Source organism: Rhodococcus sp. B50, assembly GCF_013602415.1.
Lineage (GTDB): Bacteria > Actinomycetota > Actinomycetes > Mycobacteriales > Mycobacteriaceae > Rhodococcus.
The window spans coordinates 5109040-5223734 of the sequence record NZ_WPAG02000002.1; the positions used below are offsets into that span (position 1 = coordinate 5109040).

Here is a 114695-nt window from a genome sequence, read left to right on the forward strand (position 1 = left end):
GACCTCGATGCGGACCGCCCTGGTCCTGTTGTTCTTGCTCGCGCTCGCCGCGATCCCCGGTGCGCTCCTGCCGCAGCGCAGCCTCAACACCCAGAAGGTCGACGAGTACATAGCGGCCCGCCCGACGCTCGGACCGCTCATGGACCGGTTCGAGCTGTTCGACGTCTTCGGCAGTTTCTGGTTCACCGCCGTCTACGTGCTGCTGTTCATCTCACTGGTCGGCTGCATCCTGCCGCGCTGCGTCGAGCACTTCCGCGCCCTGCGTACCCCGCCGGTCGCTGCTCCGCGCAACCTGCAGCGACTGCCGCATCACGCGCAGACGACGGTGGCCGAGACCCCCGACGACGTACTCGACCGGATCCAGGCGCAGCTGCGCGGATGGAAGGTCGTGCGCCGCGAGGGCGGGGCCCGCGGACGCGACGGCGAGGTGACCCTGTCCGCCGAGAAGGGCTATCTGCGCGAGGCCGGCAACCTGGTCTTCCACATCTCCCTCGTCGGTCTGCTCGTCGCCGTCGCCGCCGGCAAGCTCTTCGGATACGAGGGACAGCGCATCCTCGTCGCGAACGGCGAGGAATTCTGCACCACCTCACCTGCGTCCTTCGATTCGTTCCGGGCCGGCAGCACGCTCGACGGAACCGGGCTGAACCCCATGTGCGTGCGGGTGAACACCTTTGCCGCCGACTATCTCGACAACGGTCAGGCCGAGATGTTCACCTCCGACATCGAGTACCAGTACGGCGACGACCTTGCCGGCAACATCTGGCGCGACGCGCAGTTGAAGGTCAACCATCCGTTGCGCGTCGGCAGCGACCGCGTCTACCTGCAGGGCCACGGCTACGCTCCGACGTTCACGGTGGCCTGGCCGAACGGTGAGACCCGCACCGAGACGCTGCAGTGGGCACCCGACGATGCGACCACCTTCCTCAGCAGCGGTGCGATGCGCTTCGACCCGCCCGGTGGCATGTTCCCCGACGCCGACGAGCGCCGGAAGAACCAGATCGCGATCGAGGGACTGTTCGCGCCGACGGCCTCGTTCCACGGCACGCTGCTCACATCGATCTTCCCCGCCCTGACGGACCCGGCTGTCGCCATCGACATCTACAAGGGCGACTCCGGTCTCGACACCGGCAACCCGCAGTCGCTGTTCTCGCTCAACAAGGAACTGATCAATCAGGGACGCCTCGTGAAGCAGGATCGTGTCAACCTGCGTCCGGGGGAGAGCGTGACGCTCGCCGACGGCACCGAGGTGCGATTCGACAAGGCCACCGACTTCGTCAACCTGCAGGTCTCCCACGACCCGGCTCAGCAGTGGGTGCTGGTCGCGGCGATCTTCATGATGGGCGGACTGCTCGTGTCGCTGCTGGTCAAACGACGCAGAGTGTGGGCACGCGCGTACCCGGACGGTACAGTGAACGACGGCGAACGACGGACCGTAGTAGAGCTCGGCGGTCTCGCACGAACCGATCAGGCCGGATGGGGAGACGAGTTCGACCGACTGGTCGAGCGCCTTCTCGGCGACGATGCACCCTCCGCCCCGGCGGCACAGGAGAAGAAGAACTGATGACAGAGAACGACACCCTCGCGCAGTACAGCGACTGGGCCTTCGAGTCGGCCTTCGCGGTGCTCGTGCTGGCTCTGCTGCTGCTCATCGCCGAGTACGCGACCCACCGGGCCGACGTCGTGGCGGAGCGAGAACGCGAACTCGTGGCCGCCGGAAGGCAGCAGGCCCCCGCCGAGCGCGCGACCGGGCCGGGACGGATCGACCAGACGCCGAAGCGCACCGTGTCGCAGCGTCTCGGCAACATGGGACGCGCGCTCGTCGTCGTGGTCGCGGGCCTGCAGCTCGCCTCGATCGTCCTGCGTGGGCTGGCCACCGAGCGGTTCCCGCTCGGCAACATGTACGAGTTCGTCTCGATGGCGTGCACCGCCGCGGTGATCTTCGGGCTGATCGTCCTCCGCAAGCCGGCCTACCGGATCATGTGGGTGTACCTGGTGGTCCCCGTATTGATCCTCATGTTCCTCGCGGCGACGGTGTTGTATGCCGACGCCGCTCCCGTGGTGCCGGCCCTCCGGTCGTTCTGGCTGCCGATCCACGTGACGATCATCAGCGTCGGCAGCGGCATCTTCCTCGTCTCGGGTGTCGCGAGCGTGCTGTTCCTGCTGCGTATCCGCTTCCCGAAGGGCGAGGAGCGCAGCGGTGTGTTCGCGGCGATCGCCGAGCGGCTGCCCGACGCGCAGACCCTCGACCGGCTCGCCTACCGCACCACGATCATCGGCTTCCCGCTGTTCGGCGCCGGCATCATCCTCGGGGCAATCTGGGCCGAGGCGGCGTGGGGACGCTTCTGGGGCTGGGACCCGAAGGAGACGGTCTCGTTCATCTCGTGGGTCGTCTACGCCGCCTATCTGCACGCGCGTGCGACCTCCGGCTGGCGGAACACCCGCGCAGCGTGGATCAACATCGTCGGCTTCGTCACGGTGCTGTTCAACCTGTTCATCATCAACATGGTCGTCTCGGGCCTGCACTCGTACGCCGGACTCAACTGAGGCTGCTATCGTCGCGCCGTCGTCCATGACAGTCGACGGGGGGAGAACGCGGTGGATGGGGCCGGCATCGGTCCGTCGGGGCTCGACGGCAATGCGTTGGATGCAACAGCGCTGGATTCGTCGCTACTGGTACGCCCGGTCGCAGCCCCGCCTCGGAAGGGTTGGCGCCGGGTGGTCTACCGGGCGACCGGTGGTCGCGTCCATGTCGGGGAGAGTTCGCGGCAGCAACGCAGGGACGAGCTGGCCGAGCGGGTGCGTGCACCGCTGCACGGCTGCCATCGGATCGCCCTGCTGAGTCTCAAGGGCGGAGTGGGGAAGACGACCACCACGGTCACGCTCGGCTCGACCTTCGCAGAGCTGCGCGGTGATCGGATCGTCGCGGTCGACGCGAATCCGGACCGCGGCACGCTGAGCCAGAAGGTGGCCGAACAGACACCGGCCACCGTGCGCACCCTGCTGCGCGACCAGGCGCTGCTCGAGACGTACGCGGACGTCCGCGCCTACACGTCGCAGAACACGCATCGTCTCGAGGTGCTCGCCTCGGACACCGACCCGGCGGTCTCCGAGGCGTTCAGCGCCGACGATTACGAGCGGACGCTGGACCTGCTCGATCGGTTCTACAGCATCGTGCTCACGGATTGCGGGACCGGACTCATGCACTCGGCCATGAGTGCCATCCTCGAGAACGCAGACACACTGGTCGTGATCAGCTCGGGTTCGGTGGACGGCGCCCGCAGCGCCTCGGCCACGCTCGACTGGCTCGATGCGCACGGCTACCGCGAACTCGTCGAGCGATCGGTGGCCGTGGTCAACGCGGTGCGGCCGCGCTCGGGCAAGGTCGATCTCGACCTCGTGGTGCGGCATTTCGAACAGCGTTGCCGCGCGGTGCACGTCCTACCCTTCGATCCCCACCTCGAAGAGGGTGCGGAGATCGAGCTGGAGCGGTTGCACTCGGAAACGCGGCGTGCACTGCTCGGACTCGCCGCGGATATCGCCGACGGTTTCGGCACGCAGTGGAACGAAGGCCGGTGGCCCGACGCGCAGGGGCACGACGGTTCGGCCGGTGGCTCGGTGAGCAGTGCGAGCGGTCAGTCGCCCCGTTCCTGATCCGACTCGGTCGGGCCGTCGCCGCTGCGGCGGCGATGCACCTCGCGATCGACCTTCCACAGGAAGTCGGGATCGTCGTCCGGACCGACCACGCGGGTCGGCGGTCGAGATGCGGGACCGTACGCCTTCCACAGCAGGACGGCGAGGGTCACCGCACCGATGAGTGCCAACAGATAGAGCACGTTGCACCTCCTGACCGTGGCAGTGCCGGACGAGGACGTGCCCTCGCCGTACACCTCCGGGCCGCGGCGCCCGCAGACCGGTTCGTCCACAGTCTATGTGTGCGGAACCGGGTCCGGCACGTGGGTTCCGCGAGTGGGCGGACGAGGCCCGGCAGATGCACGCCGGAAGTGCGTCAGGTGCCGACTCGGTGGGTCGTTCGTGCGCCGACGCGGTGAGTCGTTCGTGCTGGGATCAGCGCGTCGCTTCGGTCGTGAGCGAGCGGAGGAGTGCCAGGACCTCGGACTCACGGAAGCGGCGATGCCCGCCCGGGGTCCGCAGCGAGCCCAATCGGCCGGCGTGGGCCCACCGGGTGACGGTCTTGGGATCCACATGGAACAGTGCCGCCACCTGACCCGGGGTCAGCAGGGATTCCTTCGCGCCGTTGAAAGTGGGTGCGCTCATTGCGAATGTCCTCCCGGTTGTCGTGATCGAGTTGTTCGACGCGATCGAGTTGTTCGATCGGGATGTCCAAGCCCATGGTGGCACCGATACCCCTGGTTGCTCGAACGGTCTACGGTTGGTAAAGCGGAAGTAATAGACAAAACGGACGGATGTCCGACTTCGGAAATCGCCTCCGAGCTCGTGGTCCGGGCGGCCGGTTAACCTGGACTGGTGAACGACGAACGCCGGAACGAACCCTCGGATACCCCCTCGCAGCGCACGCCACACCCTCGTGGTGAGGGCGCCACGGCCGCCGGCCGTCAGACAGGAACCGGGTCCCTGATCCGGGACGTCGCGTTGTACTCGGTGGCCCGACTCGCCCTCGTAGTCGCGCTCACTCTGCTCATTCTCTACGTTCCGCGTGCGTTCGGGGTGGAAATCCCCTTCCTCGTCGCTGCCCTGTTCGCCGTGCTCATCGCGCTGCCCGTCTCGCTCGTGCTGTTCTCCTCGCTGCGACGTCGTGTCAACGAGGGCATCGCCGCGGTCGACGAGCGTCGGCGTACCGATCGAGCCGATCTCGAGAAGCGCATGCGCGGCGAGAACGGGCGGTGACCGCGACCGGCGTGGTCGTCGACCGCAGCGCATCCCGGGACTGGGTGGACGACGCGGTCCGGCTCATCGAGGCCGACGCCCAGCGCAGCGCCGACACCCACCTGCTCCGCTACCCGCTCCCGGCCGACCGGGGCGTCGATCTGTATCTCAAGGACGAGTCGACGCACATCACGGGCAGTCTCAAGCACCGTCTGGCGCGTTCGCTGTTCCTCTACGCCCTGTGCAACGGCTGGATCCGTGAGGGAACTCCGATCATCGAGGCGTCGTCCGGTTCCACGGCGGTGAGCGAGGCGTACTTCGCGCGACTTCTCGGCCTCGACTTCGTGGCGGTCGTGCCGCGTCGCACGTCGCCGGCGAAGGTCGCGCTCATCGAGGCCCAGGGCGGCCGCTGCCACTACATCGATCGGCCGCCGGAGATCTACACCGAGGCGCAGCGACTCGCCGACGAACTCGGCGGATGCTTCATGGACCAGTTCACGAACGCCGAGCGGGTCACCGACTGGCGCGGCAACAACAACATCGCCGAGAGCATCTACTCGCAGATGCGTCTCGAGCGCCATCCCGTGCCGGAGTGGATCGTCGTCGGCGCCGGGACCGGCGGCACGAGCGCGACCCTCGGTCGATACATCCGCTACCGCCGGCATCGGACGCGACTGGCCGTCGTCGACCCGGAGAACTCGGCGTTCTTCGGCGGATACGAAACGGGATCGGCCGACTACACCACCGGTCTGCCCTCGCGCATCGAAGGGATCGGGCGGCCGCGCGTCGAGCCGTCCTTCGTGCCCGAGGTCGTCGATCGGATGGTGCGGGTGCCCGATGCGGCGTCGATCGCCGCCATGCGGCACGCGAGTGCCGCGCTGGGGCGTCGCGTGGGCGGCTCGACCGGCACGAACCTGTGGGGAGCTTTCGGCCTGATCGCCGAGATGCTTGTCCAGGGTCGCGAGGGCAGCGTCGTGACGTTGCTGTGCGACGGCGGTGAGCGCTACGCCGACACCTACTTCTCCGACGAGTGGGTCGCCGCCGAGGGGATGGATCTCGCCGAGCCGCTCGCGGTGTTGGAGAAGTTCGCGGCCACCGGTCGTTGGGCCCCGTAGAGCTCCTCGACCTGCGCACATTCCGGTTTGTCAATTTTCGTTGACGCGGCCATGTTGTCAACCTATATTGACAACATGAGTGAAGCCACCACCCTCGCCGCTGCCGCCGCGAGCTCCGATCCGACAGTGGGCCTGCGCGCCGTGCGTGCCCTGCGTCGGCTGCTGGAACGGCTCGAGGAGGTCCAGGTGGCGAATGCCCGCGAGCGGGGCTGGTCCTGGCAGGCCATCGCCGACGAACTCGGGGTCAGCCGACAGGCGGTACACCAGAAACACAACCGGAAGCGCAGGTGATCGACATGTTCGAACGATTCGCCGACGGTGCCAGATCCGGCGTCGTGGCAGCGCAGCAAGAGGCCATCCGCGTGCACGCCCCTCGTATCGAGGCGTCACATCTTCTGATCGGGGTCGCCGTCGCCGCGGACGAACCACTCCGGGTCCTGCTCGCGGAGGCGGGCCTGACGGTCGACGGCCTGCGTTCCGCACGCGCGGCCCGTACCGCCGACTCGCCGCTGGGGGACGAGGACGCCGCGGCGCTCGAAGCGATCGGGATCGATCTCGACGAGGTCCGCACCCGTCTCGAGGCCGCCTTCGGTGAGGGAGTGCTCGATCGGCGAAGCGCCGACCGCCGGGGCTTCGCGAACCGCCTCGGCCACATCCCCTTCGACCGGGCCGCGAGGAAGTCGCTCGAACTCGCGCTGCGGGAGGCGATCGCACGCCACGAACGTGTCATCCGCCCCGAGCATCTCCTGCTCGGTCTGCTGCGCAGCGACGATCCGTCGACGACCGCTCTCGTCGAATCGCGGATCCCCCGCGACGAGCTACGGCAGCTCCTGACGACACACCTCGACGCCGCCGCCTGACACCGCCGTCCGGACGGTGCTACCGGCCGGCCTGCGCCGGAACGACGGCGAGCGGGCGCGCGGTGACGAGCGGGACGACCGTCGCCGCGACGAGCATGAGCGTGCCGATCGCGATCACCGCGAACGGCCACCACTGACGATCGGCGGTGGGGACCACCGCATCTGCCTGCGTATCCGTGGCACCGCCCGGTGCGGTGCGCGGTAGTGCTTCCGTCGCCGACCGGACGTTGTCCGCGATGCCGCCGACGACATCGGCCACCGGGCCGACACCGTCGACGAGCTGTCCCGTGCCGTCCGTGAGCGCCCGCCCACCGTCGTCGAGGAGGACGAGACCGTCGCGGAGCTGCCGCGACCCCTCGGCCGCCTGCGCCATACCCGCGACGAACTGGGCGTTCGGATCGGTGAGTTCGTAGGCGAGCTGCTGGGCGCCGTCGCGCAACTGCCCGAGCTGGTCGAGGGTGTCCGGTCCGAGGCCCTGCGTGTCCAGGGTCTCGACGAGTCCGCGCAGCTGTGCGGCCGCGTTCTGCGAGACCGGATCCGGTGAGGCGCCGAGCGTGGTGGCGACGGCGGTGAGCCGAGCGGTCACGTCGCCCTGCATCTCACCGAAACCGGAGAGGCGGCCGACGACCTCGTCGACGCCACCGCTGACCTGACGAGCACCGTCGCCGAGCATGTCGACACCGCCGTCGAGCTGCCCGAGGCCGTCGGCGAGCTGCTCTCCGCCGTCGCGTGCCTGCCGGAGGCCGTCCGAGAGCTGCCGGGCACCGTCGTCGAGCTGGGTGCTGCCCTCCGTCAGCTGCCCGACCCCACCGTCGAGCACCGACAACGGCAGTCCGGCCCGCTGCAGATTGCTCCGGGCCTCGTCGATGCCGCCCTCCGGCGGAGCCGGTTGTTCCGCAGCGGTTGCGACCGCCGGCTCGGGGCGGTCGATCCAGGCGAACACCGAACCCGTGCCCACGAGGAGCAGTCCGGCCAGGGCGAAGAACAGGGGGAGAAGACGTGAACGCACGCTCGACGACGCTACCGAGCGTCGCTGAGAGACCCCTGAGGGGGAGGGGTGGCCCCATGCGCGCCCGATTCGCCCGTTCCGGGACCGCCCACCGTATGCCACAGTGGCACCATGATTTCTCTGATACTGCGGTTGATCATCAACGCGGTCGGACTGTGGCTCGCGGTCGAGCTCGTCGACGGAATCGATTACACCGATCCCGCGGGCACATCCGACACGACGCGCAAGATCGTCACCCTCGTCGTCCTCGCACTCATCTTCACGATCGTCAACGCACTCGTGAAACCGCTGGTGAAGTTGCTGTCGCTGCCGCTGGTGATCCTCACCCTCGGATTGTTCCTGCTGGTCGTCAACGCGCTGATGCTACTGCTCACCGCATGGCTGAGCGGATTCACCGAGTACGGGCTCACGATCGACGGTTTCTGGGCGGCACTGTGGGGCGGCGTGATCATCGCGATCGTCAACTTCGTCCTCGGGCTGGTCGTGCCCGACCGCGACTGATCCCCGACCGCCGCGCTCGCGTCATGGTCAGCCGAAGGCCAGCGCGGGCGCGGTGGCCACCGCCCACACGAGCATCGCGACGCCCGAATCGCTCAACGCCGGGATCAGCGCGAGTCCGAGGGCACCGGCCCGGACCGGCTTGTGCGCGCGGATCGCGAAGGGTGCCGCGAGGAAGCCGGCGAGGGCCCAGGGTGTCGCTGCGACCAGCACGATCGACATCACGAACGGCACGACGACGAGTACGAGGTGCAGCGTGCGGGTCCTCGGGTCGCCGAGCTTGACCGCGAGGGTCCGCTTGCCGGTCTCCGCGTCGGTCGCGATGTCACGGAGATTGTTCGTCACCAGCACGGCCGTCGAGATCGAACCGATGGCGATCGCGCATGCCAGACCCACCCCGTCGATGCGACCGGCCTGGACGAACTGCGTGCCCAACACCGCGACGAGCCCGAAGAAGACGAAGACGCCGATCTCCCCGAAGCCGCTGTAGCCGTAAGGGTTCTTCCCGCCGGTGTAGTACCAGGCACCGGCGATGCAGACCGCGCCGACGAGCACGAGCCACCACGCCGTGGTGAGAGCGAGGGCGAGTCCCGCGACCGCGGCGATACCGAAGCACACGAACGCCGCGCGCTTGACGGCGCCGGGGCTCGCTGCGCCCGAGCCGACCAGCCGCATCGGGCCGACCCGTTCGTCGTCGGTGCCGCGGATGCCGTCGGAGTAGTCGTTGGCGAAGTTCACGCCGATGATCAGTCCGAGCGCGACGATCAGTGCCAGCAGCGCCTTCCACCACACGGCCTCGCCGAGCCACGCCGCAGCGCCCGTGCCTGCCAGGACGGGTGCTATCGCGTTGGGGAGGGTGCGCGGACGAGCGCCTTCGAGCCATTGACCAGCGGTTGCCATGGGTCGATCTTCGCACCCGGGCCGGTTCGGCGAGTCGCGCGCACCGGTCAGGAGAAGCGGGACACCAGGGCGCGGCGATCCACCTTGCCCGGTCCGCGCAGGGGCAGCGCGTCGACGACCTGCAGCTCACGTGGCGCGGCGGTCGCGTCCAGCGTCGCCGTGACATGGTCGCGAAGTTCCGCGAGCGTCGGTGTGGCGCCGGCGACGGGCACGACGACGGCCGCGACGCGCTGACCGAGCCGGGTGTCCGGCAGACCCACCACCGCGACCTCCCGTACGGCGGGATGCTCGACGAGCACGGCCTCGACCACCTGCGGGACCACCGTGAGCCCCCCGGTCGAGATGGCCTCGTCGAGGCGTCCGAGGATGCGCAGGACCCCGTTCTCGAATGTGCCCGCGTCGTCGGTGCGGAACCAGCCGGGTTCCGCGAAGGCCGGATGATCGGGCAGATTCCGGTAGCCCGAGGCGAGGGTCGTGCCGCCGAGCCACACGCGTGAGTCGGCGTCGACCCGCACCTGTACCCCGTCGAGGGGCGCGCCGTCGTAGACGCAGCCGCCGCAGGTCTCGCTCATGCCGTAGGTGCGGACGACGGTGATCCCGGCTGCGCGGGCGCGTTCGAGGACCGGCACGGGAGTCGCGGCACCGCCCAGCAGGATCGCGTCGAGCCGGGCGAGTGCCGCAGTCGCGTCGGGATGGTCGAGAGTCTTGATCAGTTGGGTGGGGACCATCGAGCTGTATCGGCGAGGGCCCGGCATGGCGTCCACCGCCGCCGGCAGATCCCCGGGATCGAAACCGGCGGACACGTCGACGACGACGGGGTCGGTTCCTGCGAGGAGACTGCGCAGCAAGACCTGCATGCCCGCGATGTGATGGGCGGGCAGCGCCAGCAGCCACGAGCCCGTTCCGCCCAGCCGGGCGTGGGTGGCGTCACCGCTCGCACGCAGCGCGTCCGCGGACAGCAGGGCGCCTTTCGGGGTCCCGGTCGTACCGGAGGTCGCGACCACCAGGCCCACGCCGTCCGCGACGGGTTCACCCGGGTGCAGCGCATCGATGAGCCGGACCGTCTCCCGTTCGTCCCCGGCGGGGACGGGAAGCAGTGCCGGCCCGTCACCGTCGAGCATCCGCCGCAGATCGGGCAGCACGGAGCGGACGGCGGACCCGGCAGGGACGGGAAGGAGATCGAGGGTGGTCACAGATCGTATTGTGTCGTGTCCCATCCGCCCGCTTCGAGCTGGCGGCGGACGCGGTCCACGTCGTCGGATGACGGCATGTTGTTGGTGATCTTGCTGATCAGGACCGCGATGTCGATGCGGTTGATCGAGAGGTCACCGTCCTCGATCAGCGTGTCCGCGACCTGGGCGACCTCCTCGTCGGACAGGCGCCGCGCGAGCAGTGCGAACAGGGGTACGTAGTCCTGTTCCGGTACCCCCTCGGGATAACCGGCGCGGAGCCACTCGACGATGGAAGCGAGAAACGGCGGGAGGGCCACCCGTCACCCCGATCAGAAGATGTCGATGCCGAACGTTCCGGCGAGGAAGTCGGAGGCGAGCAGGAGGATTCCTGCCAGGACTGCACAGGCCACGACGGCGAAGCACAGCACGGCCGCGGTCTTGGCCGCTGGATTCGGGGTGCCGTCGCTGTCGCGACCGGTGTCGAGCGCGCGGACGCCCAGCGCGAAGAGGGAGGGCAGGCCCGCGCCGAGGAGCAGGCCCACGAGAACGACCTGCCACAACGAGTCGAGTGTGTGCGTCAGCAGGTTCACGAGCGTCCTTCCCCGGCGACCGTTTCGGAAGCATCCGGCGTCGGGGCGAGCGAGTCGTCCCAATCTGCGGTGACGTTGGAGGCGTCGATGGGCTGCCGGCGCGAGCGGAGCCACATGAACAGGGCCAGACCACACAGGATGGCGAAGACCACAAGAACACCGGACATCCCGCCGATCACGTGGGCGATCGCCCAGCAGATCGCTCCGACGACCGCGGCGCACGGCAGGGTGATCAGCCACGCGACGACCATCCGCCGCGCCACCGACCAGCGCACCTCGGCACCCTTGGTGCCCAGGCCCGTACCCAGGATCGACCCCGTGGCGACGTGCGTGGTCGACAGCGGCAGACCGAAATGGCTCGAGGTGAGGATGATGGCGGCCGACGACGACTCGGCGGCCAGACCTTGCGGCGGGGCGATCTCCACGAGGCCCTTGCCCAGGGTGCGGATGATGCGCCAGCCGCCGAGGTAGGTGCCCAGCGCGATCGCGACGGCGCACGCGACCTTCACCCAGAACGGCATCTCGGTGTCGGCGGTGATGCTCCCGTGGGCCACGAGGGCCAGGAAGATCACGCCCATGGTCTTCTGCGCGTCGTTGGTGCCGTGGGCGAGCGACATCAGGGATGCGGTGCCGATCTGTCCCATCCGGAAGCCGCGGTCGCGATGCTCGGTGGCGACGGGGCGGGTCAGGCGGTGCATCGACCAGATGCCCACCGTGGACACCAGCGCCGCGATGACGGGCGCGAGCACCGCGGGAAGCAGGACCTTGCCCAGCACTCCGTCCCACACCACGCCCTGGACGCCGATCGACGCGAGCGCCGCGCCGACGAGACCACCGAACAGGGCGTGCGACGAACTGGACGGCAGGCCGAACAGCCAGGTCGCGATGTTCCAGAGGATCGCTCCGACCAGGCCGGCGAAGACGATGAGCAACAAGTCGGTACCGCCGACGGTGTCGAGGTTGACGACACCCTTCGCGACGGTCGCGGCGACTTCCACGGACAGGAAGGCGCCGACGAGGTTGAGGGTCGCGGACAAAGTGACCGCGGTTTTCGGTTTGAGGGCGCCGGTGGCGATGGATGTCGCCATGGCATTGCCGGTGTCGTGGAAGCCGTTGGTGAAATCGAATGCGAGGGCAGTGACGACCACCACCAGGAGCACGACGAACTCTGCGGTCACGTCTGTCGATTGTGGGGTAGCCGGCAGGTGAATGTACAGCGACGGCAGTGTGAATTCTGTGTCTCGCTCCGAGGCCTCCAGGGTTCTTCGGACTCCGACCATGCGCGGAGTCGAGAGCAGACCCCACGGCTTGTGTGCAAGATCACCGGCGGTGCCGGACTGTCCTCGGACGCTGCCGGGTGCCTCTCTTCTTCACCGGAGGTCGCGGCGCAGCGGATGGTCGTCGGGAATGTGAACCAGGACGATCGGAATTCCGTCGGGATCCGCGAGCCACAGCTCGTGCAGACCCCACGGCTCCTGCTTCGCGCCTCGGACGATGCGCACACCTTTGCGCGCGAGTTCGGCCTCCGCGTCGTAGACGTCGCGCACCTGAAGCCACAGGGCACCGTGGAAGACCTCGTCGGTGTCGTCGGGCCGGCCGTGCGCGGCGATCTCGATGAGCGACTGCCCTGCGAAGAAGACCGTTCCGCCGGGGTACTCCCGTGCGACGGCCAGTCCGAGCGTCGAACCGTAGAACTCGAGGGCGGCCTCGTAATCGCGCGGGCGGAGGATCGTACGGCTGCCGAGAATCTCCACGTCACTGCTCCTCGGCCGGGCAGGCCTCGTGATGACGGCGGCCGTGCGTGCGCCGCGACTCCTTCATCTCGGCCTCGAACAAGTGACGCCGGCCCTGCACGAGTTCGTCGCGCACCTGCTTCTCGAAGTTCCGGAAATCCGACCAGTAGCCGTCGTCGAACTCCTCCACGAGCTGGAAGGTCCAGCGCCCCTCGGCGATGTTGCGTCCGATGATCTCGGTGCCGAGCCGCTCGGCGATGTCGTCGTGCCCGGCCTCACGCAACAGTTCCTCGGCGTCTCCGGTGAGCAGATCGGCGCGACCCATGAGCTGATGGAAGGCATAGAGATGGCCTCGCGCCTGCTCGACGGTCTCGAGGGCCTCGGACAACTTGCCGGTCGCTTTCACGGTGGCATCGGAGACGCCTTCCGGGCGGATGTGGGCGGTTCGCGGACTCTGGCGGTCGGTCATGACCCACAGTGTGCCCGAGAGCACACAGTTCGAACGTAACTGGACATATGTGTTTGACGAAGCTTCCGGTGGGACATTACTGACGGCAACGGTGCCCATGACAGCGCCGGCCTGCCACAGCGGGTCCGTCGCAGCCGCAACCCGTGGCTGCGCGGCACCGCCGACATCGAGTGAGGAGAACTGCCATGGCGACCGACTACGACGCTCCCCGCACCACCGACATTCTGGGCGGCGGTGGCACTGCCCTGGACGAGCTGGACCTGAAGCCCACCGTGGCCGCCGACACCGACGAAGGCGAGATCCTCGAGACCCTCGATCTGCCCGGCGCCGACCTGTCGGCGCTGTCGGCGGAAGAGCTCTCGGTGCAGGTCCTGCCGAAGCAGTCGGACGAGTTCACCTGCATGAGCTGCTTCCTCGTCCAGCACCACAGCCGTCGCGCCACGGGCGACGGCGAGCAGGCCTTCTGCCGCGATTGCGTCTGACGAGCACCCTCCTCGCGCGGTGAACCGGGCTGTGCCCCTGCTACAGCAGGGGCGAGGCCCGGTTCACCGCGTCCGGATCAGTAATAGTGGGGATACGGCGACCAATCGGGATCGCGCTTCTCGAGGAAGGCATCGCGACCCTCGATCGCCTCGTCCGTCATGTACGCCAGACGTGTGGCTTCGCCCGCGAACAACTGCTGGCCGACGAGACCGTCGTCCTGAAGGTTGAAGGCGTACTTGAGCATGCGCTGGGCCTGCGGCGACTTGCCGTTGATCTTCTGCGCCCATTCCAGCGCAACGTTCTCGAGTTCGTCGTGGTCGACGACCTTGTTGACCGCACCCATGTGGTGCATCTCCTCGGCCGTGTAGGTATCGCCGAGGAAGAAGATCTCGCGCGCGAACTTCTGGCCGACCATCTTGGCGAGGTACGCGCTGCCGTAGCCGCCGTCGAAGCTGCCCACGTCGGCGTCGGTCTGCTTGAAGCGGGCGTGCTCGCGGGAGGCGAGAGTCAGATCGCACGTGACGTGCAGGCTGTGTCCGCCACCGGCGGCCCAGCCGTTGACCAGGGCGATGACGACCTTCGGCATGAAGCGGATCAGTCGCTGGACCTCGAGGATGTGCAGGCGGCCGGCGCGGGCCTTGTCGACGGTGTCGGCCGTCTCGCCGCTCGCGTACTGATAGCCGCTGCGGCCGCGGATCCGCTGGTCGCCGCCGGAGCAGAACGCCCATCCGCCGTCCTTCGGGCTCGGACCGTTGCCCGTGAGCAGCACGACGCCGACGTCGGAGGTGGTCCGCGCGTGGTCGAGTGTGCGATAGAGCTCGTCCACCGTGTGCGGACGGAAGGCGTTGCGCACCTCGGGACGATCGAACGCGACGCGGACGGTGCCCTGCGTGACGTGTCGGTGATAAGTGATGTCGGTGAGGTTCTCGAACCCGGGTACCGGGCGCCACAATTCTGGATCGAAGGTCACCTCGTCACCATAAAGGGCCGGGCACCGCCTCGCCGCGAGCCGTGGCCCGATAACGTGCACAGACATGAGCGAGCCGACCGACCCCCGCGACGACTACGAGCACCACGGCGGTTTCCCGGTCTACGAACCGGTGAAGGCCGGGCCGAACTACGGTCGCTTCGTCGAAGCGCTGCGGCGGTTGCAGGATCTCGCGGTGTCCACCCACGCACCCGACGAAGTGATCGACCGCGCGATCGAACAGGCCGAGGCACTCGGTGATCTGCTCGACCCCTATCGCGTTCCGGAAGGCAAGTCACCGGCCGGCTTCAATCCCGACCTGCCCGGCCGCGGCAGCCTGCTGATGCCGCCCTGGCGGATCGAGAAGTTCGACGAGGAGGCGGTCCGCGAGCGTGGTGTCTTCCGGCTCTATCACCGCGGCGGCAACGGAGCGGCGCACGGCGGAACCCTGCCCCTGTTGTTCGACGACCTGTTCGGCATGGTCGTCCACGCCTCGGGGCATCCCATCGCGCGCACCGGCTATCTCCGCATCAACTACCGCAAGATCACGCCGCTCGAGACCGAACTCGTCGTCGAGGGCAGGGTCGAGCGCGTCGAGGGCCGCAAGATCTTCTGTGCGGCCGAACTGCGCGAAACGGACGGCACACTTCTCGCCGACTGCGAAGCCCTGATGATCCAGCTGCTCCCGGGCCAGCCGTGACCTCTCGGCGCCTCCCGTCCGCCGACGAACTGCTCGACGGAGCGGTCGTCGTCTCGATGCCCATGCGCGTCCGGTTCCGCGGCATCACCCGACGCGAGGTGCTGCTGCTGCGCGGACCCGCCGGCTGGGGGGAGTTCGGGCCGTTTCCGGAATACGGCGACGACGAGGCGGCGCATTGGCTGCAGTCGGCGATCGAATCCGCCTGGCAGGGCCACCCGGCCCCGCGACGTTCCCGGATCGCCGTGAACGCGACCGTGCCCGCCGTCGGCCCGGAACGTGTACCCGAAGTGCTCGCCCGGTTCCCCGGCGCATGCACCGCGAAGGTGAAGGTCGCCGAGCCGGGCCAGGATCTCGCGCAGGACCTCGCCCGCGTCCGGGCGGTGCGCGACCAGGTGCCGAATGTGCGGGTCGACGCCAACGGTGGCTGGAGCGTGGACGAGGCCGTCCGCGCTCTCACGGCGCTCACCGCCGATGCACCGCTCGAATACGCCGAGCAGCCGTGCGCGAGCGTGCCCGAACTCGTCGAGGTGCGCCGGCGACTGCCGGGGGTCCGCATCGCGGCGGACGAGAGCATCCGCCGCGCCGAGGATCCCTTGCGCGTCGTGCGGGCCGGGGGAGCGGACGTCGCCGTCGTGAAGGTCGCACCGCTCGGCGGGGTCCGGCGACTGGTCGCACTCGCCGACGAACTCGCCGGTCACGGCGTCGAGGTGGTCGTCTCGAGCGCCCTCGACTCCGCGGTGGGCATCGCCACCGGTCTCGCCGCGGCAGCGGCCCTGCCCGAGCTCCCGTACGCCTGCGGACTCGGCACGGGAGGCTTCTTCGAAGCCGATGTCGCCCCCGCTCTGCACATGTCCGAGGGCGCGCTCGACGTCGTCGCCGTCGCGCCCGAACCGGACATGCTCGATGCGCTGCGAGCCGATCCCGACCGCGTGGAGTGGTGGTGCGAACGGCTGCGGCGGTGCCGTACGGTGCTCGCCGGACGCGGACTGTGATGAGGCGGAATCGTCGTATATCGTTCCCCGCGTCCCAACGGTCACAAGTGTCACATCTACGGAGGCAGTGAAAGTGGTTGCAGCTCTGGGCGATGCCCTCCTCGGCGCCGACAAGTTCCCGGCGGTCAAGGCAGACGTCGAAGCCCTGATCGATGCTGAGGTGTCGGACAAGAAGGGTGCGTCCGGTCTCGCCCTCAAGGGTGGCTACGCAGCAGTGAAGAAGGTCGGCCCGGGCATCGTGCCGGGTGCCGTCGAAGGTCTGCTGCCCGAATTCGTCGAGAAGCTCCAGCCGTTCTGGGTGGAGTACGCAGGCAACGGTTCGTTCTCGGACTTCCTGGTCGCCCGCGGCGAGGTCGTCGCCGACGCGCTCCTCGGGGTCACCGACGAGCGCATCGCCGGAACGTCGAAGGCCGGCGTCAAGAAGGTCTACGACTCGCTGCGCCCCTCGGCCAAGAAGCACGTCGTCGAGGCGCTGCCGCGTCTGGGTGATCTCATCCAGAAGCACGCCGGCTGACCCGCCGACACCAGCGACACCAGGACGTCGCGGTCCCGAACCGGTTCGCCGGTCGGTACCGCGACGTTCGTCGTTTCACCCCGGTGACGGGTCGTCAGTAGACCGGCTCGCCGTACTTCCAGTACCCGATGAAGGTCACCGCCGACCGGTCCCAGCCGCATTCGCGCACGAGGTGGCGCCGCACGCCCGTTGCGAGGGACGACTCGCCCGCGACGAACGCATATGCGGAATCCGGCGACGGGGTCGACTCCCGTACCGCCTCGACGACGAGGTTTCCCGGCACCGCCTGCGCGTCCGTCCGGATCACCGGGCGCACCCGCACGTTCTCGCCCCTCGGCAGGTCCTGAGCGGTGAGATCGTCGGGGTGCGGAACCTCGACGAAGACCTCCACGGCCGCGAGGGGATCGACGGTAAGGATCGACCCGAGGATGCCTGCGACGGCGGGCACGGCGCTCTCGTCACCCACGAGCAGCCACGAACGTGCCTCGTCGACGGGCAGATTGCTGATGCCCTCGTCGAGGATGCCGATCTCGTCGCCGGGCTTCGCCCGTTCCGCCCACGCCGATGCCGGGCCCAGGTCTCCGTGCGACGCGAAGTCGATCTCGATCTCGGAGGTCGCGCCGAACAGTCCCGCACCCGCAGGCCGCACGCGGCGGATCGTGTAGTTCCGCAGCACCGGGCGACGATCCTCGGGCAGTTCCTGATATTCCGGCCACCAGCGGTCGTCGGTCGCACCGGGAAGGATCAGTTCCTGTTGGTCCGGGGTGGGGAAGAACATGCGGAACCAATGGTCGAAACCCATGGGTGCGATGGAGTCGACGTCGGCGCCGCCCACGGTGATGCGGACGAAGGTCGGGCTGATCCGTTCGGCGGCGAGTACCTGCGCGCGCACCATCCGCCGCGTGGCCGGCTTGATGTACGGATTGCGCCGCGCGGTTCCCGTGGTCTTCGCCATACGGCCCTCCGAGGTTGCTCGGATGCTGCCCCACCCGGACGGCCGCACAGCATCTCACGATCGATTTGAGCGCAGCCTAACCTGAGTTCGCCCGATGAGGGAGGTCACCCGGGGGTCCCGGGCCGATCCAGTTCCCGCACGTCCGGGGTCAGTCCCCATTCCGTCCGCCCCAGCCGGCTCACCGCGCCGAGTGCAGCGAAGTCGGGAGCACCGTCGGCCGCCAGCACCTCCGGATCGACCGTCACGGCCAGCACGTCGCCCATCACGACGAACGAGTCGCCGATCTCGATCACGCGGTGCAGACGGCACTCGATCGACGCGGGCGCCTCGGCGACCCGCGGCGGCCGCACCCGCTCGCTCGGCTCGGCGTGCAGACCCACTTCCGTGAACTCGTCGATATCGTGCGGGAACGCCGCCGACGAGGCGTTGACCTTCTCCATCAACGGCACGGTCGCGATGTTGATCACGAACTCGCCCGTCTGCTCGATGTTCCGCAGACTGTCCTTGCGCCCCACGGACGTGAACTGCACGACCGGCGGGGCGGTACTGGCCACCGTGAAGAAGCTGTACGGCGCGAGATTGAACACACCGTCCTCCGCCTCGGTGGACACCCACGCGATCGGTCTCGGCACGATTGTCGCGGTGAGAAGGCGATAGAAGCGGCCCGGGCTCGACTCGGCGGGATCGAAGACTGTGCGCACGCGCTCCATTCTGACCGCACCTGCACCCGGCCACACTTCCGGCGCAATTACCCTGGACTTCGTGAATCCGTCCACCGCCCAGGCCACCGCTGTCGTCGACGAACTCGCCCGGGGTGGTGTCCGGGACGTCGTGCTGTGCCCGGGCTCGCGCAACGCGCCGCTCGCCTTCGCGCTCCAGGCCGCCGACAGTGCGGGGCGTCTGCGCCTGCACATGCGTATCGACGAGCGCACCGCCGGATTCCTCGCGATCGGCCTGGCGCTGGCGTCGGGGCGTCCCGTTCCCGTCGTCATGACCTCCGGTACCGCTGTGGCGAACCTCGCGCCGGCTGTGCTCGAGGCGAACTACGCCCGCGTGCCGCTGGTCGTGCTCAGCGCCAACCGTCCCTACGAGCTGCTCGGATCCGGCGCGAATCAGACCGTCGAGCAGCTCGGATTGTTCGGCAGCCAGGTGCGCGCGACCATCAGCCTCGGCCTTGCCGAAGGCATCGAGCAGAACAGCCAGTGGCGCTCGGCGGTCTCGCGCGTCCTCGCCGCCGCCCGCGGAACCCGATCGGGCAATGCGGGCCCGGTCCACTTCGACATCCCGCTGCGCGAACCGCTCGTGCCCGAGCTCGATGCGAAGGGCCCGGTGCCCGAGGGACGTCCCGGCGGCAAGGCCTGGACCACCACGGTGCACGCCACCCTCGACGTTCCACTCGAGATCGACCTGACCCCCGACACGGTCGTGATCTCCGGTCACGGTTCCGCTTATCGCCCGGAACTGTCCGGGCTGCCGACCGTCGCCGAACCCACTGCGCCGCTGCACGGCATTCCGTTGCATCCCATGGCACTGCCGCACCTGAAGCCGCGGCAGGCGATCATCACCGGCCGGCCCACCCTGCACCGACCGGTATCGAACCTGCTCGCCGACCCCGCCGTCGCGGTGTACGCCCTGACCACCGGTCCGCGCTGGCCCGACGTCTCGGGCAACGTCATCGCGACCGGCACCCGCGCCGTGGTGTCGGGAACCCCCGACGAGGCGTGGCTCGAACGCTGCCGCCAGCTGTCGGCACACACCGACAAGGCGGTCCGTGCCCAGCTCGACGGGCATCCGAAGACCACCGGACTGCACGTCGCCGCGGTCGTGACGGACGCGCTGAAGCCCGGCGACCAACTGCTGCTCGGCGCGTCGAATCCGGTGCGCGACGCCGCGCTCGTCAGCTACCCGAAGCCGGAGGTGAAGGTGCTGTCGAACCGCGGTGTCGCAGGGATCGACGGCACCGTGTCCACCGCGCTCGGTGCCGCTCTGGCCTACGAGCAGGGGCGGACCGTCGCGCTGCTCGGCGACCTGACCTTCCTGCACGACGCATCGGGTCTGCTCATCGGGCCCTCCGAACCGCGTCCGCACAATCTCACCGTCGTGGTCGCCAACGACGACGGCGGCGGAATCTTCGAACTGCTCGAACAGGGCGACCCGCAGTACGCGGGTGTCTTCGAGCGTGTCTTCGGCACCCCGCACGGCATGGATCTCGCGGCGCTGTGCGCGGCCTACCGCATTCCGCACGAGCGGGTGGATCTGCAGGGACTCGCTCTCACCCTCGCCGATACGACGGCGCCGCCCGCAGGCATCCGCGTCGTCGAGGTCACCACCGATCGGGCGGGGCTCCGCGAGCTCCACGCGGCGGTGCGGGCACAGCTGTGAGCGGACCCGAGCGCGCACGGCGCGCGGTTCTCATCGTCGCGGCGGCGATCTCCGGCCTCGCGGTGATCCTGTTTCTCGGCGCCCTCCGCAACGACCTCACGATCCGGTCCGACACGGGGACGGCCGTCGCGGAGGTTCTGTCCGCCGGATCCCTCCGCTCGGCGGTGAGTTTCGTCACGCCCGACGGCGTCACGCACAATCCCGAACTCGGGGTCCTGTACCCGACGGGGTTGACCGCCGGTCAGCGAATCGCCGTCGAGTATGCACGCAGTGATCCCGATCTCGTGCGGGTGACCGGACGAGATGCCCGCGTCGCGCTGATCCCCACCGGGTCGGTGATCGTCGTCACATGGATCATCGCCACGCCCTTGCTGGTCCGGCTCGGACGGAAGGACGGCACCGCTCCCGCTGCCGTCCGCGACACGCAGGATCGTCGGCTCCAGATGTGACGAACGAAACGTTCGTCGCGACTTCGCTCGTCTGTCACCGAGGACGCACCTGCTCGACTCGGAACCTCGCCACGCTGGCGGGGTGCGAGTAGCCATCGTCGCGGAATCCTTCCTCCCGAACGTCAACGGTGTCACCAATTCGGTGCTCCGCATCCTCGAGCACCTCGACCGCACCGGACACGACGCGCTGGTCGTCGCGCCCGGCACGGTTGCGGGTAACCCCCCCGCTCCGTCCGACCATCACGGAACGCCCGTCCACCGCGTACCGGCCGTGCGCGTGCCCAGGATCAGCTCCCTCCCGGTGGGCGTGCCCGGGCCGGAGCTCCTTCCGGTCCTGCGGAGCTTCGCGCCGGACGTAGTGCACCTCGCGTCCCCGTTCGTGCTGGGTGCCGGCGGTCTCGCCGCTGCCGGGCGCATCGACGTTCCGACGGTCGCGGTCTATCAGACGGATGTGGCCGGATTCGCCTCCAGCTACGGGCTGGGCCTCGCGGCGCGTGCGTCCTGGCGGTGGACGCGGCGCCTGCACCGCAGCTGTGATCTCACCCTCGCCCCGTCGACTTCTGCCGTGAACGACCTCGTCGTCCACGGCATCCCCCGCGTGCAGCGCTGGTCCCGGGGCGTCGACACCCACCGCTTCGCGCCGTCCCGGCGGGACGAGGATCTGCGTGCCCGCTGGTCGCCGGGCGGCCTGCCGATCGTCGGCTTCGTGGGACGCCTCGCCCCCGAGAAACACGTCGAACGGCTCGCGGTCCTCGCCCACGACCCGCGGCTGCAGCTCGTGGTGGTCGGCGACGGTCCCGAACGGTCACGGCTCGAACGGCACCTGCCGTCGGCCGTGTTCACCGGGCAGCTCGGGGGAGAGGAGCTGGCCCGTGCCTACGCAAGCCTCGACGTGTTCGTCCACCCCGGCGAACACGAGACCTTCTGCCAAGCCGTGCAGGAAGCGCTGGCGAGCGGGGTCCCGGCGATCGTGCCGGACGCGGGTGGCCCCCGCGACCTCGTCTTCCACTGCCGCAACGGTTACCGCCTCCCCGTGGACCGGTTCGTCGACCTGCTGCCCGGAGCCGTCGATGCACTGCTCGTTCCCGCGGTCCGGGACGAATTCGGGCGTGCGGCACGCCGTGGAGTGCTCGGACGCACCTGGCCGGTGGTGTGCGATCAGCTTCTCGCGCACTACAGCCGGGTCCAAGGCCTGCCCGTGCACTCTCTGCACGGGGCGGCATGAGGGCCGAGGCCCGTGCAGGGGAGCGGGTAACGTTTCGGCCGTGGCAACAACTCACGGATCACGTGCGTCCCTCGACAAGGACCCGCGTGAGGTCGCGTCCATGTTCGACGGCGTGGCTGCACGCTACGACCTGACCAACACCGTCCTGTCGTTCGGGCAGGACCGCGGGTGGCGGCGCGCGACGCGGGCAGCGCTCGATCTGAAGCCGGGCGAGCGCGTGCTCGACCTCGCCGCGGGAACCGGGGTGTCCACTGTCGAACTCGGGCGGTCCGGCGCATGGGTCGTGGCCACGGACTTCTCGAAGGGCATGCTGCATGCCGGTGAATTCCGCAACGTCCCGATGGTCGCAGGCGACGCGATGCGACTGCCGTTCGCCGACGCCGTCTTCGACGCCGCGACCATCTCGTTCGGCCTGCGCAACGTCGCCGACCCGGACGAGGGGCTGCGCGAGATCGCGCGGGTGGTCAAGCCGGGCGGACGCCTCGTGGTGTGCGAGTTCTCCACGCCCGTGCGCGAACCGCTGCGCACGGTGTACATGGAGTACCTGATGCGGACGCTGCCGCGGGTCGCGCGGGCGGTCAGCAGCAACCCCGACGCCTACGTCTACCTCGCCGAATCGATCCGGGCCTGGCCCGATCAGGAACAGCTCGCCCGCCGCATCGAGGCTGCGGGGTGGAGCGACGTGAAGTGGCGCAATCTCACCGGCGGCATCACGGCGCTGCACCGCGGCGTGCGCACGTAGCCGCGCCTCGGTACCGGGCGGTGCGGTAGCGCGGTAGTGGGTAGCGCTGGTGTGCACCGCTCAGGCGAAGAGCGGTCGCCGATCCCATCGCATCGAGAGGTGACCGCTCGTACGCCACACGCGGGCGACGACATCGGCGTCCTCGTCGGTGACGAGATTGCCCATCACCCGCACCGCGACCGACATCATCGCCCGCGACCGCATCGCGACCGGCCCCGTCGTCGGCAGGAACTTCGGGATCGTGAGCAGGCTCGCGAGGCGACGCGCGGTCGAGAACGCGCGACCGTAGTGGGAGCGCAGCGTCGCCGGCCACAGCTCTGTGAGGTCGTCGGCGTCGAGCAGTCCTGCGACCAGTCGGCCGCCTTCGAGCCCGTAGTCGATGCCCTCGCCGTTGAGCGGGTTGACGCACGCCGCGGCGTCGCCGATCAGCGCCCAGTTCCTGCCCGCGACTCCCGACACGGCTCCGCCCATGGGAAGCAGCGCCGACGCCACCCGCGTCACCTCGCCGAGTTCCCATTCGGCGCGGCGCTGCCGCGCGTACAGGTCGATGAGCGGGCGCAACGATCCGTTCGCCGGTCGCGAGGCGGTCGCGAGGGTTCCCACTCCCAGGTTCACCTCTCCGGTGCCGAGCGGGAACACCCAGCCGTAGCCCGGCTGGACGGCCCCGGCGTCGTCGCGCAGTTCGAGGTGCGAGGTGATCCACGGATCGTCGCTGCGCGGGGAAGTGGCGTAGGCGCGCGCGGCCACGCCGTAGGTGGTGTCGCGGTGCCAGCGACGACCGAGAACCTTGCCGAGTGGTGAGCGCACTCCGTCGGCCACGATCAGGGTGCGGCACACGACGGTCCGCGGTCCGTCGGCGGTGCGGAAGATCACGGCCGAGACCCGGTCGCCGTCACGTTCGACGTCGACGGCCTTCGCTCCGTCCACGGCGTGGGCTCCCGAGTCGAGCGCGACCTGCCGGATCCGGGCGTCGAGTTCGGTGCGCGGCACGGCACTGCCCACAGTCGGGAACGACGAGTCGGGCCAGGGGAGTTCGAAGCGCCCACCGAAACCTTCGAGACGCAGACCGCGGTTGACGGTGCGGGTGCGCAGCCAGTCGCCCAGCCCGAGTTCGTCGAGTTCGGCGACGGCGCGCGGCGTCAGTCCGTCGCCGCAGGTCTTGTCGCGAGGGAAGGTCGCGGCATCGGCGAGCAGGACGTCGCGACCGGCGCGGGCAGCCCACGCGGCGGCGGCGGAACCGGCTGGACCGGCACCGACGACGAGAACATCGGTACTGTCGGGAACGCAGGACTGGGATTGCCGCGGATCTCGCGCGGAGTGTTCGGCCACCACCGCTCCATCTTCTCAGGCCGCGATCTGCCGCCTCGACGAGGTGGATCGGGGAACGAACGGCTAGGTTCACTACGGTGAAGTCGAGGCGACAGAACAGGATGGGTACGTCATCGTGAGCACTGAGGGGGCGGCTCGGACCGCCGGTTCGGCCGATGCGGCGCCGAGCACCGTCGTGGCCGGTGTGGAACTCGGCGATCCGATTCTCGCCGCGACCGTCGGGGACGGCTTGGCGAGCGTCGAGAAACTCCTGGTCGAGGAGCTGTCCGATGGTGAGGACTTCCTGACGGAGGCCGCGCTGCACCTGGCGAAGGCGGGCGGTAAGCGGTTCCGGCCGCTGTTCACGATCCTCACCGCACAACTCGGGCCGAAGCCGACCGATCCCGCCGTGGTCACGGCGGCGACCGTCGTCGAACTCGTGCACCTCGCGACGCTGTACCACGACGACGTCATGGACGAGGCGACGATGCGACGTGGAGCACCGAGCGCCAACGTGCGCTGGGGTAACAGTGTCGCGATCCTCGCCGGCGACTATCTGTTCGCCCATGCCTCCCGGCTGGTGTCGACCCTCGGTCCGTCGGCCGTGCAGATCATCGCGGAGACCTTCGCCGAGCTGGTCACCGGCCAGATGCGCGAGACCATCGGCGTGCGCACCAACGACGACCCCGTGGAGCACTACCTGCGGGTGATCTGGGAGAAGACCGGTTCTCTGATCGCCGCCAGCGGGCGGTTCGGCGGAACGTTCTCGGGAGCCGATCCGGAACACGTCGAGCGTCTCGAACGCCTCGGCGACGCCGTCGGCACCGCCTTCCAGATCGTCGACGACATCATCGACATCGCGTCGGACACCTCGGAGTCGGGCAAGACACCCGGAACCGATCTTCGCGAGGGTGTGTACACCCTGCCGGTGCTGTATGCGCTGCAGGAGAGCGGGCCCGAGGCGGATCGTCTCCGCGAACTGCTCGTCGGTCCCATCGAGGACGAAGCGCTCGTCGCGGAGGCGCTCGAGTTGCTCGTCCGCTCGCCCGGCATGAACGCGGCGAAGGCGACCCTTGCGACCTACGCGGCCCGCGCTCACGCCGAGCTCGACGCCCTGCCGCAGGGCCCGGCGAACGAGGCGCTGCGTCGCCTCGTGGACTTCACGGTCGCCCGGGTCGGCTGACAGGCCGTCGCGCGCTCCCGCCCGGTTCGGGCGGGAACCGCACCGCGTGCTCGTTCGTTGGACGAACGAGTGGGGAATCGTGGTGCGGAAGGGGTGCGACGTGCACGGATACTCGAACCGTCTCAAGACGGCCGGTCTGTTGATCGCAATGTCCGCGCTGATCGTCTTCGTCGGCGCGTTGTTCCAGAACTCGACCATTCTGCTGATCTCGATCGTCCTCGCGGTCGGCATGAACGGTTACGCGTACTTCAACAGCGACAAGCTCGCGCTGCGGGCGATGCACGCCCAGCCGGTCACCGAGGTTCAGGCTCCGGCGATGTACCGGATCGTGCGGGAGTTGGCGACCGCGGCGCACCAGCCCATGCCGCGGCTGTACATCAGCCCCACCAACGCTCCCAATGCGTTCGCGACGGGGCGTAATCCGCGCAATGCCGCCGTGTGCTGCACGACGGGCATCCTCGAGATCCTGAACGAGCGGGAACTGCGCGCGGTGCTCGGACACGAACTCGCCCATGTCTACAACCGCGACATCCTCATCTCGTCGGTTGCCGGCGCGATGGCCGCCGTCATCTCGGGTCTGGCGAACTTCGCGTTCTTCGCGTCGGCCTTCGGCAACAGGGAGGGCGGCGCGAATCCGCTGGCGCTGCTGCTGGTTTCCCTGCTCGGCCCGATCGCGGCGTCGGTGGTGAAACTCGCCGTGTCGAGGTCGCGCGAGTATCAGGCCGACCAGTCGGGTGCCGAGCTCACGGGTGATCCGTTGGCTCTCGCGTCGGCGCTGCGGAAGCTCGCGCTCGGCACGCAGGCCGCGCCGCTGCCGCCCGAACCGAAACTGGCGGCGCAGTCACACCTGATGATCGCCAACCCGTTCCGGGCGGGCGACAAGATGAGTCGGTTGTTCTCCACCCACCCGCCGATGGCCGACCGCATCGAGCGTCTCGAACGCATGGCGGGGATGCGCTGATCCGAGAACTCCACGACCCGAGACGACTCCGCCCGCGACGATCGTCGCGGGCGGAGTCGTCGGACGGGGTGCGTCAGCGGTAGTTGACGAACTGCAGGGCGATGTCGAGGTCGGCGTTCTTGAGCAGTGCGATGACGGCCTGCAGGTCGTCGCGCTTCTTGCTGGTCACGCGCAGCTCCTCACCCTGGATCTGCGCCTTGACGCCCTTCGGGCCCTCGTCGCGGATGAGCTTGGAGATCTTCTTGGCGTTCTCCTGGCTGATGCCCTGCACCAGGGTGCCCGTGATCTTGTACACCTTGCCGGACTGCGTCGGCTCGCCGGCGTCGAACGACTTCAGTGACAGATCGCGGCGGATCAGCTTCTCCTTGAAGACCTCCAGCGCCGCGAGCGCGCGGTCCTCGGTCTCGGCCGAGATCGTGATGGCCTCGTCGCCCGACCACTCGATGTGCGCCCCGGTGTTCCGGAAATCGAAGCGGTTGGCGATCTCCTTCGCCGCCTGGTTCAGCGCGTTGTCCACTTCCTGGCGGTCGACCTTGCTCACCACATCGAACGACGAATCAGCCACGTCTCACTCCACTTCCGGGTCGGTCTGTAAGGGTTCTGTCCACCCGACGCTATCGGGTCGCGCGGGGCCGTGACCACTCGGTTTGCGTTTCGGGGGGGTATGCGTTGTATTCTTCCAAACGCATCGAGGACGCGATCCCGATCGCACCCGGCAGGTTGCCCGAGCGGCCAATGGGAGCGGACTGTAAATCCGTCGGCTTACGCCTACGTAGGTTCGAATCCTACACCTGCCACCGGAACGGCCCCGGTTCTTCGGAACCGGGGCCGTTCTGCATTCCGGGTCGTCTCGCATTCCGGGTCGTTCCGGTGTTCGTCCCCTCGGGTGTTCACCACCGGCGGTACATCCGTGTGCGCGCGGGCGGAGGACGCGGCACGCAGGACTCGACGAGCGGGCTCGGCAAGCAGTGACGTTTATGTGCCTCTACCTGCGGATTTTGCACCAGGACGGAGTGTGTGTAATCTTTTGGAGGCCGCAGCGAGCAGAGATGCTCCGGAGGCCACGCCCCCTTAGCTCAGTCGGCAGAGCGTTTCCATGGTAAGGAAAAGGTCGACGGTTCGATTCCGTCAGGGGGCTCGCTGGATTGAGGTGCCGCCTTCGTAGCGACACTCGGCACCGAGGCGGTGTAGCTCAGTTGGTAGAGCAAACGACTCATAATCGTTGCGTCGCCGGTTCAAGTCCGGTCACCGCTACCAAAAGTTCATTGATCCACCCTGATCGATACTGATCGGATTGACGCGAAAGAAGGCATCCCGTGGCCTCCTCTACTGACGTTCGGCCGAAGATCACCTTGGCCTGCGAGGTGTGCAAGCACCGCAACTACATCACCAAGAAGAACCGTCGCAACGACCCCGACCGGCTCGAACTGAAGAAGTTCTGCCCGAACTGCGGTACGCACCAGTCGCACCGCGAGTCCAAGTAACCGGTCGGAACGACGTCGACGCATAAGGTCTCCGCAATACCGACCATGCCAGTTGGCGTCGTCGGGATTGCGGAGGTTTTGCGTATGACGAACGTACTCGAGAACCAGGAATCGGTGGACGCGACCGAACAGGCCGGGATCCCGTTCGATGCCGCCGCGCACGCCAAGTCCATGGTCGGACACCACTACCGGGTGGACGACTACTACGAGGTGGGTCGCGAGAAGATCCGCGAGTACGCCCGTGCCGTGCGCGATTCGCATCCGGCGCATCACGACGACGACGCTGCCCGCGGACTGGGTTACGACGGGGTGATCGCCCCGCTGACCTTCGTGTCGATCATCGGCATGATCGCCCAGCGGAAGCTGTTCGAAGAGGTCGTCACCGGATACGACCTGAGCCAGATCATGCAGACCGATCAGCGGATGGTCTACCACCGCCCGATCCAGGCCGGCGACCGGCTCTTCTGCGACGTCTACCTCGACGACTTCCGTCAGGCGGCCGGCAGCGACATCATCACCACGAAGAACGTGATCACGGACCAGTACGACAACCTCGTGCTCACGTCCTGGACGACGCTCGTGGCCCGATCCGGTGGCGAGGTCGACGACAACATCGCACACGCGGTCAAGGATGTGGTGATGCACAGTGACACTCCGTAGCTTCGCGGATGTCGCGGTGGGTGACGAGCTTCCGTCGAAGGTCGTCACGCTCACGCGCGGAAATCTGGTCAATTACGCAGGTGTGTCGGGTGATCCCAACCCGATCCACTGGAGCGACAAGGTGGCCGAACTGGCCGGCTTGCGTGATGTCGTCGGGCACGGCATGCTCTCGATGGGCATCGCGGCCGGCTTCGTCACGGAGTGGCTGGGAGACCCCGGCGCGGTGACCGAATACAACGTTCGTTTCACCAGTCCGGTATATGTGGAGGCCGACAAGGCCGCCGAGATCGAGTTCACCGGCAAGATCAAGTCGGTGGACGAGGAGAGCAAGACAGCAGTGGTCGCTATCGTGGCGAAGTCCGACGGTCGGAAGATCTTCGGGCGGGCCACGGCAACGGTCCGTTTGGCCTGACGGCCGAGCGGATTGGGTTTGTCCCGGGGCAATGCAGTACACTTAGGCTTCTGGGATCGCATAGCAGCGCGCTGCTCTTCGAAGGCCGTGAAGGCCCGACGGGGTAGCGCGCGTGTCATGTGATCGCAGATGGGTCGGTTCCGGACACTTGCTTCGTGCGAGTGTGGATGTCCGACCAGAGGGGCGTAGCTCAATTGGCAGAGCAGCGGTCTCCAAAACCGCAGGTTGCAGGTTCAAGTCCTGTCGCCCCTGCCCCCGGACTGCCAGCGACCGAGAGGAACGATGTGAGCGAGGAGCGCGGTCAGCGCCACAGCGGCACCGCAGGGAATACTCCCGGCGACGCTGGAACGGCCACCGGCGCAACCCCCGACGGTTCCTCCGCGGTCGCTCGGCCTACCGGTAAGCGGGCCACCCGTCGTAGTGCGGCCGGTTCCTCGGCGTCCACGACGAGCGCGGTGTCCACGAGCAAGACGTCGCGTGCGGCCACGGCCGTGAGTGATCGTCCCGCCGCGAAGTCCGAGAACATCTTCAAGCGTCTCGTGCGCTTCTTCCGTGAGGTCGTCGCCGAGCTCCGCAAGGTGATCTGGCCCAATCGCAAGCAGTTGACCACCTACACGCTCGTGGTCCTTGCGTTCGTGACCGTCATGACGGCGTTCATCTTCGGATTGGATCTGGCGTTCGTGCAGGGCGTCAGCTGGTTGTTCGGTTAGCGCCTGTCCGCGCGCGAGACGAAAAATGTGATCGACGAGAGGAAAGTGCCCGGTGAGCACCCCCGAGAACGACTCGTACGAGGCTTCGGCCGAGGAGCACGTTTCGGACGAGGCCTTGGTTGACGACGTGACGGCCGAGTCGGCGGATGCGGACACCGAGGTCTCCGAGTCCGACACTGCCGGCGAGTTCGACGCGGCAGCCGATGCCGATGACTCCGACGCAGTCGATGCCTCCGACGCAGCGGAAGGCGCCGACGCCGCCGAGGCGGTCGAGGAGGAGGTCGATCCGGCCGAGGCCCTCGAGAAGCAGCTGCGGCGTGAGCCCGGCGACTGGTACGTGGTGCACTCCTATGCCGGTTACGAGAACAAGGTCAAGACCAATCTCGAGACCCGCGTGCAGAACCTCGACCTCGCCGATTACATCTTCCAGGTCGAGGTGCCGACCGAAGAGGTCACCGAGATCAAGAACGGCCAGCGCAAACAGGTCAACCGCAAGGTCCTGCCCGGCTACATCCTGGTGCGGATGGAACTCAACGACGAGTCGTGGGGTGCCGTCCGGAACACGCCGGGCGTCACCGGTTTCGTCGGAGCCACCTCGCGTCCGTCGCCGCTGACGATCAAGGAGGTCGTGAAGTTCCTCCTTCCGCAGCAGGCGAAGAAGAAGCCGGCGGCAGGCGCCCCGGCCGCAGGCGAGCAGGCTCCCGCCGCCGCTGCGAAGCCCGCGATCGAGGTGGACTTCGAGGTCGGCGAGTCCGTCACCGTGATGGACGGTCCGTTCGCCACGCTGCCCGCCTCAATCAGTGAGGTCAACGCCGAGCAGCAGAAGCTCAAGGTCCTGGTGTCGATCTTCGGCCGTGAGACTCCCGTGGAGTTGTCGTTCAACCAGGTGTCGAAGATCTGACGGTCCCCAGGGCCCGACGGCGCCGGCATCCGGCGCACAGACTTGCAGTAGCAGTACGCAAGAACCACACCGAGCAAGAAACTAGGAATAGAGATGCCCCCCAAGAAGAAGAAGATCGCCGGGCTCATCAAGCTCCAGATCCAGGCCGGCCAGGCCAACCCGGCTCCGCCGGTCGGCCCCGCGCTGGGTCAGCACGGCGTCAACATCATGGAGTTCTGCAAGGCGTACAACGCGGCGACCGAGTCGCAGCGTGGCAACGTCGTGCCGGTCGAGATCACGGTCTACGAAGACCGCTCGTTCGACTTCAAGCTGAAGACCCCGCCGGCCGCGAAGCTGCTCCTCAAGGCAGCGGGTGTGCAGAAGGGCTCCGGCGAGCCGCACAAGACCAAGGTCGCCAAGGTGACCATGGATCAGGTGCGCGAGATCGCCAAGACCAAGCAGGAAGACCTGAACGCCAACGACATCGAGGCTGCCGCGAAGATCATCGCCGGCACCGCTCGGTCGATGGGCATCACGGTCGAGGGCTGAGCCCCACCCCGAGTAGTACACGTGGGAGGGCCGGCCAGGCCCGCTACCACGCCCGAACCATTCACCTGTCGGTGAGAAGTTAGGAAAGAACATGGCAAAGCGCAGCAAGGCATACCTCGCCGCGGCCGAGAAGATCGACTCGGACAACCTGTACAGCCCCCTCGCAGCTGCCAAGCTCGCGAAGGAGACCACCTCGAAGAACTACGACGCCACCGTCGAGGTCGCCATGCGACTCGGTGTGGATCCCCGTAAGGCGGACCAGATGGTGCGCGGCACGGTCAACCTGCCGCACGGCACGGGTAAGACCGCTCGCGTCATCGTCTTCGCGGTGGGCGAGAAGGCTGCCGAGGCAGAGGCTGCCGGTGCCGATGTGGTCGGCGCCGAGGATCTGATCGAGCGCATCCAGGGCGGCTGGCTGGACTTCGACGCCGCGATCGCGACCCCCGACCAGATGGCGAAGGTCGGTCGCATCGCCCGCGTCCTCGGTCCCCGTGGTCTGATGCCGAACCCGAAGACGGGTACGGTCACCCCGGACGTCGCGAAGGCTGTCACCGACATCAAGGGTGGCAAGATCAGCTTCCGCGTCGACAAGAACGCCAACCTGCACTTCGTGATCGGCAAGGCCTCGTTCGACGAGGCCAAGTTGGTCGAGAACTACGCTGCTGCTCTGGACGAGGTGCTCCGCGTCAAGCCGTCCAGCGCGAAGGGCCGCTACATCAAGAAGGTCACGATCGCTACGACCACCGGCCCGGGCATCCCGGTGGATCCGCAGCGCACCCGCAACCTCCTCGAGACCGCGGAGTAATTCGCCCTGCATGCAGTAGATATTGCATCCGGAACGGCCGGCACAGCATCGCTGTGCCGGCCGTTTTGCGTTCGAAGCGGCACGTCCGCTACAGTGGTCGGGTAGTTCGGCGTGTGCCGATCTTCACCCCGATCATGTTCTACCCAAGACCGTTGGTCACCGAATCCGCATGCGGATCGGTTGAAGGTCCGGAGTTGTCCGGCGACCCACGCAGGAGGACGAGGTCAGGAAAGATGTGAACCGCGAACGTGCCCAGTGTGCGATCGATGTTCCTCCTCCTGTACGCCCCGTGTGCCCTGCGCCGGGGCGTTCGTCTTTTCCGACCACTGCGGTCCACCGGTGGGGCGTCCCAGTCGGGACACCGGGAAAACGACTGTTACTGAGAGGAGGCGAAGTATGGCAAAGCCCGAGAAGGTTTCCGCAGTTGCGGAGATCACCGAGCAGTTCAAGACCTCCACGGCCGCCGTGATCACGGAATACCGTGGTCTGTCGGTGGGACGTCTGACCGAGCTGCGTCGCGCTCTCGGAGAGGGTGCCACCTACTCCGTCGCCAAGAACACCCTGGTCAAGCGTGCCGCCGCTGAGGCGGGCGTCGAGGGTCTCGACGACCTGTTCGTCGGTCCGACCGCCATCGCGTTCGTCAAGGGCGAGCCGGTGGACGCTGCGAAGGCTCTGAAGACCTTCGCGAAGGACAACAAGGCACTCGTCATCAAGGGCGGCTACATGGACGGCGCTGCGCTGTCCGTGGAGCAGGTCAACCAGATCGCGGACCTCGAGTCCCGCGAGGTGCTGTTGGCCAAGCTCGCCGGCGCGATGAAGGGCAACTTGGCAAAGGCCGCAGGCCTGTTCAACGCCCCCGCTTCGCAGGTGGCCCGCCTCGCGGCCGCTCTGCAGGAGAAGAAGGCGGGCGAAGAAGCCGCCTGACGCTGATCCGCATCACTGCGAATCCGCATCACTGCGAAAGATACATCCACGCGTGCCCCGGCACGCACCATCCCATCCGGTCGCGGATCAGCGACATGGGACTTATCAGGAAGGACCGCCACCATGGCGAAGCTCACCACCGAAGAGCTGCTCGACGCGTTCAAGGAACTGACCCTGCTCGAGCTCTCGGAGTTCGTGAAGGCATTCGAGGAGACCTTCGAGGTCACCGCTGCTGCTCCGGTTGCCGTCGCTGCCGCCGGTGCTCCGGCCGCCGCCGCCGAGGCTGCTGAGGAGCAGGACGAGTTCGACGTCATCCTCGAGGGTGCCGGCGAGAAGAAGATCCAGGTCATCAAGGTCGTTCGCGAGATCGTCTCCGGCCTGGGCCTGAAGGAAGCCAAGGACCTCGTCGAGGGTGCTCCGAAGCCGATCCTCGAGAAGGTCGCCAAGGACGCTGCCGACGCTGCCAAGGCCAAGCTCGAAGAGGCCGGCGCCAAGGTCACCGTCAAGTAGGACGGTTTCCGAACTTCCCCGGTCGAGCGTTCGACGCTTCCGGGAGGGTTCCGCAGAAGGGCCGTTTCCGCGAATTCACTTCGTGGAAACGGCCCTTCTGCATTTCCGGCGAAGCATTCCGAGCGATATGTCCGATATCGGCAGAATCCTCTTTCTGTACGACGTTTACGCAGGTCACACCGTAAGTCGAGATATGTAGAACCCCTTGTACGAAATCCTTACTCATGAGTAGGATCGCTTGTCACAGGTACCACTATCCATGCGATAGAGTGGCCCAACCCACACAGGGGGCGGATGGTATCGGACAGCGGAGGTAATCGTGGGAGTCGAGGTTTCCGTCGAGGGGCTGACCAAGTCCTTCGGCTCGCAACGTATCTGGCAGGACGTGACGTTGACGCTGCCGGCGGGTGAGGTGTCTGCGCTGCTCGGTCCGTCGGGTACCGGTAAGTCGGTGTTCCTCAAGTCGCTGATCGGTCTGCTGCGTCCGGAGCAGGGTTCGATCGTGATCGACGGCACCGACATCCTGCAGTGCTCCTCGAAGGAGCTCTACGAGATCCGCAAGTTGTTCGGGGTGTTGTTCCAGGACGGTGCGTTGTTCGGGTCGATGAATCTGTACGACAATGTCGCCTTTCCGTTGCGTGAGCACACCCGCAAGTCCGAGTCGGAGATCCGGCAGATCGTGATGAGCAAGCTCGAGCTCGTCGGTCTGCTCGGCGCGGAGGACAAGTTGCCGGGGGAGATCTCCGGTGGGATGCGCAAGCGTGCCGGGTTGGCGCGGGCGTTGGTGCTCGATCCGGAGATCATTCTGGTGGACGAGCCGGATTCGGGTCTGGATCCGGTGCGCACGACCTATATTTCGCAGACGTTGATCGATATCAATGCGGAGATCGATGCGACGATCCTGATCGTGTCGCACAACATCAATCTGGCGCGGACGGTGCCGGACAATATCGGGATGTTGTTTCGTCGGCAGTTGGTGATGTTCGGTCCGCGGGAGGTGTTGTTGACTTCGGATGAGCCGGTGGTCAAGCAGTTCCTCAACGGCACGATGATCGGTCCGATCGGGATGTCGGAGGAGAAGGACGAGGCGACGATGGCGCACGAGCAGGCGCTCGTGGAGGCCGGGCATCATGCCGGTGGGGTGGACGATGTCGAGGGGATCGTGCCGCAGATGCAGGCGACTCCGGGGATGCCGGAGCGGCAGGCGGTGGCGCGTCGGCAGGAGCGGGTGCGTTCGATCCTGCACACTCTGCCCCCGGCCGCCCAGTCCGCCATCCTCGAATCGCTCGATCACAACGGTACGTCGCACACCGCCCGTGGTTACGCCGACGACGACACCCAGGTCATCCCCGCCTATACCGGAGAGGGATACGAGCAGCAGGTCCAGAAGTAGCAACAGCCTCAGCAGTGGTACGGAGCCAGCAGTAGTACAGCCGCAGGCTGGAGAAGTAGGAGAATAGATGGGGGCGGGCAGCTCGCTCGTGCGGCCGGTTCACGGCGCACTCACCCAGGCCGGCAACATCGTCGAACTGTTCGTCGACGTCGTGCGGAACACCTTCCGCCGACCGTTCCAGTTCCGGGAATTCATCGAGCAGGCGTGGTTCATCGCCAGCGTCACGATTCTTCCGACCGCGCTCGTCGCGATCCCGTTCGGTGCCGTCGTGTCGCTGCAGACCGGTTCGCTGATCAAGCAGCTCGGCGCCGAATCGTTCACGGGCGCAGCGAGTGTGCTGGCGGTCATCCAGCAGGGCAGTCCGATCGTGACGGCCCTGTTGATCGCCGGTGCCGCAGGTTCCGCGGTCACCGCCGACCTCGGGTCGCGGACGATCCGCGAGGAGATCGACGCCATGGAGGTGCTGGGCATCAATCCCATCCAGCGTCTCGTCGTTCCGCGAGTACTGGCGATGGTTCTCGTCGCGCTCCTGCTCAACGGCCTCGTCTCCGTGATCGGCATCGCCGGTGGCTACTTCTTCAACGTGGTGCTGCAGGGAGGGACGCCCGGCGCGTACCTCGCGTCCTTCTCGGCGCTCGCACAGTTACCCGACCTCTACGTCGCCGAACTCAAGGCCGCGATCTTCGGGTTGATCGCCGGCGTCGTCGCGTCCTACAAGGGTCTGCACCCCGGCGCGGGACCGAAAGGCGTGGGGGAGGCCGTGAACCAGACCGTCGTCATCACGTTCCTGCTGCTCTTCTTCGCGAACCTGATCCTGACGATGGTGTACCTGCAGATCGTTCCTGCGAAGGGATCCTGACCAGATGACAGTCTCCAGAGGCCGCGGAGATCTCGTTCTTCTCCGGGGTCGCCGAGCGGTGCGCGCACCGCTGAACGTGCTCGACCGTGCGGGCGACCAGATGTCCTTCTACGCGCGTGCAGTGGCGTGGACCCCGCGAACTCTCACCCACTACCGCAAGGAAGTTCTGCGGTTGCTCGCCGAGGTCACCTTCGGTAGCGGTGCGCTCGCCGTGATCGGTGGCACCATCGGCGTCATCGCGATGATGTCCGGCTTCACCGGCGTCGTGGTGGGTCTGCAGGGTTACGCCGCGCTCGAACAGCTCGGTTCGTCGGTGCTCACCGGCTTCCTCTCGGCCTACGTCAACACCCGTGAGCTCGCCCCCATCGTCGCGGCCCTCGCGTTGTCGGCGACAGTGGGCTGCGGCTTCACGGCACAGCTCGGCGCCATGAGGATCAGCGAGGAGATCGACGCCCTCGAAGTGATGGCCGTGCCGTCGCTGCCGTTCCTGGTGACCTCCCGGATGATCGCCGGCTTCGTCGCCGTGATCCCGCTGTACATCATCGGTCTCCTCGCCGCCTACCTCGCGACCCGCACCATCAGCACACTGTTCAACGGGCAGTCGAGCGGCTCGTACGACCACTATTTCTATCTGTTCCTCCCACCCGAGGACGTGCTCTATTCGTTCGCGAAAGTGCTCGTCTTCGCGTTCGTGGTCATCCTCATCCACTGCTACTACGGCTTCCACGCCAGCGGCGGTCCCGCCGGCGTCGGTGTGGCCGTGGGCCGCGCGGTGCGCACCGCGATCGTCACGATCGCGATCCTCGACTTCTTCCTCAGCCTCGCGATCTGGGGCACGTCGACCACGGTGAGGGTGGCCGGATGAGCGACACGACCACTTCGCCGCTGCGTCGCCGCACCCTGGGACTGATCTTCTTCGTGGTCCTGGCGCTGTTCCTCTACGTCACGATCGCGATGTACAACAAGACCTTCACGAAGGTCGTGGAGGTCGATCTCCGCACCGACAGCATCGGAAACGCGCTGCCGCTCAACGCCGACGTGAAGGCGCGCGGTGTGCTCGTCGGTGAGGTCCGCGGCACGAGCGCGGAAGGTGGCGACGTTACCGCACATCTCGCCCTCGACCCCGACAAGGCCGCGCTGATCCCGGTGAACGCGACCGCGCAGCTGCTGCCGAAGACCCTCTTCGGTGAGCGGTACGTCTCGCTGATCATCCCCGACGCTCCGGGCCGCGCCGTCACGAACGGCGATGTCCTGGTGCAGGACACCAGCGAACGCACCGTCGAACTCGGCGACGTGCTCGACGGGTTGCTCCCGCTCCTCGAGGCCGTCCCGCCGCAGGACCTCGCCAACACTCTCGGCGCCCTGGCACAGGGATTGAGCGGACGCGGCGAGAAGCTGGGCCGGACGGTCGACGATCTCGAACGGATCTTCCGCGAGGTGAACGTCGAACTGCCCACATTGCAGGAGGACCTGCGCGGACTTGCGGACTTCTCCCAGACCTACGCCGAGGCCGCACCGGATCTCGTGGAGGCGCTGAACAACCTGCGCACGACCGGAGGGACGGTCGTCGAACAGCAGAACCAGATCCGCACGCTGCTCGCGAGCGCGACAGGCGCATCGTCGCAGACGGCCGATTTCATCGAGCAGAACTCCCGCTCGATCATCACCCTGTCGGCGGATTCGAAGGAGGCGTTGCAGCTGCTCGCGAGGTACTCGCCGTCCTTCCCGTGCACGTTCGAGGCATTCGCCGAGGCGAAACCGGCAGCTGTCGACCTTCTCGCCGCGGACGATCCGTTCCCGGGTGTGCGCGCCAACATCCAGTTCACCAATCCGAAGGGCCGTTACCTGCCGAATCAGGACGAACCCCGTCTCCTCGACGATCGCGGACCGGCCTGCTACGACAATGTGACCGCGCCGGGTCGCAACTTCCCGCAGTATCCGGGCGGCTCGGTGAACGACGGTTCGTACCAGGTCCCGTCGCGCAACCCCGGCCCGGCGACCATCGATTTCTTCCCTGCTCCCGAAGGGTCCGGCGTCCCCGACGACGTCGGTGAGATCATCGGCACCTCGGACGGCGGGGCGACTCCCGTCTCGTACGCCGGCTCGCGTCTGGAACAGGACACGCTCGACGTGATCTACGGGCAGGCCACCGGTGTCGAACCCGAGGACGTGCCGTCCTGGACCACCCGGCTCGGGGCTCCGGCGATCCGCGGTACGGAGGTGAGCTTCCAGTGAGAGGTCTGGCAGCACCCCTGATCAAACTCGTCGTGTTCGCCGTCGTCACCGTCATCGCGACCGGTGTCCTCGCCGCGACCATCGCGAGTGTCGGTGGCGGGGGCGGAACGAAGTTCCACGCGATCTTCTCCGACGTCACCTCGCTCAACAAGGGCGACGACATCCGCATCGCGGGTGTCCGAGTGGGGCAGGTCGAGGAGATCTCGGTCTTCGACGAACGGCAGGCGCGGGTCACCTTCTCGCTCGAGGAGCGCGACTGGCTCCCGGCCGGTGCCACCGCGACCATCCGGTTCCGCAATCTCGTCGGCCAGCGGTACATCGCGCTCGGTCAGGGCGAGGGTCCGCAGGGCGAGAAGATCACCGGTGGCGACACGATCCCCATCGACCGCACGAAGCCGGCGGTGAATCTCACGACACTCTTCGACGGCTTCCGGCCCTTGTTCCAGACACTGAGCGCCGACGACGTCAACAAACTCTCGTTCCAGATCATCCAGGTCTTCCAGGGGGAGGCCGGCACGATCGACGATCTGGTGCGCAGCACCGCGTCGCTGACCAACACCATCGCCGACAAGGACCGGGTGATCGGAGCGGTGATCGACAATCTCAACACCGTCCTCGCCACGATCGACCAGCGCGACGAGCAGCTCGATGCGCTGCTGGTCAACACGCAGGCACTGGTCAGCGGCCTGTCGGCCGACCGGGCGACCGTCGGCTCGGCGGTGGCGTCGATGGCCGGGCTGACCGATGCGGTCTCCGATGTGCTCGAACCCACCCGCCCGTCGATCGCGCAGTCGATCACGGCGCTCGAACAGGTGACGTCGAATCTCAACGCGAACCGTGACGAGGTCGACCGAGTCCTCGAGACGTTGCCGGTCAAGCTCGAAAAGCTCGGGCGTGTGGCCAGTTACGGTTCGTGGTTCCAGTTCTACTTGTGCGGTATCGACGTCCTCGCAGGTCCCGGTTCGGTCCCGTATCTGAATCTGCCGACGGGGCTGCCCACGGTGAACCAACCCATCTACACGAATGCGGCAAAGCGTTGCTCGCAGGAGGGGATGCAGGAGTTGCAGGGACGATGAGCAAACGTCGCAGTCCGGCCGCCGCCGGTGCCCTGGGCATCGTCGTGGTGCTGCTGGGGACCCTGTCCGCCTTCTTCCTCGATGAACTTCCGATCATCGGGGCAGGCGCGACCTACAAGGCCGAGTTCAGCGAGGCCGCAGGTCTCAAACCCACCAACGAGGTGCGCATCGCCGGTGTGAAGGTCGGCAAGGTCACCGGAGTCGACCTCGAGGGCGACCGCGTGATCGTCTCCTTCAAGGTCCAGGACGCCTGGGTCGGAGACGACACTGCGGCCTCCATCCAGATCAAGACGATCCTCGGGCAGAAGTATCTGGCGCTCGAGCCCCGGGGCACGGAAGTGCTCGATCCCGACGACCGGATCCCGCTCGACCGGACCGTCGCGCCGTACGACGTCATCGAGGCGTTCTCGTCGGCGGCCACGACCCTCGGAGAGATCGACTCCGAACAGCTCGCGACCGGCTTCCAGACCCTGTCCGAGGCCTTCTCGGAGACACCCGACGACATCCGGGCCTCGCTCGACGGCATCAGCCGCCTGTCCGACACGGTCGCGAGTCGCGATCAGGAGCTGAAGAGGCTGCTCGACGCGACCGGCAACGTCTCCGAGGTGCTCGCCGATCGCAACGCCGAGTTCAACCGGTTGCTCTCCGACGGTGCGTTGCTCGTCGCGGAACTGAACAACCGGCAGGCGGCGATCTCCCAGTTGCTCGACGGCACGAAGCGGTTGTCGGCCGAACTCTCGGGACTCGTCGAGGAGAACCGCGAGACCATCGGTCCCGCCCTTCAGCAGTTGCGCGGCGTCGTCGACATCCTCCAGGAGAACAACGACAACCTCGATCGGGCCATGGAACTGTACGAGCCGTTCGTGCGCGTCTACACCAACGTCGTCGGCAACGGCCGGTGGTTCGACCAGGTCGTCGTGAACCTCACCCCGCCGGGCCTGCCGGAGATCCCCGGTTACCGCGAGCCCGGTCGCCGCCTGGAAGGGGGCAACTGATGGCACATGCCGAGAACGGCGAGTCCCGCAGCAATCGCGGGCGCATCGCACTGATCGCAGCCGTCGTGGCGGTCGCGGTGGCCCTGGCCGGAGCAGGCTGGTGGTTGTTCACCCGTCTGGGCACCACCGAGATCACCGCCTACTTCGACAAGGCCGTCGGCATCTACGAGGGCTCGGACGTCCGGGTGCTCGGTGTCGAGGTGGGGAAGGTGACGTCGGTCGAACCGCAGGGCGACATCGTGAAGGTCGGGCTGCGCGTGAACCGGGGCATCGACATCCCGGCCGACGCCCGTGCCGTGCAGATCACGCCCTCGGTCGTCGCCGACCGCTACGTGCAGCTCACCCCCGCCTACACGGGTGGCGACACGATGAGCAGCGGCGCGGTGATCGATCGCGATCGCACCGCCACCCCCGTCGAGGTCGACGAGCTCTACGCGAGCATCGACGAACTCTCCCGTGCGCTCGGTCCGGACGGAGCGAACCGCGAGGGTGCGCTGACCGACTTCGTGGAGGTCGGAGCACAGAATCTCGCCGGCAACGGTGAGGCGCTGGGGCAGAGCATCGAGAACCTGTCGGCGGCCGCGCGCACGCTCGACCAGTCCCGCGACGATCTCTACGGCACGATCGAGAACCTCCAGCTGTTCGTCAGTGCCCTCGCGGCCAACGACGAGCAGGTGCGCCAGTTCAACACACAGCTCTCGGACCTGTCGGGCTTCCTGGCGGGGGAGCGGCAGAATCTCGGCGAGGCCCTGAACACCCTGTCGGTCACGCTCGGTGACGTCGCGACGTTCGTGCGCGACAACCAGGCGGCCGTGAAGGACAACGTCGACGCGCTCGTGCCGATCACGGAGACCCTGGCGAATCGCCGCCAGGAACTCGTGGATTCGCTGACCCTGCTCCCGCTCGCCGTGAGCAACCTCGTCAACTCGTACGACGCCGAAGCGGGCGTGCTCGCGTCGCGGCTCGTGCTGCCCGACCTGCAGGACCCCGCGGGAACGGTGTGCAAGCTCATCGACTTGGGAAGCCTCGTGCCCGGTGATCCGGAGTTCGAGCAGCTCGGGCGGCAGATGCAGCCACTGCTCGACCGGTGCCGCGACATCGCGACGCAGATCACCGAGGACCAGCGGTCTCCGGATCTGATCCTGCCGTTCGGTGTCCTCAGCGGCGAGAACATTCAGCGGCAGGTCACCCCGGGCACGGTGCCCGGTGTGGTCTCGCCCCGGTTCGACCTCCAGGGAGGAGATCGGTGAGCGGCGCGAAGAGAGTGGGCCGCACAGGTGTCTTCGGAGCGGCCGCATGTGTGGTCGCGGTGACGGTCACGGGGTGCGGTGGTCTGTCCGACATTCCGTTGCCCGGCGGCGCCGATGTGGGGAGCGACCCGATCCGTCTGGCCATCCAGTTCGACGATGTGCTCGACCTGGTCCCGCAGTCGAGCGTGAAGGTCGACGGTGTTCCGGTGGGCCGCGTCGAATCCATCTCGGTCGCATCCGATTTCGGATGGACCGCCGATGTCGGCATCGTGCTCGACTCGAGCGTCGACCTGCCGGCGAACGCGCTCGCGAGCGTCGAACAGTCGAGCCTGCTCGGTGAGAAGTTCGTGCAGCTCACACCTCCGGAGGACGAGCCGCCGACCGGCCGGCTCGCCGACGGCGACGTGATCCCGCTCGACCGCACCCGGCACGCCACCGAGCTCGAACCGGTGCTCGGCGCGTTGTCGCTGCTGCTCAACGGTGGTGGTGTCGGCCAGATAGCGCCGATCGTCAGCGAGTTGTCGACGGCCTTCGACGGGCGCGAAGGCACCACGCGCAGCCTCATCGAACAGGCCGAAACACTCATCACCGGCCTCGAACAGCAGCGTGACGACATCACCCGGGCCCTCGACGGACTCGACGAGCTCACGGTGCGGGTCGCGGAGCAGAACGAGAAGATCGCGGCGGTGCTCGACGAACTGCCGGTCGCGACCGAGGTACTCGAGCAACAGCGGCCGCAGCTCACCCAGCTGCTCGGTCAGCTCGACCGGCTCGGCAGCGCCGGTGTCGACGTCCTCGAGCAGTCCAAGGAGGATCTGATCGCCGATCTCCTCGCGCTGCGCCCGACCCTCCAGGAACTCGCCGCGTCGGGCGACGACCTCGTGGAGGCGCTCGCCTTCGTGCCCACGGTGCCGTTCCCGGACGGCGTCGAGAAGGTCGCGCTGGGCAACTCGGTGAACCTCTTCCTCGTCGTCGATCTCCAGATCGGTGACGCGCTGGCCGCGCTCGGTGTGGGCCAGGGCGACCCGGTCTACCGCCAGCCGACCTTCGGCAACCCGAAGCCGCTCGTCGACCCGTCCAATCCGTACTACGACGGGAACGGGCCGGCTCCGGGCTGGCCCACGGTGTCGTTGCTGCCGGTGCTTCCCACCCCGCGCCTGCCGGGCGTGACCCTGCCCGAAGGTGTGTCACTGCCCGACGGGGTCGAGATCCCGGGGGTCACCGAGGCCGAGGCGGATGCCGGCACCGACGGTGACGAGGCCCCGCCGCCGGGGCCGCTGCAAGGTTTGCTGAATCAGCTCGGACTCGGGGGTGGGCAGTGAGATCGCGCCTGGTGAAAGTGCAGCTCGCACTGTTCGTGATCATCGCGCTGCTCGGCATCGTGTTCGTCGGCGCCCGGTACGTGCGTCTCGACAACCTCATGGGCTTCGGTCAGTACACCGTCGATGCGCGGTTCCCGACTGCCGGCGGCATCTTCCCGAACGCCGAGGTCACCTACCGCGGGGTGCCGGTGGGCCGCGTCGGTCCACTCACCCTCACGGACGACGGCATCAACGTCGAGCTGCGCCTCGACAACGGCGGCCCGCAGATCCCCGCGTCGGCACGGCCGGTCGTGGCGAATCGGTCGGCGATCGGTGAGCAGTACGTCGATCTGCAGCCTCCGAACGACGAGGGCCCCTATCTCGAACAAGGCTCCGTCATCGAGGGCACCGAGGAGGACCTGCCCACCCCCGTCGAGGATCTGCTCCTGAGCACGAACGACCTCGTGTACTCGGTTCCGCTCGAGCCGCTGCGCACCGTCGTCACCGAGCTCGGCGCGGCCTTCGACGGCCGCGGCGACGACCTGCAGGTGCTGGTCGATTCGCTCGCCGGTCTGAGCGAGAAGGGCGCGGAATTCCTTCCGCAGACCGTCACGCTCATCCGCGACAGTCTCACGGTGCTGGGCACGCAGTCCGAACAGTCGTCGGCGATCCAGCAGTTCAGCTCGGATCTGGACCTGGTGACCGCGCAGCTGCGCGACAGCGATCCCGACCTGCGGCGCCTGATCGATACCGGCACCGACGCGAGCGATCAGCTCTCGCAGCTGATCGAGGGTTCCGGCCCGGGCCTGACTACCGATCTCACCAATCTCGCGGCGTTGGCCCGGGCCGCCGCACCGCAGACGATCGCCTTGCAGCCGCTGCTGGCCTTTCTGCCTGCGGTCGCGGGCAGCGCCAGCACACCCGCGCCGGGCGACGGTACCGTCCACCAGGGCATCATCCTCGAGACGAACAACCCGCCGTCCTGCACCATCGGATACGAGGGGACGCAGGAGATCCTCGCGCAGATGCGTGCGCAGGATCCGAACTTCGACGACACCCAGCAGGACTTCCCGTTCAACACGAACGCATCCTGCGAGGTGCCGCAAGGCAGTGTCACCGGCGTGCGCAGCGCGAACCGCATCGTCTTCGCCGATCCGAACACCATCCAGCCCTGGGATTTCAAGCCGAAGAAGGACCCCGACAAGCTCAACCTGAATCCGATCGCGACGCAGCTCGCGCCGTTGCTCGGAGTCACCCCGAAGTGAGCAGTGAGTAGGTTTGTGGAGTGAGTGCACCAAGATCCTCCGACGCTCCGCCCGCCCCGTCCCCATCCACCGACGATCGGTCGCCGGCGGATGTGCGGGGCCCGGGCGCCGCACGCAGGACGGCTCTCGTCGCCGTCTCGGTGCTCGCCGTCGTCGCCCTCGCGGCGGCGGTGTGGTTCGGATACGGCTGGGGTCGTGCCCTCCTGGTGGATCGCTCGGCTGCTGAGACGCGGGATGCCGCGCTCTCGGGAGCGATGCAGGCGGCCGTCAATCTGAACAGTGTCGACGCGGCCGACGTCGACCTGTCGATCGAGAACATGCGGTCGTCGATCACCGGGGACGCCCTGCGCAACGATCTGGACGCGACCGAGGAGGACATCCGGGCGCGGGTCGCGGAGACCGGCACCAGCATGTCGGCCGAGGTGCTGTTCGGAACGCTCACCGAACTCAACACCGACGACGATCTCGGCAAGGCGCTCGTCGTGCTCGCAGTGCGCACCGAGACCCCCGAGTACTTCGCGACCAACAAGGTCCCGGTGCTCGTGTCGTTGCGCAAGGACGGCGATGTGTGGAAGGCCGAGACCATCGAGCCGCTCGCCTCCACCGAGATGGAGTCGGGACCGGCTCCCGGTGCGCCTGCCCCCGCTCCCGGCGCGGAGACCGCGCCCGAGGGTTCCGGGGCGCCCGCACCCGCGGGCGAGGCGGGCCCGTGATGTTCGGCAAGTCGACGAAGGAGAACGTGTAGTGCCCCCGCAGCGACGGAAGACCGGCCCGAGCGGGCCCCCGCGCCGTCGACCGAAGGTCGCCGGAACGTCCCGACCGCCCCGGATGACCCCTGCAGAGGACGATCGCCCGGCAGGGTCGGAGCGGCCGATCGCGGACCCTGAACCGGTGGGCACCGCGCCGGTGGATACCGCTCCCGAGCAGGGGCAGACGTCACCTGCGGAGGTGACGCCGGAGAAACCGGCTTCGGTGGAGGAGCCGGCGAAGGCAGCGACCCCGAAGGCAGAGACCCCGAAGGCAGAGACCTCGAAGACGGACACTGCGAAGGCGGACACTCCGAAGGCGGGGACCGGGAACGGGTCCTCGAGCCCGCCCGAGTCTCCCTCCGACGACACGAGCACATCGCCCAGCGTCGGTAGTCGGCGTCCGGTGGTCGTCGTCGGTGCCGTGGCGGTCGTGCTCGCGGTGATCGCCGTGGTCGCCGCCTTCCGTCCCGGTGCCGAGGTCTCCAACGTGGCGTGGGTCGACACCGCGAAGACCCGCGAGGTCACCGAGGCCGCGAAGATCGCGATCGAGACGATGCACGGCTACGACTACCGCACCATCGACGAGGACTTCGGGCAGATCCGGGAACTGCTGACCCCGGAGCGGCTCGAGGAGTTCGACTCGACCGCCGACGTCACCAAGAAGGCTGCGGTAGACACCCGCACCGTCACCGAGGTGATGGTCGAGCACATCGGCGCGACGATGCTCGACGACACCCACGCGGAGGTGGCCGCATACATCAACGTGAGCGCCACCGGCGACGGCATCGCCCAGGGGAGCGCGGCCGCGCCGCTGCTGGTGAGGATGGAGAAGTCGGACGGACGATGGCTGGTCTCGGAGATCCGCGACCGGTGACGACGGCGGCGGATCGCCCCCGCCGCCGGCCGTCTCGGCGACGGCGACGCGCCGAATGTTCCGGACGCTCGGTCTTGACGCGGACGACGCGAGCGGTCACTCTATCGGTACGCCTGTTCGACTGAAGGCTTCCTCGTGAGCCGCTCGCGGTCGTTTGCCAGGTTTCTTTGAGGCACCCCTGTGGACATTTCGCCTACTCAGGTGTAGGTTAGTTCTTTGCGCTGGCTGCCTCCTGTTCACCTTCTGATCGTCGAGTCGGAATTCGTCCTTCGGGCGAAGCCGTCCCGATGTGTCGGTGGGGTTCTCGTTCGGGTTGCGACCAGCGAAAACGCCCCACATGAAGAAGCAGGTACAGCGGCGGTCGCACCGGTTGGAGCGGCCCGCGTGAGGTGCTGGAAGGACGCATCTTGGCAGTCTCTAGCCAGACCAAGGCAGTAGCCGGAATCCCCGGAGCCCCGACGAGGGTGTCGTTCGCGAAGATTCGCGAACCCCTCGAAGTTCCCGGGCTCCTCGATCTACAGACCGATTCGTTCGAATGGTTGATCGGCTCGGAGCGCTGGCGCGCGAAGGCTGCCGAGCGCGGCGACGGTCACGTCGTCGGTGGCCTGGAAGAAATCCTCGACGAGCTCTCACCCATCGAGGACTTCTCGGGTTCGATGTCCCTGTCCTTCTCCGACCCGCGCTTCGACGAGGTCAAGGCCTCCGTCGAGGAGTGCAAGGACAAGGACATGACGTACGCGGCTCCGCTGTTCGTCACCGCCGAGTTCATCAACAACAACACCGGCGAAATCAAGAGCCAGACGGTCTTCATGGGTGATTTCCCGATGATGACCGACAAGGGCACCTTCATCATCAACGGCACCGAGCGTGTCGTGGTGTCGCAGCTCGTGCGTTCGCCCGGTGTGTACTTCGACAAGAACGTCGACAAGAGCACCGAGAAGGACCTGCACAGCGTCAAGGTCATCCCGGGCCGCGGTGCCTGGCTCGAGTTCGACGTCGACAAGCGCGACACCGTCGGTGTGCGTATCGACCGCAAGCGTCGTCAGCCGGTCACCGTGCTGCTCAAGGCGCTGGGCTGGTCCACCGAGCAGATCGTCGAGCGTTTCGGGTTCTCCGAGATCATGATGTCGACGCTCGAGAAGGACAACACCGCAGGTACCGACGAGGCGCTCCTCGACATCTACCGCAAGCTCCGTCCGGGCGAGCCGCCGACCAAGGAGAGCGCGCAGACCCTGCTGGAGAACCTCTTCTTCAAGGACAAGCGCTACGACTTGGCGCGCGTCGGCCGTTACAAGATCAACAAGAAGCTCGGCCTGAACACGGGTCAGCCGATCGAGGCGTCCACCCTCACCGAGGAAGACATCGTCGCCACGATCGAGTACCTCGTGCGTCTGCACGCGGGCGAGAACAAGATGACCGTCCCCGGCGGCGTCGAGGTTCCCGTCGAGGTCGACGACATCGACCACTTCGGCAACCGTCGTCTGCGCACGGTCGGCGAGCTCATCCAGAACCAGATCCGTGTGGGCCTGTCCCGCATGGAGCGCGTGGTCCGTGAGCGCATGACCACCCAGGACGTCGAGGCGATCACGCCGCAGACCCTGATCAACATCCGTCCGGTCGTCGCCGCGATCAAGGAGTTCTTCGGAACCTCCCAGCTGTCGCAGTTCATGGACCAGAACAACCCGCTGTCGGGCCTGACCCACAAGCGTCGCCTGTCGGCGTTGGGCCCCGGCGGTCTGTCGCGTGAGCGCGCCGGCCTCGAGGTCCGCGACGTCCACCCGTCGCACTACGGCCGCATGTGCCCGATCGAGACCCCGGAAGGCCCGAACATCGGCCTGATCGGCTCGCTGTCGGTGTACGCGCGGGTCAACCCGTTCGGTTTCATCGAGACGCCCTACCGCAAGGTCGTCGACGGTGTCGTCACCGACGAGGTCGAGTACCTCACGGCCGACGAAGAGGACCGCTACCTCATCGCCCAGGCCAACTCGCCGATCGGTTCCGACAGCCGCTTCGCGGACGAGCGTGTGCTCGTCCGTAAGAAGGGCGCCGAGATCGAGTACGTCGCCGCCGACCAGGTCGAGTACATGGACGTCTCGCCGCGCCAGATGGTGTCGGTCGCGACCGCCATGATCCCGTTCCTCGAGCACGACGACGCCAACCGTGCCCTCATGGGCGCGAACATGCAGCGTCAGGCCGTGCCGCTGGTGCGCAGCGAGTCGCCGATCGTCGGCACCGGCATGGAGCTGCGTGCCGCGGTCGACGCCGGCGACGTCATCGTCACCGAGAAGAGCGGCGTGATCGAAGAGGTCTCCGCCGACTTCATCACCGTGATGGCCGACGACGGAACCCGCAAGACCTACCGTCTGCGCAAGTTCGACCGTTCGAACCAGGGCACCTGCTCGAACCAGCGTCCGATCGTGGACGAGGGACAGCGCGTCGAGTCCGGCCAGGTCCTCGCCGACGGCCCCTGCACCGAGAACGGTGAGATGGCGCTCGGCAAGAACCTGCTCGTGGCGATCATGCCGTGGGAGGGCCACAACTACGAGGACGCGATCATCCTGTCGCAGCGCCTCGTGGAGGAGGACGTGCTCACCTCGATCCACATCGAGGAGCACGAGATCGATGCCCGCGACACCAAGCTCGGTGCCGAGGAGATCACCCGCGACATCCCGAACGTCTCCGACGAGGTCCTCGCCGATCTCGACGAGCGCGGCATCGTCCGCATCGGTGCCGAGGTCCGCGACGGCGACATCCTCGTCGGCAAGGTCACGCCGAAGGGCGAGACCGAGCTGACCCCCGAGGAGCGCCTGCTCCGCGCGATCTTCGGTGAGAAGGCGCGCGAGGTCCGCGACACCTCGCTGAAGGTGCCCCACGGCGAGAACGGCAAGGTCATCGGCGTGCGCGTGTTCTCGCGCGAGGACGACGACGATCTGCCTCCGGGCGTCAACGAGCTCGTCCGCGTGTACGTGGCGCAGAAGCGCAAGATCCAGGACGGCGACAAGCTCGCCGGCCGCCACGGCAACAAGGGCGTCATCGGCAAGATCCTCCCGCAGGAGGACATGCCGTTCCTGCCCGACGGCACGCCGGTCGACATCATCCTGAACACCCACGGTGTTCCGCGTCGTATGAACATCGGTCAGGTGCTCGAGACGCACCTCGGCTGGATCGGTAAGGCCGGCTGGCAGATCCAGGTGGCCGACGACGGCAGCCGTCCCGAGTGGGCGCAGAACCTCTCCGAGGAGATGCTCGCCGCCGAGCCCGACACCAACATCGCCACCCCGGTGTTCGACGGTGCCCGCGAGGAGGAGCTGACGGGTCTGCTGTCCTCGACGCTGCCGAACCGCGACGGCGAGGTCATGGTCGGCCCCGACGGCAAGGCGACGCTGTTCGACGGTCGTTCCGGCGAGCCGTTCCCGTACCCGGTCTCGGTCGGCTACATGTACATCATCAAGCTGCACCACCTGGTCGACGACAAGATCCACGCACGTTCGACCGGCCCGTACTCGATGATCACGCAGCAGCCGCTCGGTGGTAAGGCGCAGTTCGGTGGTCAGCGCTTCGGTGAGATGGAGTGCTGGGCGATGCAGGCCTACGGTGCCGCCTACACGCTGCAGGAGCTGCTCACGATCAAGTCCGACGATGTGGTCGGCCGCGTCAAGGTCTACGAGGCCATCGTCAAGGGCGAGAACATCCCCGAGCCGGGTATCCCCGAGTCGTTCAAGGTGCTCCTCAAGGAACTCCAGTCGCTGTGCCTGAACGTGGAGGTCCTCTCCAGCGACGGCGCGGCCATCGCGATGGCCGACGGCGACGACGAGGATCTCGAGCGGGCGGCCGCCAACCTGGGCATCAACCTTTCCCGCAACGAGTCGGCCACGGTCGACGACCTCGCGAACTAGGAGCCGAGCCGATGCGGTACGCACCCCGACACCACCGGGCGCGTACCGCATCGGGCCCCGGCAGCGATAGCGACAACTAGCAGCAATACAACCCGCACAGGGGAAAGGAAGTTACGTGCTCGACGTCAACTTCTTCGATGAACTCCGGATCGGCCTGGCCACCGCCGAGGACATCCGTAACTGGTCGTACGGCGAGGTCAAGAAGCCCGAGACCATCAACTACCGCACGCTCAAGCCCGAGAAGGACGGCTTGTTCTGCGAGAAGATCTTCGGTCCCACCCGGGACTGGGAGTGCTACTGCGGCAAGTACAAGCGTGTCCGCTTCAAGGGCATCATCTGCGAGCGCTGCGGCGTCGAGGTGACCCGCGCCAAGGTTCGCCGTGAGCGCATGGGTCATATCGAGCTCGCCGCTCCGGTGACGCATATCTGGTACTTCAAGGGTGTGCCGAGCCGTCTCGGTTACCTGCTCGACCTCGCGCCGAAGGATCTCGAGAAGATCATCTACTTCGCCGCGTACGTCATCACGTCCGTCGACGACGAGCTGCGCCACAACGAGCTCTCCACTCTCGAAGCCGAGATGGAGGTCGAGAAGAAGGCGGTCGCAGATCAGCGCGACGCCGACCTCGAGGCCCGTGCGCAGAAGCTCGAAGCCGACCTCGCCGAGCTCGAGGCCGAGGGCGCCAAGTCCGACGTCCGCCGCAAGGTCAAGGACGGCGGCGAGCGCGAGATGCGTCAGCTCCGCGACCGCGCGCAGCGCGAGCTCGACCGTCTCGACGAGATCTGGACGACCTTCACGAAGCTGAAGCCGAAGGATCTGATCGTCGACGAGATGATCTACCGCGAGCTCCAGGATCGCTACGGCGAGTACTTCACCGGCGCCATGGGTGCCGAGGCGATCCAGAAGCTCATCGAGAACTTCGACATCGACGCCGAGGCCGAGTCGCTGCGCGAGACCATCCGCAGCGGCAAGGGCCAGAAGAAGCTGCGTGCTCTCAAGCGCCTGAAGGTCGTGGCGGCGTTCCAGCAGTCCGGCAACTCGCCCATGGGCATGGTGCTCGACGCCGTGCCGGTGATCCCGCCGGAACTGCGTCCGATGGTGCAGCTCGACGGTGGCCGCTTCGCGACCTCCGACCTCAACGACCTGTACCGCCGCGTCATCAACCGCAACAACCGCCTCAAGCGACTGATCGACCTCGGCGCTCCCGAGATCATCGTCAACAACGAGAAGCGGATGCTGCAGGAGTCGGTCGACGCCCTGTTCGACAACGGCCGTCGTGGCCGGCCGGTCACCGGTCCCGGTAACCGTCCGCTGAAGTCGCTGTCCGATCTGCTCAAGGGCAAGCAGGGCCGCTTCCGTCAGAACCTGCTCGGTAAGCGCGTCGACTACTCGGGCCGTTCGGTCATCGTCGTCGGTCCGCAGCTCAAGCTGCACCAGTGCGGTCTGCCGAAGCTCATGGCGCTCGAGCTGTTCAAGCCGTTCGTGATGAAGCGTCTCGTCGACCTCAACCACGCGCAGAACATCAAGTCCGCGAAGCGCATGGTCGAGCGTCAGCGCCCGCAGGTGTGGGACGTCCTCGAAGAGGTCATCAACGAGCATCCGGTTCTGCTGAACCGTGCTCCCACCCTGCACCGCCTCGGTATCCAGGCGTTCGAGCCGCAGCTCGTCGAGGGCAAGGCCATCCAGCTGCACCCCCTCGTGTGTGAGGCCTTCAACGCCGACTTCGACGGCGACCAGATGGCCGTGCACCTCCCGCTGTCCGCGGAGGCGCAGGCCGAGGCCCGCATCCTGATGCTGTCGTCGAACAACATCCTGTCGCCGGCATCGGGCCGCCCGCTCGCCATGCCGCGTCTGGACATGGTGACGGGTCTGTTCCACCTGACCCGTCTGGTCGAGGACGCCCCCGGCGCCTACACGGCCGCGACCGCCGACGAGCCCGAGCAGGGCGTCTACTCGTCGCCGGCCGAGGCCCAGATGGCCGTCGACCGCGGCGTGCTGTCGGTCCAGGCTCCGATCAAGGTGCGTCTGACCCAGCTGCGTCCGCCGCGCGACGTCGAGAACGAGTTGTTCCCGGAGGGCTGGAAGTACGGTGAGCCGTGGACCGCGCAGACCACCCTCGGTCGCGTGCTGTTCAACGAGCTGCTGCCGACGAACTACGCGTTCGTCAACGACATCATGCCGAAGAAGCGCCAGGCCGCGATCATCAACGACCTGGCCGAGCGGTACCCGATGATCGTCGTCGCGCAGACCGTCGACAAGCTCAAGGACGCCGGCTTCTACTGGGCCACGCGTTCGGGGGTCACCATCTCGATGGCGGACGTGCTCGTTCCGCCGGAGAAGAAGGACATCCTCGAGCGGTACGAGACCCAGGCCGACGCCATCCAGCGGCAGTACGACCGAGGCAAGCTCTCGGAGGACGAGCGTCGCGACTCGCTCGTCAAGCTGTGGCAGGAAGCGACCGAAGAGGTCGGTCAGGTCATGGAGGCGCACTACCCGGACGACAACCCGATCCCCACGATCGTCAAGTCCGGTGCTGCGGGCAACATGACCCAGATCCGCTCGCTGGCAGGCATGAAGGGTCTGGTGACGAACCCGAAGGGCGAGTTCATCCCGCGCCCGATCAAGTCCTCCTTCCGTGAGGGCCTGACCGTCGCCGAGTACTTCATCAACACGCACGGCGCGCGTAAGGGTCTGGCCGATACCGCTCTGCGTACCGCCGACTCGGGTTACCTGACCCGTCGTCTGGTGGACGTCTCGCAGGACGTCATCGTCCGCGAGGTCGACTGCGGCACGCCGCGCGGCATCGAGATGACCATCGCCGAGCTCGCCCGCGACGCGACCGGTCAGCCGACCGGCGGGCTCGTGCGCGACGCTCACATCGAGACCAGCACCTACGCCCGTACGCTGGCGACGGACGCGGTCGACGCGAACGGCAACGTCGTCGTCGAGCGTGGTTCCGACCTCGGCGACCCGGCGATCGAGGCGCTGCTCGAGGCCGGTATCCAGAAGGTCAAGGTCCGCTCGGTCCTGACCTGCGACACCGGCACCGGCGTGTGCGCGACCTGCTACGGCCGTTCGATGGCGACGGGCAAGCTCGTCGACATCGGTGAGGCCGTCGGTATCGTCGCCGCCCAGTCGATCGGTGAGCCCGGTACGCAGCTGACGATGCGTACCTTCCACCAGGGTGGCGTCGGTGAGGACATCACCGGTGGTCTGCCGCGTGTCCAGGAGCTGTTCGAGGCCCGCGTCCCCAAGGGCAAGGCTCCGATCGCCGACGTCTCCGGCCGCATCCGCCTCGAGGACGACGATCGCTTCTACAAGATCACGATCGTTCCCGACGACGGCGGCGAGGAGGTCGTGTACGACAAGCTGTCCAAGCGTCAGCGTCTGCACGTCATCCGCAAGGCCGACGGCACCGAGGGTGTTCTCTCGGACGGCGACCACGTGGAGGTCGGTCAGCAGCTGCTCGAGGGCTCTGCCGATCCGCACGAGGTGCTGCGCGTGATGGGCCCGCGTCAGGTTCAGGTCCACCTGGTCCACGAGGTCCAGGAGGTCTACCGGAGCCAGGGCGTGTCGATCCACGACAAGCACATCGAGGTCATCGTGCGCCAGATGCTGCGTCGCGTGACGATCATCGATTCGGGCTCGACGGAGTTCCTGCCCGGTTCGCTCGTCGAGCGCAGCGAGTTCGAGGCCGCGAACCGTCGTGTGGTCCAGGAGGGTGGCGAGCCGGCTGCCGGCCGTCCGGTCCTCATGGGCATCACGAAGGCGTCGCTGGCCACCGACTCGTGGCTGTCTGCCGCGTCCTTCCAGGAGACCACTCGTGTGCTGACCGACGCGGCGATCAACTGCCGCTCGGACAAGCTGATCGGTCTCAAGGAGAACGTGATCATCGGCAAGCTGATCCCCGCCGGTACCGGTATCAACAAGTACCGGAACATCGAGGTTCAGCCGACCGAGGAGGCCCGCGCGGCCGCGTACGCCATCCCGGCGTACGACGACCAGTACTACTCGCCGGACGGCTTCGGCCAGAACACCGGCGCTGCAGTGCCGTTGGACGACTACGGTTACTCCAACGACTACCGGTAGTTCGCTGCCGTAGTAGACGACGAAGGTCCCGCCCTCTTCTCTTCGGGGGCGGGACCTTCGTCATGTCGGCTTCGGCGCGAGCATCTCGCGGTGGGCCGGGGTGCCGTCGAGGTTGGCGTTGACGCGTTCGGCGATGCGCCATCCCTCCGGGGTACGCACCCAGCGCCAGGTGTTGGCGGACACCCGGGCGACCCGGAAGAGGTCGGTCTCGGCGTCCCATCGGATGTTGAGCGCGTAGCTCCTGCCGGTGGCCTCGTCGCCGTCGATCTCGATGTGGGGAACGGTGAGGACGTGCCCGCACCCGTTCTCGATCAGACTGCCGTGTCCGGGCCCGTGCACCATCTCGGCGATCTCGGCCCGGCCCTTCATCCGGCGTTGCGGGACGGCGTCGAAGCGGCCGTCCTCGGTCCACAATGCGGCGGCAGCGTCGCCGGAACCGCTGTCGACGGCCGGCCCGTACTGTGCGACGAGCTGCATGATCTCGATCCGGTCCTCGAGCCGGCGGACGCGTTCCGTCAGCTGCTCGACGGTCGCAGCGAGTCGTTCGACGTCGTTCACGGCATCTCCTGACGTTCGGAAAAATCATTCTCGTGCAGGAGAATGCCATATCGGGAGGTGTCGTGCCGAGGGCTTCGAGCGGCCCGCGTCAGCGCGGGATGTGGAAGTCCACGAGTTCGGCCGCGCCACGTGACAGGTCGGCCCACGGTCCGCTCACGGTGAGCACCGCGATCGCGGAGGTGGGGAACTTCTCGGTGACCTGATGCGCGGCGTCGGTGCTGTGATCGGTGATGAGCCCGAGGACGGTGGCGGACAGCGTCGGCTCGTGCCCGACGACCAGCAGGGTCTGCACGTCGTCGGGCACGCCCCGGATCTCCGCGACCAGGCCCTCCGGATCGGCGTGATACAAGCTGTCGCGGTACTCCACGGGTGCCTCGACCGCGGCTTCGGTCAGTGTCTTGCGTGTCCGGGTCGCCGTGGAACACAGGACGGCGTCGACCTCGGGCAGGTTCGCCCGGATCCAGCGACCGGCGAGTCCGGCCTCGCGGCGTCCGCGAGGGGAGAGGGGACGCTCGTGATCTTCCACGTCGTCCGGGTACGCGGACTTGCCGTGGCGCAGCAAGATCAGGGTACGGGTCATGGGGTCCACCGTAGAGCGTCCGGATTCCGGGCGATCCACGCGACTGCACGAGTGTGATCTTCGACGGTGAACCACACCGTCAGGCCGTCCTCCCGCAGGCTGGTTCGCAGCGTGAGGGTCTCACCGGCGGCGATGGGGCGCAGGTGCTCGATCACCGCGCGGTACGGCGCTTCCGGGATGTCGGGTCGCAGCGGCAGGACCTCTTCGACGCAGTGCCAGTAGACCGCGTTGTTGACGTGCCCGAACGGATCGAGATCGGTGGCGCGCAAGGGGAAATCACGTTCGTCGTCCACCTCGTCGGGTGCGCGGTCGGGCAACCACGCCTTCCACTTCAGACGTGTGTCCTGCGCGTAGCGGGACATGTGCTCGAACAGGCCGTCGCTGATGCGGGTGGGGGCGCCGGTGGTGGGGCCGATGTCGATCCAGAACGCCGCGGTCTCGATCAGTGGACCGTCGGGTGCGTCGTCGGGATCGTCGAGTCGGACCCGCACGTTCGCCCAGCGTGTCGACAGGGCGTCGCACCAGCGCCGCAGTCGGAGCGTCCGGCCGTACTCGGCGGGGCGGTGTACGTCGACGACCGTGCGCCGGACGATCCACAGGGGATCGGTGTCGGCCGCCCCCACTGCGGCGAGATTGTCTGTGCCGATGTCCTGGAGATAGCGGGCGACGCCGTCGAGTCGTAGGCGTCTGCCGGTGTCGACATCGCCGGTGCGGACGGTGCGCGCGGTCGAGTAGGGGTTCGCCCCGTCGGGTAGTGCCGTCAACGGTCGTGTCAGCGGTCGATCGGTCGTCGGCGTGGACATGTGTTCTGATCCCCCGGGTCGGATGTCGATCGTGCGATTCTCGCAGCATCCGTGCGTGGTCGCAGGTTCTCTTGCGAACCGGGGGAGGCTGCGGCTACAGTCGTATTAACTGTTACGGACCGTTACATGAACTTCGCGGACGCTCCGCCCGGCTGGCGAGGACCCTTCCATGGCCTACGTGATCACCCAGACCTGCTGCAACGACGCGAGCTGCGTCGCGGTCTGCCCCGTGAACTGCATCCATCCCTCGCCGGACGAGCCGGAATTCGCCACCGCCGAGATGCTGCACATCGACCCGAAGACCTGCATCGACTGCGGCGCGTGCGCCGACGCGTGCCCGGTCCAGGCGATCCTGCCCGACGACAAGCTCGGCCCCTCCCAGACGCGGTTCGCCGAGATCAACGCGGCCTGGTACGAGAACCACCCCATGCCGGAGGGATGGCAGCCGCTCGTGCCCACTCCGGCGCCCCCGCGCGACCGCGGCACGTTGCGGGTCGCGATCGTCGGCGCCGGTCCCGCGGCCTGCTACGCCGCCCAGGAACTCCTCGAGCGGTCCGACGTCGAGGTCGAGATGTTCGATCGGCTCCCCACCCCGTTCGGTCTCGTGCGCGCCGGCGTCGCCCCCGACCACCCGGGGACCAAGGCTGTCACGGAATCGTTCGAATGGTCGTTCCGGCGCGAGGAGTTCGCCCTGCACCTCGACACCGAGATCGGTCGCGACATCACCCACGTGGAGCTGCTCGACCACCATCACGCGGTGATCTATGCGACCGGGGCATCGTCCGACCGCCGACTCGGGATCGAGGGCGAGGACCTCCCCGGCAGCCACGCCGCCACCGAGTTCGTCGCGTGGTACAACGGGCACCCCGACCACGCCGGTCGCGCTTTCGACCTCTCCGGCGACCGGGCCGTCATCGTCGGGAACGGCAACGTGGCCCTCGACGTCGCGCGAATCCTCACGATGGATGTCGACGAGCTCGCGCGCACCGACATCGCCGATCACGCGCTGAAGGCGCTGCGGGAAAGCAACATCCGTGAAGTCGTCCTGCTGGGTCGGCGCGGACCGGCCCAGGCCGCGTACAGCAACCCCGAGTTCCTCGCCCTCGGCGATCTCACGGGCGTCGACGTCGTCGTGGACGAAGCGGACCTCGAACTCGATCCGGTGAGTGCCCGGGCCGTGGAGGAGGATCCGGCGACCGCGTTGCGCGTGCGGCTCGCCCGCGAGTACGCCGGACGCCCCGTCCGTCCGGGCCACCGCCGCATCGTCTTCCGGTATCTCGCCGCGCCGAGCGAACTGCTCGGCGACGACCACGTGACCGGCGTGCGGGTCGAACGCACCGAACTCGTCGACGACGGTGGGCGCCTCGCCGCCCGCCCCACCGGCCGCTTCGAGGATCTGCCCGCCACGCTCGTGCTCCGCTCGATCGGCTATCGCGGTGTCCCCGTCCCGGGCGTGCCCTTCGACGATGCCCGCGGCGTCGTCCCCAACACCGGAGGTCGCGTCGACAGCGGCGTCTATGTCACCGGGTGGGCCAAGCGTGGACCGAGCGGCGTCATCGGCACCAACAAGGGGTGCGCGAAGGAGACCGTCGCGGCGCTGCTGGCCGACTTCGACTCCGGGACGCTCGCCGCTCCGCGCGGCGACCGCGGTGCCCTGGACAGGTTGCTCGCACAGCGCCGACCCGATCGCGTCGACCTGAACGGATGGAGGGCCATCGACGCCGCGGAGCGACGGGCCGGGCACGCACAGGGCCGACCACGCGTCAAGATCACCGACCGTGAGGCCCTCGTCGAACTCGGCCGGCGCCGTCGTCGCCTTCCGCTGCTCGCGTCCCTGCGCCGGTAGCGAACGTCGCGGGTGACGCAGGTCGCGGCCTGTGCGGACGTTCGTCGTTAGGCTCGGGAAAACAGTTCTCGACCCGAACGGACATGTGCATGAGCAGCGATTCCCTCGACCGCACGGCGCTGACCCGCCGCACACTCATCGGAGGAGCGGGCGCGGTGGCGGCCGGCGTGGCACTGACCGCCTGCGGATCGTCCGGTGACGCCGGTGAGGATCGACCGGCAGCGCCGGCGCCCACCACGACCGCCCCTCCCGGCCCCGACGCGGAGATCGTCGCCGCCGTCGCGGACGTACCGGTCGGCGGCGGTGTCCTGCTCGAATCGAAGAGACTCGTCGTCACCCAACCCGCGGAGGGCGACTTCCGCGCGTTCATCGCGATCTGCAGCCACCAGGGATGCAATCTCAGCGGCGTCGACGGCGAGCGCATCATCTGCCCGTGCCACGGCAGCCGATACGACCTCGACGGTGTGCCGATCGAGGGACCGGCGAAGCGGCCGCTGAAGTCCCGTCCCGTGGCGGCGCGCGGGTCGGATCTCGTCGTGGGCTGATCGGTCCGGGATAGAGTCCGCTCCGTGGAGATCCGCGGAGGCCGGCGCGCGAAGGCGCTGCATGGTTGGCGCCCGAAGGCGCTGCGCGACGGCACCGACCCCGACCCTCGCTTCACGCTGGCCAACGAACGTACCTTCCTGGCGTGGGTGCGCACGGCGCTGGGCGTCATCGCCGCGGCCGTCGCATTGGAGACCTTCGCGGGCGACATCGTCTCGGAGGGGCTCCGCACGGTGCTGGCGTGCGCACTGCTCGGGTTCGCCGCCGTGCTCATGGTGTTCGCGCTGATCCGCTGGCACCGCGTCGAGCACGCGATGCGCACGGGGCGTGCTCTGCCGGTGCCGTGGGTGGCATATCTGCTGGCGGTGGCCCTCGGGTTCGCCGGTGTCGTGCTCGCCGTCGCGATCGCCTGGTGAGAAGGACCGTGCGGTGAGTCCGGAGGATCTGCGGCACGGCGACGCAGGGCTGCAGCCCGAACGGACGAGCCTGGCGTGGCTGCGTACCGGTTCGGTGCTCGGCGCGGTGGTGCTCGGATTCATGCGATTCGTTCCCGGCCCGGGTGCGGTCGTCGCGACGATCGGCCTGGTCTGCCTCGTGCCCGTACTCGCGGTGCTGCTCGCGTCCAGGACCGGTCACCGTGCGCGCGTGCGCGGGTTGATCGCAGGTCGCGCGCCCTACTTCTGGTGGCGCAATGTCGCAGTCACCGTCACGGTCGTGGTGCTCGCGATCTCGTCGGCGGTGCTGATCCTCCTCGCCCCTTGATCCTCGACGCCCCTGATCCTCAACGTCCACTGAGCGACCACACACCGGCCAGCGCGATCGTCGCGACCCAGAGGGTTGCCGCCGCCGCGAGGGCGATCGGGCGCCACCCCACGCCGCGGAGCACCTCCCGGCGAACCCCGGCGCCCAGGGCGAACATCGCGACCGTCAGCAGAGCACTCTGGACCGTCCGCGCCGCGTCCACGACGACCGGGTCCAGCAGTCCGGTCGAGCGCAGCGCGACGCAGGTGAGGAATCCCAGCAGGAAGATCGGCACGATCGGGGGAGTACGTTCGTCGCGGCGTCCCTCACCGCGGCGGCGGGCGACGACCCCGACGACCGCCACGACCGGAGCCAGCAGTGCCACCCGAGCGAGCTTGACCGTCACCGCCGCGGCGAGCACCCCACCGGCAGTCGCCTCCAGTGCGGTGCCCTCCAGTGCGGTGCCGGTCGCGACCACCTGGGCGACCTCGTGGATTGCCGCGCCCGCCCACAGTCCGGCCGCCTCGGGAGTGAGTCCGAGCATCCCGGCGGCGAGTGGAACGAGCGGGATCATCGCGGTGCCGAACACGACCACCAGCGCGACGGTGGTCACGAGTTCGCGCTTGCGTGAATCGATCACGCCGTCGACGGCAGCCGCGGCCGCAGCACCGCAGATCGAGAAGCCGCACGCGATGAGCAGGCGCTGAGTCCAGCCCACACCGAGCCAGGCGCCGAAGGCGAGCGAGCCACCGATTCCCGCGACGACCACGGCCGCCGCAACGAGTGCCGTGCCCCACCCGAGGCCGACGAGATCGGAGACCGCGAGCTGCAACCCGAGGAGTGCGACCCCCACTCGGAGCAGGTGCTTCGACGCCGCGCCCAGGCCCGGCGCGAGCGCACCGACTACCGGTGCCGGAAGGCCCGCATTCGCCATCACCACGCCCAGGACGATCGCGACGAGCAGTGGACTCGCACCCGGGATCAGGTGTGCTGCCGCGAGAGCGAGGACGGCGCCCGCGGCGGCCACCAGGAGGCCCGGGAGGACGGTCGGCCGGGAGGAGGGCGCGTGGACGGTGAGCATGCCTCGACTCTTCCGCCTGCTGCGGTGTCCGCACCAGTGGTCGATCGAGCATGAGGTCATATCGATCCGATATGAGAAGAAGAAAAGACATATCGTTCGGGCATGACCAACTGGCCGGATCTCGTCGCTCTGGAACTGCTCGTCGGGGTCGACGATCGGGGCGGGCTCGGCGCCGCCGCCCGCGCCGCGGGTCTCGCACAGCCCAACGCCACCCGCATACTGCGGCGGCTCGAGCGGCAACTCGGGGCGGTCCTCGTGCGGCGGGGCCGGACCGGCTCGGTGCTCACCCCCGAGGGCACGGTCGTCGCGCACTGGGCGCGGGCGGTCCTGGCCGATGCGGAACGTCTGCTCGACGCCGCTGCGGCACTGCGCGACGAACGGCAGCCCGAACTGGTCGTGGCGGCATCCATGACGGTCGCCGAATACCTCATCCCACGATGGCTCGGTGCCTTCCGCACGATTCGCGACGACGTCCAGATCCAGTTGCAGGTCCACAACTCGATGCGGGTGTGCGATGTCGTGGCCGAGGGCAGGTGTGACGTCGGTTTCGTCGAAGGACCGACCGTCCCGGACGGACTGCACCGTGTCGCGGTGGCACGCGACCGCCTCGTCGTGGTCGTCCCGTCGGAACATCCCTGGGCGCGGCGCCGGCGCCCGCTCACGGTGTCCGAACTCGCGGCGACACCACTGGTCGTCCGTGAGGAGGGGTCCGGAACGCGCCGCACCCTCGATCTCGCGTTGCAGGAGTACGACCGAGCCGCGCCGCTGCTCGAGCTCGGGAGTGGCGCAGCGGTGCGCACCAGTGTGCTCGGCGGTACCGGCCCTGCCGTGCTCAGCACCCTCGCGGTAGAGGAGTATCTGGACTCCGGTCGCCTGGTCGCGGTCGCGGTGGACGGACTCGACCTGCAGCGGGTGCTGCGCGCGGTCTGGCGGCCGCCGCGCGCCCTGCCCGGTCCGGCGGGGGAATTGGTCCGCATGATCACGCGCCTTCGCTGACCATGCGTACCTGCCGGCCCCAGGTCACGTTCGCGAGTTGCGCAGCGCGCCGATGCCGGCGATCACCACGAGAGCGATGCCCACGAGGGTGAGAGGTTCGACGAGCTGTCCGAGTACCACGACACCCGCCAGCGCCGCGGCGGCGGGTTCGAGTGCAATGAGGATCGCGAACACCTTCTTCGGCAGGTCGCGCAGTGCGCGGATCTCGAGGGTGTACGGGATCGCCGACGACAGCAGCGCCACAGCGAGACCCGCGAGTGCGAGATCGGGGCGGAGAAGTTGCGTGCCGGCCGTCGCCACGCCGAAGGGCAGGACGACGACGGCGGCGATCGCCGTGGCCCCGGCCAGTCCGGCCGATCCGGGCAGGGTCGTCGCCACACGGGAGCCGGCCACGATGTACCAGGCCCAACCGGATGCCGCGACCAGCGCGAAGGCGACCCCGACCGGATCGAGCCCGGTGGACAGCCCGGCGCCGTCACCGACGCCGAGCAGGACCACCCCGGCCAGGGCGAGCACCACCCACAATGCGTCCCGGACGCGTCGGGACAGGAGTGCGGCCAGTCCGAGTGGGCCGAGGAACTCGATGGTGACGGTCGCGGCGAGGGGCAGGCGCGTCAACGCCTCGTAGAACGCCGTGTTCATGAGCGCGAGACTCGCGCCCAGTGTCACCACCGCCCGCCACTGCTCCGGCGTCCACGTCCGTAGCCGCGGGTGGGTGATCACGCAGAGGATGACGGCTGCGAAGAACAGGCGCAGGGTCACGGTGCCGAGGGCGCCTGCCCGATCGAACAGGCTCACGGCGAACGCTGCCCCGAACTGCATCGACAGCACCGCGGTGAGGACCGCGACGACAGGCACGACGGTGTGCGCGCGGTGGTCGTCGGCCATCCCGTCAGTCTGTCCGACGCGTGCGAGGAGCGCGCCGGTCCCAAAAACAATCACGAGTGCTTGATTTTGGAGGAAGGACGTGTGACGCTTGCCTCATGTCCGATCTGCACACGGTGCTCGACGACCTCCGCGCGGAGGGTGACGATCTCGACGCCCTCGTCGCGACTCTGCCCGCGGAGGGCTGGACACTGCCTACGCCCGCGGCCGGGTGGACCATCGCCCACCAGATCGGCCACCTGCTGTGGACCGACCGGGCGGCGCTCACCGCCGTCCGAGACCCGGACGCCTTCGTGACGATGGTCGAAGCGGCGTTCGGCGACCCGTTGGGGTTCGTCGACGTGGGTGCCGAGGAGCAGTCCGGCCGGCCGGCGGCGGAGCTGCTCGCCGACTGGCGCGACACCCGCCGCGAACTCGCGGACGCCCTCGCCGAGGTGCCGCGCGGAACGAAGATCCTGTGGTTCGGCCCCCCGATGTCGCCGGCGTCGATGGCGACGGCGCGACTGATGGAGACCTGGGCGCACGGGGGAGACGTCGCCGACGCCCTCGGTGTCACACGCACTCCCACCGCGCGGCTGAAGAACATCGCGCACCTGGGTGTGCGGACGCGCGACTTCGCGTACGTCATCCGAGACCGGACGCCACCGGCCGAACCGTTCCGCGTGGTGCTCACCGCCCCGGACGGCAACAGCTGGGAATGGGGACCGGACGACGCGACGCAGTCGGTCACCGGCCCGGCCCTCGACTTCTGCCTGCTCGTCACCCAGCGCGTCCACCGGGACGACACCGCTCTCGTCGCCGACGGCCCGGACGCCGAGGAGTGGCTCGGCCTCGCGCAGGCCTTCGCCGGCGCCCCCGGGCCCGGGCGCGCACCCACCTCGTCGACCTCCTGAGGCAGACGCATAAGTCCGAAATATCTTCGGAGACAACGTGATTACGGAGACATCGTGAGCATGTGGACCACCCCCGAGCGACTCGCCCTGCGCGAAACCGTCACCGGTTTCGTGAGGCGCGAGATCCTGCCGCACCTCGACGACTGGGAGCGCGCCGGCGAACTGCCTCGCGGGCTGCACGTCGAGGCTGCGAAGATCGGCCTGCTCGGTGCCGGCTTCCCCGAGGAAGTCGGCGGTTCCGGTGGCGACGGCGCCGACACGTTGACCGTCTGCGAGGCCTTCCACGAAGCGGGTGCGTCGGGCGGTGCGTTCGCGTCGCTGTTCACGTGCGGTATCGCGCTACCGCACCTCATCGCGGCGGGCGACTCCGAGCAGATCGACAGGTGGGTACGGCCCACCCTCGCAGGAGAACTCGTCGGGTCCCTCGCGATCACCGAACCGGGCGGCGGTTCGGACGTCGGCCATCTGACGACCACCGCGGTGCGCGACGGTGATCATTACGTCGTCAACGGGGCCAAGACCTACATCACCTCCGGGTGCCGAGCCGATTTCGTGGTCACCGCGGTCCGTACCGGCGGCCCCGGCGCCGGGGGAGTCTCGCTCCTTGTGATCGAGAAGGACACACCGGGTTTCACCGTCTCGCGCAAGCTCGACAAGATGGGCTGGCGCGCCTCGGACACCGCCGAGTTGTCGTTCGCCGACGTCCGCGTCCCGGCCGCGAACCTGGTGGGCGCGGAGAACACCGGATTCTGGCAGATCGCACAGGGTTTCGTATCGGAACGGATTGCTCTCGCCGCACAGGCCTATTCGGGTGCGCAGCGGAGCCTGGACCTGACGGTCGAGTGGTGCCGCGACCGCGAGACCTTCGGGCGGCCGCTGATCACCCGACAGGCCGTACAGCGCACGCTGTCCGAGATGGCGCGTCGCGTCGACGTCGCGCGCGTCTACACCCGCCACGTCACCGAACGGGCCGTGGCAGGTGAGACCGACCTGATCGCCGAGGTGTGCTTCGCCAAGAACACCGCGGTCGAGGCCGGCGAGTGGGTTGCCCACCAGGCCGTGCAGCTGTTCGGCGGCCTCGGGTACATGGCCGAGTCCGAAGTCGAACGGCAGTACCGCGACATGCGCATCCTCGGCATCGGTGGCGGTACCACCGAGATCCTCACCGAACTCGCCGCCAAGCGGCTGGGTTACGGGGCCTGAACCACCTGTTCCACACGCGCCCGACCACACGGCCGCGTGTCCCGACACGACCGGAAGGCATTCCCTTGAGCATCATCGAGACCGACGAGCAGAAGGAACTACGCGCTGCGGTGGCGGCTCTGGCCGAACGCTACAACTACGTCGACTACGTGCTCCCCAAGTCGCGCGACCACCAGCCGCTCACCGAATTGTGGGCGGAGGCATCCAAGCTCGGCTTCCTCGGTGTGAACCTTCCGGAGGAGTACGGCGGCGGCGGCGCCGGCATCTACGAGCTCGCGCTGGTGCAGGAGGAACTGTCCGCCAAGGGGGCGGGGCTGCTGCTCGTCGTGGTCTCGCCGGCCATCTGCGGCACGATCATCTCCAAGTACGGCACCGACGCCCAGAAGCAGGAGTGGCTGCCCGGACTCGCCGACGGCTCACGCATCATGGCGTTCGGTATCACCGAGGCCGACGCCGGATCCAACTCGCACAACATCACCACGATCGCGCGTCGCGACGGTGACGACTGGATCCTCTCCGGCAGCAAGGTGTACATCTCCGGTGTCGACCAGGCCGACGCCGTGCTCGTGGTCTCCCGTACCGAGGACGCGAAGACCGGCAAGCTCCGTCCGGCCCTGTTCATCGTGCCCACCGATGCTCCGGGCTTCACGAGGACACCGATGGAGATGGACATCCTCGAACCGGACTATCAGTTCTCCCTCTTCTTCGACGACGTTCGGCTTCCCGCCGACGCGCTGGTCGGAGAGCCCGAGGCCGCACTCATGCAGCTGTTCGCCGGCCTGAATCCCGAGCGGATCATGGGCGCGGCGATGGCGGTGGGCATGGGCCGGTACGCCCTCGACGCCGCGGTGCGCTACGCGAACGAGCGCACCGTCTGGAAGCAGCCCATCGGTGCGCACCAGGGCATCGCCCACCCCTTGGCGCAACGCAAGATCGAGCTCGAACTCGCCAAGCTCATGATGCAGAAGGCCGCCGTCCTCTACGACAACGGTGACGACTTCGGGGCCGCCGAGGCCGCGAACATGGCCAAGTACGCCGCGGGCGAGGCCGCGATCGCCGCGCTGGACCAAGCGATCCAGACCCACGGGGGTGCGGGACTGACCCGGGAGTACGGACTCGCGGCGATGCTCGGCGCCGCGCGCATCGCTCGCGTGGCGCCGGTCAGTCGGGAGATGATCCTCAACTTCGTGGCCCAACACTCGTTGGGTCTGCCGAAGTCGTACTAGGCGGACTTCGAAGGGAAGAGGCGGTCTGCTTCGTCCGGCGGGAGCAGCGTCTGCAGCAGGTAGCCGAGCGACCACCGCAACGAGCTCACGTCCTGCAGAGGCACGGTCTGCTGGTAGCCGACGAGCGTGTACAGGGCCAGCCGCGCGAATCGCTCCGCCTCTTCCCTCGAATCGACGTACGGGCCCACCGCTTCGGCCACCACCGCGTACCGCAGGTCGTCGACCTTGCTCTGCACCTCGTGGACGCCGGAGTCGCTGTGCGACCAACCGCGGATGGCGGACTCGGCGGAGTGGGGGAGGCTGCACGCGAATTCGACGAGCAACCGCAGTCGTCGGGGCAGAGACCCCTCGAGACGCGCCGCCGCGGCGAGCTGGAGTGTCTGGCTCTCGAGCCAGTGCTGCAGGAATTCGGTCTTGAACTGCGCCCAGCTCTCGAAATAGTTGTAGAACGAGCCGGTCGTCACTTCGAGATGACTGCACAACCGTGCCTGCTTGAGTCCGGCATGGTCGTTGGTGGCCAGAATGGCCAGCGCGGCGTCGAAGTAGTCCTCACGCCTGACGATGGTCGCCACGTGGTGCTCCCCTTTCGCCCCGACCTGTTATACGAGTGTACGGATGATGAGCTTTGCGTACTGTTCCGGGGTCGCGCGAATATCCGCTCGGCGGAGGATCGGTCATGGCAGGACAGGCAGGCGAGGAGGCCCGATGACGCGAGAACCGAAGCAGGACCGCAGCCGCGCCACGCGGCGGCGACTGCTCGAAGCAACGATCGACTGTCTCGCCGAATCGGGTTGGGTCGCAACCACAGTGGGTGTGGTCGCCGAACGGGCGGGGGTGTCGCGCGGGGCCGCCCAGCACCACTTCCCGACCCGGGAGGATCTCATCACCGCATCGCTCGAGTTCATGTTCGACAGCCGCATCGAACGGGTCCGCACAGAGCCGTTCGGCGTGCCCGAGGGCGTCGGCCACACGGAAGCGGTGGTCGAGCGCATCGTCGACCAGTGCACCGGAAACATGTTCAAGGCGGCCCTGCAGGTGTGGACGGCCGCGGCGGCCGACCCGGCGTTGCGCGAAATGCTCCTGCCGCTCGAGGAGAAGTTCGGGCGCGTCTCGCACGCGGTGGCCGTCGAGCAGCTCGCGGCCGACGACACCGACCCGGTCGTGCACCGGATGGTGCAGGCGACACTGGATCTCGCGCGCGGCCTGGGCCTGGCCGATGTGTTGACCGACGACTCGGCCCGCCGACGCGAGATCGTCCGGCATTGGGCTGCGCAGCTCGACGAGGTGCTGCGGGAGTCCTCGAGTCGTCGCACGCAGGAGCGCCCGGCTCGGTAGTCTTCCCGCCATGCCTCTCCCGCGCATCGGAAGGACGGCGACTGCCGTGGCGACAGCCGGTCTCATCGGTCTCGGGGCCGTTGCGTGCGGGAACTCCGACGACGCGGGGCAGGCCGAGGCCTCGCCGACCGCGTCCGTGACCGACCCCGGTCCGTTGTTCGACGAGTGCGGTGCGATGTCCGACGACGAGGTGGCAGCGGCCTTCGGCCTCGGAACGTTCACGACGGTGACGCGCAACTCGGTGGGCTGTGAATGGGAGGTCTACGTCGGTGGCCCCAGCGTGAGTTTCTCGTGGTACCGGGGAAGTCCCATCGGACGCGAACGTGCCGGATCCGATCTCATCGGCCGGCCCGCGGCCGATGTCGAGATCGGGGGACGGGCCGGGTTCCTGGGGTCGTATCAGAACGAGCTGGGGCAGACCACGCTGTGCGAGATCGGTGTGGAATTCGGTGGCGATTTCGTCCACTGGTCGGTGTCGTATTCGAACCTCACACCCGTCGCCGACGCCTGCGTGGTCGCTCGCGGCCTCGCGACCACGAGCGTGGAAAGGGTGCAGAAGTGATCGCGGGACGCGCACGCCGGTGGGGCGCCGCGCTCACGGCGGCTCTCGCCGCCGGAGCCTTGCTCACCGGTTGCACGCGCACCGTCGAAGGACGAGCCGTCCCGGAAGGGATCGGCGGCGGCACGGGTGCCGAGTTCACCCGGCTGCTCACCGAGTGCGACGCGGTCGCCGACGACAAGATCGCCGAAGCTGTGGGAGCGGATTACGTCCTGCGAGGATTCTTCGGCGCGATCTGCCGGTGGGACGGCGAAGGGCCCACCGGAGTTGTGAAGATCACCTTCAACTGGTTCGAGACCGGTTCGCTCGATCACGAACGTGCCGCCGCCGAGGGGCTCGGATACGAGATCGAGAACACGACCATCGAGGGTCGGCGGGCCCTGCAGATGCGCCGGCCCGGCGATCCGCTGTCGTGCGGGGTCAGTTCCGGGGCGTCGACGACCGGCATCTTCGGCTGGTGGGTGCAGTACACCTCCGGAGGAGCGGACCCCTGCGAAGCTGCTGCTACGTTGGCTCGGCTCACACTGAACCTCAGCAGTTGACGGTGTGTGCGGATCCTCGGGAGGGTGTGCGCTCCTCGCTTTGACCTCATGCGCGCCCGCCGGGTATCGTTGTGGGTCGTGTCCGGCATGCCCGGGCCGGTCTGTGTGCCTATGCGAGGTAGTGCCGTGCGCGTGGTCTGTAGATATCTGCAGGAACGAGCCCCCGGCTGCCTGTGTGGGGGTACGCGACACACCCGACCTCGTGTGCACACGAGGGGCGAGTGAGGGGCAGCAGCTTTCTTGCCCCAACCGATGGATCCCTAATTTCAGAACAGCCGAGGTTGCTCGTGGGAGCAGCTTCAGACAACGAAGAAAGCCGGTTAATGCCAACCATCAATCAGCTGGTCCGTAAGGGCCGCCGCGACAAGGCCGCCAAGGTCAAGAGCGCGGCGCTCAAGGGCAGCCCCCAGCGTCGCGGCGTGTGCACTCGCGTGTACACCACCACCCCGAAGAAGCCGAACTCGGCTCTCCGGAAGGTCGCCCGTGTGCGTCTGACCTCCCAGGTCGAGGTCACCGCCTACATCCCCGGTGAGGGCCACAACCTCCAGGAGCACTCGATGGTGCTCGTGCGTGGCGGTCGTGTGAAGGACCTCCCGGGTGTGCGTTACAAGATCATCCGCGGCTCGCTCGACACCCAGGGTGTCAAGAACCGCAAGCAGGCCCGCAGCCGCTACGGAGCGAAGAAGGAGAAGGGCTGATGCCACGTAAGGGTCCCGCTCCCAAGCGCCCGCTGATCGCCGATCCGGTCTATGGATCGCCGCTGGTCACCCAGCTGGTCAACAAGATCCTGCTGGACGGCAAGAAGTCCACTGCAGAGCGCATCGTCTACCAGGCGCTCGAGCAGGCACGCGAGAAGACCGGCACCGATCCGGTCGTCACCCTCAAGCGCGCGCTCGACAACGTCAAGCCCGCCCTCGAGGTTCGCAGCCGTCGCGTCGGTGGCGCCACCTACCAGGTGCCGGTCGAGGTTCGCCCCGGTCGTTCCACCACCCTCGCACTGCGCTGGCTGGTGACCTTCTCGCGTCAGCGTCGCGAGAAGACCATGGTCGAGCGGCTCGCCAACGAGCTCCTCGATGCGAGCAACGGTCTCGGCGCATCCGTGAAGCGCCGCGAGGACACGCACAAGATGGCTGAAGCCAACAAGGCGTTCGCGCACTACCGCTGGTGAGTCGACGCCGGCCGGGAGGCCCGTCATCACGGACCTCCCGGCCGGCTGCTCGCACAACTGTGTCGGTCCCGTAAAGGCCGGCTGACAACACAAGAACATGTGGTCCGCACCCAAGGACCGACACGAGCTACGAGCGGGGTTACCTGTGGCACAGGAAGTGCTGACCGACCTGAACAAGGTCCGCAACATCGGCATCATGGCGCACATCGATGCCGGCAAGACCACCACCACCGAGCGCATCCTCTTCTACACCGGTGTCAATTACAAGATCGGTGAGACCCACGACGGTGCCTCGACCACCGACTGGATGGAGCAGGAGAAGGAGCGGGGTATCACCATCACCTCCGCGGCCGTGACCTGCTTCTGGAACCAGAACCAGATCAACATCATCGACACCCCCGGCCACGTTGACTTCACGGTCGAGGTCGAGCGGTCGCTGCGCGTCCTCGACGGCGCGGTCGCCGTGTTCGACGGCAAGGAGGGCGTCGAGCCCCAGTCCGAGCAGGTCTGGCGGCAGGCGGCCAAGTACGACGTTCCGCGCATCTGCTTCGTCAACAAGATGGACAAGATGGGTGCGGACTTTTTCTTCACCGTGCAGACGATCATCGATCGTCTCGGTGCGAAGCCGCTCGTCCTGCAGATCCCGATCGGCGCCGAGGACAACTTCGACGGTGTCGTCGACCTCGTCGAGATGAAGGCGCTCACCTGGCGCGGCACCACCGAGATCGGCACCGCGGCCACGGTCGAGGAGATCCCGGCGGAGCTCGCCGACAAGGCTGCCGAGTACCGCGAGAAGCTGCTCGAGACCGTCGCCGAGTCCGACGAAGAGCTCATGGAGAAGTACTTCGGTGGCGAAGAGCTGACCGTCGCCGAGATCAAGGGCGCGATCCGCAAGCTCACCATCGCTTCCGAGCTCTACCCGGTGCTCTGCGGCACCGCGTTCAAGAACAAGGGCATCCAGCCCATGCTCGACGCGGTCATCGACTACCTGCCGAACCCGCTCGACATCGGTGAGGTCATCGGCCACCAGGTCGGTAACGAAGAAGAAGAACTGCGTCGTAAGCCCTCGAAGGACGAGCCGTTCTCCGCGCTCGCTTTCAAGATCGCCGCGCACCCCTTCTTCGGCAAGCTGACCTTCGTCCGCGTGTACTCCGGCCGGATCGACTCGGGCACCCAGGTGCTCAACTCGACCAAGGGCAAGAAGGAGCGCATCGGCAAGCTGTTCCAGATGCACGCCAACAAGGAGAACCCGGTCGACGAGGCCGTGGCCGGCCACATCTACGCGATGATCGGCCTGAAGGACACCACGACCGGCGACACCCTGTGCGCGCAGGACGCCCCGATCGTGCTCGAGTCCATGACCTTCCCGGACCCGGTCATCCAGGTCTCCATCGAGCCGAAGTCGAAGGCCGACCAGGAGAAGCTGTCGACGGCCATCCAGAAGCTCGCCGAAGAGGACCCGACCTTCTCCGTCGAGCTCGACGACGAGACCGGCCAGACCGTCATCGGCGGCATGGGCGAGCTCCACCTCGACATCCTCGTCGACCGCATGCGTCGCGAGTTCAAGGTCGAGGCCAACGTCGGCAAGCCGCAGGTCGCGTACCGCGAGACGATCACCAAGCCGGTCGAGAAGCTCGAGTTCACGCACAAGAAGCAGACCGGTGGATCGGGTCAGTTCGCGAAGGTCATCATCGGCCTCTCGCCGTTCGTCGGCGAGGACGGCGCGACCTACGAGTTCGAGAACAAGGTCACCGGTGGCCGCATCCCGCGTGAGTACATCCCGTCGGTCGATGCGGGCGCTCAGGACGCCATGCAGTACGGCGTGCTCGCCGGCTACCCGCTGGTGAACCTGAAGGTCACCCTCATCGACGGTGCGTACCACGACGTCGACTCGTCCGAAATGGCGTTCAAGATCGCCGGCTCGCAGGCGCTGAAGGAAGCGGCCCGCAAGGCCGCCCCGGTGATCCTCGAGCCCCTCATGGCCGTCGAGGTCACCACGCCCGAGGACTACATGGGTGAAGTGATCGGCGACCTGAACTCCCGCCGTGGCCAGATCCAGGCCATGGAGGAACGCAGTGGTGCCCGTGTCGTGAAGGCGCTGGTTCCGCTCTCGGAGATGTTCGGTTACATCGGTGATCTGCGGTCGAAGACCCAGGGTCGCGCGAACTTCTCCATGGTGTTCGATTCCTACGCAGAGGTTCCCTCGAACGTCTCGAAGGAAATCATCGCCAAGGCGACCGGAGAGTAGCCTTCGGGTTATCCCTCGGTCACCTGCACGACCAAGTAATACAAACCGCACTGCTGCATACTGCAAGCAACAACAGTCCAGGAGGACATCCAGTGGCGAAGGCGAAGTTCGAGCGGACCAAGCCGCACGTGAACATCGGCACCATCGGTCACGTCGACCACGGCAAGACCACCACCACGGCTGCGATCACCAAGGTGCTTGCCGACAAGTTCCCCGACCTGAACGAGAGCTTCGCTTTCGATCAGATCGACAAGGCACCTGAGGAGAAGGCTCGTGGTATCACGATCAACATCTCCCACGTCGAGTACCAGACCGAGAAGCGCCACTACGCGCACGTCGACGCCCCGGGTCACGCGGACTACATCAAGAACATGATCACCGGTGCCGCCCAGATGGACGGTGCGATCCTGGTCGTGGCCGCCACCGACGGCCCGATGCCGCAGACGCGTGAGCACGTGCTGCTCGCCCGCCAGGTCGGCGTTCCCTACATCCTCGTCGCCCTGAACAAGGCCGACATGGTCGACGACGAGGAAATCCTCGAGCTCGTCGAGATGGAGGTGCGTGAGCTCCTCGCTTCGCAGGAGTTCGACGAGAACGCTCCGGTCATCCCGATCTCCGCTCTCAAGGCTCTCGAGGGTGACGAGAAGTGGGTTCAGTCGATCGTCGACCTCATGCAGGCCGTCGACGACTCCATCCCGGACCCGGTCCGTGAGACCGACAAGCCGTTCCTCATGCCCGTCGAGGACGTCTTCACCATCACGGGTCGTGGCACCGTCGTCACCGGCCGTATCGAGCGTGGCGTGATCAACGTCAACGAAGAGGTCGAGATCGTCGGCATCCGCCCCGATTCGACCAAGACCACGGTCACCGGCATCGAGATGTTCCGCAAGCTGCTCGACCAGGGCCAGGCCGGCGACAACGTCGGTCTCCTCGTCCGCGGCATCAAGCGCGAGGACGTCGAGCGTGGCCAGGTCGTCGTCAAGCCGGGCACCACGACTCCCCACACGGAGTTCGAGGGCCAGGCCTACATCCTCAACAAGGAGGAGGGCGGCCGCCACACGCCGTTCTTCAACAACTACCGTCCGCAGTTCTACTTCCGTACCACGGACGTGACGGGCGTTGTGACCCTCCCCGAGGGCACCGAGATGGTCATGCCCGGTGACAACACCGAGATGTCCGTCAAGCTGATCCAGCCGGTCGCCATGGACGAGGGCCTCCGCTTCGCGATCCGCGAGGGTGGCCGCACCGTCGGCGCCGGTCGCGTCACGAAGATCATCAAGTGAGCTGATACCTCACCGAAGCGGGGTAGTACCCGCTGACGTTCGAACGGCGTCCACCCTCCGGGGTGGGCGCCGTTCGGCGTTTCCGGACGGGAGGCGATCAGCCGACGATCTCCTTCAGCTGGTTCGCCACGGGGGTCACCGGTTCCTCCCCGTCGGCCGTCGGGATGTCGCTGTTCACTGCGGCGACGACCACGGCCCGACGTTCGGGCAGGTATCCCACGTAGGTGTTGAAACCCGGCAGCTCACCCGTGTGGCCGAGCCAGCCGTTCTCGATACCGAGCCCGAGGCCGTAGGCGCGGGTGTCGGTCGCACCGGGGATGTCGAACAGGAACGAGTCGAGACGGAGCTGCTGCATCTCGGGGGAGAGGATGCCCTCGCCCGTCCCGAGGGCCGTGCCCCACAGCTCGAGATTGTCGACGGTGGAGATCACCGCGCCGGCCGACCAGCCCCACAACGGGTTCCAGTCGGTCGCATCAGCCGTCTGCCCGTCCGGTTGTCCCTGCTCGGTGATCCCGTACAGGTGCGGTGACGTGATGGCCGCGTCGGTGGGCATGACGGTCTCGGCCATGCCCAGTGGCTCGAAGACGTTCGCCCGGAAGTACTCGTGCAGACTCTGGCCGGAGACCTGCTCGACGACCAGCCCGAGCGCGATCGTGTTGGTGTTGGAGTACTCGAACCGCTCCCCGGGAGCGAAGTTCGGTGCGTCGCCGCGCACGTAGTCGAGGAGTTCGTCCGGGGTCCACGATGCCTCCGGATCGTCGAAGAGCCGCTGCTGGAACTCCTCGTCGAAGGTGTAGCTGGGGATACCGCTCACCATCGAGGCCAGCTGCCCCAGTGTGGCGACCTCGCCGTTCGGCAGGCCCGGTACGTAGCGGCCGATCGGATCCTCCAGCGACAGCCGGTCGTCCTCCGCCAGTTGCAGCAGAGCGGTGATCGTCATCGTCTTCGTGATACTGCCGATGCGGGTGTGGTCGTCGGGGCCGGGCTTCTCCGATCGATCCGCACCGATCGTGCCGGACGAACCGGTCCACTCGTATTCCGGGGTCACTACGCGCGCAACGACTCCCGGGAATCCGACCTCCTCGCGGACGCGATCGAGCACGTCCTGGAATTCGGCGGGCGCCGCGCCGGTGGCTGTCGTATCCGTCGCTGTCGCTTCCGACGTCGTGGCGGGCGGTGATTCGTCGGCGGTGTCGTTGCCGCATGCGGTCACGACGGTGAGGATCACGGCGGACAACACGATCGGTAGTCGGCGCACGGCACTCTCCCGGTCGAGACGACGGTGTGGAGACGACAGTGATCAGTATGTGCCGTTCGGCAGGGCGTCGGGTCTGTTTTCGGCCCGAGTGGCGACCGCGCCGTATGTGAAGCGCTCTCGATACGGCGCCGTGCGTCAGGCGCTCTCGATCGCGGCGAGGAGCATCCGCGCCGTCACCGCGACCATCCGGGTCCGATCGGATCTCCGAGGGCGTAGGAGCGCGATCCGCGAGCACAGACTCGCCGTCGCGCCCATCACGATGAACACCAGATCGTCGAGTGCCGCATCGTCGAGGTCCGGTCGCAGCCGGGCCGGGATGATGCGTCCCAGTGGTCGCAGCGGACCTTCGACCTCGGCCCACGCGAGCCCGAACTCGATCTCCTCCGAGGTGTACGACACCCGGAGCACTGCGGCGTGTTTCTCGAACGCGGCGGTGAGGCTTTCCACGACGGTCACCATGGCCTCTTCCGGTTCCTGGTCCATCGCTCGCCCGATGGCGGTGGACAGCGAGGTGGTGATCGCGTGGACGGCCGTCATGCGGAGTTCGTCGAGCACCGCGTCGACGTCGGGGAAGTACCGGTAGACCGTCCCGATGCTCACGTGGGCGTGCTCGGCGAGCGCCGTGGTACTGATCCGCGCGGTGGTGCTGCGTTCGAGCAACTCGTATGCAGAGGTGAGAAGGAGCTTGCGCGTATCGTGACTGCGCTGTTGTACCGGCCGCTTGCGTGGGCCTTTGCCTGTAGATTTGGGGCCGTTTAGGGAGCTCATGAAAAGTGAATAGTAAGTGAGGATTCCTCGTGTTTCCATGGATGTATGGAGCGCCGTACCCCTCGCGACCTTGTCAACGCCGATCTTGCGGTCCGCCGGTACGCCGATCTCGGCGAGCGCTGGCTCGACGGCATGTGGCAGGCCGACCCTCTGGCCGACGCCGTGGCGAACGACGACTTCGGCCCGAGTTCCGCCACCGCTGCGGTGCGGCTCGCGCTCGCCGACGGAGTCGGCGCGGTTCCGAACGCACCGGAGTCCCTGCGTGCGTTGTTCGCCTTCCTCGACGACGAGCCCGCCTGGGTCGACCACGACCGGATCGACAACGGGGCCGACGCACTCGTACGGCACACCCCCATCCTCGGCATGGTGCTCGGTGCCGCATCACTGCTGCGCGGGGCCGGAAACTTCATCGCCGGAAAGCCTCTCGCACTCACGGGCCGGTACGTGAGTCAGCCGGCGGTGCGTTCGGTCGAGGTCGGCGAGTGGTTGCGGCACGTCCTCGCCCGTGGCGGAATGCGGCGCGACGGAGGCGGGTTCGCGTTCACGGTACGGGTGCGTCTGATCCACGCCCATGTGCGCAAAGGCATCCGCGCGAGCGGGAGGTGGGACGAGGACGCCTGGGGAGTGCCGATCCCGCAGTCGTACATGGCGCTCACGATGGCCGAGTTCGGACACATCGCGGTGGAGGCGATGCAGATCCTCGGCGTGCGCTTCACCGACCGCGAACTCGACGACATCTACCATCTGTGGCGCTATGTCGGGCACGTGATCGGGATGGGCGAGGAGCTGAGCCTGCGCACCGAGCGCGACCACATCGCGGTCGAGGACCTGTACCGGCTCACCTCCCCAGGACCCAGCGACGAGGATCGAGCGTTCGTCACCGCGCTGACCGAGCAGTATCTCGTCCCGGAACTGGCGAACCTGCTTCCCGGCAGCGCGTCGATCCGGACGACCGTCGCCCGCACCGTGATGCACTCGCTCCAACGGGTGTTCATCGGGGACGCCGACGCCGATGCCCTGCACATCCCCGACAGCCCGCTCAAGTACGTTCTCGGTCGCATCGGGCCGCTGCTCGCGCTCGTCGATCGTGTCCAGGAACTCCGCTATCCCGACCTCGAACGCACCACACAGCGGGCCTACAAGGTGCGCGACGTGGCGATGGACCGGATGCGGGTGGACTACCGCGTCGAGCACGACCTCGTGGACGCCGCCGCACGCTGAGTGCCTCCGGAATCCGTCGCGGTCAGTGGACGTCCACAGCCGGGTCGAGATGCAGCAGGACCTGCGTCGCCACATGCGCTCCGCCGAGCGCTCGCGCGACCCGCTGAGCCGCGTCCTCGGCTGCCCCCGTCAGCTCGGTGACGTCGATGGTCGGGTCGGCGTGCACCACCACCGAGAGCGTCGGCAGATGCCGTTCGACGACCGCCCGCCCGCGCACTGCCCGCACTCCGCGCAGTGCCGCGAGTTCGGCCGCGACACCGTCGGCGACGGGGCCGAGTTCCACACCGAGAGTGGCGTCGGTGACCTGGTCGTAGAGTTGCACGGTCGACGTGCGCCGTCGCGACAGGTTGACAGCGAGCAGCGCGATGCCGAGCACGAGACCACCCGCGAAGACCGACCACAGCGCCGGTGTCCACCACGACTGATCCGGAACGTCGGTCACGCGGGGACGGTCGAGCCGCGAGAGTTGTTCGCGGGCGAGGGGCACCTGCCACACCCACGCCAGGGCGAACGCGCCGACGCCGGCGAGGGCGAGACCCGCCGCGAAGGTGACGAACCGATTCGCCAGCACGGTACGGAGTTTCACCGCGCCACCTCCACGACGAGTTCGACGGGGTCGGCGAGCGCCGCGAGATTCGGGGCGACCGCGCCGCGCACGGAGGCGGTGATCTCGGCGACCGGGGTCTCGTCCTCGATCGAGATGCGCACCACGGCACGGCGTCGGTCGACGACGGTGCGGGCCGTGCGTACGCCGGTGAGGGCGGAGGCGTGCGCGCTGCACATGCGGGCGACGTCGGTCCGCCGCATCCACACCGTGGGTACCGGACCGGCGATCTGCAGCGGAACATGGGTGCGCCGGCGGGGTTTGAGTGCGACGACGATCAGCGCGATCCCGAGGACGAGACAGACGCCCGCGACAGGGGCGAGCCAGGTGTGCCAGTGGAGGCGACCGAACCATTCGAAGGAGTTGCGCAGCCACGGAGCGCCGGCATATGTCCCGTTGACGATGAGCAGTTCCCGGGCGGCGACGAATGCCAGAGCGAGCGCTGCGATCGCGACGATCGCGGCGGCCGGTGCTGCCGCGGGCGACGCCAGCGGCGGCAAGGGAGCGACCATGGGGAGGTCGGGATGCGGAGTGGTCCGCGCGGCGACGATGTCCGATTCCAGGTATTCGACGGGCGGTTGCGACTCGTCGGTTTCGCCGTCCTCGACGAGCGCCGTGGCGACGATGAGCACGTTGAGTTCGCTGATGCTCAGACCCGTCAGTTCGTGCAACTGGCGTTCGACCGCGTCGTGGACCCGGCGGGTGAGCATCGCCGCGTCGTACGGCCATTCGGCCGCGATGTAGAGATTCACCGCGACGGCCCGCGCGCCGGTGGTGACGTCGGCCCGGGGCAGATCACGGCCGGTGAGGCGGAGGATGCCACCCCCGCTGTGCCGCACCACTCCGGGGACGCCGAGCGCGGCGGCCGCGGCGATCCGTTCGATCGCGCGATCCTTGACGACGAGGCTGCCGCGCTCGCCTGGAGGGACCGTCCCGGTCCCGGATGCGGTGACCGTAGGCACGGCGTCCGGCGATGTACCGAGATCGGGCGCGCTGGGGTCAGCCACGGCCCCGACTCCTCAGCAGAGCGCCGAGGTCGAGGTGGCCGTCGCGGTGCGCGCCGATCGCGGCACCGAGCGCGCCGAGCAGCACGGCGAACAGCAGACCGCTGAACCCGCCGATGATCCCGGCGAGGGCGAGAAGCAGCCCGGCGAGGAGTCCGACGACGGTGTTGCTGACGGGGGTGTGGTTCACGATTGTGCTCCTTCTCGTTCACCGGCGTGGACGTCTTCGATCGTCACCTGGACGGGCACGGTCACCAGCGGGGACACCCGGACGCGGACGGCGTCGGCGACGGCCGAGAGGTCGGCGGGGATCCGCACGACGATGTGCACCGCGCAGACCTGATCGGTCAGCCGCACACCCTCGACACGTCGCCCCGGCAGATACGTCGCGACCTCCCCGAATGCGCCGCGGTGCAGGCCCACGACCCCGGGAACGGACAGCGCGGCGTCTGCGACCAGGTCGGCCGCGTACGTCTGCGCTGCGGACTCGGGGTTCACTGCACGCGGGGTTTGACGTCGTCGGTGAGGGCCGCGGCCTCCTCGTGGAGCATGACGTCGAAGACCGTGATGTTGACCTCGGTGACCTCGAGCCCCGTCATGCGCTCGACGGCGGCGATGACGTTGTGACGGATGGCGACGGCGAGTTCGTGCAGCGCGACGCCGTATTCGGCGACGATGCCGATGTCGATCGCGGCCTGGCGTTCGCCGACCTCCACGGCCACACCCTGCCCGTGGTTGATGCGCGCACCGGGGATGCGGTCGCGCAACGCGCCCACCACGCGGGCGGTTCCGGCGCCCACCTCGATCACGCCGCTGATCTCACGGGTCGCGAGTCCCGCGATCTTGGCGACCACCGCGTCCGCGATGATCGTGCGGCCCTGCGGGTCGACGGGGCCGGAGGAGGTTCCGGCACCGAACTGTAGGCGGCTGATGCCTGCGCCGCTGTCGCTGGTCATGAGGGCTCCCAAGTAGGTGTACCGGTCGTGTTCCGTGCTCGATCCCATTGTCCTCACGGTGTCTCGAACTCTAGTAGCCGACGTAGGTCTGTCGCGCGTCGTCGCGTTTTGGTAAGAACGTGGGACGCACAGGTGGGACGCATCACTACAGGACGGCACGAACATTCGTGTCACAGACGATTCGAAGGATGGCCGAAGGTGTCGAACGAGCGGGAGACCGAGGGTACGCCGGAGCGCGTCGTCATCGTGGGCGCGGGCCTGGCGGCGGTGCGTACCGCCGAGGAACTGCGACGTGCCGGGTACGAAGGCGAAGTCGTGCTCGTCGGCGACGAGACGCATCTGCCCTACGACCGCCCACCCCTGTCCAAGGAGGTCCTGCGCGGCGATCGCGACGACACGACTCTCCGTCCGAGCGAGTTCTTCGACGAGAACCGCATCGAGCTGAAGCTCGGTGCCGCGGCCCGGTCGGTCGACACCGCGGCGCGCGCCCTCACCCTCACGGACGGCACCGAACTCGGATACGACGACCTCGTCGTCGCCACGGGCCTGCGGCCCCGCCGCATCCCCGGTCTGCCGGATCTCACCGGAGTCCATGTCCTGCGCTCGCTCGAGGACAGCCGAGCACTGCGCGAGGCAATCGTTCCGGGTACTCGCGCGCTCGTGGTCGGGGCCGGATTCATCGGGTGCGAGGTCGCGGCGAGCCTGCGGGCGCGTCAGGTGGAGGTCGTACTGGTCGAACCGCAGCCCACCCCGCTCGCGTCGGTGCTCGGAGCCGAGGTCGGTGCCCTTGTCACCCGGCTGCACACCGCAGAGGGAGTCGACGTACGGGCCGGGGTCGGCCTGTCGGAGATCCGCGGCGACGAGCGCGTCACCTCCGCGGTCCTCGGCGACGGTAGTGAGATCGACGTCGATCTCGTGGTGCTCGGCATCGGGTCGATCCCGGCCACCGAGTGGCTCGAGGGATCGGGTGTCGAGGTCGACAACGGGGTCGTGTGCGACGGCACGGGCCGCACCTCCACCCCGCATGTGTGGGCCGTCGGCGACGTCGCGTCGTGGCAGGTGCCGGCCGGTGGGCGCAGGCGCATCGAGCACTGGACGAACGCCGGCGAGCAGGCGTCCGTCCTCGCGAAGACGCTCATGGGTCTCGAGGCCGGGGCCGCCGCCCAGGTGCCCTACTTCTGGAGCGACCAGTACGACATCAAGATCCAGGGCCTCGGTGCGGTCACGGCCGGCGACACGGTGCACGTCGTCCGCGACGACGGGCGTAAGTTCCTCGCGTACTACGAGCGCGACGGCAAGCTCGTCGGTGCCGTGGGTGGCGGCCTGCCCGCGCTGGTCATGAAGTCGCGGGCGAAGATCGCCGCGGGCGCACCGATCGACGAGCTCCTCGCAGCCGCCGTATAGGGGAGTGGGCCTGTGCGTCTCGCCCGGCCGCCGTCGGGCCGGCCGGGTGCGACCCGCTAGATTCGTAGGGTGATCGTTGCGCTCATCGACTCGGGTCTCGGGCTGTTGCCGACGTCCGCGTGGCTGCGACGGTTGCGTCCCGACCTCGACCTCATGTTGTCGACGGATCCCGACGGCGCCCCGTGGGGGCCGAAGTCGTCCGACTGGGTGATCGACCGGGTCGTCACCACCGCCCGCCGCGCCGTCGACCGCGGTGCCGAGGTGGTCGTGCTCCCGTGCAACACCGCATCGGTGACCGCCCTCGAGTACGTACGTGCCGATCTCGGCCCCTCGGTGCCCGTGGTGGGCACCGTTCCCGCCGTCAAGCCGGCGGCCGCGGCGTGTGATTCGGTGGCGATCTGGGCGACCGCCGCAACCACGGCGAGCAGGTACCAGGCGGCTCTGGTCGAGCAGTTCGCGAACGGAGCCGAGGTCGTCGGCGTGGCGTGCCACGGACTCGCCGACGCCATCGACGCGGGCGATCGGGTGGCCGTCGCCGCAGCGGTCGCCTCGGCGGCCGAACGTACCCCGCAGGACGTCCAGGGCGTGGTTCTCGGCTGCACCCACTATCCGCTGGTTGCCGACACGATCACCGCGCATCTTCCGGCCGGTGTGCGCCTGTTCGACAGCGCCGAAGCCGTCGCGAGGCAGACGCTGCGCAGGATCGACGCGCTCGGACGACCCGTCACCGGGTCGGGTCGCATCGACGTGTTCCGCAGCGGTGTTCCCGGCGAGCTGCCGCCGGCGGCGGCGGTCTTCGCCGCTGGACGCACCCTGCTCGCCGCTCCCGAGGACGTGCGGGACGAGGACGTCGAGGACGCCACCTCCCTCTGAGTCTCAGACTCTCTGAGTCTCCGACTCTCCGGGTCTCCCTGCCTCCGGACAGGTGCCCGAGGAATACTTCGTCGAGCGAAGTATGTTGGTGAAGGGGTGTTCACCTGATTCGCGCGGGGGCGCGTCGTTCGACTCCTGCGCGGAACGCGCCGAACGTTTCCCGCGCGGAACGCGCCGATCGTTATCTGGAGGTTCGATGACTGCTCCCGTACAGCCCCGCGGCCGCATCCGCTCGTTCGGTTTCGCCGTGGTCGGTCTGGGAGCGTTCACCCTCACCGCCTCGTCGTCGGCGCCGTCACCGCTGTATCCCGTCTACCAGCAGATGTGGGGATTCTCCGCGGCCATGCTCACGGTGGTGTTCGCCGTCTACGTGCTCGCACTGCTCGCGGCGCTCGTGACGGTGGGATCGTTGTCCGACCACATCGGGCGCCGGCCCGTCATCGTGACGGCACTGCTGCTGCTCGCGGCGAGCATGATCGTGTTCATCGTCTCCCCGGGCGTGGGGTGGCTGATCCTCGCGCGGATCCTGCAGGGTCTCGCGGTGGGTGCGGCGACGAGCGCCCTGGCCGCCGCAGTGATCGAGATGCAGCCCAACAGGCACATCGGCCCGCTGGTCAACACGGCAGCGCCGTCACTCGGACTCGCGCTCGGCGCGGCGGGAGCGGGCGTGCTCGTGCAGTTCGCGCCGTTCCCGACGGTGCTGAGTTACGCGGTCGTCGCCGTTCTGGCCGTCGTGCTGGCGGCGGCACTGATCTTCGTGCCGGAGACGTCCCCGTCGATGGGCTTCCGGTCGCGACGCGACGCCCTGCGGAGCCTGGTGCCGAGCGCGTCGGTGCCGCGCGAGGTCCGGGGTCGTTACCTGCTGATCCTTCCCAGCCTGATGTCGGCGTGGGCGCTCGGCGGGCTGTACATGTCACTGGGACCGTCGATCGTCGACTCGGTGTTCGGCATCGACAACCGGCTCGCCGCGGGCCTGGCGATCGGGACCCTGTTCACCGCGGGCACGGTCGCAGCGACCACGACGGCCCGCCGGGACCCGCATCGCATCGTGATTCTCGGGGCCGTGCTGCTCGCGACGGGGCTGGCAGCGGTGATCACCGCGCTCCTCACGGGATGGGTCGCGGTGTACTACGCGGGTACCGCGGTCGCCGGTTTCGGGTGGGGGTCGACCTTCGTCGCGGCCATGGGTGTGGTCGGATCCCTCGGACGTCCCCACGAACGCGGTCGGATCTTCGCGACGACTTTCGTGGTCTGCTACTTCGCGTTCTCGGTGCCCGCGATGGCCGCCGGGGTGGCGGCCGGATCGTTCGGGCTGACATCTACTGCCGTCGGCTACGGCGTGATCGTCGCCGTGCTGGCGCTCGTGGCCGGCGTGGGGGTGCTGGTGCGCAAGCCGAAGCCCGACGCGGCCGGAATGCGGGAAGTGTCCGTGCCCGTCCGCTCGTAGGCGCGAGGCACTCCCGCGGGGGGCGGGGACCTGACGGCCGGGGACCCCGCCTGCTCAGAACTCGATCTTGAGGTGGTCGGTCACCGGCCGGGCCTGGCAACCCAGGATGTAGCCCGCCTCGATGTCCTCGGGATCGAGCACGTCGCAGTTCTCCATCTCGACCTTGCCCTCGAGCACGGTGCACGCACACGACCCGCATTCGCCCTCCTGGCACGAATACGGCACGTCGATGCCCTTCGCGAGCATGATGTCGACGAGGGTCTGCTTGCGCGGCCACGACAGCTCGTGGACCACCCCGTCGAGTTCGACCTCGACGGTCGCGGCGTCGGCGGCATCCTCGTCGCTCACCTCGACTGGGGCCTGGTCGGCGAACGGGTCACCCGACAGCGAATTGAAGACCTCGGCGTGGACGCGGGCGCGGGGCATGCCCACGGTGTTCAGTGCCTGGTGGACCGTGTCCATGAACGGTCCGGGACCGCACATGAACGCCTCGTACGACTCGTAGGGCGTCGCGAGCGCCGCGAGCTGGTCGGCCGTGGGGAGACCCTGGACCGACTCGAGCCAGTGGACGACGGTCAGGCGCGTCGGGTACTTCTCCGCGAGCGCGCGCAGCTCCTCCGCGAAGATGACGGACTTCTCGTCGCGGTTGGCGTAGACCAGCACGACCTTGCCGCCGCCCTGGGTGAGCGCGGACTTGAGGATCGAGATCACCGGCGTGATGCCGCTGCCGGCGCCGAAGAGCAGGAAGTCGTGATCGAGCGACTTCGGAGTGAAGACACCCGCGGGAGGAAGCACCTCGAGGGTCTGCCCGGCCGCGATGTTGTCGCACAGCCAATTGGAGCCGTAGCCGTCGGAGGTGCGCTTGACGGTGACCTTGGGGGCGTCGTCGGTGTACGGCGAGCTCGCGAGCGAGTAGCAGCGGGCCACCGAGCCCGTCCGGTCGCTCGGGATGCGCAGGGTGAGGAACTGGCCGGGCCGGTAGGCGAATTTGTCGCGAAGCTCGTCCGGGACGGCGAACACGATCGACCGCGTGTCAGCGGTCTCCTCGACTACGGCGGACACGGTGAGGATCACCGAGCGTGAGCCGTGGGGCACCTCGACAGTCGTCATGGTTGCGTCTCGTCCTCTCCTGCAAAGATAGCCGCGCACGGCCGAATCTAGAACGTGTTCTAATTCAGATTACCAGCGCACATGGATGAGGAAAACGGTACCGGCACTGCTCGGGCGGGTGCGGCGCCCACCCGGTCGGCGGGAGGTGCCCTGCCCGAACGGGCGGTCACCCCACGGCGACCGGACGGTTTCGGCCACTGCGCCTTTCGCGCCCCGCGTCTCTGGTCGATGGTGAATCGCGGATGAGGTACACATCACACTCCCGGTCCGGTACACCCCCTCTACGAGGAGATACACCATGGCAATCGAGCTCAATCAGATCTGGGACTTCCCGATCAAGGAGTTCCACCCCTTCCCCCGCGCGCTGATGGGTGTCGGCGCCCACGACATTCTCGGCGTCGAGGCCAAGAACCTCGGATTCAAGCGTGCGCTGCTGATGACCACCGGCCTGCGTGGCTCCGGGATCATCGAGGAACTGATCGGCAAGATCGAGTACCAGGGTGTCGAGGTCGTCCTCTACGACAAGGTCGAGTCCAATCCCAAGGACTACAACGTCATGGAAGCGGCCGCGCTCTACCAGAAGGAGAAGTGCGACTCGATCATCTCCGTCGGTGGCGGCTCGAGCCACGACGCCGCGAAGGGTGCCCGTGTCGTGATCGCCCACGACGGTCGCAACATCAACGAATTCGAGGGTTTCGCGAAGTCCACCAACAAGGAGAACCCGCCGCACATCGCCGTGTCGACCACGGCAGGCACCGGCTCCGAGACGTCCTGGGCCTACGTCATCACCGACACCTCCGACATGGACCACCCACACAAGTGGGTCGGATTCGACGAGGCCACGATCGTCACCCTCGCGATCGACGACCCGCTGCTCTACTACAGCTGCCCCCAGCACTTCACCGCGTACTGCGGCTTCGACGTCCTCGCCCACGGCTCCGAGCCGTACGTCTCCCGGCTGGACTTCGCGCCGTCGCTCGGCAACGCGTTGTACTCGATCGAGCTCGTTGCGAAGCACCTGCGCGAGGCGGTCTTCGAACCGCGCAACCTCAAGGCGCGCGAAGGCATGATGAACGCCCAGTACATCGCCGCGCAGGCCTTCAACTCCGGCGGCCTCGGCATCGTGCACTCCATCTCGCACGCCACCTCGGCCTTCTTCGACAGCCACCACGGACTCAACAATGCGATCGCCCTGCCGCGGGTATGGGAGTACAACCTGCCCTCCCGGTACGAGCACTACGCCCGCATCGCCGGCGCGATGGGCGTGGACACCCGCAACATGACCACCGTCCAGGCCGCCGACGCGGCGGTCGAAGCGGCGATTCGCCTCGCGAAGGACGTCGGTATCCCCGACAACTTCGGTCAGGTGCGGGTCGACTCGTACGAGAAGAACCGCATGAACACCGGTAAGTACGCCGGTCGCGGCGAGGTCATCACCGGGGACGAGAAGACCGTCCGGGCCATCTCCGAGCACATCCAGGACGACTGGTGCACCCCGGGCAACCCCCGCGAGGTCACGGTCGACTCGATGATCCCGGTCGTCGACCACTGCATCAACCGGTCCTACTGAGAACCCGTGCTCCCGGGGCGGCCCCTGCGCCCCGGGAGCACCCTGCTCCGCTGCGACCACGCCAGAAGAAGGAGACCCCGGATGACCCCGTTCGCCTCGGGCGCCGACCTGAAGGATGCGCTGCGCCGGCACGACTACATCGCCGACGACGAATTCGCGACCGTCGTGCACCTCGCCACCGCACTCGAGCGGCCCTTGCTGCTCGAAGGGCCCGCCGGGGTCGGCAAGACCGAGCTGGCCAAGGCGCTCGCAGCGGTCGGGGGCCGGAAACTGGTGCGGCTACAGTGCTACGAAGGGCTCGACGACAGCCGCGCCCTGTACGAGTGGGACTACGCCAAGCAATTGCTGCACGTGCAGATGCTGCGCGACCGCATCGGTGAACTGCTCGCCGGTCACGCCGACCTCGCGGCTGCGTCGAAGTTCCTCGCGCAGCAGGATTTCGGTCTGTACTCCGAGACATTCCTGTCGGTCCGTCCGCTGCTCGAGGCCGTCCTCTCCGAGGAGCCGGTGGTCCTGCTCGTCGACGAGGTGGACCGCACCGAGGAGTCCATGGAAGCGCTGCTGCTCGAGGTGCTCGCGGAACGGCAGGTGACGATCCCCGAGGTCGGCACGTTCACCGCCCGGTCCACACCGTGGGTGATCCTGACCTCCAACGACACTCGCGAGTTGTCGCCGGCACTCAAGCGTCGCTGCCTGCACTACCACGTCGGCTACCCGACACCGGAACGCGAACGCGAGATCGTCACCGCGCGGGTACCGGATGTACGACCGGGAACGGCCCACCAGATCGTCGATCTGTCCCGGACCCTGCGGGATCTGCCGCTGCGCAAGAGCCCGTCGATCTCGGAGGTCATCGACGCGGCGCGTGCCGCTACGGTGATGGGACACGATGCCGGCGACCCGGATTCGCTGGGCGGCATGCGCGACGTGCTGTTGGCGACGTTGCTCAAGTACACCGGCGACGTCGACCTCGCGAAGGCCCGGCTCGGCGGCGCGGGAGCGGGAACCGTCGTAGCAGAACCGATTGTGTCGGAACCGGTTCCGTCGAGCGAACGGGTGACGGTCGCATCACGCCCGGCGAACACCACGACCGCCGTCTTCCGGGGCCGCGGCGGTGGCGGCCGCGACGCCGCGGGCAGCGGACTGCGGGGGTGACCCCGCGATGCACACATCCCGGGCGACACGGGTGCACACACCCCGGGCGACGCGGGTGACCGCTCTCGACGAGCGCCGCCCCCGGTACGTGCTCGACGTCGTCGCGGCGGTCTTCGGAATGCTGCTGCGCCGCCACGGTGTCGCGGCGTCGCCGGCCGAGAGCATCGAGGTGCGTCGGGTGCTCGACATGGTTCCCGTCCACGAAAGGGACGTGCTGCGCGCGTGCCTGCGGGCGGTGTGCGCCAAGTACCCGCACGAGCGGGCCGGTTTCGAGCGCGCGTTCGACGAACTGTTCGGGGCCGTCGACGCCGCGGTCGCCGCGACCGGCGGTGGGCCTGCCCGGGCACAGTTCGCGGAGTCGCTGCCGGCGGCGCTCGAGATCGGCGACGATCCGAGCGTCGCGCGCTACGCCGAGTACAACGAACGCGCAGCCGAGGTCGGCGACCATTTCGACACCCCGGAGGCGCGCAAGGGCTTCAATCCGCACAAGGACGACGACGATGTCTCGATGACGTCCTCCGACGCCGACCTGTCGGTGGACACCGGCGCGGACTCGGGTCGTCGGGGCGTCACCTACACCGTCGACGTCGAGAATGCGGCGACCACGACGGTGGGCGATCTGTCCGGTGAGCCGGGGGCCGCGGTCGTCGGATCGCTGTCCTGGGACGATCCGGCGTCGATCCTCGCGTGGCTCGACGCCTACGACCCGCACCGCACGTACGGGGGAGAGGTCGCCGACGAACCCCTCTCCGCATCCCAGCTCGCGCGCCTCGTCGACGCCGTCGAGGCGTTCGTCGCGTCCCTCGCCGCTGCGGTGCCGGGGACCGAACGGGTCGAGGCACCCGAATCGCACGACGCCGCCGGCATCGACCGCGCCGAGATCGAACTCGCGTGCCACGAAGTGTTGCGCCGCATGCGCGGTCCCGTCCGTCCCCATCCGCGTGAGCGGACCCGCGGGCGACTCGACATGCGCAGGACGGCCCGGGCGGGAATGCGCACCGACGGGGTGCCGTTCAGGCTCGTCGTCCGGGCGCCCCGTCCCGATCGGGTGCGGCTGCTCGTCCTCGCCGATGTCTCGCTGTCGGTACGTCCGATCACCGCGTTCACGCTCCGGCTCGCCCAGGCGATGCACGGGCGGGCGCACCGGAGCCGGGTGGTCGCCTTCGTCGATCGTCCGGTGGACGTGACGACACAGTTGCTCGCCGCCGGCGGCGACGGTGCCCTCGCAGCCGTACTCGCCCATCCCGCAGTCGATCTCGAAGCGAGTAGCGACTACGGCAGGATGTTCGACGAACTGCTCGCCGAACATTCCGGATCGATCGACCGCCGGACGTCGGTACTGGTCGTGGGGGACGGGCGCTGCAACGGCCTGCCCCCGCGCGTCGATCGGCTCGAGGAACTTCGTCGCCGGGTGCACCGTCTTGCGTGGATCACGCCGGAACCGGAGCGGTACTGGACACAGGCGACCTGCGCGATGCCCGACTACGCCGAGCTGTGCGATGAGGTGGTGGTGGCCCGCGACGGCGCGCAACTGCTCGCGAAGGCCGCCGAACTCGGCCACGCACTGCGGTGAGCGGCCGGGTCCGGAAACCTCAGTGCGAGGTGGTCTCCTGAGCCAGAGCTTCCTCGAGTTGCTCGAACCCTTCGGTCAGGCCCGTCTCCATGCCCGATTCCGCCATGCCGTCGCGGGCCTCCATGCTCGGGTACACCGAATGTCCCACGAGTTTGCATCGTCCGTCGCCGAGATCGACGAAGGTGAGAGTCTCCAGGCTCACGACATCCGGGAATCCGAGATATTCGAAGGTCTGGACGATGAAGTCGTTGTCGCGCACGGTGTGGAAGACGCCGGCGAAGCGGTAGCTTCCGCTGTCGTCCGTGTGTTCGTAGCGGTACGCGCCTCCGGTGCGGAAGTCGAACTGCTCGATCTTGATCTCCATTCCCCGCGGCCCGAGCCAACGGGCGATGAGGTCGGGATCCTTGTGGGCGCGGAAGACGTCCGCGACCGGGAAATCGAATTCCCGCTCGTAGTCGATGAAGGGGACGCCTTCCGGGACCGAGAGGGTGAGTGCGTTGCTCATGACAGTCCTCCGGTTTCGGGGCGTCACGCGCCCCTGTCTTGTCGGGCACTGCGATGGGTGTCGGCCGCTTCCCGGGCCAGCGCGGCGTCGAGATCGCGGAACTGCTGCTCCTTCACCAACCGGTAGCGGTCGATCCATGAGGTCAGCATCTCCAGCCGTGCGGGATTCAGATGGACGGGCCGGCGCTGGGCGTCGCGCGTGCGCGTGACGAGACCGGCGTGTTCGAGCACCCGAATGTGTTTCGAGATCGCCTGTGTGGTGATCGCGAAGGGTTCCGCGAGTTCGGTGACCGTGGCAGGGCCCCGGCTGAGCCGGGCGACGATGCGGCGACGGACCGGATCGGCCAGGGCGGTGAACGCCAGGTCGAGGGCGGTGTCGTCCGCTTCGTCGTCGAACACGGTCGCCTCCGATTTGTGAACCTTCCGGTTTATCAACCATCCGGTTGCATAAAGAATGCTCCCCGATTCTTGTCGTGTCAAGAGCAGATGAACGGATCACGGGCGAATTCCCTACGGGCCCTCCCATGCCCGGTTACGGTCGGTGAATGGTCCAGCCCCCGAGAGTCCGGTCCTGTGTCCGCACGGCCTTCGCCACGGCCGTCTCGATCGCACTCCTCGGCGCGTGTACACCCGCGTCCGGCGATACGGAATCGGGCAGCGCCCCCGACGTGCAGGAGACCGCAGCAGCCGCGACCTGCACCGCGGAACCGAACGGCACCCCGGTCACCGACATGCAGCAACCGGCGGAGACCGGGGATCGCGACATCTCGACGAACCCCGAGATCGCGACCGGTTATCGCGCCGGCATGACCGCAGTGACCGCCTCCTCCTATGCCGTGTCGACGGCCAACCCGGCGTCCACCGAGGCGGCGTGCGAGGTCCTGCGCGACGGCGGGACCGCCGCCGACGCGCTCGTCGCCGCCCAGATGGTCCTCGGTCTCGTCGAACCGCAGTCGTCGGGCATCGGCGGCGGAGCCTTCCTGGTGTATTACGACGCCGAGTCCGGCGAGGTGACGGCGTACGACGGTCGCGAGACGGCACCGATGTCCGCGACCGAGAACTACCTGCGCTGGATCAGCGACACCGACCGCACCGAGCCCCGGCCCGATGCGCGCGCCAGCGGCCGGTCGATCGGCGTGCCCGGCGCCGTACGGATGCTCGAGAAGGTCCACGAGAAGCACGGACGCACCGCCTGGAACGAGTTGTTCCGCCCCGCCATCGATCTCGCCGACCGGGGCATCGTGATCAGCGACCGCCTGGCGCAGTCGATCGCCGATTCCGCCCCACAACTCGCGGTCGACGACGAGGCCCGCGCCTACTTCCTGCAGTCCGACGGCTCGCCCAGGCCGGCCGGTGAGACCCTCACGAATCCCGCTATGTCCAAGACGCTCTCGGCGATCGCCACCGGTGGCGCGGACGCCTTCTACACCGGCGACATCGCGGCCGGCATCGTCGAGGCCACCGGAACCGACTCCGGTGGACGTACACCCGGAACGATGACCCTCGAGGACCTTGCCGCCTACGAGGCGAAGGAACGGCAACCTCTGTGCACTCCCTACCGCGAGTACGAGATCTGCGGCATGCCCAACCCGTCCTCGGGTGGCATGGCGGTCGCAGCGACGCTCGGCATCCTGGACAACTTCGACCTCGCGTCGTTGCCCCCGGCCGACGTCGACGCCGACGGCGGCGTGCCCGACGCCGATGCGGTGCACCTGATCTCCGAGGCAGAACGACTCGCGTACGCCGACCGCGACAAGTACGTCGCCGACGCCGATTTCGTCCCCCTGCCGGGCGGTTCGCTCGACACCCTCGTGAACCCGGACTACCTGTCCCGACGCGCCGGGCTGATCGACCCGGGAAAGAGCATGGGCACGGCGCAACCCGGCGACTTCGGTCCGGTCCCGCTGGGCATGCCGCCGCAGAGTCCCGAATACGGCACCAGCCACATCTCGGTCGCCGACAGCTACGGCAACGTCGCATCGATGACGACCACGATCGAATCGGCGTTCGGCTCGTTCCACATGGTCGACGGCTTTCTGCTCAACAACCAGCTCACCGACTTCTCGGCCGAACCGGTCGACGAGGAGGGGCTGCCCGTCGCCAACCGCGTCGAGCCGGGCAAGCGGCCGAGGAGCTCGATGGCCCCGACGCTCGTCTTCGAACGCACACCCGACGGTGGTCGCGGTGGCATCCACATGGTGGTCGGTTCGCCGGGCGGCTCGGTGATCATCCAGTTCGTCGTCAAGACGCTCGTGAACACCCTCGACTGGGGACTCGACCCGCAGCAGGCCGTCTCGGCCGTGTCGTTCGGCGCCGCCAACACCCCCGTCACCGGGGTGGGTGGCGAACATCCGGCGATCGACGGTGCCGATGACGGAGCGAACGACTCGCTCGTACAGCAGCTACGCGACATGGGCCACGAGGTGTCCGTCGCCCCGCAGTCCAGTGGCCTGAGCGCGCTGCTGCGTCAGGGCGAGGGGTGGGTCGGAGGAGCCGACCCGCGCCGCGAGGGCGCGGTGATGGGTGATACCGGCGGGCAGTGATGTCTTCGGCGCAGTGATGCTTCGACGCGGACGGAGCCGGCGCCGTGACCTACCCTGTCGGGTAGGTGCCGACCCCGCCATCGGTCCGGTGCGCCCCGTGCCCGCTCCGTCCGAGAACTCGCGCACCGTAAGCTGTATCACACAGGTGCGTGGATCGTCAGGAGCGAACAGTGGCCGTCGTCATGCCGGGACACCAGAACACGACCCATCCCCGTGCTTCCGCGACCCCTCGGGACGGCCATCACGGTACGGGTCCCGCTCTGGTCAAGTTCCACGCCCCCGAGATCGTCTTCGGGGAGGGCTCGCTCGTCGAGGCCGCGCATGCCGCCGTCCGGCTCGGAGGCCTCCGCCCCATGCTCGTGACCGATCCGGGACTGATCGAGGCCGGTTGGGTCGACGAACTCCTGAACCACCTACGCGATCAGGGGGTCGAACCCACCGTGTGGGCCGGCCTGACCCCCAACCCGAAGGACCACGAGGTCGCGGCCGGACACGAGCTGTACCGGGCGCGGGGCTGCGATGTTCTCGTCGCGCTGGGCGGAGGTTCGGTGATCGACGCTGCCAAGGGTGTCGCGATCCTCGCCGCCAACGGCGGCAACATCCTCGACTACGAGGGAGTCGACCGCGCGCCACTGCCCATCCCGCCGATGGTCATGGTGCCGTCGACGTCCGGTACGGGAGCCGACGTCTCCCAGTTCTGCGTGGTCACCGACACCGCGCGCGGCAGCAAGATCACCATCATCGGCCGGTCGCTCGTCCCCGACCTGACGGTGATCGATCCGCGCCTGCTCACCACCATGCCCGACGACCTCAACGCCGCCACCGGACTCGACGCCCTCACCCACGGCATCGAGGCGTTCGTCTCCCGTGCCCACAACCCGCTCACCGACCACCACGCGCTGCGGGCCGTCGGCATGGTCACCGGCACGCTCGTGCGCACCATCGAGGACCCGACCTTCATGCCCGCCCGCGCCACCATGGCGCACGCGAGTCTCGAGGCGGGACTCGCGTTCACCAACGCGATCCTCGGCGCGGCCCACGCGATGAGCCACCAGGTCGGCGGTCTGCTCGATCTGCCGCACGGCGTCATCAACGGGGTGCTGCTGCCGCACGTCATCCGGTTCAACGGTGCCGACGATCCCGAGCCGTTCGTCCAGGTCGCGGCGACCCTCGGTCTCGAGGAGGCGCGCGGCGCCGCACCCGCCGCCGTCGAGGCGGTCGCCTCGAGCATCGACGATCTCGCCCGGCAGGTGGGTGTGCCGCGCGGACTGCGGCAACTCGGCGTGCGGGAGGAAGACCTCCCGCGACTCGCCGAGGGCGCCCTGCGCGACGCGTGCATGTCGACGAATCCGCGCACCGCGACCCGCGACCAGATGATCGACTTGTTCCGGACGGCGATGTGAGTGCTCCCGACCTGTCGGCACTGACCGGGCTCCGCTCCGGGAAGTCGACCTTCTATCCGCAGTACCGCGGCGCCGCCGAGCGGCTCGAACGCGTCGTCCACGCCCTCGAGCTGATCTCGCGGGCGCTGGTGCGCACCGTCGAGGGACCGGAGACGCTCATCTGCGCCGTCGCCGAGGCCGCCCGCGCGCACCTGAGCGCGACGTGGGTGGCCTTCGCCCTCGCCGACGGTGTACTGCCCGACGCCGGGCCGCGCCGGCTTGTGCTCGGCCCCGACGCCACCCCCTTCCTCGTCGACGATGTCGAGGGACCACCTCTGCCCGACGAGGTCGTCGCACTGCTCGACGCCGTGCGCACGGGTGCCGTCGAGCGGCACGAACTCGTCGAGAACCACCACGCGTTCGTGCCCATCGTCCTGGACGGGGGAGTCGCCGGCGCCATCGCCGCGTGGACGCCGGAGCACCGGTCCCTCGACACCACCGACCGTGCCGTCCTGTCGATCCTCGCCAGTCAGACCGCGGTCGCGCTGCAGAACTCCGCGCTCTACCAGCGCGGGCAGCTCCTCCTCGAACGCGCCGAACAGGCCTACCGCGAGGCGAATCGCGCCGCCGCCGACCTGCAGGCACGCAACGAGGAACTCGAAGCGACCCTGAAGAAACTCGCCCTCACCCAGCGGCAACTCGGGGTGGCCCATCGGAACCAGGCCCTCGACGAGGAACGCCACCGCATCGCCCGCGAACTCCACGACAGCGTCACCCAGGCCGTGCTGTCCGCAGGTATGCAGATCGAGGTGTGCCGCAGCGACATCCCCGGCGCCGAGCGCAGCGAACGGCTCGACCTCGCCAAGGAACTCACGCGCGGCGCCGTCGAGCAGTTGCGGTCGGCGATCTACGCGCTGAACCGGCCGTCCGATTCCGAACGGATGTCGTTGCCGGAGATGCTCGAACAGCTCAGCGTCGCCCACATGCCGGGCGAACTCGAAGTGAGGACGAGGATGGGTGGCACGCCGGTCGAGCTGACCGGCGAGGCCGAGCACGCCCTCCTGCGAATCGCAGGCGAAGCGCTGTTCAACGCGGCGGTCCACGCCAACGCGAGTCGCGTGGTGCTCCGGCTCAGCTACGGACGCGACGCGGTCCTGCTCTCTGTGGCCGACGACGGCGACGGCGACCCGGCACGTCTGCGGGTGATGCTGCGACTCGCCGCCAACGACCTCGACGGGAGCCATCGCGGTCTCGCGAACATGCAAGCGCGCGCCCGGGAACTCGGTGGCACCCTCGAGGTGCGCCGTTCCAGGTTCGGCGGAGTGCGGATCGCGGCCCGGATCCCGTTGCAGGACAATGCTGTAGTTCAACAGGTGGGAGAACCGTCATGACCGTCACGCCGCCGCAGGCAATCCCGCAGGCTCGGCCCGGCACGGTGCGTATCGCACTCGTCGACGACCACGCGATCCTCCGCCAGGGACTTCGTTCGATCCTCGACCGAGAACCGGATCTCGAAGTGGTGGGGGAGGCCTCCACGGACGCGGAAGCTCTCCTGCTCGTCGACCGCATGCGTCCCGACATCGTGCTGCTCGACCTCAAGCTCTCGGCCGGATCGGACTTCGAAGGGTTGGGGCTGTGCGGCCGGTTGTCCTCCGCGCATCCGGGGATCGGCCTGCTCGTGCTCACCACCTTCCTCGACGAACAACTCGTCGTGCGGGCGGTGCACGCCGGTGCTCGCGGTTACGTCGTCAAGGACGTCGACACCACCGAACTGGTGCGCGCCATCCGTGCGGTCTCCCGTGGTGAGAGCGCCTTCGACTCGCGCAGTGCGGCTGCGGTGGTGCGATCGCTCAACGGGCAGGGTGCTCCCACGGAGCAGTTGACCGGCCGCGAACTCGAAGTGCTGAAGCTCCTCGCCGCCGGTCTGTCGAACGTCAAGATCGGTGAGGAGCTGTTCATCTCGGCCACCACCGTGAAGTTCCACGTCAGCAACATCATGCGCAAGCTCGGTGTGAGTCGGCGGGCTGAGGCGGTCTACGCGGCGAGCAAACAGGGCCTCATCTGAGGCCTCTCGTCAGCGGTCGCCCGAGACGGAGGAATGCAACGGCACGAGCACCGACAGTGCTCCGGTGCACACGAGCAGGCACAGTAGCGGCCCGCCCCGAAGAATCTGACCGGTGACCTCCCGAATCCGTCGGCTCAGATCGTCGCCCGGCGGTGCGGCAAGCACGATCGCGGGGTGGGTCCTCGACCGGGCTGCGGCGACGAGAAGGCATTCCTCCGATGTGGTGAGTACCGGAATATCGTTCACGCCGTCGGTCTTTCCGATCGCCACGGCGTCGTAATCGGAGTCGTCCGTGTCGTCGTGATAGACGAGCAGTCGCACGTCCGGACGCTCGGGAATCGGACGGCAGTCCATCACCAGGCCGGACGAACCGGCCTTCTTCCTGTCCTCGGAGCAGTGGGGGAGGACGACACGACGTGAGGTCCAGCTGAAGTGGCTCTCGACGTTCTCGTTCATCGTGCCACCTCCTTCCGGCTACACCCGGTATTCGTCACCGGGATGTGGGCGGATGGGTGACGGGATCAGTCGATGACGAGCCACCCACCGTGGTGTTCGAACACCTCGAATGGACGCCCCGTGCTGCGTCCGAGTGCCTCCAACGCGGACAGGTCGAAGGTGCGCACGTGCCCGTGGCAGGCCGTCGCCTCGTCCTCGAACGGCACCGCGACGACGACCCGCTCCCGGGCGATTCGCAGCGCCTCGCGGAGGATCGTGGCACCCACGGCGGCGTCCACGTGCTCGAGGAGGTGGATGGCGGTCACGGTGTCGGCGCTGTCGTCGGGCACCGGTACGTTCGCCGCGTCGCACACGAGCGTATCGACGTGCAGTCCCAGTCGCGGCGCGACGGCATCGAGCAGGCGCATGGTGCCGGGCAGGATGTCGGTGGCGGTGACCGCGGTACCGGCGGCAGCGAGCCGCAGCGGAAGGAAGCCGAAGCACGAGCCGAGGTCGACCACGTCGCCGCGCACGAGTTCGGCGGCCTTGTCGTGAATGGGCGCGAAATCTGCTGTGCCGTCGAGCAGTTCGCCGAGAGAGTTGCGGTAGTAGGTGACCCAGGAGTCGAGGGCGCCGGGCACCGCGGAACGGACGATCCCCACCATCGTCAGTTCGAACTCGTCCTGGCCGAAGGCGACGTCCTGGATCGACGCGGTCACTTCGGCGACGAGGCGTTCGCTGATCTGCTCCGCGGTGAGCGAATGTGTGACGTGGAGCCGGTCGGCGTCGCGCCGGACGTTCAGCACTGTCACACCCGACGTACCGTCGGGCAGCGGTCCGGCGGGCACGCGTTCGACCGTCACATGGTCGTGTGTCCACAGACCCGGGCTGCAGGGAGCGAGCGAATCGAGCACGGTCATTGTTTCGCAACCTTTTTCGGAGGCGTGGAAGGGGATTTCAGGTCACTGTAGTCGAGGCCTGCGGTCAGTGTCCGCATCCCGGCGGTGAGGAATTCGTGCAGATCCGATCCGGGTTCGTCGAGCCAGGCCTCGTAGGCGGAGATCGCGACGCCGAGCAGTAGGTAGCCGACGGTGCGGGGGATGTGGTCGTCGGGTTCGGTCCCGATACGGCGGGCGACGAACTCGGCGACGACCCGTCTCCACCCCTGGTACATCACCGACGAATAACCCTGGAGTGCGGGCGTGTGCAGGATCAGACCCATCCGTGCCCGGTGCCGTTCGGCCTCACTGTCGGGGAAGGTGTTGAAATCGTGCAAGGCGGTGGTCAGCGCGTCGGAGAGCGGGACGTCCTCGGGGATCGCCTCGAGGCTCGCGCGCATGCCGGCGAGATGGTCGTCGAAGTTTCCCCAGGCCAGCTCGTTCTTCGAGGGGAAGTACCGGAAGAAGGTGCGGCGGGCGATGCCGGCGGCCTCGGCGATGTCGTCGATGCTCGTCTCGTCGAATCCGGCCTCCATGAACAGTTCGATGCCGAGAGCGGCGAGCTCCTCCTTCGACGTGGACGGGCGTCGACCTACCCGAGCGGACGGTTTCCGTCGGCTGCGCGTCATTGTTTTCTCCCCGTAGTGACATTCTGCACTCGATGCCATTACAGTGGTGAACCGGCTCACAAAGCAAGCCCGCTGTGAAGCCGGGCTCCGATTCCGGAGAGAGAAAATCCGAGGAGGAAACATGTCCGATCGTGACAACGCAGTGATCGACTCCGATCTGATCGAGGAGTCTCTCGTCGAAGAGGTCTCCATCGACGGCATGTGCGGCGTGTACTGACATGACCGCGCCCGGAGCCACCGACGTGTCCCCCGAAGCTGTGGACACAGCAACGTTCGATCCGGGTGCCACCTGGCGGCTCCACCCGCAGGTAGCGCTTCGCCCCGAACCTTTCGGGGCGTTGCTCTACCACTTCGGCACCCGCAAGTTGTCGTTCCTGAAGAACACCGTGATCGTCGAGGTCGTCCGATCCCTCGGAGACCACAGCTCGGTGCGAGAAGCGTTGCGAGCGCACGGGATCGACGAGACCGCCGAGCGGCCCTATGTACGTGCCCTCGGCACCCTGGCCGACTCGCACATGATCGTTCCTGCCTGACGCCGCTCGTTTCTGCCCGACGCCCGAAGGACCAGCCCATGACTTCGCTGCTCGAACCGCCCACCACCGCCGCCCCCAAGGTCGGTCGCCTCGTCGACCAGTTCGAGAAGGGCCTCGACGCCCCGATCTGCCTGACCTGGGAGTTGACCTACGCCTGCAATCTGTCGTGCGTGCACTGCCTGTCCTCGTCCGGCAAACGCGACCCGCGTGAACTGTCGACCGAACAGTGCAAGGCGATCATCGACGAACTGCAGCGTATGCAGGTCTTCTACGTCAACATCGGCGGCGGTGAACCGACGGTGCGCTCGGACTTCTGGGAGCTCGTCGACTACGCCACCGAACACCAGGTGGGCGTGAAGTTCTCGACCAACGGGGTGCGCATCGACAAGAAGGTCGCTGCTCGCCTGGCCGCCTCCGACTACGTCGACGTGCAGATCTCCCTCGACGGCGCGACCGCTGAGGTCAACGACGCGGTGCGCGGGCCGGGCTCGTTCGCGATGGCCGTGCGCGCCCTGGAGAACCTGTCCGAGGCCGGTTTCCGCGATGCGAAGATCTCCGTGGTCGTCACGCGCCAGAATGTCGACCAGCTCGACGAGTTCAAGGCCCTCGCCGACAAGTACGGTGCGACCCTGCGCATCACCCGGCTGCGCCCGTCGGGTCGCGCGGTGGACGTGTGGGACGATCTGCATCCCACCCACGAGCAGCAACGGCAGCTCTACGACTGGCTCGTCGCCCACGGCGAGGGTGTCCTGACGGGTGATTCGTTCTTCCACCTGTCCGCTTTCGGCGGTGAGGGTGGCGGCTCGCTGCCCGGGTTGAACCTGTGCGGCGCGGGACGGGTGGTGTGCCTGATCGACCCGGTCGGCGACGTCTACGCGTGCCCGTTCGCGATCCACGACAACTTCCTCGCCGGCAACATCCTCACCGACGGGGGGTTCTCCTCGGTGTGGAAGAACTCCGAGCTGTTCCGCGAACTGCGCGAGCCTCAGTCCGCCGGCGCATGCGCGTCGTGCAATTTCTACGACTCCTGCCGCGGCGGGTGCATGGCCGCGAAATTCTTCACCGGTCTGCCGATGGACGGCCCCGATCCCGAATGTGTGCAGGGCTACGGGCAATCCGCACTCGAGGGCGAACGCACCGTGCCGCAGTCGAGTGTCGACCACTCGCGTACCGGCAAACGCGCCGAGCGCCGCACCCCGGCCGCCCCCGTGCCGCTGACCCTGCTGACCAAACCCCCCGCCAAGTTCTGCGACGAGAACCCGCTCGCAGGTCTGTAGATTTCGAGGAGACTCGTCATGGCCAAACCTTCCTGGTTGAAGAACCCCTGGGCGACCGACCCGTGGTTCGAGACCGTCGCGGTCGCGCAGCAACGCGCGCGTAAGCGTCTGCCCAAGTCCGTATACGGCGCCCTGGTCGCCGGGTCCGAGGCCGGTATCACGGTCGACGACAACACCACAGCTTTCCGCGAACTCGGTTTCGCCCCGCATGTGGCGGGACTGTCCGACAAGCGCGAGATGGGCACGACCATCATGGGCCAGAACGTGTCGCTGCCCGTGATGATCTCGCCGACCGGCGTGCAGGCCGTGCACCCGGACGGGGAGGTCGCCGTGGCCCGCGCCGCCGCAGCACGCGGCACCGCGATGGGATTGAGTTCGTTCGCCTCGAAGTCCGTCGAGGAGGTCGCGGCGGTCAACGACAAGACCTTCTTCCAGATGTACTGGGTGGGCAGCCGCGATGTGCTGATCCAGCGCATGGAACGCGCCCGCGCCGCCGGCGCGAAGGGTCTGATCATGACCCTGGACTGGTCGTTCTCCAACGGCCGAGACTGGGGCAGCCCGGCGATCCCGGAGCGGATGAACCTCGAGGCGATGATCAAGTTCGCGCCCGAGGGCATCACCCGCCCGAAGTGGATGCTCGAATGGGCCCGGTCGTTCGGACTGCCGGATCTGACCACCCCGAATCTGACCCCGCCCGGTGGGCAGGCCCCGACCTTCTTCGGCGCCTACGGCGAGTGGATGACCACCCCGCTGCCGACCTGGGAGGATGTCGCGTGGCTGCGCGAACAGTGGGGTGATGCGCCGTTCATGCTCAAGGGTGTGATGCGGGTCGACGATGCCAAGCGCGCCGTCGATGCCGGGGTCACCGCGATCTCGGTGTCCAATCACGGCGGCAACAATCTCGACGGCACCCCGGCGCCGATCCGGGCGTTGCCGGCGATCGCCGAGGCGGTGGGCAAGGATGTCGAGGTGCTGCTCGACGGTGGCATCCGTCGCGGCAGCGATGTCGTCAAGGCCGTCGCGCTCGGTGCGAGGGCGGTGCTCATCGGCCGCGCCTACTTGTGGGGTCTGGCGGCGAACGGTCAGGCCGGTGTGGAGAACGTCCTCGACATCCTGTCCGGCGGAATCGGTTCCGCCCTGATGGGCCTGGGCAAGAACTCGATCCACGAGCTGACCCCGGACGATGTGTTCGTGCCGGACGGGTTCCGCCGCGACCTCGGCATCTGACCGAACAGACGGTATGAGCCCCGCGCTCACCGAACCGATCACCCTCGCCGGACGCACTGCTCCGACGAGGGTGATCTTCGGTCCGCATGTCACGAATCTCGGTGACGGACGGTCGTTCTCGGACCGGCACATCGCGTACTACGCGCGACGTGCTCACGGTGGGTGCGGGATCGTCGTGACGGAGACCGCGTCGGTGCACCCGCTCGACCACCCCTACGAACGCGCGCCGCTCGCCGAACACTGTGGCGGCGGATACCGGCGGGTCGCCGAAGCCTGCCGTCCGCACGGCACACTCGTGCTCGCCGGCCTCGGTCATCGCGGCCTGCAGGGATCGAGCGCGTGGACCCGGGCGCCGTTGTGGGCGCCTTCGCGTGTGCCGGATCCGGCGACACGCGAACTCCCCGCCGAGATGTCCGAGCACGAGATCACAGAACTCGTGGAGTCCTTCGCCCGTGCTGCCGCCGTCGCCGTGGCCGCGGATCTCGACGGGGTGGAACTCGACGCCGGCCCGACTTCGCTGCTGCGGCAGTTCCTCTCGGGACTGACCAATCACCGCGACGACGGATACGGCGACGACCGGTTGCGCCTGCTCCGCGAGGTGATCGTCGCGGTCCGTGCGCAGCTCGGTGCGGACCGCGTTCTCGCACTGCGACTCTCGTGCGACGAGAACGCGCCGTGGGCGGGCGTCACTCCCGACCTCGCCGCCGGATATGTTTCCGCGACCGCCCCGGCGATCGACCTGCTCACCGTGGTGCGCGGCGGGTTGTTCTCTCCCGAGTCGTACCGGCCCGACGCGCACGTCCCGGCCGGGTTCAACGACGAATTGTGTCGGCGCATTCGGGAGGAAGCCGGTAGTGCGGTCCCGATCGTGTTGCAGGGCAGCATCGTCGATGTCGGACACGCGCAACGCGCGCTCGACGGCGGTACGTGCGATCTGGTCGAGATGACCCGCGCTCAGATCGCCGACCCCGACCTCGTCGAGGCCGTCCGCCGTGGTCGCCGGCCGCGTCCCTGCCTGCGCTGCAACCAGGCATGCCTCGTCGACGACTTCCACAATCCGGTCGTGGGTTGCATCGCGAACCCGGAGGCGGGCGACGAGACACGGCATCCGTCCGAACCGGCAGTCGCCGCTCGCGACGTGCTCGTGGTGGGTGCCGGGCCGGGCGGCCTGGAAGCGGCACATGTGGCGGCGACACGCGGTCACCGTGTCGTCCTGGTCGAGGCGACGAACAGGGTCGGTGGCACGGCCGCCGCGGTCTCACACGGCCGCCCCGGCCTCGCGGCGCTCGTCGACTGGCTCGAACAGCAGTGCCGCGAGTCCGGTGTCGACATCCGCACCGGCACCGAGGCCGGCGACGCCGATATCGAGGACGCGCTCGCCGACGGACATGTGGTCGTGCAGGCCACCGGCGGGATTCCTCGTCCACCGGCCTTTCCTGTGACCGTGCCCGAGAACTACGCGACCGCGGTGGAGGTGTTGGCGGGGATCCGCCCGCCGACGCAGCGAGCGGTGGTGTGGGATCCGCTGGGTGGTCCGGTGGCGAGCGCCGTCGTCGACCGTCTCGTGGAAGACGGTGTGGAGGTCCATTACGCGACGAGCGACCTCGTCGCCGGATCACGCCTCGCGCCGACAGGCGATCTCGTCGCTTTCGACGCCCGGATGCAGCGGGCGGGCGTGACGAGACATCTCGGGCGCCGGGTCGGTTCGGTCGACGCCGACGGGATCATGCTCGTCGACCGTGTATCCGGGGAGACCACGCCGGTTTCGGGTGCCGTCCTGGTCGATTGCGCACCGTTGTTGCCGGGCGAAGTAGGCGAACGGCCGGGGGTGTGGTCGATCGGGGATCGGGTGGCCCCGAGAACGATGCGCGACGCGATCCGCGAGGGACACCGGGTGGCCGTGGCGCTGTAACGTGAGGCAGACTGAAACTTGTTCTACTCTGGGTCGACGGGAAGGGCCGACATGGGAGATTTCGACGGCAAGGTCGTCTTCATCACCGGGATCGCACGCGGGCAGGGCCGCAACCACGCCATCCGGTTCGCGCGCGAGGGTGCGTCCGTCATCGGCGTCGACATCGCAGCCCCGGTCTCGGAGTACATCACGTACGAGCAGGCCACCGAGGACGACTTCCACGAGACGGTCCGGCTCGTCGAGGAGGCCGGTGGCAAGATCCTGGCGCGCATCGCGGACGTCCGCGACAGCGTGGCGCTGAAGGCCGTCGTCGACGAGGGGGTCGCCCAGTTCGGGCGGCTCGACGTGGTGGTCGCCAACGCCGGTATCTGTACCTGGAACCGCTTCTGGGAGATGCCCGACGACCAGTTCGAAGAGTTGATCGACATCAACCTCACCGGTGTCTTCAAGACCCTCAAGGCCGCGGCGCCCGCCATGATCGAGGCCGGCAACGGCGGGTCGATCATCGTCGTCAGCTCGGTGGCGGGTCTCAAGGCGATGCCCGGTCAGATCAACTATGCAGCAGCGAAATTCGGCCTCGTCGGTATCACGCAGGCAGCGGCGAAGGAACTCGGTCCCTACCGCATCCGGGTCAACTCCATCCACCCCTACGGTGTGAACACCCCGATGGGCACCGACGTCAGCGTCCTGAAACTGTTCGAGAAGAACCCCTCGTGGGGCCCGAACTTCGTTCCCATCCTCACCGAGAAGCCCGCGGCCGATCCCGACGACATCTCGGAGACCGTGCTGTTCCTCGCCAGTGATCGTGCGTCCACCATCACCGGCAGCCAGATGGCCATCGATCAGGGCAACTCGAAGGTCTGACCATGACGCGCACAGGGACCGGCACCGTTCCACACGCGACGTTGCGAATCGGTCCGGTCACCCTGCGCAACCGCATCGTCTTCCCGGCGCACCTGACCAACTTCTCGGTCGACGGCTCCGTCACCGACCGGCACATCGCGTACTACGAAGCACGGGCACGCGGTGGCGCGGCGATGATCGTCACCGAGGAACACACCGTGCACCCCTCGGACCGGCCGTACGAGAAGCTGATCCGCGGCTGGGATCCGGATGTCGTCACCGGCTACCGCCGGCTCACCGACGCCGTGCACCGGCACGGCACGCGGATCCTCGCGCAGCTCAACCACAACGGCGCGCAGGGCACCTCGATGTACACCGGGTGGCCGCTGTGGGCGCCGAGCCCGGAACCCGACCCGCTCTTCCGCGAGGTTCCGCGCGTCGTGGGGGAATCCGAGATCGCCGAACTCGTCGCGGGCTACGCCGACGTCGCCCGCCGTTGCGCCGACGGCGGTTTCGACGGTGTCGAGATCCAGTGCTCCCAGGCCTCGATCCTGCGTGCCTTCCTCGCACGCGCGACGAACCGTCGCACCGACCACTACGGCGGAGATCTCGCGGGGCGGGCCCGCCTGCTGCTCGAGGTCGTGGCCGCCGTGAGACGGGTCCTCGGCGGCGACCGTGTCGTGGGGGTGCGTCTGACGGGCCACGACGGCACCGACGGCGGTGTCGGTATCGACGACGCCGTGCAGGTCGCGCGGATGCTCGAGGCGAGCGGCGACGTCGACTACCTCAACACGTCCGTCGGCGTCGCGACCGAGACGTTGCATCTGGTCGAAGCCCCGATGTCCACCCCGCACGGCTACTCGCTGTTCGTGCCCGACGCGATCCGGGCCGCGGTGTCGCTGCCGGTCGTCGGGGTCGGGCGCTTCACCCGACCCGAACAGGTCGGTGCGGCGCTCTCCGACGGAGTGTGTGATCTCGTCGGCGCGGTACGGGCGCAGATCGCCGATCCGGACTTCGCGAACAGGGTGCTCTCCGGACGCGGCGATGAGATACGGCCGTGCATCGGCTGCAACCAGGAGTGCATCGGCCGGGTCGGGCTCAACCGTCCCATCTCGTGCGCGGTCAATCCCCACGCCGGCCACGAATCCGACGGACCCGCCGCGATCGCTGCGCCGCAGCGGGTCGTCGTGGTCGGTGGCGGACCGGCGGGATTGCAGGCAGCGGCAACGGCTGCTACCCACGGGCATTCGGTCGTCCTGCTCGAACGGAACCGCCACACCGGCGGTCAGATCCGCGAGGCGGCCGTCGCACCGCACCGCGCCGAACTGCTCGGCGCGGTGACCCACCTCGACGCCGAGTGCCATCGCCGGGGAGTGGAGTTCCGCATGGGTGCGGCCGTCGATGTGCGGATGCTGCGGGCGCTGGCACCCGACGTCGTGATCGTCGCGACAGGAGCGCGGCCACGCCGGCCCGCCTGGGCGGGTTCGTCGGCGCGGGTGAGCGACGTGCGGGACGTGCTCACCGGTCGCGCCACGCCCTCCGGACGCGTCCTCGTGGCCGACGATCTCGGGTTCCATCAGGCGACGTCGGTCGCCGAGCTGCTGGCCGACCGGGGGTGCGCCGTGACGGTGTGCACGCCGGGGATGGTCGTGGGCCAGGACCTCGGTCCGACGCTCGAGCTCGACGGCTGGCTGCGCCGAGCTCACGACAAGCGGATCGGACGGGTCACCGGCGTCGCCGTCGGCGGTGTCGTGGACCTACCGGACGGCACCGAGGTCGCCCTGGTCCACCACGCGACCGGCGAGCGGACGACGCTCACGGTGGACGCGGTCGTCGTCGCCGCACATCAGGAGCCCGTCGACGAGCTGTGGCACGAGCTCTCGGAATGCGGCACGAGGGTGATCCGCGTGGGCGACGCGGTGACGCCCCGGCGCCTGCACGCTGCGGTCCTCGAGGGTGACCGGGCCGCCAGGGAGCTCTAGCTTCTACGTCTCCAGTTCGCGGCGCATGACGATTCGCGGCCACCGGTCGAGGCCGTGCCTGCGTTCCTCCGTTCGGATCCGTGCGAGAGCGGCGGAGAGGGCATCGTCCGCGACCGTCCGGAAACCGAGACGCGCGTAGTAAGGGCCGTTCCACGGCACGTCGCGGTAGGTGGTGAGCGACAGGGATCCGAAGCCGGCGTCCCGCGCCCATCCCGCGACGTGCGCGAGCAACATGCGACCGATCCCGCGACGCGCGTGGTCGGGATGGACCGATACCTGTTCGATATGGACGCCGTCGTCGACGATGTCGGCCACGAGATACGCGACCGGGAGCCCACCTTCGTCGGACCACACCCAGCAGCGACCAGCGTCCCGGTGGACGCGCAGATCGTCGACGGACGGGGGATCGTCGTCGGCCACGAAGGTCATGCCGATCTCGGCGAAGGGCTTCCCCGCCGCGCGCTCGATCTCCTGCAGCTCCGGCAGGTCGTCGTCGGTGGCGAGGCGGATCGGCGGCAGACTCTTGCAGTAGTACATCGCCGTCGGCGAGTGCGAGTAGAGGCCGAAGCGCTCGGACATCGGTACGTATCCGGCCTTCGCGTACAGCGCGATCGCCTCGGGTTGTTCGCTGCCCGTCTCGAGGACCATGCGACGACGACCGGCATCGGTCGCGGTCCGCTCGAGCGCGCCCAGCACCCGCTCCGCCACACCGCGACGCCGCATGCTCGCACGCACGTACATCCGTTTGATCTCGGCGTCCTCGTCGCGCAGTCCTCGATGCGAGGGCTCCGGTGCGCGCCAACCACCGATCCCGGCCGGAATCCGGTCGGTCAGCGCCAGGAGGAACACGCCGCGCGGCGGCTGGAATTCGTGCGGCGACAGTTCGGTGTCGTCGGGTCCGCCGTACCTCCGGACGTATTCGAGCTGGACCTCGCCGATGAGGTCCTGCACGTCCGGATCGTCCAGCGGACGAGGTTCGATCAGCACCGGGAAAGCGTACCGATCCGATCCCGGTGTCCGGGCGGACCTGCCGGGACCTCCGGGTTTCGTGCATGCCCGCCAAACCCTTAGCATCGGAGCGGTGATGCGGGAGCTCGCCGACGCCTACTGGACGGACATCGAACCCGACCGGGTGACGGTGGCCGTCCCGGTCGGTGCGCTCGAACAACACGGCCCACACCTCCCCCTCGACACCGACACCCGGATCGCAGGTGCTGTCGCCGCCGCGCTGCCCGAGGTGGTCCTCGCCCCGCCTCTGCCCTACGGGGCGAGCGGTGAGCACGAAGGTTTCGCCGGCACCGTCTCGATCGGTGCCGAGGTGACGAAGGCGTTGATCGTCGAATACGGCAGGTCGGTGTGCCGGTGGGCGAAGCGGGTGGTCTTCGTCAACGGCCACGGCGGCAACGCCTATCCGCTGATCGAGGCGGTGAGCCTCCTGCGGTACGAGGGCCGCGACGCTGCCTGGCTTCCGTGTGCGGTGCCCGAGTCCGACGCCCACGCCGGTGCCACCGAGACGAGTCTGATGCTGCACCTGGCACCCGGGGCGGTCGACATGGCACGCGCGGCGGTGGGAGCGACGGAACCGATCGGCGCATTGATGCCTCGACTGCGCGAAGCCGGTATCGTCTCGGTGTCCGCGAACGGAGTGCTGGGAGACCCCACCGAGGCCACCGCAGAACTCGGCGCGCGCCTGTTCGCGAGTCTGGTCGAGCAGGCGAGTGCACAGGTGGCCCGGTGGCAGCCGGGAACGGAAGGAAGGCTTCGGTGAGTCGGGCGATTACTCCACAGGCGACATCTCCGGAGACGGCGCAGCCACGGGCGACCCGGCTCCCCGACGGTTTCGGTGTGCGCATCGACGCACGTGTGCGCAGCTTCGCCGGAGGACGTGTCCTCGTCGGGGGGTCGCCCACGCGCATGCTGAAACTCGCTCCCGCCGCCGCGACGATGATCGAGGAGGACTTCGTCGAGGTGGTCGACGCGCAGAGCGCAGCGGTCGCGCGACGCCTGCTCGATTCGGGTATCGGGAACCCCCGCCCTACGAAACTCCCGCCCAGTTCGGCCGTCACCGTCGTCGTGCCCGTCAAGGACAATGCGTCCGGCCTCGCCCGTCTGCTCGCCGCTGTCGAAGGGCACGAGGTCGTGGTCGTCGACGACGGATCCGACAAGCCTGTCGAACCACCGGCTCGCGGTCGCGTCCGGGTGATCAGACACGAGACCGCACGCGGGCCGGCGGCGGCCCGAAACGCCGGATTGCAGCAGGTGACAACGGAATTCGTCGCCTTCCTCGATTCCGACGTGGTGCCGCAACTGGGTTGGCTCGAACGATCGCTGGGGCATTTCACCGATCCCGCGGTCGCTCTCGTCGCGCCGCGCATCGTGGCCCTCGAACCCGACAGCAGCGCACTGGCGAAATACGAGCACGCACGATCGTCGCTCGACCTCGGCAGTCGGGAATCTGCGGTCGTCGCGGGCGGCCCCGTCTCGTACGTGCCGAGCGCGGCACTGCTCGTGCGTCGCGACGCGCTCGTCGCCTGCGGTGGTTTCGACGAGACGATGCACGTGGCCGAGGATGTCGATCTGTGCCGGCGACTGCAGGGCGCGGGGTGGCGGTTGCGGTACGAGCCCATCTCTCGGGTCGCGCACGATCATCGCACCCGTTTCCGGACGTGGTTGACACGCAAGGCGTTCTACGGAACCGGTGCGGCCCCGCTCGCGGATCGGCATCCGGGTTCCGTCCCGCCGATGGTGATGTCGATCTGGACGCTCCTCGCGTGTGTCGGGATCGCGAGCTTCACCCGCGTCGGCGTGATCGCAGCCGTGCTGACGCAGGTGGTCACCTTCGTGCGGTTGCGACGGATGTTCGCCGGCCTCGACCGGCCCGACCGTATCGCCGCACTGCTCACCGCCCAGGGATCGGCCGGTGGTCTGTGGCAGGTGGCGTCGGCGGTGTGCCGGCACTACTGGCCGGTCACGGTCGTCGCAGCGGTGTTCTCTCGCAAGGTTCGCCGGGCGGTCCTGCTCTTCGCTGTGGCCGAAGGCATCTGGGACTGGAAGACGCATCACGAGAGCGGCGGGCTCGATCCCGTCCGCTACCTGCTCTACAAGCGACTCGACGACCTCGCGTACGGAGCGGGGCTGTGGAAGGGTGCGCTCGACGCCCGTACGGCGTCCGCGCTCGTGCCCGACATCCGGAAGTGACATGATCCCCGCGCGCGCCGACGTGGTGATCGTCGGGGGTGGTAGCTGCGGGTGCGTTCTCGCCGCCCGGCTCAGCGACGATCCGGACCGCACCGTGCTGGTGCTCGAGGAGGGCGCGGCCTTCGGCTCGGCGTCCGACGTCCCGAGGGAGATCCGCGACGCCGCCGTCCTTCCGGTGGGTCCGGAAAGCCTCTGGACGACGGACTTTCCCGCACGGTTGACCCCCGACGTCGACACGACCGTGGCGCGCGGCCGGGTGCTGGGCGGATCCGGAGCGGTCAACGGTGCCTATTTCGTGCGCGCGCGACCCGACGACTTCGCGTCCTGGCCCGCATCGTGGTCGTACGAGCAGGTGCTGCCGTACTTCCGGGCCGTCGAGACCGACGCGGACTTCACCGGCGACCTCCACGGGAACTCCGGTCCGATACCGGTCGCCCGGGTGCCGCGCGACCGGATGCATCCGCTCTCGCATGCCTTCGCCGACGCCGCCGAGTGCGCCGGTTTCGTTTCCGTCGCCGACCTCAACGCTCCGGGACCCGACGGGGTCGGCGCGGTCCCGTCGAACGTCCGCGACGGGACGAGGGTGAGCTCGTTCCTCGCGTATCTGGCACCCGTCCTGGACCGGCCGAATCTGACGGTCGCCGGCGGGGTGGCCGCGACCCGCGTCGTCGTGGCCGGTGATCGCGCGGTCGGTGTCGAGATCGCCGGACCCGAGGGACCTCGGACGATTTCGGCCGGAGACGTGATCGTCGCCGCCGGGGCGGTGCGATCCCCACAGCTGTTGATGCTCTCCGGGATCGGACCGGCCGACGAACTGCGCCGGCTCGGCATCGACCCGCTGCACGATCTTCCCGGGGTGGGCCGCGACTTCTCCGACCATCCGGAGTTCACCGTCCCGTACCGGTTCCGGCCGGATCTCCCACCGCACACGGTCCTGCTCGAGACGGTGCTGCACACCGAGAACCTCGAATTACGCCCGTATACCGCGGCCTTCGGAGCGGCGATCCCGGGCAGCGGCGTTCCGGACCCGGTTCTCGGCGTCGTGCTGACCGGCACTCGCAGCCGCGGACGCATCGTGCTCGACGAACGCGATCCGAGACGGCCACCGCTGCTCGACTACCGGTATCTGACGGATCCGGCCGACCGGAAGGTCCTGGAGGAGGGTGTCGGGTTCGCCGCCGACCTGCTCGCCCGAACCGTCGGCGTCGTCGAGACCGGCAGCGTGGACGTGGCCGGCGGCAGGCTCGGAACGTCACTGCACCTGTCCGGTACGTGCCGGATGGGCGACGACGATCGCGCGGTGGTCGACGAGTGGTGCCGCGTGCGCGGGATCGACGGGCTGAGCGTGGTCGACACCTCGGTGTTTCCGCAGGTGCCGAGCCGTGGACCGCACGCGACGGCGGTGATGCTCGCCCATCGCGTCGCGACCGGTGCGAGGCATGGCCTGCCGTTTCCGGTGTGATCCCGACTACAGTGTCGGGGGAGGAGGCGCCCGTACATGACGGATCGTGGAATCGCGACGACCAACCCCTGGGTGGCACTGGGTCCGGGAGCGGACGTGGCCGCACACGCACGTGCGGTGCTGCGCGCGCACGGAACCTTCGTGTCCGCGCGCGGCACGGATCGGCTCGACGGGGTGCGCTCGGTGGTCCGCGACTCGTGGAGCCGGAGCCTGCAGCGCGGCATCGATCCCGACGTCGTCGAACAACCCGCGCTGCTCGACGGGCGCGAACTCGAGGAGTACCGCGCCGGTCACCCCATGTCGCTGATCCGCCCGGTGGTGCGCAAGCTGCTCGTCGAGGACGCCGCCGACAGTGGACTGCTGGTCGCGATCACCGACGGGCAGGGGCGGTTGCTGTGGGTCGAGGGTGATCACGCCGCCCGCAACCGCGCTCTGGCGATGAGTTTCGTCGAAGGAGCCGACTGGAGCGAGGACCGCGTCGGCACCAATGCGCCGGGAACTGCTCTCGCCGTGGATCATTCGGTGCAGATCTTCGGCGCCGAACATTTCAACCGGACGGTGCACGAATGGAGCTGTTCGGCCGCTCCGGTGCACGACCCCACCAGCGGACGGGTCCTCGGTGCCATCGACATCACCGGTGGGCACCGCGTCGCCGCCCCCGAAGTCCTGCAGCTCGTCCGCGCCACGGTTGCAGCGGCGGAAGCCGAACTGCGGTTGCACGCCCTCAGCGGCCGCCCGCTGCTCCCCTCGACGGTGCCGCGCATCGAGACCATCGGCGCCGGACGTCCCGCCCTGCATCGCGGGGGCGAACGGGTCGGCCTGTCGCGGCGGCACGCCGAGATCCTGCTGATCCTCGCCGATCATCCCGAGGGCCTGAGTTCCGACCGGCTCGCGGTGCTGCTCGACGAGAACGAGCTCGACTCGGTGACCATCCGCGCGGAGATGTCACGTCTGCGCAAGGTGCTCGGGGCAGAGCATCTCGGCTCGCGGCCCTACCGACTGCTGACCGGGATCGACACCGACGTCGCGGACGTACGCCGCGCGCTCGATCGGGGCGACGTGGCCTCGGCGGTGCGCCTCTGCACCGGCGAGATTCTGCCCGGCTCGGTGGCGCCGGGCATCGAGGAGATCCGCGACGAACTCCGTTCGGGGGTGCGGGCCGCACTGTTGCGCTGCGGAGACGAGCACTTGCTCGCGCAGTGGACCTCGTCCGTCCACGGCCGCGAGGACATCACCGTGTGGGCGGCCTACCGGGCGTCGATCGATCCTCGATCGCCCCGCTTCGCGCAGGTCGATGCGACATTGACCCGATTGGACAGGCAGCTCGCAACGTAGTTGCAACCCTCGCGTTCGTAGTGTTCCGGATCACATACCGACCGCTCGACGCTGCAGGAGATGCACATGACCGTGTACGCCCGTCCCGGTTCGCCCGACGCCCTCATGTCGTTCCAGTCCCGGTACGACAACTGGATCGGCGGCCAGTGGGTGCCGCCGGTGAAGGGGGAGTACTTCGAGAACGTCACCCCCGTCACCGGTCAGGTGTTCACCGAGGTCGCTCGCGGCACCGAGGAGGACATCGAACTCGCGCTCGACGCGGCCCACGCTGCCGCACCGGCCTGGGGGAAGACGTCGCCCGCCGAACGCGCAGTGATCCTCAACAAGATCGCCGACCGTATCGAGGAGAACCTCGAGTCGATCGCCCTCGCCGAGTCGTGGGACAACGGCAAGCCCATCCGCGAGACCCTCAACGCCGACATCCCGCTCGCGATCGACCACTTCCGCTACTTCGCGGGAGCCATTCGCGCGCAGGAAGGTTCGATTTCCGAGATCAACTCCGAGACGGTCGCCTACCACTTCCACGAACCGCTCGGTGTCGTCGGCCAGATCATCCCGTGGAACTTCCCGATCCTCATGGCCGTCTGGAAGCTGGCGCCCGCCCTCGCCGCCGGCAACGCCGTCGTCCTCAAGCCCGCCGAGCAGACCCCGGCGTCGATCCTGCACCTGATCTCGATCATCGGCGACCTGCTTCCGCCCGGCGTGATCAACATCGTCAACGGATTCGGCGTGGAGGCGGGCAAGCCCCTCGCATCGAGCCCGCGCATCCGCAAGATCGCGTTCACCGGTGAGACCACGACGGGGCGGCTGATCATGCAGTACGCCTCGCAGAACCTGATCCCGGTGACCCTCGAGCTCGGCGGCAAGAGCCCCAACATCTTCTTCTCCGACGTGCTGTCGGCGAACGACGACTACCAGGACAAGGCCCTCGAGGGCTTCACGATGTTCGCCCTCAACCAGGGCGAGGTGTGCACGTGCCCGTCTCGTGCGCTGATCCAGCAGGACATCTTCGACGACTTCCTCTCGCTCGCCGCGGTGCGCACCAAGGCCGTCCGCCAGGGCGACCCGCTCGACACCGACACGATGATCGGCGCCCAGGCCTCGAACGACCAGCTCGAGAAGATCCTGTCGTACATCGAGATCGGCAAGAGCGAGGGCGCCAAGGTCATCACCGGTGGTGAGCGCGCGGATCTCGGGGGAGACCTGTCGGGCGGTTACTACGTACAGCCGACGATCTTCCAGGGCGACAACACGATGCGCATCTTCCAGGAGGAGATCTTCGGTCCTGTCGTGTCCGTGACGTCCTTCGGTGACTTCGACGACGCGATCTCGATCGCCAACGACACCCTCTACGGTCTCGGTGCCGGCGTATGGTCCCGCGACGGTGGTGTCGCCTACCGTGCCGGTCGCGCCATCCAGGCCGGGCGGGTGTGGACGAACACCTACCATCAGTACCCCGCGCACGCGGCCTTCGGTGGTTACAAGCAGTCCGGCATCGGCCGCGAGAACCACCACATGATGCTCGATCACTACCAGCAGACGAAGAACCTCCTGGTGTCCTACGCTCCCAAGGCACAGGGCTTCTTCTGATCCGGACTTCGGCGCCTGTCACGTCCCACGCGACGTGGCAGGCGCCGTTGCCATCTCCCGATTGCCGTGCACCCCAACGGAAAGGGCATGCCCATGACCGTCCCGCGTCTCGTGGCGACCGCCGAGGCCGTCGGACTGCTGCGCCGTCTCGCGCAGCGCAACGGACCGCTCATGATGCACCAGTCCGGCGGATGCTGCGACGGCTCCGCGCCGATGTGTTATCCCGACGGTGACTTCATTGTCGGCGACCGCGACGTGCTGCTCGGAGTCCTCGACCTCCGTCTCGGGGCAGGGGAGACCCGCTCCGATCCGCCGGGTGGGGCCGACGCCGTGCCGGTGTGGATCTCCGGCTCGCAGTTCGAGGCGTGGAAACACACCTGCCTCGTCCTCGACATCGTGCCCGGGCGCGGTTCCGGTTTCAGTCTCGAGAGCCCGGAGGGTGTGCGTTTCCTCAGCAGGGGCCGCGCGTTCACCCCCGACGAACTGGCGCTTCTCGAAGCCGACCGGCCGCTGACCGGCCGCGACTGGGAGGCCGGTGACCGGCCCGCCGCGTCCGATACGCCGACCGTGGTCGCCGAGGCCGCCGACGCGTGCCCGGTACCGGGCGCGTCCCTGTGATCCACCCTGCCCTCCTCTCGGGATCCATCCGGGGAGGGTGACTCACCCGCCGGAGGCTCACGTGCGTCAGAATCGGGACGGAATCCGTCCGGATTCCGGACGACGACGTGGGCGCCCGGCGGGTGCGACGAGGAGTGGGCGATGGCCTTCGCAGGCAACGTGGACGAACTGGCACTGCTGCAGACGGTGCGTCTGAAGAAGCAGGTCACGGCCGAGGTGATTGCCGCGCACCTCGGTGTGTCGGTGGCGGCCGGCCAGGCCGCGGCGGCCGCACTCCTCGAGCAGGGCAAGGCGGCGGAGAACGACGGCGGCATCAGCCTCACCGACAAGGGCACCGCCGAGCTGAACGATCAGCTCGACGCGGAGCGGGTATCCATCGACGAGGATTCGATCTCGGATCTCTACGACCAGTTCCTCCCGCTCGACGAGGAACTGACCACGCTCCTCGAGGACGTGGACGGCGACGGATTCGTCGACGGCCTCCTCGACCTCGATCGGCGTGCGCAGAGCCTGTTCGACGACGTGTCGGCGTTCGTGCCTCGCCTGTCGCGCTATCAGGATCTGTTCGCCGAGGCCCTGGAGAAGATCAAGGGCGGCTCGCTCGCGTGGGCCGGCGCCGCCAATATCGACTCGTACGCCTCCGTGTGGGGCGAGATGCGCCAGGAGATCGCGGGCGCTGCCGGCCGCTGAGCATTTCGTTCGTTCGGCACACTATGTGATGCCGGTCACCCCTACCCCCTTTTCGGGGGTGGTGAGGGGGTGATCGGCATCACTACGTTTCGTTCATCCGCTGAGGCGATCACGCCCGCGGTTCGAACGGACAACGGAGGACTCACGTGACCAGTGTGTCGACCCCGGGGGCTGCCGAACCCCCCGTCGCCGGACCGGTGGGACGTTCCCGTCCCGACTCATCCGCACCCCACCACGCGGGGCAGAAGAAGGAAGGGCCCGGTATCCGGCGCGTCGCCGTCGCCAGCTGCATGGGCACGACGATCGAGTTCTACGACTTCTTCATCTACGGCACCGCTGCCGCGCTCGTCTTCCCGACGGTCTTCTTCCCGGCGCTCGGATCGACCGCGGGTACTGTCGCCTCCTTCGCGACCTTCGCCGTCGCGTTCATCGCACGTCCCGTGGGCGCAATGCTGTTCGGGCACTTCGGTGATCGCATCGGCCGCAAGAAGACACTCATCTCCACGCTGCTGCTGATGGGCATCTCCACCCTGCTCATCGGCCTTCTGCCCGGCGCCGAGACCATCGGTGTCGCCGCCCCGATCATCCTCGTGCTGTTGCGCTTCGCCCAAGGCTTCGCCGTGGGCGGCGAGTGGGCCGGCGCGACACTGCTCACCGCCGAATACGCGCCACCGGGTCAACGCGGTCTGTACGCGATGTTCCCGCAGCTCGGTCCCGCCATCGCCTTCGCCTTGTCGAGCGGCACCTTCCTGTTCACCGGTCTCGCCCTGGGCGACACCAACGACGCCTTCCTCGAGTACGGCTGGCGGATCCCGTTCCTGCTCAGCATCGTTCTGGTCGGTATCGGCCTCTACATGCGCCTCGCCATCGAAGAGACCCCGGTCTTTCGTGCCGATCAGGAAGCCCGTCGTAATTCTCCCGTCGCCGAGGTCGAGGCCCCGCGCCGGCTGCCTTTCCTCGACGCGCTGCGCTACCAGGCCAAGGAGATCTTCCTCGCCGGGGGAGCGCTGGCGATCATGTTCGCCTTCTTCTACATGGGCACGGCCTACCTGACCAGCTACGCGACCTCGAAGCTCGGGTTCGACCGGCCGTTCGTCCTCATGGTGGGTATCGCCTCGTCGCTGGTGTTCGGTCTCGCGATCGTGCTGTCCGCGCTGTATTCCGACCGCTTCGGGCGCCGGAAGGTCATCATGGTCTCGTGCGCGTTCTCCGTGGTCTGGGCACTGGTGTTGTTCCCGCTCCTCGACACCGGTTCACCGATTGCGTTCGTGCTCGGAATGATGATCACGCTCGCGATCTTCGGTATCGCCTACGGACCGTGCGGAGCGCTGCTGCCCGAGATGTTCGCGACCCGCTACCGCTACACCGGTGCCGGCCTCGGCTACAACTTCGCCGGTGTCCTCGGCGGCGCCATTCCGCCCATGATTGCCGCACCCCTCGCCGCTTCCTACGGTGGGATCGCGATCGGGATCATGCTGGCCGGAATCGGCCTCGTGAGCCTGGTCTGCACCGCGGCGCTCGTGGAGACCCGCGACCGGGCCCTCTGATCCCCACCACAGCCGTATCCCCGCCTCGAGAAGGAGAATGCGATGTCCGGCCTCGATGTCGACCGTCTGCCCAGCTACACCCAGGGTGCCTGGGACGTCCCGCTGCTCGGCGACACCATCGGCGACAACCTCGACCGCACCGCCGCCCGCTTCGGCGACCGTGAGGCACTCGTCGATTCCGCTGCCGGAAAGCGCTGGAGGTACACCGAATTCGTCGCGGACGTCGACGTGCTCGCGCTCGGCATGCTGCGGTCGGGCATCGTCAAGGGCGACCGCGTCGGCATCTGGGCACCGAACTGCTGGCAGTGGGTGCTCGTGCAGTACGCGACGGCGAAGATCGGAGCGATCCTCGTCAACATCAATCCCGCCTACCGGTCGCACGAGCTGCAGTACGTGCTCGAGCAGGCAGGCATTCGGATGCTGGTGTCCGCCCCGACGTTCAAGACCTCCGACTACGCGCAGATGATCGAGACCGTCCGGCCCAACTGTCCCGATCTCGAGGACGTCGTCCTTCTCGACTCGCCGCGGTGGGACGACCTCGTCGACACCGGTCGAGCTGCGCTCGCCGAGGACCGGGCACCGCTCGACGCAGCCCAGGCGGCCCTGTCGCCCGACGATCCCATCAACATCCAGTACACCTCGGGCACCACCGGTTTTCCGAAGGGCGCCACTCTCAGTCACCACAACGTGCTCAACAACGGATTCTTCGTCGGCGAGCTGTGCCACTACTCCGAACTCGACCGGGTGTGTATTCCCGTTCCGCTGTACCACTGCTTCGGGATGACGATGGGCAATCTCGCGTGCACGAGTCACGGCGCGACCATCGTGTTGCCGGCGCCGGGTTTCGATCCCGCCGCGACGCTCGGCGCCGTCGCCGAGGAGAAGTGCACGTCGTTGTACGGCGTGCCGACGATGTTCATCGCCGAACTGGCCGACCCCGGATTCGACAATTACGACCTGTCGAGTCTGCGCACCGGAATCATGGCGGGATCGCCGTGCCCGGTGGAGGTGATGAAGCAGGTCATCGACCGGATGGGCATGAGTGAGGTCTCCATCTGCTATGGCATGACCGAAACCTCGCCGGTGTCCACACAGACCCGCAGCGACGACAGCATCGAACGGCGCGTGAGCACCGTCGGGCGTGTCGGCCCGCACCTCGAGGTCAAGATCGTCGACCCGGTCACGGGGCTGACCGTGCCGCGGGGCGAGCCCGGTGAACTGTGCACGCGCGGTTACTCGGTGATGCTCGGTTACTGGGATCAGCCCGACAAGACCGCCGAGGCGATCGACGCGGCCCGATGGATGCACACCGGCGACATCGGTGTCATGGACGAGGACGGATACGTCTCGGTGACGGGCCGGATCAAGGACATGGTCATCAGGGGAGGGGAGAACATCTATCCCCGCGAGATCGAAGAATTCCTCTACACCCACCCGGACATTCTCGACGCCCAGGTCGTCGGCGTGCCCGACACGAAGTACGGCGAGGAACTCATGGCGTGGATCCGGATGCGCGAGGGCGCAGAACCGCTCGATCTCGAATCGCTCCGAGCGTTCTGCACCGGAAAGCTCGCCCACTACAAGAT

At 68.0% G+C, this 114695-nt stretch carries 117 protein-coding genes and 4 tRNA genes (2 of these 121 only partly in view); 86 read left to right on the plus strand and 35 right to left on the minus strand.

Translation table 11 applies throughout. From position 1 onward, the window contains the following. The 3 genes in view from resB to GON09_RS23820 are tightly spaced (at most 51 nt apart) and all read left to right on the plus strand, a layout consistent with a single transcriptional unit that may run on beyond the window. On the plus strand, positions 1 to 1561 hold the 3' portion of the coding sequence (gene resB / locus GON09_RS23810) for a cytochrome c biogenesis protein ResB (protein ID WP_213934064.1). The gene continues 107 nt to the left of window position 1, outside the view; 1561 of the gene's 1668 nt are visible here — the last part of the coding sequence; its start codon lies off the left edge, out of view; the stop codon is at positions 1559 to 1561. Beyond that, positions 1561 to 2544 carry a c-type cytochrome biogenesis protein CcsB gene (gene ccsB / locus GON09_RS23815; RefSeq protein ID WP_213934065.1) on the plus strand — a complete coding sequence of 328 codons (984 nt, stop codon included), beginning with the start codon at positions 1561 to 1563 and terminating at the stop codon, positions 2542 to 2544. Before resB ends, ccsB begins: the two co-directional genes overlap by 1 nt. Positions 2545 to 2595: 51 nt before the next feature. Further along, positions 2596 to 3651 carry a MinD/ParA family ATP-binding protein gene (locus GON09_RS23820; protein ID WP_213934066.1) on the plus strand — a complete coding sequence of 352 codons (1056 nt, stop codon included), beginning with the start codon at positions 2596 to 2598 and terminating at the stop codon, positions 3649 to 3651. Here the strand turns inward: GON09_RS23820 and GON09_RS23825 are convergent. Continuing rightward, complete coding sequence (locus tag GON09_RS23825; protein WP_213934067.1) at positions 3633 to 3833, minus strand: hypothetical protein; 201 nt, start codon at positions 3831 to 3833, stop codon at positions 3633 to 3635. The two genes, GON09_RS23820 and GON09_RS23825, sit on opposite strands and share 19 nt — an antisense overlap. 232 nt (positions 3834 to 4065) lie before the next feature. Continuing rightward, positions 4066 to 4275, minus strand: a complete 210-nt coding sequence (locus GON09_RS23830) for a BldC family transcriptional regulator (protein WP_006552323.1) — start codon at positions 4273 to 4275, stop codon at positions 4066 to 4068. 207 nt (positions 4276 to 4482) lie between these two features. On the opposite strand from GON09_RS23830, the gene GON09_RS23835 reads away from it, so the two are divergent. From GON09_RS23835 to GON09_RS23850, 4 genes are all read left to right on the plus strand, one after another. Then, positions 4483 to 4866: a DUF4229 domain-containing protein gene (locus GON09_RS23835; protein WP_213934620.1), complete on the plus strand. Its 384-nt coding sequence runs from the start codon at positions 4483 to 4485 to the stop codon at positions 4864 to 4866. Further along, positions 4863 to 5960 (plus strand): PLP-dependent cysteine synthase family protein, encoded by a 1098-nt coding sequence (locus tag GON09_RS23840; protein WP_213934068.1) that lies wholly within the window; start codon positions 4863 to 4865, stop codon positions 5958 to 5960. Before GON09_RS23835 ends, GON09_RS23840 begins: the two co-directional genes overlap by 4 nt. A 75-nt stretch (positions 5961 to 6035) precedes the next feature. Beyond that, positions 6036 to 6251: a helix-turn-helix domain-containing protein gene (locus GON09_RS23845; protein WP_213934070.1), complete on the plus strand. Its 216-nt coding sequence runs from the start codon at positions 6036 to 6038 to the stop codon at positions 6249 to 6251. A 5-nt stretch (positions 6252 to 6256) separates the two neighbouring features. Then, on the plus strand, positions 6257 to 6820 hold the full coding sequence (locus GON09_RS23850; RefSeq protein ID WP_213934071.1) for a Clp protease N-terminal domain-containing protein: 564 nt from the start codon (positions 6257 to 6259) through the stop codon (positions 6818 to 6820). Positions 6821 to 6839: 19 nt separating this feature from the next. Here the strand turns inward: GON09_RS23850 and GON09_RS23855 are convergent, their stop codons facing one another. Next, entirely contained in the window at positions 6840 to 7829 is a 990-nt protein-coding gene (locus tag GON09_RS23855; protein WP_307854485.1) for a hypothetical protein, read from the minus strand. 111 nt (positions 7830 to 7940) lie between these two features. Between GON09_RS23855 and GON09_RS23860 the strand changes: the two genes are divergently transcribed. Continuing rightward, the gene (locus tag GON09_RS23860) at positions 7941 to 8330 is read left to right on the plus strand and encodes a phage holin family protein (RefSeq protein WP_213934072.1); all 390 of its coding nucleotides are present in this window, start codon (positions 7941 to 7943) and stop codon (positions 8328 to 8330) included. 27 nt (positions 8331 to 8357) lie between these two features. On the opposite strand, the gene GON09_RS23865 is transcribed toward GON09_RS23860, so the two are convergent. The 7 genes from GON09_RS23865 to GON09_RS23895 all read right to left on the minus strand — a co-directional run bounded on the left by GON09_RS23865 (position 8358) and on the right by GON09_RS23895 (position 13191). Then, positions 8358 to 9227 (minus strand): 1,4-dihydroxy-2-naphthoate polyprenyltransferase, encoded by an 870-nt coding sequence (locus tag GON09_RS23865; protein WP_213934073.1) that lies wholly within the window; start codon positions 9225 to 9227, stop codon positions 8358 to 8360. 47 nt (positions 9228 to 9274) lie between these two features. Then, complete coding sequence (menE, locus tag GON09_RS23870) at positions 9275 to 10444, minus strand: o-succinylbenzoate--CoA ligase (protein WP_374195366.1); 1170 nt, start codon at positions 10442 to 10444, stop codon at positions 9275 to 9277. After that, positions 10417 to 10716, minus strand: a complete 300-nt coding sequence (locus tag GON09_RS23875; RefSeq protein WP_213934075.1) for a DUF3349 domain-containing protein — start codon at positions 10714 to 10716, stop codon at positions 10417 to 10419. Before GON09_RS23875 ends, menE begins: the two co-directional genes overlap by 28 nt. A 12-nt stretch (positions 10717 to 10728) precedes the next feature. After that, positions 10729 to 10989: a hypothetical protein gene (locus GON09_RS23880; RefSeq protein ID WP_213934076.1), complete on the minus strand. Its 261-nt coding sequence runs from the start codon at positions 10987 to 10989 to the stop codon at positions 10729 to 10731. Next, positions 10986 to 12167, minus strand: coding sequence for an inorganic phosphate transporter (locus tag GON09_RS23885; RefSeq protein ID WP_213934077.1), 1182 nt, complete (start codon positions 12165 to 12167; stop codon positions 10986 to 10988). Before GON09_RS23885 ends, GON09_RS23880 begins: the two co-directional genes overlap by 4 nt. Before the next feature lie 192 nt (positions 12168 to 12359). Then, the gene (locus GON09_RS23890; RefSeq protein WP_213934078.1) at positions 12360 to 12743 is read right to left on the minus strand and encodes a VOC family protein; all 384 of its coding nucleotides are present in this window, start codon (positions 12741 to 12743) and stop codon (positions 12360 to 12362) included. A 1-nt stretch (position 12744) separates the two neighbouring features. Continuing rightward, a complete protein-coding gene (locus GON09_RS23895; RefSeq protein ID WP_244865626.1) occupies positions 12745 to 13191 on the minus strand; it encodes a hypothetical protein in 447 nt (148 codons plus the stop codon). 185 nt (positions 13192 to 13376) lie between these two features. Between GON09_RS23895 and GON09_RS23900 the strand changes: the two genes are divergently transcribed. Beyond that, positions 13377 to 13673, plus strand: a complete 297-nt coding sequence (locus GON09_RS23900) for a DUF4193 domain-containing protein (RefSeq protein WP_213934080.1) — start codon at positions 13377 to 13379, stop codon at positions 13671 to 13673. 77 nt (positions 13674 to 13750) lie between these two features. Here GON09_RS23900 and GON09_RS23905 read toward each other — a convergent pair whose 3' ends face one another. Continuing rightward, a complete protein-coding gene (locus GON09_RS23905; RefSeq protein WP_059383325.1) occupies positions 13751 to 14644 on the minus strand; it encodes a 1,4-dihydroxy-2-naphthoyl-CoA synthase in 894 nt (297 codons plus the stop codon). A 64-nt stretch (positions 14645 to 14708) separates the two neighbouring features. Here GON09_RS23905 and GON09_RS23910 point away from each other — a divergent pair, with 64 nt between their 5' ends. The 3 genes from GON09_RS23910 (at position 14709) to GON09_RS23920 (ending at position 16847) form a co-directional block, all read left to right on the plus strand. After that, the gene (locus tag GON09_RS23910; RefSeq protein WP_213934082.1) at positions 14709 to 15341 is read left to right on the plus strand and encodes a PaaI family thioesterase; all 633 of its coding nucleotides are present in this window, start codon (positions 14709 to 14711) and stop codon (positions 15339 to 15341) included. Further along, on the plus strand, positions 15338 to 16333 hold the full coding sequence (locus GON09_RS23915; protein WP_213934083.1) for an o-succinylbenzoate synthase: 996 nt from the start codon (positions 15338 to 15340) through the stop codon (positions 16331 to 16333). Before GON09_RS23910 ends, GON09_RS23915 begins: the two co-directional genes overlap by 4 nt. A gap of 73 nt (positions 16334 to 16406) precedes the next feature. After that, positions 16407 to 16847 (plus strand): DUF6918 family protein, encoded by a 441-nt coding sequence (locus tag GON09_RS23920; protein WP_213934622.1) that lies wholly within the window; start codon positions 16407 to 16409, stop codon positions 16845 to 16847. Positions 16848 to 16941: 94 nt separating this feature from the next. Here GON09_RS23920 and GON09_RS23925 read toward each other — a convergent pair whose 3' ends face one another. Continuing rightward, positions 16942 to 17802 (minus strand): siderophore-interacting protein, encoded by an 861-nt coding sequence (locus GON09_RS23925; protein ID WP_213934084.1) that lies wholly within the window; start codon positions 17800 to 17802, stop codon positions 16942 to 16944. Positions 17803 to 17906: 104 nt separating this feature from the next. Next, the gene (locus GON09_RS23930) at positions 17907 to 18512 is read right to left on the minus strand and encodes a flavin reductase family protein (protein WP_213934085.1); all 606 of its coding nucleotides are present in this window, start codon (positions 18510 to 18512) and stop codon (positions 17907 to 17909) included. Between the two features lie 52 nt (positions 18513 to 18564). Between GON09_RS23930 and menD the strand changes: the two genes are divergently transcribed. The 4 genes from menD (at position 18565) to GON09_RS23950 (ending at position 22600) form a co-directional block, all read left to right on the plus strand. Continuing rightward, complete coding sequence (menD, locus tag GON09_RS23935) at positions 18565 to 20184, plus strand: 2-succinyl-5-enolpyruvyl-6-hydroxy-3-cyclohexene-1-carboxylic-acid synthase (RefSeq protein ID WP_213934087.1); 1620 nt, start codon at positions 18565 to 18567, stop codon at positions 20182 to 20184. Further along, positions 20181 to 20633, plus strand: coding sequence for a DUF3592 domain-containing protein (locus GON09_RS23940; RefSeq protein ID WP_213934089.1), 453 nt, complete (start codon positions 20181 to 20183; stop codon positions 20631 to 20633). The genes menD and GON09_RS23940 overlap by 4 nt, the downstream gene beginning before the upstream one ends. Before the next feature lie 82 nt (positions 20634 to 20715). Further along, a complete protein-coding gene (locus tag GON09_RS23945) occupies positions 20716 to 21858 on the plus strand; it encodes a glycosyltransferase family 4 protein (protein WP_213934090.1) in 1143 nt (380 codons plus the stop codon). A gap of 40 nt (positions 21859 to 21898) precedes the next feature. After that, positions 21899 to 22600: a demethylmenaquinone methyltransferase gene (locus GON09_RS23950; RefSeq protein ID WP_213934091.1), complete on the plus strand. Its 702-nt coding sequence runs from the start codon at positions 21899 to 21901 to the stop codon at positions 22598 to 22600. Between the two features lie 60 nt (positions 22601 to 22660). On the opposite strand, the gene GON09_RS23955 is transcribed toward GON09_RS23950, so the two are convergent. Next, on the minus strand, positions 22661 to 23932 hold the full coding sequence (locus tag GON09_RS23955) for a geranylgeranyl reductase family protein (RefSeq protein ID WP_213934092.1): 1272 nt from the start codon (positions 23930 to 23932) through the stop codon (positions 22661 to 22663). Between the two features lie 112 nt (positions 23933 to 24044). On the opposite strand from GON09_RS23955, the gene GON09_RS23960 reads away from it, so the two are divergent. Beyond that, complete coding sequence (locus GON09_RS23960) at positions 24045 to 25091, plus strand: polyprenyl synthetase family protein (RefSeq protein ID WP_213934093.1); 1047 nt, start codon at positions 24045 to 24047, stop codon at positions 25089 to 25091. A gap of 100 nt (positions 25092 to 25191) precedes the next feature. Next, entirely contained in the window at positions 25192 to 26052 is an 861-nt protein-coding gene (gene htpX, locus GON09_RS23965) for a zinc metalloprotease HtpX (RefSeq protein WP_213934094.1), read from the plus strand. 73 nt (positions 26053 to 26125) lie between these two features. Here the strand turns inward: htpX and GON09_RS23970 are convergent, their stop codons facing one another. Next, entirely contained in the window at positions 26126 to 26617 is a 492-nt protein-coding gene (locus GON09_RS23970; protein ID WP_016932665.1) for a YajQ family cyclic di-GMP-binding protein, read from the minus strand. 149 nt (positions 26618 to 26766) lie between these two features. Between GON09_RS23970 and GON09_RS23975 the strand changes: the two genes are divergently transcribed. The 26 genes from GON09_RS23975 to GON09_RS24100 all read left to right on the plus strand — a co-directional run bounded on the left by GON09_RS23975 (position 26767) and on the right by GON09_RS24100 (position 52966). Next, positions 26767 to 26849: transfer RNA gene (locus tag GON09_RS23975), tRNA-Tyr, on the plus strand. A gap of 268 nt (positions 26850 to 27117) precedes the next feature. Beyond that, positions 27118 to 27190: transfer RNA gene (locus tag GON09_RS23980), tRNA-Thr, on the plus strand. 43 nt (positions 27191 to 27233) lie between these two features. After that, a tRNA-Met gene (locus tag GON09_RS23985) sits at positions 27234 to 27309 on the plus strand. Between the two features lie 59 nt (positions 27310 to 27368). Continuing rightward, positions 27369 to 27536, plus strand: a complete 168-nt coding sequence (gene rpmG / locus GON09_RS23990; RefSeq protein WP_003941903.1) for a 50S ribosomal protein L33 — start codon at positions 27369 to 27371, stop codon at positions 27534 to 27536. 84 nt (positions 27537 to 27620) lie between these two features. After that, positions 27621 to 28196, plus strand: a complete 576-nt coding sequence (gene hadA / locus GON09_RS23995) for a (3R)-hydroxyacyl-ACP dehydratase subunit HadA (protein WP_213934095.1) — start codon at positions 27621 to 27623, stop codon at positions 28194 to 28196. After that, positions 28183 to 28608 carry a (3R)-hydroxyacyl-ACP dehydratase subunit HadB gene (hadB, locus tag GON09_RS24000; RefSeq protein ID WP_120280028.1) on the plus strand — a complete coding sequence of 142 codons (426 nt, stop codon included), beginning with the start codon at positions 28183 to 28185 and terminating at the stop codon, positions 28606 to 28608. Before hadA ends, hadB begins: the two co-directional genes overlap by 14 nt. A gap of 179 nt (positions 28609 to 28787) precedes the next feature. Continuing rightward, positions 28788 to 28860: transfer RNA gene (locus GON09_RS24005), tRNA-Trp, on the plus strand. A 32-nt stretch (positions 28861 to 28892) separates the two neighbouring features. After that, entirely contained in the window at positions 28893 to 29318 is a 426-nt protein-coding gene (secE, locus tag GON09_RS24010; protein WP_213934097.1) for a preprotein translocase subunit SecE, read from the plus strand. A 52-nt stretch (positions 29319 to 29370) separates the two neighbouring features. Continuing rightward, positions 29371 to 30219, plus strand: a complete 849-nt coding sequence (gene nusG, locus GON09_RS24015; protein ID WP_213934098.1) for a transcription termination/antitermination protein NusG — start codon at positions 29371 to 29373, stop codon at positions 30217 to 30219. 93 nt (positions 30220 to 30312) lie between these two features. Next, positions 30313 to 30747 carry a 50S ribosomal protein L11 gene (rplK, locus tag GON09_RS24020; RefSeq protein WP_006552290.1) on the plus strand — a complete coding sequence of 145 codons (435 nt, stop codon included), beginning with the start codon at positions 30313 to 30315 and terminating at the stop codon, positions 30745 to 30747. A 91-nt stretch (positions 30748 to 30838) separates the two neighbouring features. After that, positions 30839 to 31552 (plus strand): 50S ribosomal protein L1, encoded by a 714-nt coding sequence (gene rplA / locus GON09_RS24025; protein ID WP_213934099.1) that lies wholly within the window; start codon positions 30839 to 30841, stop codon positions 31550 to 31552. Positions 31553 to 31948: 396 nt separating this feature from the next. After that, the gene (gene rplJ / locus GON09_RS24030; RefSeq protein WP_016932672.1) at positions 31949 to 32476 is read left to right on the plus strand and encodes a 50S ribosomal protein L10; all 528 of its coding nucleotides are present in this window, start codon (positions 31949 to 31951) and stop codon (positions 32474 to 32476) included. A 123-nt stretch (positions 32477 to 32599) separates the two neighbouring features. Further along, positions 32600 to 32986, plus strand: a complete 387-nt coding sequence (gene rplL, locus GON09_RS24035) for a 50S ribosomal protein L7/L12 (protein ID WP_016932673.1) — start codon at positions 32600 to 32602, stop codon at positions 32984 to 32986. A gap of 316 nt (positions 32987 to 33302) precedes the next feature. Then, positions 33303 to 34379 (plus strand): ABC transporter ATP-binding protein, encoded by a 1077-nt coding sequence (locus GON09_RS24040; protein ID WP_307854519.1) that lies wholly within the window; start codon positions 33303 to 33305, stop codon positions 34377 to 34379. Between the two features lie 67 nt (positions 34380 to 34446). Continuing rightward, positions 34447 to 35238 (plus strand): MlaE family ABC transporter permease, encoded by a 792-nt coding sequence (locus GON09_RS24045; RefSeq protein WP_006552286.1) that lies wholly within the window; start codon positions 34447 to 34449, stop codon positions 35236 to 35238. A gap of 4 nt (positions 35239 to 35242) precedes the next feature. Continuing rightward, on the plus strand, positions 35243 to 36103 hold the full coding sequence (locus GON09_RS24050) for an MlaE family ABC transporter permease (protein ID WP_213934101.1): 861 nt from the start codon (positions 35243 to 35245) through the stop codon (positions 36101 to 36103). Then, complete coding sequence (locus tag GON09_RS24055; protein WP_213934102.1) at positions 36100 to 37473, plus strand: MCE family protein; 1374 nt, start codon at positions 36100 to 36102, stop codon at positions 37471 to 37473. The genes GON09_RS24050 and GON09_RS24055 overlap by 4 nt, the downstream gene beginning before the upstream one ends. Then, complete coding sequence (locus GON09_RS24060; protein WP_213934103.1) at positions 37470 to 38549, plus strand: MCE family protein; 1080 nt, start codon at positions 37470 to 37472, stop codon at positions 38547 to 38549. Before GON09_RS24055 ends, GON09_RS24060 begins: the two co-directional genes overlap by 4 nt. Further along, on the plus strand, positions 38546 to 39544 hold the full coding sequence (locus GON09_RS24065; protein ID WP_213934104.1) for an MCE family protein: 999 nt from the start codon (positions 38546 to 38548) through the stop codon (positions 39542 to 39544). The genes GON09_RS24060 and GON09_RS24065 overlap by 4 nt, the downstream gene beginning before the upstream one ends. Further along, positions 39544 to 40794, plus strand: coding sequence for an MCE family protein (locus GON09_RS24070; RefSeq protein ID WP_213934105.1), 1251 nt, complete (start codon positions 39544 to 39546; stop codon positions 40792 to 40794). The genes GON09_RS24065 and GON09_RS24070 overlap by 1 nt, the downstream gene beginning before the upstream one ends. A gap of 14 nt (positions 40795 to 40808) precedes the next feature. After that, positions 40809 to 42116, plus strand: a complete 1308-nt coding sequence (locus GON09_RS24075; RefSeq protein WP_213934623.1) for an MCE family protein — start codon at positions 40809 to 40811, stop codon at positions 42114 to 42116. Continuing rightward, a complete protein-coding gene (locus tag GON09_RS24080) occupies positions 42113 to 43360 on the plus strand; it encodes an MCE family protein (protein WP_213934106.1) in 1248 nt (415 codons plus the stop codon). The genes GON09_RS24075 and GON09_RS24080 overlap by 4 nt, the downstream gene beginning before the upstream one ends. Before the next feature lie 140 nt (positions 43361 to 43500). Further along, positions 43501 to 44073 (plus strand): hypothetical protein, encoded by a 573-nt coding sequence (locus tag GON09_RS24085; RefSeq protein WP_213934624.1) that lies wholly within the window; start codon positions 43501 to 43503, stop codon positions 44071 to 44073. Positions 44074 to 44251: 178 nt separating this feature from the next. Then, positions 44252 to 44983 (plus strand): hypothetical protein, encoded by a 732-nt coding sequence (locus GON09_RS24090; RefSeq protein WP_307854487.1) that lies wholly within the window; start codon positions 44252 to 44254, stop codon positions 44981 to 44983. 389 nt (positions 44984 to 45372) lie between these two features. Then, positions 45373 to 48879: a DNA-directed RNA polymerase subunit beta gene (rpoB, locus tag GON09_RS24095; RefSeq protein WP_213934108.1), complete on the plus strand. Its 3507-nt coding sequence runs from the start codon at positions 45373 to 45375 to the stop codon at positions 48877 to 48879. Positions 48880 to 48994: 115 nt separating this feature from the next. Beyond that, a complete protein-coding gene (locus tag GON09_RS24100; protein WP_213934109.1) occupies positions 48995 to 52966 on the plus strand; it encodes a DNA-directed RNA polymerase subunit beta' in 3972 nt (1323 codons plus the stop codon). 60 nt (positions 52967 to 53026) lie between these two features. On the opposite strand, the gene GON09_RS24105 is transcribed toward GON09_RS24100, so the two are convergent. The 3 genes from GON09_RS24105 to GON09_RS24115 form a co-directional block, all read right to left on the minus strand. Continuing rightward, the gene (locus GON09_RS24105; RefSeq protein WP_213934111.1) at positions 53027 to 53524 is read right to left on the minus strand and encodes a nuclear transport factor 2 family protein; all 498 of its coding nucleotides are present in this window, start codon (positions 53522 to 53524) and stop codon (positions 53027 to 53029) included. 88 nt (positions 53525 to 53612) lie between these two features. Continuing rightward, the gene (locus GON09_RS24110) at positions 53613 to 54104 is read right to left on the minus strand and encodes a SixA phosphatase family protein (protein WP_213934113.1); all 492 of its coding nucleotides are present in this window, start codon (positions 54102 to 54104) and stop codon (positions 53613 to 53615) included. Further along, complete coding sequence (locus tag GON09_RS24115) at positions 54101 to 54907, minus strand: acyl-[acyl-carrier-protein] thioesterase (RefSeq protein ID WP_213934114.1); 807 nt, start codon at positions 54905 to 54907, stop codon at positions 54101 to 54103. The genes GON09_RS24110 and GON09_RS24115 overlap by 4 nt, the downstream gene beginning before the upstream one ends. Positions 54908 to 55076: 169 nt before the next feature. On the opposite strand from GON09_RS24115, the gene GON09_RS24120 reads away from it, so the two are divergent. From GON09_RS24120 to GON09_RS24135, 4 genes are all read left to right on the plus strand, one after another. Then, complete coding sequence (locus tag GON09_RS24120) at positions 55077 to 56753, plus strand: FAD-dependent oxidoreductase (protein WP_213934115.1); 1677 nt, start codon at positions 55077 to 55079, stop codon at positions 56751 to 56753. Positions 56754 to 56842: 89 nt separating this feature from the next. Continuing rightward, positions 56843 to 57298 carry a ubiquinol-cytochrome c reductase iron-sulfur subunit gene (locus GON09_RS24125; protein ID WP_213934116.1) on the plus strand — a complete coding sequence of 152 codons (456 nt, stop codon included), beginning with the start codon at positions 56843 to 56845 and terminating at the stop codon, positions 57296 to 57298. Between the two features lie 24 nt (positions 57299 to 57322). Next, positions 57323 to 57712: a YidH family protein gene (locus GON09_RS24130; RefSeq protein ID WP_213934117.1), complete on the plus strand. Its 390-nt coding sequence runs from the start codon at positions 57323 to 57325 to the stop codon at positions 57710 to 57712. A 13-nt stretch (positions 57713 to 57725) separates the two neighbouring features. Then, positions 57726 to 58058: a DUF202 domain-containing protein gene (locus GON09_RS24135; protein WP_213934118.1), complete on the plus strand. Its 333-nt coding sequence runs from the start codon at positions 57726 to 57728 to the stop codon at positions 58056 to 58058. A gap of 19 nt (positions 58059 to 58077) precedes the next feature. Here the strand turns inward: GON09_RS24135 and GON09_RS24140 are convergent, their stop codons facing one another. Beyond that, entirely contained in the window at positions 58078 to 59118 is a 1041-nt protein-coding gene (locus GON09_RS24140) for a YeiH family protein (RefSeq protein WP_213934119.1), read from the minus strand. A 102-nt stretch (positions 59119 to 59220) separates the two neighbouring features. Here GON09_RS24140 and GON09_RS24145 point away from each other — a divergent pair, with 102 nt between their 5' ends. Then, positions 59221 to 60114 carry a LysR family transcriptional regulator gene (locus tag GON09_RS24145; RefSeq protein ID WP_213934120.1) on the plus strand — a complete coding sequence of 298 codons (894 nt, stop codon included), beginning with the start codon at positions 59221 to 59223 and terminating at the stop codon, positions 60112 to 60114. A 24-nt stretch (positions 60115 to 60138) separates the two neighbouring features. Here GON09_RS24145 and GON09_RS24150 read toward each other — a convergent pair whose 3' ends face one another. Further along, on the minus strand, positions 60139 to 61002 hold the full coding sequence (locus GON09_RS24150) for an EamA family transporter (protein WP_213934121.1): 864 nt from the start codon (positions 61000 to 61002) through the stop codon (positions 60139 to 60141). A 95-nt stretch (positions 61003 to 61097) separates the two neighbouring features. Between GON09_RS24150 and GON09_RS24155 the strand changes: the two genes are divergently transcribed. The 3 genes from GON09_RS24155 (at position 61098) to GON09_RS24165 (ending at position 64321) form a co-directional block, all read left to right on the plus strand. Beyond that, positions 61098 to 61892 (plus strand): TIGR03084 family metal-binding protein, encoded by a 795-nt coding sequence (locus tag GON09_RS24155; protein WP_213934123.1) that lies wholly within the window; start codon positions 61098 to 61100, stop codon positions 61890 to 61892. Between the two features lie 54 nt (positions 61893 to 61946). After that, positions 61947 to 63095: an acyl-CoA dehydrogenase family protein gene (locus tag GON09_RS24160; protein ID WP_213934125.1), complete on the plus strand. Its 1149-nt coding sequence runs from the start codon at positions 61947 to 61949 to the stop codon at positions 63093 to 63095. Between the two features lie 65 nt (positions 63096 to 63160). Next, on the plus strand, positions 63161 to 64321 hold the full coding sequence (locus GON09_RS24165) for an acyl-CoA dehydrogenase family protein (protein ID WP_213934126.1): 1161 nt from the start codon (positions 63161 to 63163) through the stop codon (positions 64319 to 64321). Here GON09_RS24165 and GON09_RS24170 read toward each other — a convergent pair. Next, positions 64318 to 64893 carry a TetR/AcrR family transcriptional regulator gene (locus GON09_RS24170; protein WP_213934127.1) on the minus strand — a complete coding sequence of 192 codons (576 nt, stop codon included), beginning with the start codon at positions 64891 to 64893 and terminating at the stop codon, positions 64318 to 64320. The two genes, GON09_RS24165 and GON09_RS24170, sit on opposite strands and share 4 nt — an antisense overlap. A gap of 133 nt (positions 64894 to 65026) precedes the next feature. Between GON09_RS24170 and GON09_RS24175 the strand changes: the two genes are divergently transcribed. From GON09_RS24175 to tuf, 7 genes are all read left to right on the plus strand, one after another. Continuing rightward, positions 65027 to 65656 (plus strand): TetR/AcrR family transcriptional regulator, encoded by a 630-nt coding sequence (locus tag GON09_RS24175; protein WP_213934128.1) that lies wholly within the window; start codon positions 65027 to 65029, stop codon positions 65654 to 65656. Positions 65657 to 65666: 10 nt separating this feature from the next. After that, positions 65667 to 66218 carry a DUF3558 domain-containing protein gene (locus GON09_RS24180; RefSeq protein WP_244865629.1) on the plus strand — a complete coding sequence of 184 codons (552 nt, stop codon included), beginning with the start codon at positions 65667 to 65669 and terminating at the stop codon, positions 66216 to 66218. Beyond that, positions 66215 to 66757, plus strand: a complete 543-nt coding sequence (locus GON09_RS24185; protein WP_213934130.1) for a DUF3558 domain-containing protein — start codon at positions 66215 to 66217, stop codon at positions 66755 to 66757. The genes GON09_RS24180 and GON09_RS24185 overlap by 4 nt, the downstream gene beginning before the upstream one ends. A gap of 323 nt (positions 66758 to 67080) precedes the next feature. Next, a complete protein-coding gene (gene rpsL / locus GON09_RS24190; protein ID WP_006552258.1) occupies positions 67081 to 67455 on the plus strand; it encodes a 30S ribosomal protein S12 in 375 nt (124 codons plus the stop codon). Next, positions 67455 to 67925 carry a 30S ribosomal protein S7 gene (gene rpsG / locus GON09_RS24195; RefSeq protein ID WP_006552257.1) on the plus strand — a complete coding sequence of 157 codons (471 nt, stop codon included), beginning with the start codon at positions 67455 to 67457 and terminating at the stop codon, positions 67923 to 67925. Before rpsL ends, rpsG begins: the two co-directional genes overlap by 1 nt. Before the next feature lie 145 nt (positions 67926 to 68070). After that, positions 68071 to 70173, plus strand: coding sequence for an elongation factor G (fusA, locus tag GON09_RS24200; RefSeq protein WP_213934131.1), 2103 nt, complete (start codon positions 68071 to 68073; stop codon positions 70171 to 70173). Between the two features lie 92 nt (positions 70174 to 70265). After that, entirely contained in the window at positions 70266 to 71456 is a 1191-nt protein-coding gene (tuf, locus tag GON09_RS24205; protein ID WP_213934132.1) for an elongation factor Tu, read from the plus strand. 97 nt (positions 71457 to 71553) lie between these two features. Here the strand turns inward: tuf and GON09_RS24210 are convergent, their stop codons facing one another. Next, positions 71554 to 72714 carry a serine hydrolase domain-containing protein gene (locus GON09_RS24210; protein ID WP_213934133.1) on the minus strand — a complete coding sequence of 387 codons (1161 nt, stop codon included), beginning with the start codon at positions 72712 to 72714 and terminating at the stop codon, positions 71554 to 71556. A gap of 135 nt (positions 72715 to 72849) precedes the next feature. Beyond that, complete coding sequence (locus GON09_RS24215; protein WP_213934135.1) at positions 72850 to 73482, minus strand: TetR/AcrR family transcriptional regulator; 633 nt, start codon at positions 73480 to 73482, stop codon at positions 72850 to 72852. A 45-nt stretch (positions 73483 to 73527) separates the two neighbouring features. Between GON09_RS24215 and GON09_RS24220 the strand changes: the two genes are divergently transcribed. Continuing rightward, positions 73528 to 74703, plus strand: a complete 1176-nt coding sequence (locus GON09_RS24220) for an oxygenase MpaB family protein (protein WP_213934136.1) — start codon at positions 73528 to 73530, stop codon at positions 74701 to 74703. A gap of 22 nt (positions 74704 to 74725) precedes the next feature. On the opposite strand, the gene GON09_RS24225 is transcribed toward GON09_RS24220, so the two are convergent. From GON09_RS24225 to GON09_RS24245, 5 genes are read right to left on the minus strand one after another with little or no spacing between them, the layout of a single operon-like run. Next, positions 74726 to 75289, minus strand: a complete 564-nt coding sequence (locus GON09_RS24225; protein WP_213934137.1) for a hypothetical protein — start codon at positions 75287 to 75289, stop codon at positions 74726 to 74728. Then, positions 75286 to 76314 (minus strand): Asp23/Gls24 family envelope stress response protein, encoded by a 1029-nt coding sequence (locus GON09_RS24230; protein ID WP_213934138.1) that lies wholly within the window; start codon positions 76312 to 76314, stop codon positions 75286 to 75288. Before GON09_RS24230 ends, GON09_RS24225 begins: the two co-directional genes overlap by 4 nt. After that, positions 76307 to 76501, minus strand: a complete 195-nt coding sequence (locus tag GON09_RS24235) for a hypothetical protein (RefSeq protein WP_006552248.1) — start codon at positions 76499 to 76501, stop codon at positions 76307 to 76309. The genes GON09_RS24230 and GON09_RS24235 overlap by 8 nt, the downstream gene beginning before the upstream one ends. After that, positions 76498 to 76809 carry a hypothetical protein gene (locus GON09_RS24240; RefSeq protein ID WP_213934139.1) on the minus strand — a complete coding sequence of 104 codons (312 nt, stop codon included), beginning with the start codon at positions 76807 to 76809 and terminating at the stop codon, positions 76498 to 76500. The genes GON09_RS24235 and GON09_RS24240 overlap by 4 nt, the downstream gene beginning before the upstream one ends. Beyond that, on the minus strand, positions 76806 to 77267 hold the full coding sequence (locus GON09_RS24245; RefSeq protein ID WP_213934625.1) for an Asp23/Gls24 family envelope stress response protein: 462 nt from the start codon (positions 77265 to 77267) through the stop codon (positions 76806 to 76808). Before GON09_RS24245 ends, GON09_RS24240 begins: the two co-directional genes overlap by 4 nt. 198 nt (positions 77268 to 77465) lie before the next feature. On the opposite strand from GON09_RS24245, the gene GON09_RS24250 reads away from it, so the two are divergent. The 3 genes from GON09_RS24250 (at position 77466) to GON09_RS24260 (ending at position 80991) form a co-directional block, all read left to right on the plus strand. Then, complete coding sequence (locus GON09_RS24250) at positions 77466 to 78671, plus strand: NAD(P)/FAD-dependent oxidoreductase (protein WP_213934140.1); 1206 nt, start codon at positions 77466 to 77468, stop codon at positions 78669 to 78671. Between the two features lie 69 nt (positions 78672 to 78740). Further along, entirely contained in the window at positions 78741 to 79544 is an 804-nt protein-coding gene (locus tag GON09_RS24255) for a glutamate racemase (RefSeq protein ID WP_213934142.1), read from the plus strand. Positions 79545 to 79740: 196 nt separating this feature from the next. Then, positions 79741 to 80991, plus strand: a complete 1251-nt coding sequence (locus tag GON09_RS24260; RefSeq protein WP_213934143.1) for an MFS transporter — start codon at positions 79741 to 79743, stop codon at positions 80989 to 80991. Between the two features lie 54 nt (positions 80992 to 81045). Here GON09_RS24260 and GON09_RS24265 read toward each other — a convergent pair whose 3' ends face one another. Further along, entirely contained in the window at positions 81046 to 82101 is a 1056-nt protein-coding gene (locus GON09_RS24265) for a ferredoxin--NADP reductase (RefSeq protein ID WP_213934144.1), read from the minus strand. A gap of 298 nt (positions 82102 to 82399) precedes the next feature. Between GON09_RS24265 and mdo the strand changes: the two genes are divergently transcribed. The 3 genes from mdo (at position 82400) to madC (ending at position 86399) form a co-directional block, all read left to right on the plus strand. Next, positions 82400 to 83671 (plus strand): NDMA-dependent methanol dehydrogenase, encoded by a 1272-nt coding sequence (mdo, locus tag GON09_RS24270; protein WP_213934146.1) that lies wholly within the window; start codon positions 82400 to 82402, stop codon positions 83669 to 83671. A gap of 81 nt (positions 83672 to 83752) precedes the next feature. Continuing rightward, entirely contained in the window at positions 83753 to 84826 is a 1074-nt protein-coding gene (locus GON09_RS24275; RefSeq protein ID WP_213934148.1) for a MadB family AAA-type ATPase, read from the plus strand. Positions 84827 to 84944: 118 nt separating this feature from the next. After that, positions 84945 to 86399 (plus strand): MadC family VWA domain-containing protein, encoded by a 1455-nt coding sequence (gene madC / locus GON09_RS24280; protein ID WP_244866998.1) that lies wholly within the window; start codon positions 84945 to 84947, stop codon positions 86397 to 86399. Positions 86400 to 86418: 19 nt separating this feature from the next. Here the strand turns inward: madC and GON09_RS24285 are convergent, their stop codons facing one another. After that, complete coding sequence (locus tag GON09_RS24285; RefSeq protein ID WP_213934152.1) at positions 86419 to 86904, minus strand: SRPBCC family protein; 486 nt, start codon at positions 86902 to 86904, stop codon at positions 86419 to 86421. A 23-nt stretch (positions 86905 to 86927) separates the two neighbouring features. Further along, complete coding sequence (locus GON09_RS24290) at positions 86928 to 87302, minus strand: ArsR/SmtB family transcription factor (protein ID WP_213934154.1); 375 nt, start codon at positions 87300 to 87302, stop codon at positions 86928 to 86930. A gap of 146 nt (positions 87303 to 87448) precedes the next feature. Between GON09_RS24290 and ggt the strand changes: the two genes are divergently transcribed. The 4 genes from ggt (at position 87449) to GON09_RS24310 (ending at position 92893) form a co-directional block, all read left to right on the plus strand. Then, the gene (ggt, locus tag GON09_RS24295) at positions 87449 to 89446 is read left to right on the plus strand and encodes a gamma-glutamyltransferase (RefSeq protein ID WP_213934156.1); all 1998 of its coding nucleotides are present in this window, start codon (positions 87449 to 87451) and stop codon (positions 89444 to 89446) included. Between the two features lie 170 nt (positions 89447 to 89616). After that, positions 89617 to 90849, plus strand: a complete 1233-nt coding sequence (locus GON09_RS24300) for an iron-containing alcohol dehydrogenase (protein ID WP_307854489.1) — start codon at positions 89617 to 89619, stop codon at positions 90847 to 90849. Then, positions 90846 to 92219 carry a MadS family sensor histidine kinase gene (locus GON09_RS24305; protein ID WP_213934157.1) on the plus strand — a complete coding sequence of 458 codons (1374 nt, stop codon included), beginning with the start codon at positions 90846 to 90848 and terminating at the stop codon, positions 92217 to 92219. The genes GON09_RS24300 and GON09_RS24305 overlap by 4 nt, the downstream gene beginning before the upstream one ends. Next, positions 92216 to 92893, plus strand: a complete 678-nt coding sequence (locus tag GON09_RS24310) for a MadR family response regulator transcription factor (protein ID WP_213934159.1) — start codon at positions 92216 to 92218, stop codon at positions 92891 to 92893. Before GON09_RS24305 ends, GON09_RS24310 begins: the two co-directional genes overlap by 4 nt. A gap of 9 nt (positions 92894 to 92902) precedes the next feature. Here GON09_RS24310 and GON09_RS24315 read toward each other — a convergent pair whose 3' ends face one another. The 3 genes from GON09_RS24315 to mftR all read right to left on the minus strand — a co-directional run bounded on the left by GON09_RS24315 (position 92903) and on the right by mftR (position 94895). Next, positions 92903 to 93349 (minus strand): hypothetical protein, encoded by a 447-nt coding sequence (locus tag GON09_RS24315; protein ID WP_213934161.1) that lies wholly within the window; start codon positions 93347 to 93349, stop codon positions 92903 to 92905. 65 nt (positions 93350 to 93414) lie between these two features. Continuing rightward, a complete protein-coding gene (gene mftM, locus GON09_RS24320; RefSeq protein WP_213934162.1) occupies positions 93415 to 94248 on the minus strand; it encodes a mycofactocin oligosaccharide methyltransferase MftM in 834 nt (277 codons plus the stop codon). Then, positions 94245 to 94895: a mycofactocin system transcriptional regulator gene (gene mftR, locus GON09_RS24325; RefSeq protein ID WP_213934163.1), complete on the minus strand. Its 651-nt coding sequence runs from the start codon at positions 94893 to 94895 to the stop codon at positions 94245 to 94247. Before mftR ends, mftM begins: the two co-directional genes overlap by 4 nt. Positions 94896 to 95016: 121 nt before the next feature. Between mftR and mftA the strand changes: the two genes are divergently transcribed. From mftA to GON09_RS24360, 7 genes are read left to right on the plus strand one after another with little or no spacing between them, the layout of a single operon-like run. Beyond that, positions 95017 to 95112, plus strand: a complete 96-nt coding sequence (gene mftA, locus GON09_RS24330; protein ID WP_213934164.1) for a mycofactocin precursor MftA — start codon at positions 95017 to 95019, stop codon at positions 95110 to 95112. A gap of 1 nt (position 95113) precedes the next feature. Further along, positions 95114 to 95428 carry a mycofactocin biosynthesis chaperone MftB gene (mftB, locus tag GON09_RS24335; protein WP_213934165.1) on the plus strand — a complete coding sequence of 105 codons (315 nt, stop codon included), beginning with the start codon at positions 95114 to 95116 and terminating at the stop codon, positions 95426 to 95428. A 38-nt stretch (positions 95429 to 95466) separates the two neighbouring features. Further along, on the plus strand, positions 95467 to 96705 hold the full coding sequence (mftC, locus tag GON09_RS24340) for a mycofactocin radical SAM maturase (protein WP_213934166.1): 1239 nt from the start codon (positions 95467 to 95469) through the stop codon (positions 96703 to 96705). An 18-nt stretch (positions 96706 to 96723) separates the two neighbouring features. Continuing rightward, positions 96724 to 97932 (plus strand): pre-mycofactocin synthase MftD, encoded by a 1209-nt coding sequence (gene mftD, locus GON09_RS24345; RefSeq protein WP_213934167.1) that lies wholly within the window; start codon positions 96724 to 96726, stop codon positions 97930 to 97932. Between the two features lie 13 nt (positions 97933 to 97945). After that, complete coding sequence (locus GON09_RS24350; RefSeq protein ID WP_213934169.1) at positions 97946 to 99844, plus strand: mycofactocin system FadH/OYE family oxidoreductase 1; 1899 nt, start codon at positions 97946 to 97948, stop codon at positions 99842 to 99844. 51 nt (positions 99845 to 99895) lie between these two features. Beyond that, entirely contained in the window at positions 99896 to 100708 is an 813-nt protein-coding gene (locus tag GON09_RS24355) for a mycofactocin-coupled SDR family oxidoreductase (protein WP_213934171.1), read from the plus strand. Positions 100709 to 100710: 2 nt separating this feature from the next. Further along, a complete protein-coding gene (locus GON09_RS24360) occupies positions 100711 to 102669 on the plus strand; it encodes a mycofactocin system FadH/OYE family oxidoreductase 2 (RefSeq protein WP_213934173.1) in 1959 nt (652 codons plus the stop codon). A gap of 3 nt (positions 102670 to 102672) precedes the next feature. Here GON09_RS24360 and GON09_RS24365 read toward each other — a convergent pair whose 3' ends face one another. Next, a complete protein-coding gene (locus GON09_RS24365) occupies positions 102673 to 103656 on the minus strand; it encodes a GNAT family N-acetyltransferase (protein WP_213934175.1) in 984 nt (327 codons plus the stop codon). Positions 103657 to 103753: 97 nt separating this feature from the next. Between GON09_RS24365 and mftE the strand changes: the two genes are divergently transcribed. The 9 genes from mftE to GON09_RS24410 form a co-directional block, all read left to right on the plus strand. Then, positions 103754 to 104437, plus strand: a complete 684-nt coding sequence (gene mftE, locus GON09_RS24370) for a mycofactocin biosynthesis peptidyl-dipeptidase MftE (RefSeq protein ID WP_213934627.1) — start codon at positions 103754 to 103756, stop codon at positions 104435 to 104437. Continuing rightward, on the plus strand, positions 104434 to 105867 hold the full coding sequence (mftF, locus tag GON09_RS24375; RefSeq protein ID WP_213934176.1) for a mycofactocin biosynthesis glycosyltransferase MftF: 1434 nt from the start codon (positions 104434 to 104436) through the stop codon (positions 105865 to 105867). Before mftE ends, mftF begins: the two co-directional genes overlap by 4 nt. 1 nt (position 105868) lies before the next feature. Next, positions 105869 to 107329 carry a mycofactocin dehydrogenase MftG gene (gene mftG / locus GON09_RS24380; protein WP_213934177.1) on the plus strand — a complete coding sequence of 487 codons (1461 nt, stop codon included), beginning with the start codon at positions 105869 to 105871 and terminating at the stop codon, positions 107327 to 107329. Positions 107330 to 107365: 36 nt separating this feature from the next. Then, positions 107366 to 108664 carry a GAF domain-containing protein gene (locus tag GON09_RS24385; protein WP_213934178.1) on the plus strand — a complete coding sequence of 433 codons (1299 nt, stop codon included), beginning with the start codon at positions 107366 to 107368 and terminating at the stop codon, positions 108662 to 108664. A gap of 66 nt (positions 108665 to 108730) precedes the next feature. Beyond that, positions 108731 to 110254: an aldehyde dehydrogenase gene (adh, locus tag GON09_RS24390; protein ID WP_213934179.1), complete on the plus strand. Its 1524-nt coding sequence runs from the start codon at positions 108731 to 108733 to the stop codon at positions 110252 to 110254. Between the two features lie 93 nt (positions 110255 to 110347). Beyond that, on the plus strand, positions 110348 to 110872 hold the full coding sequence (locus tag GON09_RS24395) for a DUF779 domain-containing protein (RefSeq protein ID WP_213934628.1): 525 nt from the start codon (positions 110348 to 110350) through the stop codon (positions 110870 to 110872). A 141-nt stretch (positions 110873 to 111013) separates the two neighbouring features. Further along, the gene (locus tag GON09_RS24400) at positions 111014 to 111562 is read left to right on the plus strand and encodes a hypothetical protein (protein ID WP_213934180.1); all 549 of its coding nucleotides are present in this window, start codon (positions 111014 to 111016) and stop codon (positions 111560 to 111562) included. Between the two features lie 263 nt (positions 111563 to 111825). After that, positions 111826 to 113109 (plus strand): MFS transporter, encoded by a 1284-nt coding sequence (locus GON09_RS24405; protein WP_307854520.1) that lies wholly within the window; start codon positions 111826 to 111828, stop codon positions 113107 to 113109. Between the two features lie 42 nt (positions 113110 to 113151). Further along, positions 113152 to 114695, plus strand: the 5' portion of a protein-coding gene (locus GON09_RS24410) for an AMP-binding protein (protein ID WP_213934183.1). Its footprint extends 124 nt past the window's final position; 1544 of the gene's 1668 nt are visible here — the first part of the coding sequence; it begins with the start codon at positions 113152 to 113154; its stop codon lies beyond the right edge, outside the window.

Bases quoted from the DNA above. Each gene is read 5' to 3' on its own strand.
- mftE (WP_213934627.1), top strand. From the start codon at position 103,754: ATGCGGGAGCTCGCCGACGCCTACTGGACGGACATCGAACCCGACCGG.
- GON09_RS24065 (WP_213934104.1), top strand. From the start codon at position 38,546: ATGAGCAAACGTCGCAGTCCGGCCGCCGCCGGTGCCCTGGGCATCGTC.
- GON09_RS24125 (WP_213934116.1), top strand. From the start codon at position 56,843: ATGAGCAGCGATTCCCTCGACCGCACGGCGCTGACCCGCCGCACACTC.
- GON09_RS24360 (WP_213934173.1), top strand. From the start codon at position 100,711: ATGACGCGCACAGGGACCGGCACCGTTCCACACGCGACGTTGCGAATC.
- GON09_RS23865 (WP_213934073.1), bottom strand. From the start codon at position 9,227: ATGGCAACCGCTGGTCAATGGCTCGAAGGCGCTCGTCCGCGCACCCTC.
- GON09_RS24395 (WP_213934628.1), top strand. From the start codon at position 110,348: ATGACCGTCCCGCGTCTCGTGGCGACCGCCGAGGCCGTCGGACTGCTG.
- GON09_RS24215 (WP_213934135.1), bottom strand. From the start codon at position 73,482: ATGAGCTCCCTAAACGGCCCCAAATCTACAGGCAAAGGCCCACGCAAG.
- GON09_RS23860 (WP_213934072.1), top strand. From the start codon at position 7,941: ATGATTTCTCTGATACTGCGGTTGATCATCAACGCGGTCGGACTGTGG.
- rplK (WP_006552290.1), top strand. From the start codon at position 30,313: ATGCCCCCCAAGAAGAAGAAGATCGCCGGGCTCATCAAGCTCCAGATC.
- GON09_RS24055 (WP_213934102.1), top strand. From the start codon at position 36,100: ATGAGCGACACGACCACTTCGCCGCTGCGTCGCCGCACCCTGGGACTG.
- GON09_RS24120 (WP_213934115.1), top strand. From the start codon at position 55,077: ATGGCCTACGTGATCACCCAGACCTGCTGCAACGACGCGAGCTGCGTC.
- mftC (WP_213934166.1), top strand. From the start codon at position 95,467: ATGACTTCGCTGCTCGAACCGCCCACCACCGCCGCCCCCAAGGTCGGT.
- GON09_RS23900 (WP_213934080.1), top strand. From the start codon at position 13,377: ATGGCGACCGACTACGACGCTCCCCGCACCACCGACATTCTGGGCGGC.
- GON09_RS24045 (WP_006552286.1), top strand. From the start codon at position 34,447: ATGGGGGCGGGCAGCTCGCTCGTGCGGCCGGTTCACGGCGCACTCACC.
- GON09_RS24310 (WP_213934159.1), top strand. From the start codon at position 92,216: ATGACCGTCACGCCGCCGCAGGCAATCCCGCAGGCTCGGCCCGGCACG.
- GON09_RS24150 (WP_213934121.1), bottom strand. From the start codon at position 61,002: ATGGCCGACGACCACCGCGCGCACACCGTCGTGCCTGTCGTCGCGGTC.
- GON09_RS24355 (WP_213934171.1), top strand. From the start codon at position 99,896: ATGGGAGATTTCGACGGCAAGGTCGTCTTCATCACCGGGATCGCACGC.
- GON09_RS24400 (WP_213934180.1), top strand. From the start codon at position 111,014: ATGGCCTTCGCAGGCAACGTGGACGAACTGGCACTGCTGCAGACGGTG.
- GON09_RS24175 (WP_213934128.1), top strand. From the start codon at position 65,027: ATGACGCGAGAACCGAAGCAGGACCGCAGCCGCGCCACGCGGCGGCGA.
- GON09_RS24070 (WP_213934105.1), top strand. From the start codon at position 39,544: ATGGCACATGCCGAGAACGGCGAGTCCCGCAGCAATCGCGGGCGCATC.
- hadA (WP_213934095.1), top strand. From the start codon at position 27,621: ATGACGAACGTACTCGAGAACCAGGAATCGGTGGACGCGACCGAACAG.
- GON09_RS23830 (WP_006552323.1), bottom strand. From the start codon at position 4,275: ATGAGCGCACCCACTTTCAACGGCGCGAAGGAATCCCTGCTGACCCCG.
- GON09_RS24155 (WP_213934123.1), top strand. From the start codon at position 61,098: ATGTCCGATCTGCACACGGTGCTCGACGACCTCCGCGCGGAGGGTGAC.
- GON09_RS24275 (WP_213934148.1), top strand. From the start codon at position 83,753: ATGACCCCGTTCGCCTCGGGCGCCGACCTGAAGGATGCGCTGCGCCGG.
- GON09_RS24245 (WP_213934625.1), bottom strand. From the start codon at position 77,267: ATGACCAGCGACAGCGGCGCAGGCATCAGCCGCCTACAGTTCGGTGCC.
- GON09_RS23925 (WP_213934084.1), bottom strand. From the start codon at position 17,802: ATGGCGAAGACCACGGGAACCGCGCGGCGCAATCCGTACATCAAGCCG.
- mftG (WP_213934177.1), top strand. From the start codon at position 105,869: ATGATCCCCGCGCGCGCCGACGTGGTGATCGTCGGGGGTGGTAGCTGC.
- GON09_RS23845 (WP_213934070.1), top strand. From the start codon at position 6,036: ATGAGTGAAGCCACCACCCTCGCCGCTGCCGCCGCGAGCTCCGATCCG.
- adh (WP_213934179.1), top strand. From the start codon at position 108,731: ATGACCGTGTACGCCCGTCCCGGTTCGCCCGACGCCCTCATGTCGTTC.
- ggt (WP_213934156.1), top strand. From the start codon at position 87,449: ATGGTCCAGCCCCCGAGAGTCCGGTCCTGTGTCCGCACGGCCTTCGCC.
- mftB (WP_213934165.1), top strand. From the start codon at position 95,114: ATGACCGCGCCCGGAGCCACCGACGTGTCCCCCGAAGCTGTGGACACA.
- GON09_RS24110 (WP_213934113.1), bottom strand. From the start codon at position 54,104: ATGACCCGTACCCTGATCTTGCTGCGCCACGGCAAGTCCGCGTACCCG.
- rplA (WP_213934099.1), top strand. From the start codon at position 30,839: ATGGCAAAGCGCAGCAAGGCATACCTCGCCGCGGCCGAGAAGATCGAC.
- GON09_RS24385 (WP_213934178.1), top strand. From the start codon at position 107,366: ATGACGGATCGTGGAATCGCGACGACCAACCCCTGGGTGGCACTGGGT.
- ccsB (WP_213934065.1), top strand. From the start codon at position 1,561: ATGACAGAGAACGACACCCTCGCGCAGTACAGCGACTGGGCCTTCGAG.
- madC (WP_244866998.1), top strand. From the start codon at position 84,945: ATGCTGCTGCGCCGCCACGGTGTCGCGGCGTCGCCGGCCGAGAGCATC.
- GON09_RS24140 (WP_213934119.1), bottom strand. From the start codon at position 59,118: ATGCTCACCGTCCACGCGCCCTCCTCCCGGCCGACCGTCCTCCCGGGC.
- GON09_RS23895 (WP_244865626.1), bottom strand. From the start codon at position 13,191: ATGACCGACCGCCAGAGTCCGCGAACCGCCCACATCCGCCCGGAAGGC.
- GON09_RS24050 (WP_213934101.1), top strand. From the start codon at position 35,243: ATGACAGTCTCCAGAGGCCGCGGAGATCTCGTTCTTCTCCGGGGTCGC.
- rpsG (WP_006552257.1), top strand. From the start codon at position 67,455: ATGCCACGTAAGGGTCCCGCTCCCAAGCGCCCGCTGATCGCCGATCCG.
- rplJ (WP_016932672.1), top strand. From the start codon at position 31,949: ATGGCAAAGCCCGAGAAGGTTTCCGCAGTTGCGGAGATCACCGAGCAG.
- GON09_RS23910 (WP_213934082.1), top strand. From the start codon at position 14,709: ATGAGCGAGCCGACCGACCCCCGCGACGACTACGAGCACCACGGCGGT.
- mftD (WP_213934167.1), top strand. From the start codon at position 96,724: ATGGCCAAACCTTCCTGGTTGAAGAACCCCTGGGCGACCGACCCGTGG.
- rpsL (WP_006552258.1), top strand. From the start codon at position 67,081: ATGCCAACCATCAATCAGCTGGTCCGTAAGGGCCGCCGCGACAAGGCC.
- GON09_RS24315 (WP_213934161.1), bottom strand. From the start codon at position 93,349: ATGAACGAGAACGTCGAGAGCCACTTCAGCTGGACCTCACGTCGTGTC.
- mftA (WP_213934164.1), top strand. From the start codon at position 95,017: ATGTCCGATCGTGACAACGCAGTGATCGACTCCGATCTGATCGAGGAG.
- GON09_RS23850 (WP_213934071.1), top strand. From the start codon at position 6,257: ATGTTCGAACGATTCGCCGACGGTGCCAGATCCGGCGTCGTGGCAGCG.
- GON09_RS24115 (WP_213934114.1), bottom strand. From the start codon at position 54,907: ATGTCCACGCCGACGACCGATCGACCGCTGACACGACCGTTGACGGCA.
- GON09_RS24180 (WP_244865629.1), top strand. From the start codon at position 65,667: ATGCCTCTCCCGCGCATCGGAAGGACGGCGACTGCCGTGGCGACAGCC.
- GON09_RS24220 (WP_213934136.1), top strand. From the start codon at position 73,528: ATGGAGCGCCGTACCCCTCGCGACCTTGTCAACGCCGATCTTGCGGTC.
- GON09_RS24265 (WP_213934144.1), bottom strand. From the start codon at position 82,101: ATGACGACTGTCGAGGTGCCCCACGGCTCACGCTCGGTGATCCTCACC.
- rplL (WP_016932673.1), top strand. From the start codon at position 32,600: ATGGCGAAGCTCACCACCGAAGAGCTGCTCGACGCGTTCAAGGAACTG.
- GON09_RS23930 (WP_213934085.1), bottom strand. From the start codon at position 18,512: ATGGAGCGCGTGCGCACAGTCTTCGATCCCGCCGAGTCGAGCCCGGGC.
- menE (WP_374195366.1), bottom strand. From the start codon at position 10,444: ATGGGACACGACACAATACGATCTGTGACCACCCTCGATCTCCTTCCC.
- GON09_RS24350 (WP_213934169.1), top strand. From the start codon at position 97,946: ATGAGCCCCGCGCTCACCGAACCGATCACCCTCGCCGGACGCACTGCT.
- GON09_RS24145 (WP_213934120.1), top strand. From the start codon at position 59,221: ATGACCAACTGGCCGGATCTCGTCGCTCTGGAACTGCTCGTCGGGGTC.
- GON09_RS24260 (WP_213934143.1), top strand. From the start codon at position 79,741: ATGACTGCTCCCGTACAGCCCCGCGGCCGCATCCGCTCGTTCGGTTTC.
- mftR (WP_213934163.1), bottom strand. From the start codon at position 94,895: ATGACGCGCAGCCGACGGAAACCGTCCGCTCGGGTAGGTCGACGCCCG.
- mftM (WP_213934162.1), bottom strand. From the start codon at position 94,248: ATGACCGTGCTCGATTCGCTCGCTCCCTGCAGCCCGGGTCTGTGGACA.
- GON09_RS24285 (WP_213934152.1), bottom strand. From the start codon at position 86,904: ATGAGCAACGCACTCACCCTCTCGGTCCCGGAAGGCGTCCCCTTCATC.
- mdo (WP_213934146.1), top strand. From the start codon at position 82,400: ATGGCAATCGAGCTCAATCAGATCTGGGACTTCCCGATCAAGGAGTTC.